The organism is Mesonia ostreae, assembly GCF_031845265.1.
GTDB lineage: Bacteria > Bacteroidota > Bacteroidia > Flavobacteriales > Flavobacteriaceae > Mesonia > Mesonia ostreae.
The window spans coordinates 1-81,099 of sequence record NZ_JAVRBG010000015.1 but is presented as its reverse complement, the minus strand read 5'-3'; the positions used below and the strand labels follow the sequence as shown (position 1 = coordinate 81,099).

79 protein-coding genes are annotated in these 81,099 nt (G+C 34.9%); 42 read left to right on the top strand and 37 right to left on the bottom strand.

Annotated elements, in window-relative coordinates; genetic code table 11:
- Nucleotides 1–150: 150 nt before the first annotated feature.
- The 3 genes from RLT85_RS13380 to nirK are packed head-to-tail and all read right to left on the bottom strand — an operon-like array spanning nt 151 to nt 3,061.
- On the bottom strand, nt 151–771 hold the full coding sequence (locus RLT85_RS13380) for an SCO family protein (protein ID WP_311402554.1): 621 nt from the start codon (nt 769–771) through the stop codon (nt 151–153).
- A 13-nt stretch (nt 772–784) separates the two neighbouring features.
- The gene (locus tag RLT85_RS13375) at nt 785–1,555 is read right to left on the bottom strand and encodes a formylglycine-generating enzyme family protein (protein ID WP_311402553.1); all 771 of its coding nucleotides are present in this window, start codon (nt 1,553–1,555) and stop codon (nt 785–787) included.
- Nucleotides 1,556–1,585: 30 nt separating this feature from the next.
- A complete protein-coding gene (gene nirK / locus RLT85_RS13370) occupies nt 1,586–3,061 on the bottom strand; it encodes a copper-containing nitrite reductase (protein WP_311402552.1) in 1,476 nt (491 codons plus the stop codon).
- Between the two features lie 160 nt (nt 3,062–3,221).
- On the opposite strand from nirK, the gene RLT85_RS13365 reads away from it, so the two are divergent.
- From RLT85_RS13365 to RLT85_RS13335, 7 genes are all read left to right on the top strand, one after another.
- A complete protein-coding gene (locus RLT85_RS13365) occupies nt 3,222–4,103 on the top strand; it encodes an SDR family oxidoreductase (protein ID WP_311402551.1) in 882 nt (293 codons plus the stop codon).
- Nucleotides 4,104–4,184: 81 nt separating this feature from the next.
- Nucleotides 4,185–4,949 (top strand): ParA family protein, encoded by a 765-nt coding sequence (locus tag RLT85_RS13360; protein ID WP_311402550.1) that lies wholly within the window; start codon nt 4,185–4,187, stop codon nt 4,947–4,949.
- A 6-nt stretch (nt 4,950–4,955) separates the two neighbouring features.
- Nucleotides 4,956–5,861: a ParB/RepB/Spo0J family partition protein gene (locus RLT85_RS13355; protein ID WP_311402549.1), complete on the top strand. Its 906-nt coding sequence runs from the start codon at nt 4,956–4,958 to the stop codon at nt 5,859–5,861.
- A 94-nt stretch (nt 5,862–5,955) separates the two neighbouring features.
- Nucleotides 5,956–6,432, top strand: coding sequence for a DUF5683 domain-containing protein (locus tag RLT85_RS13350; RefSeq protein ID WP_375712357.1), 477 nt, complete (start codon nt 5,956–5,958; stop codon nt 6,430–6,432).
- Between the two features lie 3 nt (nt 6,433–6,435).
- On the top strand, nt 6,436–7,155 hold the full coding sequence (gene dapB / locus RLT85_RS13345) for a 4-hydroxy-tetrahydrodipicolinate reductase (protein WP_311402548.1): 720 nt from the start codon (nt 6,436–6,438) through the stop codon (nt 7,153–7,155).
- A gap of 39 nt (nt 7,156–7,194) precedes the next feature.
- Entirely contained in the window at nt 7,195–8,775 is a 1,581-nt protein-coding gene (lepB, locus tag RLT85_RS13340) for a signal peptidase I (RefSeq protein WP_311402547.1), read from the top strand.
- 12 nt (nt 8,776–8,787) lie between these two features.
- Complete coding sequence (locus tag RLT85_RS13335; RefSeq protein ID WP_311402546.1) at nt 8,788–9,420, top strand: WbqC family protein; 633 nt, start codon at nt 8,788–8,790, stop codon at nt 9,418–9,420.
- 303 nt (nt 9,421–9,723) lie between these two features.
- Here RLT85_RS13335 and RLT85_RS13330 read toward each other — a convergent pair whose 3' ends face one another.
- The 7 genes from RLT85_RS13330 to RLT85_RS13300 all read right to left on the bottom strand — a co-directional run bounded on the left by RLT85_RS13330 (nt 9,724) and on the right by RLT85_RS13300 (nt 15,912).
- Nucleotides 9,724–10,743 carry an endonuclease/exonuclease/phosphatase family protein gene (locus tag RLT85_RS13330; RefSeq protein WP_311402545.1) on the bottom strand — a complete coding sequence of 340 codons (1,020 nt, stop codon included), beginning with the start codon at nt 10,741–10,743 and terminating at the stop codon, nt 9,724–9,726.
- Nucleotides 10,744–10,749: 6 nt separating this feature from the next.
- A complete protein-coding gene (locus RLT85_RS13325; protein ID WP_311402544.1) occupies nt 10,750–11,643 on the bottom strand; it encodes a rhomboid family intramembrane serine protease in 894 nt (297 codons plus the stop codon).
- Complete coding sequence (locus tag RLT85_RS13320; protein ID WP_311402543.1) at nt 11,643–12,389, bottom strand: rhomboid family intramembrane serine protease; 747 nt, start codon at nt 12,387–12,389, stop codon at nt 11,643–11,645. The genes RLT85_RS13325 and RLT85_RS13320 overlap by 1 nt, the downstream gene beginning before the upstream one ends.
- On the bottom strand, nt 12,390–14,240 hold the full coding sequence (gene mutL, locus RLT85_RS13315) for a DNA mismatch repair endonuclease MutL (protein ID WP_311402542.1): 1,851 nt from the start codon (nt 14,238–14,240) through the stop codon (nt 12,390–12,392).
- Nucleotides 14,241–14,243: 3 nt separating this feature from the next.
- Nucleotides 14,244–14,528: a riboflavin synthase subunit beta gene (locus RLT85_RS13310; protein ID WP_311402541.1), complete on the bottom strand. Its 285-nt coding sequence runs from the start codon at nt 14,526–14,528 to the stop codon at nt 14,244–14,246.
- Nucleotides 14,529–14,619: 91 nt separating this feature from the next.
- A complete protein-coding gene (gene ribH / locus RLT85_RS13305; RefSeq protein WP_311402540.1) occupies nt 14,620–15,126 on the bottom strand; it encodes a 6,7-dimethyl-8-ribityllumazine synthase in 507 nt (168 codons plus the stop codon).
- A 3-nt stretch (nt 15,127–15,129) separates the two neighbouring features.
- On the bottom strand, nt 15,130–15,912 hold the full coding sequence (locus tag RLT85_RS13300; protein ID WP_311402539.1) for a tetratricopeptide repeat protein: 783 nt from the start codon (nt 15,910–15,912) through the stop codon (nt 15,130–15,132).
- Between the two features lie 144 nt (nt 15,913–16,056).
- Between RLT85_RS13300 and recF the strand changes: the two genes are divergently transcribed.
- The 7 genes from recF (at nt 16,057) to RLT85_RS13265 (ending at nt 22,368) form a co-directional block, all read left to right on the top strand.
- Nucleotides 16,057–17,139: a DNA replication/repair protein RecF gene (gene recF, locus RLT85_RS13295; protein WP_311402538.1), complete on the top strand. Its 1,083-nt coding sequence runs from the start codon at nt 16,057–16,059 to the stop codon at nt 17,137–17,139.
- Nucleotide 17,140: 1 nt separating this feature from the next.
- Nucleotides 17,141–17,569 (top strand): lipocalin family protein, encoded by a 429-nt coding sequence (locus RLT85_RS13290; RefSeq protein ID WP_311402537.1) that lies wholly within the window; start codon nt 17,141–17,143, stop codon nt 17,567–17,569.
- Entirely contained in the window at nt 17,556–17,849 is a 294-nt protein-coding gene (locus tag RLT85_RS13285) for a DciA family protein (RefSeq protein ID WP_311402536.1), read from the top strand. The genes RLT85_RS13290 and RLT85_RS13285 overlap by 14 nt, the downstream gene beginning before the upstream one ends.
- 40 nt (nt 17,850–17,889) lie before the next feature.
- Nucleotides 17,890–18,861, top strand: coding sequence for a T9SS type A sorting domain-containing protein (locus tag RLT85_RS13280; protein ID WP_311402535.1), 972 nt, complete (start codon nt 17,890–17,892; stop codon nt 18,859–18,861).
- A gap of 402 nt (nt 18,862–19,263) precedes the next feature.
- Nucleotides 19,264–20,853: a hypothetical protein gene (locus RLT85_RS13275; RefSeq protein ID WP_311402534.1), complete on the top strand. Its 1,590-nt coding sequence runs from the start codon at nt 19,264–19,266 to the stop codon at nt 20,851–20,853.
- An 11-nt stretch (nt 20,854–20,864) separates the two neighbouring features.
- Nucleotides 20,865–21,386, top strand: a complete 522-nt coding sequence (locus RLT85_RS13270) for a hypothetical protein (RefSeq protein WP_311402533.1) — start codon at nt 20,865–20,867, stop codon at nt 21,384–21,386.
- Nucleotides 21,387–21,402: 16 nt separating this feature from the next.
- Complete coding sequence (locus RLT85_RS13265) at nt 21,403–22,368, top strand: T9SS type A sorting domain-containing protein (RefSeq protein ID WP_311402532.1); 966 nt, start codon at nt 21,403–21,405, stop codon at nt 22,366–22,368.
- A 327-nt stretch (nt 22,369–22,695) separates the two neighbouring features.
- Here RLT85_RS13265 and RLT85_RS13260 read toward each other — a convergent pair whose 3' ends face one another.
- Nucleotides 22,696–23,115 carry a nucleoside-diphosphate kinase gene (locus tag RLT85_RS13260; RefSeq protein WP_311402531.1) on the bottom strand — a complete coding sequence of 140 codons (420 nt, stop codon included), beginning with the start codon at nt 23,113–23,115 and terminating at the stop codon, nt 22,696–22,698.
- 309 nt (nt 23,116–23,424) lie between these two features.
- On the opposite strand from RLT85_RS13260, the gene RLT85_RS13255 reads away from it, so the two are divergent.
- The 5 genes from RLT85_RS13255 (at nt 23,425) to RLT85_RS13235 (ending at nt 27,863) form a co-directional block, all read left to right on the top strand.
- On the top strand, nt 23,425–24,453 hold the full coding sequence (locus RLT85_RS13255) for a DHH family phosphoesterase (protein WP_311402530.1): 1,029 nt from the start codon (nt 23,425–23,427) through the stop codon (nt 24,451–24,453).
- Nucleotides 24,428–24,997: a gliding motility-associated peptidyl-prolyl isomerase GldI gene (gene gldI, locus RLT85_RS13250; protein ID WP_311402529.1), complete on the top strand. Its 570-nt coding sequence runs from the start codon at nt 24,428–24,430 to the stop codon at nt 24,995–24,997. Before RLT85_RS13255 ends, gldI begins: the two co-directional genes overlap by 26 nt.
- Nucleotides 24,998–25,001: 4 nt before the next feature.
- Nucleotides 25,002–26,084 carry a peptidylprolyl isomerase gene (locus RLT85_RS13245; RefSeq protein ID WP_311402528.1) on the top strand — a complete coding sequence of 361 codons (1,083 nt, stop codon included), beginning with the start codon at nt 25,002–25,004 and terminating at the stop codon, nt 26,082–26,084.
- A gap of 104 nt (nt 26,085–26,188) precedes the next feature.
- Nucleotides 26,189–27,310 (top strand): esterase-like activity of phytase family protein, encoded by a 1,122-nt coding sequence (locus RLT85_RS13240; RefSeq protein WP_311402527.1) that lies wholly within the window; start codon nt 26,189–26,191, stop codon nt 27,308–27,310.
- A gap of 4 nt (nt 27,311–27,314) precedes the next feature.
- The gene (locus RLT85_RS13235) at nt 27,315–27,863 is read left to right on the top strand and encodes a SixA phosphatase family protein (RefSeq protein ID WP_311402526.1); all 549 of its coding nucleotides are present in this window, start codon (nt 27,315–27,317) and stop codon (nt 27,861–27,863) included.
- Here the strand turns inward: RLT85_RS13235 and RLT85_RS13230 are convergent.
- Complete coding sequence (locus RLT85_RS13230; protein ID WP_311402525.1) at nt 27,860–28,660, bottom strand: DUF6503 family protein; 801 nt, start codon at nt 28,658–28,660, stop codon at nt 27,860–27,862. The two genes, RLT85_RS13235 and RLT85_RS13230, sit on opposite strands and share 4 nt — an antisense overlap.
- A 147-nt stretch (nt 28,661–28,807) precedes the next feature.
- On the opposite strand from RLT85_RS13230, the gene smpB reads away from it, so the two are divergent.
- Complete coding sequence (gene smpB, locus RLT85_RS13225) at nt 28,808–29,266, top strand: SsrA-binding protein SmpB (RefSeq protein WP_311402524.1); 459 nt, start codon at nt 28,808–28,810, stop codon at nt 29,264–29,266.
- Between the two features lie 11 nt (nt 29,267–29,277).
- A complete protein-coding gene (locus tag RLT85_RS13220; protein WP_311402523.1) occupies nt 29,278–31,737 on the top strand; it encodes a DUF5686 and carboxypeptidase regulatory-like domain-containing protein in 2,460 nt (819 codons plus the stop codon).
- A gap of 375 nt (nt 31,738–32,112) precedes the next feature.
- Here the strand turns inward: RLT85_RS13220 and RLT85_RS13215 are convergent, their stop codons facing one another.
- Both RLT85_RS13215 and RLT85_RS13210 read right to left on the bottom strand, forming a co-directional pair.
- The gene (locus RLT85_RS13215; protein WP_311402522.1) at nt 32,113–32,754 is read right to left on the bottom strand and encodes a protein-L-isoaspartate(D-aspartate) O-methyltransferase; all 642 of its coding nucleotides are present in this window, start codon (nt 32,752–32,754) and stop codon (nt 32,113–32,115) included.
- A gap of 96 nt (nt 32,755–32,850) precedes the next feature.
- Complete coding sequence (locus RLT85_RS13210) at nt 32,851–33,708, bottom strand: T9SS type A sorting domain-containing protein (RefSeq protein ID WP_311402521.1); 858 nt, start codon at nt 33,706–33,708, stop codon at nt 32,851–32,853.
- Between the two features lie 142 nt (nt 33,709–33,850).
- Here RLT85_RS13210 and RLT85_RS13205 point away from each other — a divergent pair, with 142 nt between their 5' ends.
- Genes RLT85_RS13205 through miaA form a run of 7 tightly spaced genes read left to right on the top strand, consistent with a single transcriptional unit; the run spans nt 33,851 to nt 40,808 of the window.
- Complete coding sequence (locus RLT85_RS13205; protein ID WP_311402520.1) at nt 33,851–34,816, top strand: Gfo/Idh/MocA family protein; 966 nt, start codon at nt 33,851–33,853, stop codon at nt 34,814–34,816.
- 18 nt (nt 34,817–34,834) lie between these two features.
- Complete coding sequence (locus RLT85_RS13200) at nt 34,835–35,722, top strand: 3-hydroxybutyryl-CoA dehydrogenase (RefSeq protein ID WP_311402519.1); 888 nt, start codon at nt 34,835–34,837, stop codon at nt 35,720–35,722.
- A gap of 6 nt (nt 35,723–35,728) precedes the next feature.
- Nucleotides 35,729–36,967: a DUF1015 domain-containing protein gene (locus RLT85_RS13195; protein ID WP_311402518.1), complete on the top strand. Its 1,239-nt coding sequence runs from the start codon at nt 35,729–35,731 to the stop codon at nt 36,965–36,967.
- A gap of 14 nt (nt 36,968–36,981) precedes the next feature.
- Nucleotides 36,982–37,641 (top strand): YggS family pyridoxal phosphate-dependent enzyme, encoded by a 660-nt coding sequence (locus RLT85_RS13190; protein WP_311402517.1) that lies wholly within the window; start codon nt 36,982–36,984, stop codon nt 37,639–37,641.
- Between the two features lie 13 nt (nt 37,642–37,654).
- Nucleotides 37,655–39,016: an exonuclease domain-containing protein gene (locus RLT85_RS13185; protein WP_311402516.1), complete on the top strand. Its 1,362-nt coding sequence runs from the start codon at nt 37,655–37,657 to the stop codon at nt 39,014–39,016.
- A gap of 48 nt (nt 39,017–39,064) precedes the next feature.
- On the top strand, nt 39,065–39,898 hold the full coding sequence (locus tag RLT85_RS13180) for an ion transporter (protein WP_311402515.1): 834 nt from the start codon (nt 39,065–39,067) through the stop codon (nt 39,896–39,898).
- A complete protein-coding gene (gene miaA / locus RLT85_RS13175; protein ID WP_311402514.1) occupies nt 39,891–40,808 on the top strand; it encodes a tRNA (adenosine(37)-N6)-dimethylallyltransferase MiaA in 918 nt (305 codons plus the stop codon). The genes RLT85_RS13180 and miaA overlap by 8 nt, the downstream gene beginning before the upstream one ends.
- Before the next feature lie 53 nt (nt 40,809–40,861).
- Here the strand turns inward: miaA and RLT85_RS13170 are convergent, their stop codons facing one another.
- From RLT85_RS13170 to RLT85_RS13100, 15 genes are all read right to left on the bottom strand, one after another.
- Entirely contained in the window at nt 40,862–41,584 is a 723-nt protein-coding gene (locus tag RLT85_RS13170) for a response regulator transcription factor (RefSeq protein ID WP_311402513.1), read from the bottom strand.
- A gap of 4 nt (nt 41,585–41,588) precedes the next feature.
- The gene (locus RLT85_RS13165; protein WP_311402512.1) at nt 41,589–43,151 is read right to left on the bottom strand and encodes a sensor histidine kinase; all 1,563 of its coding nucleotides are present in this window, start codon (nt 43,149–43,151) and stop codon (nt 41,589–41,591) included.
- Between the two features lie 67 nt (nt 43,152–43,218).
- Nucleotides 43,219–43,809, bottom strand: coding sequence for a dephospho-CoA kinase (gene coaE, locus RLT85_RS13160; protein WP_311402511.1), 591 nt, complete (start codon nt 43,807–43,809; stop codon nt 43,219–43,221).
- Entirely contained in the window at nt 43,806–44,765 is a 960-nt protein-coding gene (locus RLT85_RS13155) for a YbbR-like domain-containing protein (RefSeq protein ID WP_311402510.1), read from the bottom strand. The genes coaE and RLT85_RS13155 overlap by 4 nt, the downstream gene beginning before the upstream one ends.
- Entirely contained in the window at nt 44,765–45,766 is a 1,002-nt protein-coding gene (locus RLT85_RS13150) for a glycosyltransferase family 2 protein (RefSeq protein WP_311402509.1), read from the bottom strand. Before RLT85_RS13150 ends, RLT85_RS13155 begins: the two co-directional genes overlap by 1 nt.
- A 156-nt stretch (nt 45,767–45,922) precedes the next feature.
- On the bottom strand, nt 45,923–49,039 hold the full coding sequence (locus RLT85_RS13145; RefSeq protein WP_311402508.1) for a fibronectin type III domain-containing protein: 3,117 nt from the start codon (nt 49,037–49,039) through the stop codon (nt 45,923–45,925).
- 149 nt (nt 49,040–49,188) lie between these two features.
- Nucleotides 49,189–50,010: an enoyl-ACP reductase FabI gene (locus RLT85_RS13140; protein WP_311402507.1), complete on the bottom strand. Its 822-nt coding sequence runs from the start codon at nt 50,008–50,010 to the stop codon at nt 49,189–49,191.
- Nucleotides 50,011–50,058: 48 nt separating this feature from the next.
- On the bottom strand, nt 50,059–51,741 hold the full coding sequence (gene recN, locus RLT85_RS13135) for a DNA repair protein RecN (protein ID WP_311402506.1): 1,683 nt from the start codon (nt 51,739–51,741) through the stop codon (nt 50,059–50,061).
- 38 nt (nt 51,742–51,779) lie between these two features.
- Nucleotides 51,780–52,667 carry a type IX secretion system protein PorD gene (gene porD, locus RLT85_RS13130; protein WP_311402505.1) on the bottom strand — a complete coding sequence of 296 codons (888 nt, stop codon included), beginning with the start codon at nt 52,665–52,667 and terminating at the stop codon, nt 51,780–51,782.
- Nucleotides 52,664–53,863, bottom strand: coding sequence for a bifunctional phosphopantothenoylcysteine decarboxylase/phosphopantothenate--cysteine ligase CoaBC (coaBC, locus tag RLT85_RS13125; RefSeq protein ID WP_311402504.1), 1,200 nt, complete (start codon nt 53,861–53,863; stop codon nt 52,664–52,666). The genes porD and coaBC overlap by 4 nt, the downstream gene beginning before the upstream one ends.
- 3 nt (nt 53,864–53,866) lie before the next feature.
- The gene (locus tag RLT85_RS13120; RefSeq protein ID WP_311402503.1) at nt 53,867–54,193 is read right to left on the bottom strand and encodes a DNA-directed RNA polymerase subunit omega; all 327 of its coding nucleotides are present in this window, start codon (nt 54,191–54,193) and stop codon (nt 53,867–53,869) included.
- Between the two features lie 10 nt (nt 54,194–54,203).
- The gene (locus RLT85_RS13115) at nt 54,204–55,019 is read right to left on the bottom strand and encodes an outer membrane protein assembly factor BamD (protein WP_311402502.1); all 816 of its coding nucleotides are present in this window, start codon (nt 55,017–55,019) and stop codon (nt 54,204–54,206) included.
- A gap of 87 nt (nt 55,020–55,106) precedes the next feature.
- The gene (dapA, locus tag RLT85_RS13110; protein WP_311402501.1) at nt 55,107–55,982 is read right to left on the bottom strand and encodes a 4-hydroxy-tetrahydrodipicolinate synthase; all 876 of its coding nucleotides are present in this window, start codon (nt 55,980–55,982) and stop codon (nt 55,107–55,109) included.
- Nucleotides 55,982–56,485, bottom strand: a complete 504-nt coding sequence (locus RLT85_RS13105; protein WP_311402500.1) for a DUF6913 domain-containing protein — start codon at nt 56,483–56,485, stop codon at nt 55,982–55,984. Before RLT85_RS13105 ends, dapA begins: the two co-directional genes overlap by 1 nt.
- Nucleotides 56,486–56,767: 282 nt before the next feature.
- Nucleotides 56,768–58,636, bottom strand: a complete 1,869-nt coding sequence (locus RLT85_RS13100) for a M61 family metallopeptidase (protein ID WP_311402499.1) — start codon at nt 58,634–58,636, stop codon at nt 56,768–56,770.
- Between the two features lie 130 nt (nt 58,637–58,766).
- Between RLT85_RS13100 and RLT85_RS13095 the strand changes: the two genes are divergently transcribed.
- The 3 genes from RLT85_RS13095 (at nt 58,767) to RLT85_RS13085 (ending at nt 61,105) form a co-directional block, all read left to right on the top strand.
- Entirely contained in the window at nt 58,767–59,543 is a 777-nt protein-coding gene (locus tag RLT85_RS13095) for a 5'-nucleotidase C-terminal domain-containing protein (RefSeq protein ID WP_311402498.1), read from the top strand.
- A 3-nt stretch (nt 59,544–59,546) separates the two neighbouring features.
- Nucleotides 59,547–60,461, top strand: coding sequence for a bifunctional metallophosphatase/5'-nucleotidase (locus tag RLT85_RS13090; RefSeq protein ID WP_311402497.1), 915 nt, complete (start codon nt 59,547–59,549; stop codon nt 60,459–60,461).
- Between the two features lie 107 nt (nt 60,462–60,568).
- On the top strand, nt 60,569–61,105 hold the full coding sequence (locus tag RLT85_RS13085; RefSeq protein WP_311402496.1) for a hypothetical protein: 537 nt from the start codon (nt 60,569–60,571) through the stop codon (nt 61,103–61,105).
- A gap of 373 nt (nt 61,106–61,478) precedes the next feature.
- On the opposite strand, the gene ligA is transcribed toward RLT85_RS13085, so the two are convergent.
- Genes ligA through RLT85_RS13065 form a run of 4 tightly spaced genes read right to left on the bottom strand, consistent with a single transcriptional unit; the run spans nt 61,479 to nt 65,496 of the window.
- Nucleotides 61,479–63,473, bottom strand: coding sequence for an NAD-dependent DNA ligase LigA (gene ligA / locus RLT85_RS13080; RefSeq protein ID WP_311402495.1), 1,995 nt, complete (start codon nt 63,471–63,473; stop codon nt 61,479–61,481).
- Between the two features lie 48 nt (nt 63,474–63,521).
- Nucleotides 63,522–64,142, bottom strand: coding sequence for an LOG family protein (locus RLT85_RS13075; RefSeq protein WP_311402494.1), 621 nt, complete (start codon nt 64,140–64,142; stop codon nt 63,522–63,524).
- A gap of 21 nt (nt 64,143–64,163) precedes the next feature.
- The gene (gene prmC / locus RLT85_RS13070; RefSeq protein WP_311402493.1) at nt 64,164–65,012 is read right to left on the bottom strand and encodes a peptide chain release factor N(5)-glutamine methyltransferase; all 849 of its coding nucleotides are present in this window, start codon (nt 65,010–65,012) and stop codon (nt 64,164–64,166) included.
- A gap of 1 nt (nt 65,013) precedes the next feature.
- The gene (locus RLT85_RS13065) at nt 65,014–65,496 is read right to left on the bottom strand and encodes a GNAT family N-acetyltransferase (protein WP_311402491.1); all 483 of its coding nucleotides are present in this window, start codon (nt 65,494–65,496) and stop codon (nt 65,014–65,016) included.
- Between the two features lie 28 nt (nt 65,497–65,524).
- Between RLT85_RS13065 and ribD the strand changes: the two genes are divergently transcribed.
- From ribD to RLT85_RS13045, 4 genes are read left to right on the top strand one after another with little or no spacing between them, the layout of a single operon-like run.
- Nucleotides 65,525–66,562 (top strand): bifunctional diaminohydroxyphosphoribosylaminopyrimidine deaminase/5-amino-6-(5-phosphoribosylamino)uracil reductase RibD, encoded by a 1,038-nt coding sequence (gene ribD / locus RLT85_RS13060; protein WP_311402490.1) that lies wholly within the window; start codon nt 65,525–65,527, stop codon nt 66,560–66,562.
- On the top strand, nt 66,549–67,229 hold the full coding sequence (locus tag RLT85_RS13055; RefSeq protein WP_311402489.1) for an HAD family hydrolase: 681 nt from the start codon (nt 66,549–66,551) through the stop codon (nt 67,227–67,229). The genes ribD and RLT85_RS13055 overlap by 14 nt, the downstream gene beginning before the upstream one ends.
- On the top strand, nt 67,226–68,095 hold the full coding sequence (locus RLT85_RS13050; protein ID WP_311402488.1) for an EamA/RhaT family transporter: 870 nt from the start codon (nt 67,226–67,228) through the stop codon (nt 68,093–68,095). Before RLT85_RS13055 ends, RLT85_RS13050 begins: the two co-directional genes overlap by 4 nt.
- Nucleotides 68,092–68,706, top strand: a complete 615-nt coding sequence (locus RLT85_RS13045) for an IMPACT family protein (protein WP_311402555.1) — start codon at nt 68,092–68,094, stop codon at nt 68,704–68,706. Before RLT85_RS13050 ends, RLT85_RS13045 begins: the two co-directional genes overlap by 4 nt.
- 3 nt (nt 68,707–68,709) lie before the next feature.
- Here RLT85_RS13045 and RLT85_RS13040 read toward each other — a convergent pair whose 3' ends face one another.
- On the bottom strand, nt 68,710–69,108 hold the full coding sequence (locus RLT85_RS13040) for an acyl-CoA thioesterase (protein ID WP_311402487.1): 399 nt from the start codon (nt 69,106–69,108) through the stop codon (nt 68,710–68,712).
- A gap of 212 nt (nt 69,109–69,320) precedes the next feature.
- Between RLT85_RS13040 and dnaA the strand changes: the two genes are divergently transcribed.
- The 3 genes from dnaA to RLT85_RS13025 all read left to right on the top strand — a co-directional run bounded on the left by dnaA (nt 69,321) and on the right by RLT85_RS13025 (nt 72,031).
- Nucleotides 69,321–70,748, top strand: a complete 1,428-nt coding sequence (gene dnaA / locus RLT85_RS13035) for a chromosomal replication initiator protein DnaA (RefSeq protein ID WP_311402486.1) — start codon at nt 69,321–69,323, stop codon at nt 70,746–70,748.
- A 1-nt stretch (nt 70,749) separates the two neighbouring features.
- On the top strand, nt 70,750–71,205 hold the full coding sequence (locus RLT85_RS13030) for a low molecular weight protein-tyrosine-phosphatase (protein WP_311402485.1): 456 nt from the start codon (nt 70,750–70,752) through the stop codon (nt 71,203–71,205).
- A 103-nt stretch (nt 71,206–71,308) separates the two neighbouring features.
- The gene (locus RLT85_RS13025) at nt 71,309–72,031 is read left to right on the top strand and encodes an SAM-dependent methyltransferase (RefSeq protein ID WP_311402484.1); all 723 of its coding nucleotides are present in this window, start codon (nt 71,309–71,311) and stop codon (nt 72,029–72,031) included.
- Between the two features lies 1 nt (nt 72,032).
- Here RLT85_RS13025 and RLT85_RS13020 read toward each other — a convergent pair whose 3' ends face one another.
- Entirely contained in the window at nt 72,033–72,704 is a 672-nt protein-coding gene (locus tag RLT85_RS13020; RefSeq protein ID WP_311402483.1) for a peptidoglycan-binding protein LysM, read from the bottom strand.
- 346 nt (nt 72,705–73,050) lie between these two features.
- Between RLT85_RS13020 and RLT85_RS13015 the strand changes: the two genes are divergently transcribed.
- From RLT85_RS13015 to RLT85_RS13000, 4 genes are read left to right on the top strand one after another with little or no spacing between them, the layout of a single operon-like run.
- Complete coding sequence (locus RLT85_RS13015) at nt 73,051–75,411, top strand: TonB-dependent receptor (RefSeq protein WP_311402482.1); 2,361 nt, start codon at nt 73,051–73,053, stop codon at nt 75,409–75,411.
- Between the two features lie 3 nt (nt 75,412–75,414).
- Nucleotides 75,415–76,212 (top strand): DUF4249 family protein, encoded by a 798-nt coding sequence (locus RLT85_RS13010; RefSeq protein WP_311402481.1) that lies wholly within the window; start codon nt 75,415–75,417, stop codon nt 76,210–76,212.
- A 1-nt stretch (nt 76,213) separates the two neighbouring features.
- The gene (gene murQ / locus RLT85_RS13005; protein WP_311402480.1) at nt 76,214–77,041 is read left to right on the top strand and encodes an N-acetylmuramic acid 6-phosphate etherase; all 828 of its coding nucleotides are present in this window, start codon (nt 76,214–76,216) and stop codon (nt 77,039–77,041) included.
- Complete coding sequence (locus RLT85_RS13000; protein ID WP_311402479.1) at nt 77,028–77,252, top strand: DUF6095 family protein; 225 nt, start codon at nt 77,028–77,030, stop codon at nt 77,250–77,252. Before murQ ends, RLT85_RS13000 begins: the two co-directional genes overlap by 14 nt.
- A gap of 71 nt (nt 77,253–77,323) precedes the next feature.
- On the opposite strand, the gene RLT85_RS12995 is transcribed toward RLT85_RS13000, so the two are convergent.
- Nucleotides 77,324–78,610: a DUF6252 domain-containing protein gene (locus RLT85_RS12995; protein WP_311402477.1), complete on the bottom strand. Its 1,287-nt coding sequence runs from the start codon at nt 78,608–78,610 to the stop codon at nt 77,324–77,326.
- 50 nt (nt 78,611–78,660) lie between these two features.
- Nucleotides 78,661–79,989 carry an MFS transporter gene (locus RLT85_RS12990; protein WP_311402476.1) on the bottom strand — a complete coding sequence of 443 codons (1,329 nt, stop codon included), beginning with the start codon at nt 79,987–79,989 and terminating at the stop codon, nt 78,661–78,663.
- Nucleotides 79,990–81,099 lie beyond the last annotated feature (1,110 nt).

Sequence of the window (81,099 nt, the reverse complement as noted above, 5' to 3'; positions counted from 1 at the left end):
GAAATAATCCCTTCTTTCCTTCTGAAAAATAATTATATTATTTCCGCTAAAAGTTGCGTTTATAGGTTGAATTCAAGGTTAGATTATAGTAAAAGTAGATATTTAACTACTGAATTCTAATTTTTTATATTTCTTACACTTCAAAATAGCTTACTTTGCTAGCTCTTGAATTGTTTTTATAGTTTCAGAGTCATCTTCCCCTAAACCTTCTTTTTGATACTGCATAACTCCCTGTTTATCGAAAACACTTATAATATTGGAATGCGAAAAATCTATGGGTGAAATACTTTTATAACTTACCGCCAAAACCGCAGCAAATTCTCTAGTATCCTCTTTTGTACCGCGTAAAAACAAGTACTCCTCACTATCCATTTCATTTTCTTTAGCAAAAGTTTTTAGCCTTTCTGTAGTGTCTACTTCGGGATCTATGCTTACAAAGACATACTTTGTTTTCTTATTGGCTTTATCTGATACTTTCTTGTGTATATTTCGCATATCTGCAACTAAACGCGGACAAGCAGCTTGACACGATGTGTAAATCATTACCATAACTAGAACATCGCCTTTTAAATCTTTCAGTTCTATTTCCTTGTCGTTATGAGTAGTCCATTTGGTGGGTAGGTTATAAATAGAAAGACCAGGCAATTCTTCTTCTTCATTGGTTTCCACTTTGCTTTCTTTAGTTTCTGCAACCTCTTTCTTAGGTTCGTTTCGACAGCTTCCTAGATGAATTACTACTAGCGCTAATATGATATACTTATAAATCTTCATCGTCTTGTTTAGTTTATTTGTTTATCGTTTTTGCACATCTAAATCCTAAGTTCCGCACTCCGTAATTTGCTTTAATACTTCCGCGAAAAGCGTAACGCATAAAAGCGGCATAATTCATTAAGTCTGAAGAACCGATGGCTGCACTACCGCAAAACAAATTATTATCTTTATCCACATCTCTTCTAGATTCACCAGAAATCATAACCGAATTAAAGTCTGACGTCCATTCCCAAACCAAACCATGCATATCATAAATGTTCCAATAGTTTTTAAACGTACTACCAACTTCTTGATGAAAAGAATTGGGTTTCTCATACCAACTTAGTATAAATTCATTATAGCTATCTTTTACTCTAGCATCTGCTGTGGTTTCATCTGCCATTGCTACATACTCCCACTCATCTAAGGTTGGCAAACGTTTGCCTTGACATTCGCAGTATTTTTTTGCAGCAAAATAAGAAACATTTGTTACTGGAGCTTTAAGTGATTCTCCTTTTTTAAGTGAACCATTTGCATCCCAATGACGTAAATAATTGCCATCTGCAAATAAGGCTTTAACCTTATCTTTTTGCCATTCAGGATATTCTTTTAAAAATTTTTTAAAATCTGCATTGGTTACTGGATACACATCTAATGCAAATCGATCTATTTTAACTCTTAGAGAATCTCTTCCGTAAAGAGGAACATAAGAACCTTTTTCTATGACTGCCATGTTTTCCATTTGTGCTTGGGCCAAAAATGGAATCCATAATAGTAAACCTCTAAGTACATACTTGAAAAACATGGCAATTATAGTTTTAAATTTGAAAATATATTATCTACGCTTGGCTTTCACCATTGCTACGGTAACATCTGTTTTATTATTGTCCCAGCTGTTATAAATATAAGTTAGTACGCTTGCTGCTTCTACATCACTAAGACCTTGAGAAGGCATTACACTATTATACTTTTCACCATTTACAGTAATTTCACCAGTTTTACCATACAATGAAATCTCTATCGCTCTATCTACATCTGCATTTAGATAATCAGACTTCGCTAAGGGTGGGAAAGCACTAGCAATTCCTTGTCCGGCAGATTGGTGACAAGCGAGGCAAGCTCTTCCATACACATTTTTACCTCTTTCCATTTTTTCATCAAAAGATAAATCTGCCAATGGTTTAGATTTTTCAGCTTGTTCTTCTTCAGAAATAGGCATTTCTTGAATGTCTCCTCCTTCTGGCAAATAGATACCTTCTTGAATTTTCCCTGCGTAGATATGTTTATTATCGTCTCCTGTAGCATTTATTTGTGCCAAGGCTCCTTTATTAAAAGCTCTAAATATAGAGTGGTCTACAATAATATATTCTCCTGGGGCATCTATTTTAAACTCTACAATAGCGGCTCCACCGGCGGGTATTAATGTAGTTTGTACATTCTCATTTATAAGGTCACCACCTTCCACGTGCACTTTGTCAAAGATTTCACCAATTACGTGAAAACTAGAAACCAAGTTTGGACCACCATTGCCAACAAATAAACGTACGGTCTCTCCTACTTTTGCTGCCAAAGCATTGTCACCCGTCATAGATCCTACTTTTCCGTTAAAGACCACATAATCTGCATCTTCTTCAATGGCTTTTTTCATATCAAAAGCTTGTAAGCCTGGCTCTCCAAAATCTCCTTTGGTATAGAAATCTCCCTGCATTACATAGTATTCTCTATCTACTGGCTCTAAACCTTCTTCTGGCTCTACCAAAATTAAACCATACATCCCGTTGGCAATATGCATTCCCACGGGTGCGGTTGCACAATGGTAAACATACAAGCCTGGATTAAGTACTTTAAAAGAGAAAACAGTTTCGTGACCTGGAGCCACAAAAGAGGAAACTGCACCACCACCGGGTCCATTTACCGCGTGCAAATCTATATTATGTGGCAGTTTATTATCTGGGTGATTTTTAAGATGGAATTCTATCTCATCACCTATTTTAGTTCGAATAAAGCTTCCAGGTACTGTACCATCAAAAGTCCAATACACATATTCTACTCCATCTGTCATAGTTCCCGTTTCTTCTAATATCTCCATATCCACAATCAAGCGTTTGGCTGATCTATCCGCAGTAGGACTTGGAACGTGCGGCGGAGCAGTTGTCTTGGCATTCATTTCCATTCCTACCTTAATATCTGCAGAACTAGAATAAGATTTTTCTTTTTTTTCGGAATTACAAGCTAGAGTCACAATTACTAGAAAAGATAGCAATATGCCCTTTAAAAGTTTGTTGGATGTTAATACTGATGATTGGTTCATAGTGTAGTTATTTAGTTGTAAAAATGATTTTTATTTAATTCAAAAATAATTAAATAAAAGAATGTGAAATATGACATTTATCACTCTTTAAGAGATTTACTTCTTTTTATAAGTTCCGTTTTTAAACAAAAAATCCTACCTTTACGTAAATGCAAAAAAGATGAATTACACTCAAAAAATGTTGCGGGATGACGCTTTACGCGGAAAAAATATTGTAGTCACTGGTGGCGGAAGTGGTTTAGGAAAAGCGATGACTAAATATTTCTTAGAACTAGGTGCTCAAGTAGCTATTACCTCGAGAAATATAGATAAACTTCAAAATACGGTAAAAGAACTTGAAGAAGAAACTGGCGGAAAGTGTTTTGCGATTCAGTGTGATGTACGTCATTACGATCAAGTGGAAGCTATGCGAGATGAAGCTGTCTCAAAAATGGGAAGCGTTGATGTTTTACTGAATAACGCTGCGGGAAATTTCATCTCCCCTACCGAGAGACTTTCGGCGAATGCTTTTGACACCATTATCGATATTGTTTTAAAGGGAAGTAAGAATTGTACACTTGCTTTTGGAAAACATTGGATAGACCAAAAAGAAAATGACAAAACCATACTTAATATTGTCACCACCTATGCATGGACAGGTTCTGCCTATGTAGTCCCTTCCGCGACAGCGAAAGCAGGAGTATTGGCGATGACGCGCTCTTTGGCAGTAGAATGGGCCAAATATGGGATTCGCTCTAATGCAATTGCGCCTGGCCCCTTCCCTACCAAAGGAGCATGGGATCGTTTATTGCCAGGAGATTTAAAAGAAAAGTTTGATTTGGCAAAGAAAGTTCCGTTGAAGCGTGTGGGAGAACATCAAGAATTAGCCAACCTAGCTGCTTATTTAGTATCTGATTTTTCGGCTTATGTGAATGGAGAGGTAATTACTATAGATGGCGGAGAATGGTTAAAAGGCGCAGGACAGTTTAATATACTAGAACAAATCCCAGAAGAATTGTGGGATCAACTGGAGCAAATGATTAAAAGTAAGGGTAAAAACTAAGCCTTCTTCAGTTGTTGATAAATTCCGTTTTTAAATGGAATAATTAATTGTATTTTTACTGACTAAACCAATGAAGAGCTAATGGGTAAAATCATTGCAATTGCAAATCAAAAAGGAGGGGTTGGGAAAACTACAACCTCAGTTAATTTAGCGGCTTCTTTAGGAGTTCTCGAGAAAAAAGTTTTATTAATAGATGCAGATCCGCAGGCTAACGCCAGCTCTGGGTTAGGTATTGATGTGGAAAGTATCGAAAAAGGCACGTATCAACTCTTGGAACATACTATAAAAGCGGAAGAAGCTATTATTTCTACAGAATCTCCTAATCTAGATATAATTCCTGCTCATATTGATTTGGTAGCGATAGAAATTGAACTGGTAGATCAAGATCAACGAGAGTCGATGTTAAAAAAGGCTATCGTACACTTAAAAGATTCGTATGATTATATCCTTATTGATTGCGCTCCTTCCCTAGGACTTTTAACCTTAAACGCGCTTACCGCAGCAGATTCAGTTATTATTCCAATTCAATGTGAGTATTTTGCCTTGGAGGGATTAGGTAAATTGCTAAATACTATAAAAAGCGTTCAAAAAGTACACAACGATAAATTAGACATCGAAGGACTTCTACTTACCATGTATGATTCTCGATTAAGACTCTCTAACCAAGTGGTAGATGAAGTTAAAAAGCACTTTGATGAAATGGTGTTTAAAACCATAATTCAAAGAAATGTACGTTTAAGCGAAGCTCCAAGTTACGGAGAAAGCATTATTAATTATGATGCAGGCAGTAGAGGCGCAAGCAATTACTTGAGCTTAGCGGAAGAAGTTATTAAAAAAAATAAATAAGGACTTATGGCCAAAGCAACTAAAAAACAAGCCTTAGGAAGAGGCCTTTCTGCTTTACTGAAAGATCCCGAAAACGATATCAGTTCTGCTAAAGATAAAAATGCGGATAAGGTGGTGGGTAGCATTGTTGAACTGGAGTTAGGTGCAATTGAGGTAAATCCTTTTCAGCCTAGAAGTAGTTTCAACAAAGAAGCTTTACAAGAATTAGCAACTTCTATTAAAGAATTAGGTGTTATTCAGCCTATTACGGTAAGAAAAATTGATTTTAATAAATACCAATTGGTTTCTGGAGAACGCAGATTTAGAGCTTCTAAAATCGTAGGTCTTGAAACCATTCCTGCTTATATAAGAATTGCGAACGACCAAGAGTCTTTAGAAATGGCGTTGGTAGAAAATATTCAACGTCAGGATTTAGATCCTATAGAAATTTCCCTTTCTTACCAACGGTTAATCGACGAAATTAGCCTTACTCAAGAGCAGTTGAGCGATCGCATTGGTAAAAATAGATCAACTATTGCCAATTATTTACGTTTGCTTAAGCTAGATCCTATTATCCAAACGGGAATGCGAGACGGCTTTTTGAGTATGGGACACGGTAGAGCTTTAATCAACATTAGTGATTTGGAGCTTCAGTTGGAAGTGTATGAAAAAGTTTTGACAGAATCTCTTTCGGTAAGAGAAACCGAAAAGTTGGTAAAACAAATTCAGTCTTCTGGTGATGTAGATGAAAAAGCTAAAACAACTCCAAAAATTCCGAAGGAAATAAAAGAAACAGTTAAAGGTTTTTCTAGCTACTTTGGAGCTAAAGTAGATGTGAAAATGAGCAAGAAAGGAAACGGAAAAGTAATTATTCCTTTCTCCTCCAAAGAAGACTTTGAGCGATTAACCAAATTAATTGAAGGTGAAAAATAGTTGCTTTTATTTTTCTGTACTTTTTCTTCTTTTGAGTCTCCCCAGTCTTTCCCAGGAAGATTCTTTACAGCGTCAAACTCAAAACGAATTGAAGTTGAAAAAGAGTACCAAATCTAAAGTAGAATACAATGCTTTAGCACCAGCAAAGGCAGCCTTTTATTCGGCTGTATTACCAGGTTTGGGACAAGCCTATAACAAAAGTTATTGGAAAATTCCTATTGTATATGCAGGCTTAGGCGCGGGAATTTATTTTTACTCCACTAATAATCGCGAATATAACAGATATCGAAATGCTTACAAAAGGAGACTTGCGGGATATACCGATGATGAATTTCAAGGGGTTTTAACCGATAAAACTTTAATTGATGCTCAAAAGCAATTTAGGCGTCAAAAAGAAATGTCGGTTTTAGCTATGGCAGCTCTTTATGTTCTAAACATTATAGATGCCAATGTAGATGCGCATTTAAGACAGTTTAATGTAGATGAAGATTTGAGCCTACAACCCAATTTTAATGTAGATGAATTTACCGGAAGAGCAAACTACGGCTTGTCTTTAAATTTAAAATTTTAGCGTATGAAAATTGCTTTATTAGGCTACGGAAAAATGGGTAAAACCATTGAAAAATTAGCACTAGAAAGAAATCATAGCATTTGTTATAAAACTTCTTCGGAAATAGATGTAGAACAACTGAAGCAGGCCGATGTAGCGATAGATTTTAGTATTCCTACTGCAGCAAAAGAAAATATAATCACTGCATTAAAAGCACAAATTCCCGTAATCTCTGGTACCACAGGTTGGTTAAATCACTATGAGGAAGTGGTAAAAATTTGCGAGCAAGAAAACGGAACTTTTCTTTATGCTTCTAATTTTAGCTTGGGCGTGAATTTGTTTTTCAATCTTAATGCACATTTAGCCAAATTGATGAATGGCCACAAGCAATACCAAGTGGGTTTAGAAGAAATTCATCATACGCAAAAGTTAGATGCTCCCAGTGGAACCGCCATCAGTTTAGCGAAGGATATTATTGATTATTCTTCTCTAAAAGATTGGAAACTCGTGAACGAAAATGAAGAATCCGAAGCGGAATCAATTCCGGTAACGGCAAAAAGAATAGAAAATATATCGGGTACGCATAGCATTACCTACAGCTCTTCCGTAGATGATATCGAAATAAAACATACAGCACACTCTAGAGAAGGTTTTGCTTTGGGGGCTATCATCGCGGCGGAATGGATTAAAGATAAAAAAGGAGTTTTTAGTATGAAAGATGTGTTAAATCTAAATAATTTGTAACAAGTTGAACTTGTTGGGTACTTATAAAATAAATAGAAGATGACAATTGTACAGTGGATTATATTTTTCTTGGTGATACAAGCCATTCACGGTTTGGGAACCTGGAAGTTATATGTAAAAGCAGGAAGGCAAGCTTGGGAAGCATTTATACCCGTTTACAACGCGGTAGTATTAATGAAAATTATCAACCGACCTTGGTGGTGGACGATCCTACTCTTTGTTCCTATCGTGAACTTAATTATGTTTCCTGTAGTTTGGGTAGAAACCGTTCGTAGTTTTGGTAAACACAGCAAGGCAGACACTTGGTTAACTATCTTAACGCTTGGTTTTTATATCTATTACGTAAATTACGCGTTAGATGTGAGTTATGTAGAAGATAGAAGTTTAACGCCAAGAACCGAAGCTGGAGAATGGGTGAGTTCTATTCTTTTTGCCGTAGTAGCAGCCACAATTGTGCACACCTATTTTATACAGCCTTTTACCATTCCTACTTCCTCTTTAGAAAAAACCTTATTGGTAGGTGATTTTTTGTTTGTGAGTAAACTTCATTACGGAGCTAGAACGCCAAAAACCACGGTTTCTTTCCCCATGGTTCACGATACAATTCCCTTTGCCGGAATTAAATCGTACACCAATTGGCCACAACTCCCCTATTTTAGATTACTGGGATTTGAGACTATAGAACGTAATGATATCGTGGTTTTTAATTGGCCTGTAGATACAGTTCCTTATTTTCGCTACCGCGGAAAGGAAACGTTTAAAAAACCTATCGACAAAAAATCGAATTACGTTAAGAGAACCGTTGGTGTTCCCGGGGATTCTTTGAAAATTGTAGATGGTAAAATTTATATTGACAACGAGCCTTTACAATTGCCAGACCGTGCTAAACCACAGTATTCTTATATTGTTGAAGGAAAAGGGAAAGGTTTTTCTTTACAAAATCTATATCAAACCTATGACATTACAGATCCTGTAGGCTGGTACAATCAAGCTAAAAAACAGTATTATTTCACTTCCTTATCGGAAGAGGCTCTAGAACGTTTTAAAAACCATCCCAATGTAGCCTCTATAGAACGCATTATCGATTCTACGGGAAAAGCAGAGGTTTCTACATTTCCTAATACCAATAAAACCGATTGGAATCGCGATAATTTTGGCCCTATTTATATCCCCGAAGCTGGTAAAACGGTAGAGATTAACAGAGAAACGCTTCCGTTTTATAAACGCATTATCGAAACCTATGAAGGCGAAGAGATGCATCTTGAAAATAAAATTACTACCAAAGGAACACAGGTATTGCTTAACGGAAATCCTATTGACTCTTATACATTCAAACAGAATTACTATTTTATGATGGGTGATAACCGTCACAATAGTGAAGACAGTAGGTATTGGGGTTATGTACCCGAAAATCATGTGGTAGGAAAACCCGTATTGGTTTGGATGAGTTGGGACGCCAACGGACAAGGTTTTTCGAACAAAATTCGTTGGGAACGTTTATTCACCACCGTTGGTGGTGATGGGAAACCTGTCTCTTACTTCTACCACTTTCTTATTATACTGGTAATCATTTTCGGGATTAATTTCTTCTGGAAAAAGAACAAGAATAAAGAGAAATAGGTTCAGAGAGTCATGAAAACCTTAATCCTACATCCGGCCTATTTTGGTTCTATAGAGCAATTTGTTTATTTCGCTAAAGCAGAAAAAATTTGCTTTGAGAACGAGGATAATTACCAAAAGCAAACCTATAGGAATAGGCAGTACATTTATGGTGCGAATGGAAAATTACTACTAAACATTCCCATCAAACATTTACACATAAAAAATAAGCGACAAAAATATAAAGAGGTTAAGATTGAAAACGATTTTAAATGGCAAATCAACCATTGGCGTTCTCTAGAAGCAGCGTACCGTACCTCTCCTTTCTTTGAATTTTATGAAGACGAGTTTAGACCGCTTTATGAAAAAGACTACACGTATTTAATGGAATTTAATTACGCCTGCCTAGACGTGCTGCAATCATGTTTGCAACTAGATATTCCCATAGAAAAAACAGAAGAATTTATAAAGGCTTATAATGATTCTGAAATTGTAGATGGAAGAAATCTAATTAGCGCTAAAAAAAAACTAAGTGTAAATTTAGAGGATTACATCCAGGTTTTTTCTAATAAAGAAGGCTATATTCCTAATCTTTCTATTTTAGATCTTCTCTTTAATGAAGGTCCCAGTAGCATTATGTATTTGGAGAATCAAGTTTTTAATTAAGGACCTAGACGGTTAAGGAATAGACCTGATAAAGGCTTAAAACCTAAGTTGATCTAACTTTAATGAAGTTCAAATTACGGTCAGTTCGAGTGATTTTTCCTAGAAAAATTATATCGAGAACAAGTTTTTGAATAAAATCGCTGTTCTCGATAAAAAATTTTTTCAAAATTTCACTCGAATTGACACCGCTTTCTTAGGCCGAATTCAGATTTAAAATTAGAAAAAATCAGGAAGTAATTATCTGTAAAAAAGTTTTTATAATTTTTTAGGTAAGAAAATAAACGCCTTCAATGTACTCCAAAATTATTTCAATTCCAATACACTCATAACAGGGTAATGATCTGATAATTGTTTGTCGTAGTTTTTAAACATTTTTATTTTCAGCTGCTTATCTACTAATATAGCATCAATCCGAAGTGGAATAAAATCAAAATCAAATGTTTTTCCGAAGCCATTCCCCGAATTCTTAAAAGCGTCTGTATAATTTTCAGAAAGTTTTCTATACACATAAGAAAAAGCACTGTTGTTTAAATCTCCCGCAATAATCACTTTATAAGAAGTTTCTTTAATCTTTTTTAATACGATTTCAGTTTGCTCTTCTTGCCTTTTAAAAGAGTTTCCTACCCTAGCGATGAGTTTTTCACTATCGTTTTGAAGCTCTTTTACACTCGGATTAATTTTTAAACTTTCTAAATGCAAATTGAAAACCCTAAGCGTATCTCTTTGTATGACGATATCAGCATAAATAGCGTTATTTCCCGTTTTTGGAAAGTCCAATGAGCCTTCTTCAACAATAGGATATTTAGAATAAATAGCCTGCCCAGATTTTCCTACCAGTTGTATATATTTATGCGGGTAGGCTTCAAATTTCACATCCTCTCGTTGTAAATAGTCTTGCATCACCAACACATCTGGATTTTCCTGCTCTACAAACTGGATAATTTGTTGCGTAACAGTTTCATCTTTAATCCAATTGTACCTATTAAAATGACGTACATTATAACTCATCAAGCTAAAGGTTTTAGCTTCATTGATTTCTGTCTTATTTACCTCTCCGGTAAACATATACAAAGAAAGAATATGATTAAATCCAATAAGCAAGATAAATAATGATAAGAGCACTTGCCGTTTGAAGCGAATAGCCCAAAATAAGAAAAAAGCAAAATTAATAATGAGTAATAAAGGCATTCCTAGACTTAGAACCGATAAAAAAGGAAAAGTACTTGGCGGAATATAAGGCAGCAAATAAGCCAATAAAAGGGCTGTTGCAAACAATGAATTTACAAGAAAAATAAGCTTATCTATAAGGTTGAGGCCTTTCATGTCTCCTTATTCTTTACCCGCTTTAAAAAGATAATCTTTTTCTGCTTTAGTTAAACTCTCATATCCGTTTTTACTGATTTTGTCTAAAATAGCATCAATCTTTTTTTGTTTCTCCACGGGGTGAGTAAAGCCAGCTGCCGTTTTTTTACTTTTAGTTTTTGCCGTGTTCTTATATACGTTTTTAAAAGGCTTCTTCTTGGTGGGTTCAAACCAAGCTTCTATTGTATTTATTATCTTTTCAAACCAAGCACCAATATCGTTGCCTTTAGAAAGCTGTGTCGTATAAGCATAACCCAATAATGCGCCACCTAGATGCGCAATATGTCCACCTGCATTTCCGAAGGGAATTTGAATAAAATCAAACACTACCAAAAATGCAGCGATCCACCATAGCTTGATATTTCCAATAAACATCATGCGTATTTGCATATGCGGCGCTTGCGTTGCAACCCCTACTAAAATTGCGGTTACAGCTGCAGATGCGCCTACTAAAGGAACATTTCCCAAAGCAGAAAATGCAGGAAATAAATTATAACTCAAGGCAAAAAGCATAGCGCCACTTATAGCACCCAAGAAGTAATAATTCAGCAATCGTTTGGGAGAGAAAAAAGTAAGGAACAACCTTCCCGAAAAATAAAGGATGATCATATTAAAAAACAAGTGTAAAAGTCCGCCGTGTAAAAAAGCATAGGTGATAATGCTCCAAGGCTTAAACAGCAAAGCTTTTAAATGCGTAGGAAAACTAAACCAATCAAAGATAAAATTAACTTCAATTTTGAAGAGAAAACCTATCGTTTGCAGAAAAAACTGAAGTATAAATACCAATACATTAACTGCGATGAGTTTCTCTAAAACTCCCGCCATATTATACTTGTAACGTAACTGATCTTGCCAACGCATTAATTGATACGGTTTGAGTTAAAACTATTTTTCTTCCAATACCACATGGTAATAAATCCAATAATGGCTCCACCAATATGTGCCCAATAGGCCGTATTTGAGGGTCCAAATAAAGATGTTCCTGTTACGGCAGAGTATACATTTATCAAAAAGTAACCTCCAATTAAATACTTGGCTTTAATAGGAATGGGAATAAACATTAAATATAAAGGCAAATTAGGATACACCACAGCAAAGGCTGCCAATATTCCAAAAATTGCCCCAGATGCTCCCACCATAGGCGTCATATAAGTTCCTACCAATTGTTGTGTCGCTTCCCGCGGAATAGCAGCGTACACTTTTCCTGTGCTGCTGTATTGCGACAACATATTGTGCACCTCTTGTGTGGATAAACCTGCGTCTAAATAAACTTCCATCGCATTATTAAAATTCCAATAACTAAATAAGATTTGTAATCCTGCAGCACCTAATCCTGCTGAAAAATAAAGAAACAAAAAGCGCTGCTGTCCTAAAGACTGCTCTAAAACACTTCCAAAAATATATAAGGCAAACATATTAAATAGAATGTGCGAAAACCCACCGTGCATAAACATGTGGGTTGCAATTTGCCAAAGTTGAAAGTTTTCATTCTCTGGAAACCATAGGGCAAATAAATGGTAGGCATATTCTCCTAAAAACTGACTTCCAATAAAGAAAAGAATGTTGGCAATCAATAAAACTTTAACGGTATCGGTTATATTTCCCATTTACATGAATTTTTTTTCTATATCTTCCGCTTGTAGCGTAATAAAAATCTTTTTATTTGTTGGCGTTAATTGTGGTTCTTTACAAGCAAATAAACCATTCACAATCGCAATTTGTTCAACGGTATCCAATTGCGTTCCTGCTTTTATCGCCATGCTTTTTGCAAGGGATTTGGCTAATAAATCGGTTTGCAAGAAACCACTTTCTGGAATTTCATTTTCAAAATCAGAGAGCAATTGGTCCAGTAGAATAGAAACCTCGCTCTCTGTAATTAAGGTTGGTATTCCTGTTATTTCTACTTCCGCATCCTTCATTTTTGAAAAGATGAATCCGGTTTGCTCCAAGGCTTCTCTTAAGTGATGCAACATCTCAGTTTCTTGCACATTTAATTGCAAGGATAATGGAAACAGTAATTGCTGACTTACAGCTGCTTTAACCGTAATACTTTTCAATAAATCTTCGTATAAAATTCTGCAATGCGCTCGATGCTGATCGATAAGAATCATTCCGTTTTTAAACGGACTTATAATATATTTTTTTTGTAGTTGAAAGGTTGTTGAAGACGCAGATAGATGAGAAGTTTCAAAAAGCTGACCCGTAATCGCATCACTTTCAAATTCTACCTTAGAAAAATTATTTTCGTCTTTACTATCTAATCCGTGGTACAAAGCTTCCCAATTCCCTGGCGGTGCCGCTTGTCTTCTTTGCTGAAATCCAGATCCCGAGGAAGATTTTGATTTTATTTCCTGAAAAGGATTAAAATCACGATCTACTTCTACGTGAGGCGTTTTGGCAGATTTAGTCTCTAAATCGTAAGGCGTATCTAAATTAGAATCTCGATTAAAATCTAATACTGGTGCTACACTAAACTGTCCTAAACTATGCTTGATAGAACTTCTTAAAATAGCATATAATGCATGTTCGTCATCAAATTTGATTTCGGTTTTGGTAGGATGTATGTTAATATCAATGCTTTTAGGATCTACTTCTAGAAATAAAAAGTAAGTAGGATAGCTTTTGTCTTTCAGTAAACCTTCAAAAGCAGCAGTGACTGCGTGATTTAAATATGGAGATTTGATGTAACGGTTATTGACAAAGAAAAATTGTTCTCCTCGCGTACGCTTAGCAAATTCGGGTTTCCCCACAAAACCAGTGATATTTACCAATTCGGTCTCCTCCTCTACAGGAACCAACTTTTCATTGGTTTTGCTTCCAAAAATATTTACAATTCGTTGTCTTAAATTGCTTATAGGAAGCTGAAACATTTCGCTCCCATTGTGATGCATGCTAAAAGCAATGCTAGAATGAGCCAAAGCCACACGCTGAAATTCATCTATAATGTGACGTGTTTCTACCGCTGTGGATTTTAAAAAATTTCTTCTTGCTGGAATGTTATAAAACAAGTTCTTCACATGAATTACGGTTCCGGTAGGTGTGACGCAAGCCTCTTGAGACTCTACTTCACTGCCCTTAATTTGGATATGTGTTCCTACTTCTTCCTCCTGAGTCTTACTTTTTAAATCAACTTGCGCAATGGCCGCGATAGAAGCCAAAGCTTCTCCTCTAAAGCCTTTGGTTTGCAATTGGAAAAGATCTTCTGCCAATTTAATTTTTGAAGTAGCATGCCTTTCAAAAGAAAGTCGAGCATCGGTAACACTCATTCCTTTACCATTATCGGCTACTTGAATGAGGGTTTTCCCCGCGTCTTTAATAAGTAATTGAATGTTTGTAGCTCCAGCATCTATGGCATTTTCCAACAGTTCTTTTACTACGGAAGCTGGACGTTGAACGACCTCTCCTGCAGCAATTTGGTTGGCCACATGATCTGGTAAAAGTTGAATAATATTTGTCATGAATTAGCTAAAGAAAATAGAAAGATCAAAGTCAATAATGAATAGGAATACAAAAACAAGAATAAGAATAATCCAAAGTACTCTGCGGTTGGTTTTTCTATCGGAGTCATCTCTAAACTCAAACCAAGCCGATTTAAATCTATGAATCAAACCTCCCGCGTCTCCCGCAGTGGAACGAAATTTATCAAACTTGTGCTCAAATTGATATGGACTACCTTTACCTTCGTCATTATAATAACGAGGACTGTAGCTAAATTTCTTGTTTTTACGGCGCTTTAAAATTCCCATACTTTCCTATTGCTTCAAAGTTATGGAAAATCAAAAACAATGCCGTGAAAGCAAGGTTAAATTTTAAACAAAAAGAAAGAGAATAGAAAGCTTATTCTTTGTAGAAAGTCGCGTCTTTTCTAAGCCGTGCCATTTTAATAGCAGCTACTGCCGCTTCGGCACCTTTATTTCCGTGCTTTCCGCCAGAGCGATCTATAGATTGCTGTTTGGTATTATCGGTTAAGACACAAAAAATAACAGGAATATCACTTTGAATATTTAAATCTTTAATGCCTTGAGTAACGCCATCACACACAAAATCAAAATGTTTAGTTTCTCCTTGAATCACGTTTCCTACTGCAATGATGGCATCTAACATTTCAAAAGATTCCTGCATCTTTTTGCAGCCATAAATAAGCTCAAAGCTTCCAGGCACATTCCAGCGTACAATGTTTTCTTTTAAAACATTATTTTCTATCCACACATCAAAAGCGCCTTGAAATAAGCCTTCTGTAATGTCAGAGTTCCATTCAGAAACAACAATCCCAAACCGAAAATCTTTCGCGTTTGGGATGGTTTCTTTATTATATTCAGATAAATTTTTTCCTGCTGTTGCCATTATTTACTGTAAACCTTGTGCTTGTCCTAAATAAACTGCTACTTCTTCTGCTTCTGGAGAATCACTATACTCCTCTTCAATTTTAGTTAAGTGTTTTTCTGCGTCAGCTCCTTTTTTTAACTGAATCGCTGTTATAGCCGCTTTCATTAAAAATTTAGGCGTAGTAAATTTATTTTCTCTCATTTTAGCTGCATTTTCGTAATATCCCAAGGCCTCTTCTGGCTGGTTTAACTGCATAAAAGCATCTCCTATGGCACCTTTGGCAAGGGGAGCTAAAATTTCATCATCACTTTTAAAATCCTCTAATTGATCGATGGCTTCTTTATACTTCCCGATGTTTAGGTAAGCTATTCCCGCATAGTAATGCGCAATGTTACCAGAAGAAGTACTTCCGTAATTGTCAATTACTTTTAATAAACCAAATTTTCCGTTTCCGCCATTCAAGGCTAGGTTAAATAAAGAGTCTTGATCTTTACTGTTAGCATCTAAAGCATTTTCAAAATAAATTTGAGACTGAGCGATTTCATCCGCAGCTTCAAACTCTTTTGGCTGCTGAACAAATCTAGAGTACCCTAAGTAAGCCAAAACGGCCACCACGATAACTCCAATAACAATAAGAATAGGCTTTTGATTGCCAGCAACCCATTCCTCCGTTTTGTTAGCACCTTCATCTAGGTTATTAAACACTTCTGCTGTTGTAGATTCTTCCTCGTTGAAGTTGTCTTCTACCCCATCATTTTCCTTCGTTGCTTTAGGCTTGTAACCCCTTTTCTTATATGTTGCCATAAAAATTAGTTAATGAAACGCAAAATTAGAATTTTTATCCATATATAAAAGAGAATTATTTGTTATTTTAAAGAAGTTGTTAGCCTATGTATTTGTATTTTTAGCTTCTCGAACAACAAATTAAAAGAAGATTGTAAAACTCGTATGGTTTTAAATAAATTATCACTCCTTCATTATAAAAATTTTGAAAACGTAACTTTCAATTTTAATAACAAAATAAACTGCTTTGTCGGGTTTAACGGTGTGGGGAAAACCAATGTTTTAGATAGCATTTACCACTTGGCGTATGGCAAAAGTTATTTTAACCCAGTTACAAGTCAGAATATAAATCATAACGCCGACTTTTTTGTCATTGATGGAGAGTTCAAAAAAAATGATAGAGATGAAAAGGTTGTAGTCAGCGCTAAAAAAGGACAAAAAAAGGTGATAAAACGCAACGCTAAAGCTTATGAAAAGTTTAGTGATCATATTGGCTTAATTCCCGTGGTAATCATTTCGCCTGCAGATCGTGATCTAATAATGGAAGGTAGTGACGTGCGTAGAAAATTTATAGACGGTATAATTTCTCAAAGCGACAAAACATACCTTACGAGTCTTATCAATTACAATAAAATTTTATCGCAACGGAATTCTTTACTGAAGTATTTTGCTGCCAACCGTACTTTTGAAAAGGAAACCTTAGAGGTGTATAATCTTCAATTATTACCCTTGGCGGAAAGCATTCATAAAAAGAGAAAAGCCTTTTTAGAAATCTTTACTCCCATTTTTGAAGAACGCTATGCCACTATTAGTGACGCAAAAGAAGCGGTGAAGTTGAAATATAAAAGTCAGCTTAGCGAAACTTCCTTTACGGAATTGTTAGCAACACATTTGCAAAAAGATCTTAAACTACAATACAGCAGCGCAGGAACGCATAAAGACGATTTAAGCTTGAAAATTAAAGGATATTCTGTCAAAAAGTTTGGTTCTCAAGGACAACAGAAATCCTATTTAATAGCCTTAAAACTAGCACAATATGATTTCTTAAAACAAGCCAGCAAAGTGAACCCCATTTTATTGCTCGATGATGTTTTTGACAAGTTGGATGAAGAACGCGTGGCACAAATTATAAAGTTGGTGACACAAGATGATTTAGGACAGTTATTTATAAGTGACACCCACGCCGATAGAACCGAAAATGTGGTGAAAACCCACGCTAATGAATACCAAATGATACATTTAACTTAATATGGGAAAACTATTTTTAATATTATCTATAAGCCTTTTATTTGTCTCTTGCGATTCTAGTCCGGAGCTTTCTGAAATTGACAAACTAAATGGCTATTGGGAAATTAGCCACGTAAAAGGAGATAACGGCAAAGAAAAAGAATTTAGCTTTAACGAGAATGTAGATTATTTTTATTTAGAAAACCAGGAAGGTTTCCGGCAAAAAATGCAACCTCAGTTTGATGGTGGTTATAAAACAAATGGGGCAAAAGAAAATGTTTTTGTAAAGAAAGAAAACGATAGTATATTTCTTTATTATGAAACGCTTCAAGATAAATGGAAAGAGCATTTAATTCGGTTAACCGAAGAAGAATTGGTAGTGAAAAACGAAAACGGAATCACGTATACCTATAAAAAATTTAAAGGATATATTACAGATGGCGAGAAATAAAGAAGAGCAGAATATAAGCGACGTACTCAAAGCTTTTGTAAAGAAGAACAAGCTAGAAAAAGGACTAAATAAAGTCAACGTGAAGGAAGTTTGGAATACTCAAATGGGTCCTGCCATTGCGAAATACACCGACGAGATACAACTGAATGAGAAAACTTTGTATGTGAGTTTGAGTTCATCGGTTTTGCGGGAAGAATTAAGCTACGGGAAGTCTAAAATCATCACGATGATTAATAACGAATTGGGAGAAGAATTAGTAGATAAATTAGTTTTAAGATAAAATTATAATATATATTTACTCCTATATAAATATATATGAAATGAAAAAAATTACCCTACTCCTTTTTTTCGGTATCAGCAGCTTTTTACAAGCGCAAGATTATACCGTAACCGCTTTTAATGAGCCGTATCAAGATTTGGTAAATGCTACTTCGGTAAACAATGGATTTCTTTGGGATGATCCATTCTTTGCAATCCCTATAGGCTTTGATTTTGAGCTATACAATGAAAGTTTTTCAGTCCTCTACTCTTCTGATAATTTTTCTGAAGGAATATTCACTCTTCAGCAATTTAGCACCACCTTAACCTTGCTTTCACCAATTGCTCAAGATATTATATCTTTAGAAGGAGCTAATGAGCAATCCTTATCTCCAATTTCTTATGTGGTAGAAGGTAATGTTGGAAATCGTATTTTTAAATTGGAATATAAGAATGCAGGATTTTGGGATGACATCACCGAGAATGACTTTATAAACTTTCAGGTATGGTTATATGAAAGTGATTATTCTATAGAATATAGATATGGACCTTCTTCTATAAATAACCCAACAGAGTCCTATGAAGGGGAAACTGGCCCCATTGTTTTCTTTATACCTATTATTGACTTATCAGTATCCGAAGGAAGTTTTATTGAGGATGCTTATTATTTAATGGACAACCCTGTGAATCCAACCGTGATTGTAGTCGATGATAATTCACCAGAACCACAAAATCCTATAGTAGGAAATATCCCAGAAGGAACAGTATATCGCTTTGATCCAGATGGTTTGGCGGTTAGCAATAATCAACAAATTGCGGTGAGCGTTTATCCCAATCCTACGCAAGATCTTTTACATCTTCAAAATCCAAATCAGGAAGAATTTTCTACTTCTTTATATGATGTATTAGGAAATAAAATGAAGATCCAATTGCAAAACGAGCAAATGGATTTAAGTTCTTTCGCTTCTGGAACTTACTTTTTAAATATTCAATCTAAATCGAAAAGCAAGACGATTAAAGTGATTAAAAAATAAGTATCTACTATTTTTAAAAGAACAAGCTTGAAAAAGGATTGAATAAAGTCAAGGTAAAAGAAGTTTGGAATGCCCAAATGGTACCCGCGATAGCGAAATACACCGACCAGATACAACTGAATGGAAAAAATTTGTATGTGAGTTTGAGTTCTCTAATGTTAAGAAAGAGTTAAGGGCGATCACAAAAAATTAGTAAATAAATCGGTTAAAGTTGTTATTTAGTTAAATTTGATGTATTTTTAACAAAGAGTTACTAAATAAATCATAAAAAAATGAAATTCCAAAATTCCAAAATTCCAAAATTATTTTAAATTTTCACTCCTACTCGTTTTAATGTTATTTTTCTCCTGCACACAGGAGGAAATCACAAATGAATCTGCTGAACAAACGGAAACTTACCAAATGAGAGGCTCTTCTGCTCAACCAATTTTACAAAACGGAATACTTGTTTTTAATAATGAGATTGATTTTGAAAATTTTATATCATTCTATATTGATGAAGATTTAACAGAAATCTATGATGTAATGGAGCCCTTCTACGGTAATGGTTTTTATTCGCTAAGACCACCAGCAGTTGAAGGTTATAATGAAGAGAAAATTATAACACAATATCAGGAAAGAGTTATAAATTTCAAAACAAAATACAATATAAACAATTATACTGAGGAACAAATCTATGAAAAGATCGATGAAACGACGGAGATTGTTTTATTAGATATTTTTGCTGCTATTATTAGCGATGAAGGTGAGTTACAAATAGCTGATAATTTTTATAAGTTTACAGATGCAGGTCTTTTTGCTGTAAAAACTAAAGACTCTTTGCATTTGAAAAACTATTTAGATAATGCTGGAGTTGCAAATAATTTATTAAATAAAACATCTAACAACCTAATAAAGTACTTTTATAATAATTTTGCAGGCGATTCACCCGTAAATGTAGATGGCAAAGTATATTATTCTGGGACACCTGATTTCTCCGATCAAGATGGCGGTGCTGGAGGAGGAGGAGGAGGAGGTAATTACAATCCTCCAAACAATCCAGGAAATGGTCAGAGTAGTGGATCGTTAGATGGTCTGACGGACTACTTAAGCAATAGAAATATTTGCTATGGTAGCCAGGCTTTAATTGGACAAATTTTTGGAGATCATAGAGTTTGTATAAATAAATATAGCAGCAGAAGAAGAGTGAGAACTGAGGTTTACAACTATAATTTTGGATTACCCTTTTTAGATGTTAATATGTTTATAGTTGGAGTTAAAAATAAACATCAAAGAAAAATTGCTGGTGGTTGGTTTAGAAAGAAAGCAGATGTGGTTGCTCTAGGGGTAGAATTATTTCAAGCAAAATTTGATTATTCATCGATTTTATCTCCAAATGTGTACCAAGGATTTAATACTAATGCGGTTAGCTATTCTTATAATCCTTTAAATATTTCTTATAACGTTAATACGAATATTTGGTCTTCAAGTAATTACCCTGATGTGCAACATATTTTTAATTCAAGCTATCCTAATTATCCTAGCTTTTTTCAAGACGGGTTGGTAGTGGAAGGTATAGGTGATATCTACATAGGTAATCTTATCCAGAGTGGTATTAATGACAATTTAGTAAGTAAGAAACTTAATGAGCAATTTTGGGATAATGTATATAGAATTTCTAAAAATCAACTTCAAGGTCTTGTTAATAACAGTTATCAACACCCTGGAGGTGTTTCACTAATATCTAATTATCCAAATCAGGGTGTTGTAATGTTGCAAAAAACATATTACAGTGATTGCAACAATTGTAGAAAAAGAAATAAAACACTACTATTTGGAGCGTCTGGCGGGATTTCTGTAAGTTATAATGGTAATACTGGCAAGTTCAATTATGATATGTCTGCATCAGGTACTTCATTAGTAAGTCCCCAAAAAATTAAATTTGTTGTTTATGGGGCTACTAAAAATGGAGGCAATTGGCACGGTAATAAGATGGAGGCAAACTTTAATTAATTACATTCATTATGAAAACTAAACTCTTAATTGCCATATTCGCACTTTTTATACTATTTGCTTGTCAAAATGATGATGATGAGCCGAGTGTTGAAACTATTGATAACCTTATAACAGGAGAATGGCAACCTTTGCAAAATGTTAAAGTCTATGAGGATAATAGTAAAATTGTAAATCCATTTCCTCATTGTTCAACGACAACTAATAGTCACTTATATTTTTCGGATGACATCAATCAGTTATTTTATTATAATTTTATTGAACAAGAAACAAGTGAGGAATGCTTTTTTACCGCTGGTCAAGGCAATTGGGAACAATTAAATGAAACGGATTATCAAGTAAGCTTAGAATACTATCCTGAAAGTGATTACCAAAGTAATGAAACAGAAACTTTCTTATATCAAGTAGATTTTATAAGCAGCGATACCATTCAAATTCATCATAAAACTCTATTAATGCAATTACAAGCTGAAGAACCTAACTTGGTAGATTTTTACCGTATCTACGAAAAACAACGTATCCCTTTTGAATAAATAAAACTTAACCCAGATGAAAAAAATCACTTTTTTACTTTTTTTTGGTATATGCAGCTTTTTACAAGCGCAAGATTATACCGTAACCGCTTTTAATGAACCTTATCAAGATCTAGCCAATGCAACCTCTGTGAATAATGGACAAATTTGGGATGATGATTTTTTTGCCATTCCCATTGGATTTAATTTCGAACTTTATGGTCAAAATTTTTCTAATATCTACATCTCAGATATTGGTAATGGGGCAGGTTTAAGTTTTCACACCAATCCGCAAGCCAATTTTTCTTTTTTAAGTCCTATAATGCAAGATGTTTTAGACAAAGGCTTCAATCAGTCTGTTTCTCCTATTTCTTATGTAATGGAAGGAAATGTAGGTGATCGTATTTTTAAATTAGAATTTAAGAATGTAGGTTTTTGGGGTGATGACACATTTGCAGATTATATGGATTTTCAGGTATGGTTGTATGAAAACGATGATTCTATTGAATACAGGTATGGACCAAATTCCATTAATAACCCAACAGAGTCTTATGAAGGAGAAACGGGACCTGTCGTATTTTTCTATCCTTCTTTTAATATAATTGATGAAGGAAACTTGATTGAAGATGGCTACTATTTAATGGATGACCCAGTAAACCCAACAATTTTAATAGTAGATAACAACACTCCAGAACCAGCAAATGCTATTGTAGGAACTATTCTAGAAGGAACCGTATATCGTTTTGATCCTGATGGTTTAGCGGTTTCCAATGTTTATCAAATGGCGGTGAGTTTTTATCCTAACCCTACGCAAGATCTTATACATCTTCAAAATCCAAATCAAGAAGATTTTAAAGCTTCTTTGTATGATATTTTAGGAAATGAAATGAATGTACAAATGCAAAATGAGCAAATGAATTTAACTTCTTTAGCTTCTGGAACTTATTTTTTAAATATCAAATCTAAAACGAGAAGCAAGACGATTAAAGTGATTAAGAAATAGTCGTGTCCGACTAAGATATAAGACCTGCCCGCATCGAAAGGATACGTTCGGGCGGGCCACTTCGTTAAAAGACATAAGACAATAGACTTGATTTGTAATAGCTGTATTATTAGATGAAATTATTTAAGAGAATGTATTACTTTTAAAATTCAATGTGCAACATAATAGCAAATTGTAGCCTTTTTAAAAAGCTTAAATACCTTATTATATTTGAAATAATAGAAATTTATAATTTTTTTATCAGACACTAATGACTAAGACTTAAGATTTCATAACAAAAAAGGCTGCCCAATTGGACAGCCTTTTTTACTTTGATGTATTAAATGTTTAGAACATCTCTCTACCGGCAAAATGAAATGCACCTTCAATCGTTGCATTCTCATCGCTATCACTTCCGTGAACTGCATTTTCTCCTATAGAAGTTGCATATCTTTTTCTAATCGTTCCTTCCGCAGCATCTGCCGGGTTAGTCGCTCCAATTAAAGTTCTAAAGTCTTCAACTGCATTTTCTTTTTCTAAGATCGCCGCAACAATAGGTCCGCGAGTCATAAACTCTACTAATTCTCCAAAAAATGGACGTTCGTTATGCACTGCGTAAAATTCTTCTGCATCAGCTTTAGTCATTTGCGTTAATTTTAACGCCACGATTCTAAATCCAGAAGTGTTGATTTGCTCTAATATCGCTCCAATGTGGCCATTTTCTACCGCATCTGGCTTAATCATAGTGAAAGTTTTATTTCCTGCCATGTTATTTTCTTTTAATTTGGTGCAAAATTAGTCTTTTATAGATGATATACAAGTCTTCCGCTAATTTTATATAGTCGTGTCGATTAAGATGTTAGATTACACGATTAGATATTAGATCCTAGACTTAAAATCGTTTAAATTTTTCAATATTATATTTAGTTGCGGTATGATTTTTCAGGTTGGTACTTAGTTTCAAAGCTTCCTAATTATATTTCCGCTTGACGGAAAAAGAAACCATAGCACTTCCGCTTACCTCAAATTTATGAGTCATTAGCACTCAAAATCTAAAGAAATTGTATATTTACCGCTATGGAAAAAGAAAAAGTAGACGAATTAAAAGCGCTTCTCTCCCAGCCTAAAAAGGCGGTAATTATACCTCATAGAAATCCAGATGGAGATGCAATTGGCTCTACGCTTGCATTACAGCAATATTTACAACAATGCGGTCACGATGCCGTAGTGGTAGCTCCCAATGATTTTCCAGATTTTTTAAAATGGATTCCGGGAGTTGAAGAGATGATTTTATTCTCTACTGAAACCGAAAAAGCGAAGCAACTTATTGCAGATGCAGAACTTATTTTTACCTTAGATTTTAATCATTTTTCTAGAACGGGAAATGATATGGAAGCCGTTTTAAACCAAACTGATTCTACGTACGTGATGATAGATCACCACCAGGCTCCCGCAGATTATGCTGCCTACACTTATAGTGATACGAGCATTTCTTCGACCTGCCAAATGATTTACCATTTTCTAGAGATGATGGATGCCACTGATAAAATTACAAAAGATATCGCGACCTGTTTATATGTTGGTATTATGACCGATACGGGTTCGTTTAGATTTGCTTCTACCACCAGCACTACACATAGGGTGATTGCTGATCTTATTGATAAAGGCGCAAAAAATTCAGACATTCATCAACAAGTATATGACACTAATTCTACCAATAGAATGCAATTATTGGGCGTTGCCTTAAATAATATGAAGGTGTTGCCAGAATTAAAAACAGCTTATATTACACTTTCTCAAGAAGAATTAGACACAAATAATTTCAAAAAAGGAGATACAGAAGGCTTTGTAAACTACAGCCTTTCTATAAAAGGAATTGTTTTTGCTGCTATATTTATTGAGAACAAACAAGACCAAATTATTAAAATCTCTTTGCGTTCTAAAGGTAATTTTGATGTCAATCAGTTTGCCAGAGATCATTTTAACGGTGGAGGTCACATTAATGCCGCAGGAGGAAAAAGCGATTTATCCCTAAACGAAACCATCACCTCGTTTGAAAGCACTATAAAAAATTATAAAAATGAATTGGAAGATGCTCAAGAATAGTTTTTACATCCTTTTAACGCTTTTTTGTGTCATGGCATGCAAAACGCCCGAAGCCAGAAGACCTGTCGCTTCCAAGTCGGGGTCATTTATACAGGAATCCGTCAAGAGGAATAAAAAAATGGTGGCGAAAGAAGAGAAAGCTATCGCTAATATTATTAAAAAAGATAGCATCAATAATTACCTTTCCTCTTCGGATGGATTTTGGTATTTTTATAACACCCAGAATATAGAAGATACGCTAACTCCTCACTTTGGCGATTTAGTAGAATTTGATTATGACATTTCTACTCTAGAAGGAGCCCCTATTTACAGCAAGAAGGAAATTGGTACCAGAGAATATGTGATTGATAAAGAAAATGTTTTTAACGGATTGCGTCAGGGTTTAAAACTCATGAAAGAAGGGGAAACCGTTACTTTCCTATTTCCATCGCACAAAGCCTTTGGATATTATGGCGATTCAGAAAAAATTGGAAGAAATATTCCTATACGTTCTACCATCACTTTAAATTCAATTATTTTAGAAAAAAATCAAAATAAACCTTAACAAAATGAAAAAACAGACTTTATTACTTTTATTAATTTCGAGCCTTAGTTTGTTCGCTTGCAACGATAAATATTCCGATTTAGAAGACGGCCTGTATGCCGAATTTGTAACTAACAATGGAACTTTCGTGGCCGAACTATATTATCAAAAAGTTCCTCTCACGGTGGCTAACTTTGTAGCGCTGGCGGAAGGAAACCAAGATAGGGTAGATTCTACATATAAAGGGAAAAAATTCTACGACGGTTTAACATTTCACCGTATTATCAAAGGATTTATGATTCAGGGGGGGGATCCTGAAGGAACTGGCGCTGGTGGTCCTGGATACAAGTTTCCAGATGAATTTGATAAAAGCTTAACCCACGAAACCAAAGGAATTCTTTCTATGGCAAATGCTGGTCCTGGAACCAATGGAAGCCAGTTTTTTATTACCCTTGCTCCTACTCCGCATTTAGACAATATGCACTCTGTCTTCGGAAAAATTGTTATGGGACAAGATAAGGTAGATACTATAGGAACCGTAAAGACAGGACAAGGAGATAAACCTGTAGATCCTGTGACTTTAAAAGAATTAAACATTATTAGAGTAGGAAAAGATGCTGAATCTTTTGATGCCCAAAAAGCTTTTAACTCGAATTTAAAGAGTGCTGAAAAGGCAGAAAAAGAAGCGCGAATGAACGCAGAAGCGGAAAAAGAAAAAGCAAAAGAAGCTATAGATCACGAAATTAATACCATGGCGGATGGTTATAAAAAAACTGACAGTGGATTGCGTTATAAAATCACAACGACTAAAAAAACGGGTGCTACTCCAGAACGCGGACAAACGGTAAGAGTTCATTACACAGGAATGCTAACTGATGGAACTAAATTCGATTCTTCTTATGATAGAGATAGACCATTGGTATTTCCTGTTGGCGTAGGAAAAGTAATTCCGGGATGGGATGAAGGAATTCGCTTATTAAAAGTAGGTGAAAAAGCAAAACTAATCATTCCTCCTTACTTGGGATATGGAGAAAGAGGAAACGGACCTATACCTCCCAACTCTATTTTACTTTTTGATGTAGAATTGGTTGGTATTGGCGCAGAATAATTTAAAGTCCAGTAATCAAAAGCCTCATTTTTCAATGGGGCTTTTTTTATTTTAGCATATTATTAATCGTATCTTGTCTTATTTCTTTGAATTATCGTAAAACTATGTTTTTAAATAAAATAAAACTTTTAGCCAAGCTGTTACTTTTCTCAATATCTTTAACCTTATTAACTAATTGCGCTTCCTTACCTCCATCTAAAGAACCTTCAATAAAACTTAGATTTCTAGATGAACATATCATTCCTGAGGATGCTACTTTAAGCAATACCAAGATTGGAGGTCTCTCTGGAATTGCAAAAAAAGGTGATGAATATTATATGGTTTGCGACGATCCTAATAATCCAAGAATTTATAAAACTCGTCTGTATACCAGCAAAAGAAAGGTAGATAGTCTTATTTTTAAAGAAGTTATTTTACTAGATAAACCTGATTCTTCGCTTAAAAATAGTCATTTAGATCTAGAAGACTTTATGATCACCCCAACAGAAAAGGATTTTATAGTGGTGAGCGAAGGCTCGATAAACAACGCTAAAGATCCTTCTATCTTACAATATAATCAGCAAGGAAAATTGATAAATAAGTATGATATTCCGTCTCAGTTTAAGGCCCACAGTGAATCCAAACCAAGAAATAATGGTGTTCTTGAAGGAATTACAGTGAGCACAGATCAGCAAGGTTTTTGGGTAGCTAATGAGCTTCCATTAGAAGCAGATGGTCCCAAGCCCAAACTCTATGGCACAAAGTCGCCAGTACGGTTTACTTATTATGATTTTGAAAATACCAAACCTCAAAAACAATTCACTTACCCACTTGGGAGAATTAGGAAAATACCTTTTCTACCGTTTTATCTGAATGGACTTACAGATATTCTTGCGCTAGATAAAAATCGGTTTTTAGTTTTAGAAAGAGCCTTTTCTGCGGGCAGAGGCCGCAAGGCTCACAATGTGCATATCTATGAATATGTGGTTTATGAAAGCGAAAACACTTTAGATAAAAAGTCGGTTCGTGGTTTAGCAAAACCAAACACAGAAAAAAATCTGGTGTTAGATTTAGAAGATATCCGGAAGTTTTTAACCAATAATACCATTGATAACTTAGAAGGATTTTGTTATGGTCCTCGCTTAGAAAATGGAAATAAAACCTTACTTTTAATCTCAGATAATAACTTTAGTAGTTTTATGCCACAACTTAACCAGCTTCTGTGGTTTGAAATTATCAACAATTAAGCTTATGAAATATACCTTTATATATTTACTCACCGTATTCTTTTCATGCAAAGATCAACCTTCGACTTCAGTAAAAAATGATAAAATCGCTGCTGCGGAAGAGATTCAACATGAGATTGAGACTACCTATTACTTTATAAGACACGGGGAAAAAGATCGTTCTACCGACGGAAATAATCCTTCTTTAAAAAAAGTTGGACAGGAAAGAGCCGAAAATTGGGCAAAAATACTCCAAGATAAAAAAATAGATTTGGTGTACAGCAGCAACTTTAAACGCACTCAACAAACCGCAGCCCCAACTGCAAAAGTATTTAATACAGAGGTAAGATCGTACAGCGTTAAAAAATTAAACGATGTAGATTTTCAAAAAGAAACCAAAGGAAAAACGGTTTTAGTGGTTGGTCATAGCGATACGACGCCAAAATTTGTCAACCTTATTTTAGGAAAACAAAAGTATAAAGACATCGACGATGGCAATAATAGCAACCTATACAAAATAGTCGTTTATAAGAACGGAAAAATGAAAAGCTCTTTAACCAAGCATCCGCTTTAATCGCAATTATTTTCTCCCACTACCACTCTTATGTCTTCATTAATAATCTCTGAGAGCTTTTTAAGCTTATCATTCATAAAGGCCTTGTCTAAATTTTCTACATTTAGATTGTCCTCTTTTGGAGCGTAATTTTCGTAATCAGCAAAACGTATCCCATTGACTATCTTAGGATTAATCGCTTTTCTAAAACGCATTCCGCCGCCGTTCACTTCAAAAGAATAAGCTAAATAATCTATGGTGTTTTTCTCTACATTAACCCAATACATATACACATCCTCATGATCATCGCCCCCACCTTCTTCGGTAAATTGTACTTTAATTTTATGGTATTTATTTTTCTCGATGCTAACCGTATCTAAATACGATTTCTTTACTGCAGCATCGTTAAGACCAAAAGGCAGTTGTACAAAATAATGCACTGAATTTAAAGAATTGCTATATTTTGTAACTAGAGAATCATGTAAGCTTAATTTCTCTCGGTTCACAAAGCGTTCAAAACCCATATTAGATAACACATCTTTAATGCTATCCCCATCTTCAGTAACTTCCAGTTTTTGTAGCTCGTACATTCCGCAATTGCGAACGCTACTGTATTTATTTCCGCGAAAGCGAAATTCTATTGCAGATGTTTGGTATTTATCTCCACCTGCCCGTTCAATTACCTTACTTAAAACCTCTTGTGCTTTGGCAACTTTTTCTTCTGTAAAATCATCTTTCACCTCTACTGTTGGCTCTTTAGACTCATTTTTACAACTTATCATTGCAGTAAATAATAAGAAAATACAGATCTGTTTCATAGGTATTTCATTTGTTTGTAAATATACAGAAGTTCTTAGGAAAGCAAACTTTGCGTCCCTCAAAATTGTAACATATCTAATTTTATGACGTCTTTAAGGGTACAGCCTATGATTAATTGAAAAAAGCTTCCTATTTTAGCACATGCTATGAGTAAAAACAATATCAACATAAAGAATCGGAAAGCTAAGTTTCAATATGAAGTCCTTGAAAAGTTTGTGGCAGGGATCAAATTAGCGGGAACCGAAATTAAATCTATTAGAGCTGGAAAGGCTGGAATTGCCGAAAGCTTTTGCGAGTTTCATAACGGCGAGTTATTTGTCATTAATATGCATGTGGAAGAATATTCTCACGCCACGCATTTTAATCACAATCCAAAAAGTGAACGCAAATTATTACTTCAAAAGAAAGAATTACGCAAACTGTACAAACAGGTAACCTCAACGGGATTGACCATTATCCCATTACGCTTATTTATAAACGATCGAGGTTTGGCAAAGCTAAGCATTGCACTTTGTAAGGGAAAGAAAACCCATGACAAACGGGAAACTATTAAAGATCGAGATAGCAAACGCCGTTTAGATCGCATTAAAAAAGAATTTAACTAAAATCATTTCTTTTGAAAAAACTTTTACTTCTAGCACTTCTTATTACTTCATTTTCTGGATTCTCGCAAATAGTTGGTAAGGTAACCGATGATGCTGGAGAGCCTATTCCTTATGTAAATATCTTTATAAAAGACACTTACAAAGGAACCACCACTAACAACGAAGGAAATTACAAGCTCGATTATGAACAAACAGGAACTCATACGCTGGTTTTTCAGTTTTTAGGCTTTAAAACGCTGGAGAAAGAAGTGATTTTGGAGCGGTTTCCATTTATTTTAAATGTTTCCTTAGCGGAAGAATCTACAAGTTTAGATGAAGTTGTTCTTAAATCTGGAGAAAATCCAGCGATTCGCGTGATTAAAAAAGCGATTGAATATAGAAAGGAAAATCTAGCTAAAACCGATGCTTATACGGCAGATTTTTATTCGCGTGGCTTATGGAAAATAAAGAACGCTCCCAAAAAAATACTGGGAGCTGAAGTAGGTGACCTTGGGGGCGGATTAGATTCTACCCGTAGCGGAATCGTTTACTTATCTGAAACCATCTCCAAAATCAAATTTAAAGCTCCAGATGACTTTCACGAGAAAATTGTGGCTTCCAAAGTAAGCGGAAACGATAACGGATTCAGCTTGAACAGTGCACGCGAAGCGAATTTTAATTTCTACAACAATACCATAGAACTCAACACCGAGTTGGTTTCTCCTATCGCAGATTATGCGTTTAACTATTATGATTATAAGCTAGACGGCGTTTTTTATGACGAACAAGGCAACCTCATCAATAAAATAAAAGTGACGCCCAAACGTAAGAATGACCGAATCTTTTTTGGGTACATCTACATTATTGAAGACGACTGGGAGGTTTACGGCGTAGATCTAAGCACCACGGGGAAAGCCATGCAAATCACTCCTATTGATACCTTGGTATTTAAACAAAATTTTAAATACAATAAGAACGATGAGCTTTGGGTAAAAATCTCCCAAACCGTAGATTTCACCTGGGGAATTTTTGGCGTGAGTGGCGACGGACGCTTTTCTGCAGTGTATAGCAATCACGATTTTAGTCCGCAGTTTGATGATACATCTTTTAGCAGAGAGATTATGAGTTTTGAAGACGAAGCCAATAAAAAAGATTCGTTGTTTTGGCAAGGCATTCGCCCTATTCCGTTAACAGATGAAGAATTGACAGATTATGTGAAAAAAGATAGTGTTCAAGAACGCAAAAACTCTAAGGTGTACAAGGATTCTATTGATGGCGTAAGGAATAAGTTTTCGTTAACCGATCCTCTTTTTGGTTATAGCTATCAAAACTCGCATAAAGCTTATCGATTCAGTATTAGCGGACCTTTAACGGGTTTGCATTATAATACGGTGCAAGGCTGGAACGTAAATCTAGACCTTAATTTTACCAAAAGAAACGAAGAAGAAAACACGTATTGGAATTTATTTAGCGATATGAGTTATGGCCTAAGCGATGATCGCTACCGTGTAAGTGGAGGTTTTAGAAGCAAACTCAACAACAAGTCTAAACCTATAATCGCTCTAAGTGGAGGGATTAAAGCGATGCAAATAAATGATACAGATCCGCTTCCACTTTATGTAAATGATGCAGCTAATATTTTATTTGAACGCAATTACCTAAAACTCTACGATAAATTATTTGCTGAAGCTACTTATTCTGAAGAATTGTTTAATGGTTTTCGTTTCTATTCCGCGTTAAGCGCAGAAAAAAGGAGTCCGCTTTTTAACACCACAGACCACGTTTTTATCAACGATGATAACGGCGGCTATACATCTAACAACCCATTTGCACCACAAGCTTTTGGCTCGGCTTCCTTTAAAGAACACACGATTGCCAAATTAAAACTGAATGCGCGGATTAACTTCGGACAGGAATATTATAATTACCCCGACGGAAAATATAACGTAAACAACAACGACTTCCCTACGCTTTGGGTGGGATATGAAAAAGGATTTGCTTCTGACATTAAACAGTACAATTTTGATTTACTGAAAATTTCGGCAGATCAAACGCTGAGTTTACAAAATAAGGGAGAATTTAATTACGGGCTAAGAGCTGGGAAATTTTTTAATGCAGATGAGATTTCATTGGTTGATTACCAACATTTCCGCGGAAACCAAACCAGAATCAATTTAGATAATGCCTTAGCCAAATTTAACTTACTGCCGTATTATACGCATAGCACCAACGATGATTATGCTGAAGCGCATGTAGAACACGATTTTAACGGATGGATTTTAGGGAAAATCCCTGGAATTAATCAGCTTAACTTTAATATGGTGGTGGGCGCGCATTCCTTGATGACACAATCGCACAAACCTTATACCGAGTTTACGGTGGGAATTAGCAATTTAGGAATTGGAAAGTTCAGGTTTTTACGTGTAGATTACGTACAACCTTATCAAGGAGGTTGGCAAAATGGAGCTTTTGTGTTTGGACTTAGTTTTTAGTTACTAAATAGTCTATACTCTTTCCACTACTGTCATGCTGAACTTGTTTCAGCATCTCATCCTTAGGAAACCGAGACATTTTTGTTAACAATTCCGAGTCGTCGAATATTCTTAAGAAGCGAAGAACTAGTCGAAAAGCAGACCCTGAAACCAGTTCAGGGTGACAAGTCTCAGGACGAAAAAATATAGAATAAAATTTATACCAGTCTTACTGTCTTGCTGAACCTGTTTCAGCATCTCTTACTAAGGAAACCGAGATACTTTTGTTAACAATTGCGAGTCGTCGAACATTCTAAAGAAGCGAAGAACTAGTCGAAAAGCAGACCCTGAAGCCAGTTCAGGGTGACAGATTTTGAGAAGTTTTTTTACCTTCTATTAATTTTTATCTTCCAGTAAGGGAACAAACCTAAATTCTCCAAATACTTTTTTCTCAAATTCTTTAGCCGATTTACGAATAAATAAAGTCATCACCTGACTGTCTGTTCCTACCGGAATCACCAGTCTCCCTCCTACTTTTAACTGTGCCAATAAGGGATTTGGCACGTAAGGAGCGCCAGCAGTAACAATGGCTTTGTCAAAAGGTTTGTATAAAGGCAAACCCTTGTAACCATCGCCAAAAGTGAGGTATTTAGGCCTATAACCTATCTTATTTAAAAAGAGTTTCGTTTTTTTATATAATTCTTGTTGGCGTTCAATACTGTAAACTCGAGCTCCGAGTTCACACAAGACCGCAGTTTGATAACCGCTTCCTGTACCAATTTCAAGAATTTCATCTCCTCTTTTTACCTCTAGCAATTGGGTTTGAAAAGCTACCGTGTAAGGCTGAGAGATGGTTTGGTCTGCTGCAATGGGAAAAGCTTTATCTTGATAGGCGTGATCTTCAAAAGAACTGTCCATAAACAAGTGCCGCGGAATCTTATTGATTGCTGCTAAAACTTTCTCATCGGTAATTCCTTTTTCTCTAAGAATTTCTACCAGATGCTGTCTCTTTCCTTGATGTCTAAAATTATCTTTCAATGCGCCAAATTTTGCATAAAAATAGCCAAAAATCTATTCAATTCTTGGCTATCTATCAAAGAAAATCTCTTTAAAAATAAGGTTTTGCCTAAGGTTCTAATTCTTAATGAGTTTTTGTGTTGCAGTACCTTTGGAGGTAAGAATTTGCACAAAATAAATTCCCGCAGGAAGTTGAGAAATGTCATAAGCCCTTTGCACATTAAATTTTGCTACTTCTTTTCCGTTTAAAGAATACAAGTTTACTTCTTTAATTTCTTTGGAAGTTTGAATTTGAAATTGCTCTCGGACAGGATTCGGATATAATTCCGCAGTAATTTGTTGCTTATTTAAAGTCCCCAAGTTACAGTCAGAAGAAAAATTCATAGGACCATACATATTCCATGAGCTATAAATTCCTTGATCATTTGTAGCTTCCGTAGGATTGGTCACTTCCACACATACAGGAATTGGTTCTCCCGTCCAACCATCATAATCACCAAGCCATAATTCTAGGTTAGAAATGTTCAAATCCGATTCTTTTAAATCCAATATTTCTAACGGCCAATTACCTATAGCCGAAATAAATTCTAAATTAGGATTATTACTAAGTATAACTTTAGTTGCAGAATTTGTGATAACATCTCCATATCCATCAAAATATAATTCTCTTAGGTTAGTTAATGAGGATAGGTCTAATGCCGTGTTATAATAATAAAGATGTGCATTAGAAATGTTTAAAACTTCTAAAGAAATAAAACTCTCTATACCAGTAATTTTATCAATCATATTCCAAGACAAGTCCAAACTCGTCACACTCGCCACATCGCTGGTTAAAACTTGGCCATTAATGCTTTGGTCTGAATCGATTCCCAAATCGATTAAAGCTTGTTCAAAACCTTCATCTGGAATACTGGTGGTTTGGGCGAAAAGAGAAATTGAAAAAATTACGAAAAGAAAAAGTAGTGTTGTTTTCATAGTGTGATCTTGGTTCCTACTAAGTTACGTAAAATAAATATAGAATTATTAAAAGTATTTCTTGTATTTCTGAATCTTCATTTCACAAAAATTAATACTACTTCTATAAAAGAAATGCTATTTTTGTGAAAAACCAGATCGTATGCTTAACGTTGGAGTTATAGGTGCAGGCCATTTAGGAAAAATTCACCTGCGCTTATTAAATCAATCAGAACACTATAATTTAATTGGGTTTTATGACAGTAATTCTGCCTATGCCCAAGAAGTTTCTAAAGAATTTGACTATCCAATTTTTTCTTCTATAGACGATTTAATTGCGCAAGCAGATGTGATTGATATCGTTACGCCTACGCTTTCGCATTTTGAAACCGCTAAAAAGGTAATTGAAGCTGGGAAGCATGTGTTTATTGAAAAACCGATTACCAACACCGTAGAAGAAGCCGAAGAATTAGTACAACTTGCCAAAAAACATCAAGTAAAAGGACAAGTGGGTCATGTGGAGCGTTTTAATCCTGCTTTTCAGGCGGTTACTGAAATGATTGAAAAGCCTATGTTTATTGAAGCTCACCGTCTAGCGGAATTTAATCCGCGGGGAACTGATGTGCCCGTAGTTCTTGATTTGATGATTCATGACATCGACGCTATTTTAAGTGTCGTAAAATCTGAAGTAAAACAAATTAATGCGAGTGGAGTTTCTGTCATTAGTGAAACTCCAGACATTTGTAATGCGCGTATCGAGTTTGAAAACGGATGTGTGGCCAACCTTACTGCCAGTAGAATTTCTTTGAAGCAGATGCGAAAAGCGCGTTTCTTTCAGAAGGACGCCTATATTTCGGTAGATTTTTTGGAGAAAAAATGCGAAGTGGTAAAAATGAAAGACGCACCAGAAAGTCCGGGGGATTTTGATATGATTCTTCAAAATGCGGAAGGCATCAAAAAACAAATTTACTTTGATAATCCAGATGTAGAAGAGAACAATGCCATTCTTGAGGAGCTAGAAACTTTTGCCGATGCGATTAATAACAATACCACCCCAAGAGTTACTTTAGAGCAAGGCACAAAAGCTTTACAGGTAGCGAAACAAATTATTGAAAGTTTTTCTAATTAAAAATATATAAACAATCTTATGAAGAATATTGCAGTTATTGGCGCAGGAACTATGGGAAACGGAATTGCCCACACTTTTGCACAATTTGGATATAAAGTTAACTTAATTGATGTTTCTGAAGATAATCTTTCTAAAGGCTTGGCCACCATTACCAAGAATCTAGACCGAATGATTGCCAAAGAAAAAATCAGCGAAAGCGAAAAAATTAATACCTTAGATAATATTACCAAATTTACTTCGCTAGAAGAGGGTGTAAAATCTGTAGGTCTTGTAGTAGAAGCAGCTACAGAGAACGAAAAATTAAAACTTCAGATTTTTAAAGACTTAGATCAGTTTTGTTCAGACGAGGTGATTTTGGCTTCTAATACCAGTTCTATCTCTATTACTAAAATTGCCTCGGTCACTAAAAGAGCTGACAAAGTGATTGGAATGCACTTTATGAACCCGGTGCCTATTATGAAACTGGTAGAAATCATTAGAGGTTACAGCACTTCTAACGAGACTACAGAAACAATTATGGAGCTTTCTAAAGCTTTAAAGAAAGTACCAACAGAGGTAAATGATTACCCTGGTTTTGTCGCCAATAGAATTTTAATGCCGATGATTAATGAGTCGGTTGAAACTTTGTACAACGGTGTTGCCGGAGTAGAGGAAATTGATACGGTGATGAAATTGGGAATGGCGCATCCTATGGGACCACTTCAATTAGCCGATTTTATTGGGCTTGATGTATGTTTAAGCATTTTGGAGGTGATGTATGGTGGCTTTAAGAATCCTAAATATGCTCCTTGTCCGCTTTTAGTAAATATGGTGCAAGCAGGTAAATTAGGTGTTAAATCTGGAGAAGGTTTTTACGATTACTCAGAAAGTAGAAAAGCAGAAAAGGTTTCGGCTCAATTCAAATAAAAATATATGCCAAAAGTAACTCCTTTTAAAGCGGTAAGACCTACGCGCGATAAAGTAGGTCTTATTTCTTCTAGGCCATACCACCATTATACTCTAGCCGAAAGAGAAGCGCGTTTGGATAACAATCCGTTTTCATTTTTGCACATTGTAAATCCGGGCTATAAATACCATAAAGAGATTTCTGGACCAGATCGTTACGAACTGGTAAGAAATAGATATCAAGAATTTAGGGAGGATAATATTTTTATTCAGGATAAAAAACCTAACTATTACATTTATAGATTAGTAGATAGCGAGAGACAAGTTTTTACGGGAATTATTGCAGCTACTAGCTTAGAGAGTTACAAAAGTAATTTAATTAAACGGCACGAAGAAACCATCGCCCACCGCGAAGATGACTTTAAAGATTATTTAGAAACGGTAGGTTTTAATGCAGAACCCGTCTTGTTAACGCATCAAGATAATGAAACTTTATCTCAGATTATAAAGGAGGTGACTAAAGAAAGGCCCGAATATGAGTTTACAACTACCTATAGGGATACGCATTATTTATGGAATTTGGATGATGAGGCTACCTTAAAAAAAATTCAAGAAGAGTTTGAGAATATGGATCACCTCTATATTGCAGATGGTCATCATCGAAGTGCTTCGGCCTATCAATTGTACGAAGAATTTAAAGTGAAAAATCCTAAGCATACCGGAAAAGAGCCTTATAATTTTTTTATGAGCTACATTATTCCGGAAAGCAATCTTAAAATTCTAGAATTTAATAGACTGGTAAAAGACCTTAATGGCCTATCTAAGGAGGAGTTCTTAATTAAGCTAGATAACTCGTTTAGAATTCAGAATAGAAAAAACACGTATTACAAGCCCGAAGAGAAACATCAATTTAGTATGTATTTGGATGGAGATTTTTACTCGCTTCATTTAAGAAAACTGAATTTTAAAATAGAAAATTCACTTTCCCATTTGGATGCGCAAGTACTTTACGAAACCGTGCTCCACCCCATTCTAGGGATTAAAGACCCTAGATGTGATGAGCGACTCGATTATGCGCACGGTAAAAAAGGAATGCCTTTTGTGAAAGGGCAAGTGGATAGTGGTTTATTTCAAGTAGGATTTGGAATGGTTCCCGCCACCGTAAAAGAAATGAAAGATATCGCTAATGAAGGTTTAACTATGCCACCTAAATCGACTTACATTGAACCTAAACTAAGAAGCGGAATTACGATTTATGAATATTAATGCGAGATGGAATTATGAGTATTTCAGAAAAAATTAAAAAATACAAAGAGGATTTACCTAAAGATGTCGATTTGGTAGCGGTTTCTAAAACCAAACCTAATGAAGATTTAATGGAGGCTTATGATGCTGGACAGCGCATTTTTGGAGAAAATAAAATCCAAGAAATGACCGATAAGCACGAAGCCCTTCCTAAAGATATTGAATGGCATATGATTGGTCACGTACAGAGCAATAAAGTAAAATATATGGCTCCTTATGTGAATCTCGTTCATGCGGTTCATAAATTAAAACTTCTTAAAGAAATTAATAAACGTGCAAAAGAGGAGAATCGCGTCATTAACTGTTTATTGCAACTAAAAATTGCTGAAGAAGACTCCAAGTACGGTATGGGTGCAGACGAAGCTTTAAAAATTTTAAATTCTGAAGCTTACAAAGAAATGGAAAACGTAAAAATTGTAGGCCTAATGGGAATGGCTACCTTAACGGAAGATGAGCAGAAAATAGACAGCGAATTTGCATATCTGAAAGTAAAAATGGATGATTTCTCTAAAGAATTTCCAGAGCTCACTATCCTATCTATGGGTATGAGTGGTGACTACCAAATCGCAATCAAAAACGGAAGTACGATGCTAAGAATAGGAAGTTCTATTTTTGGAGAACGAAATTATAATTAAAAAACATATATAGTTGTACGCAATTGTTGACATAGAGACTACGGGAGGAAAGTATAATGAAGAGGGAGTAACCGAAATTGCTATCTATAAATATGACGGCCACGAAATCGTGGATCAGTTTATTAGCTTGGTGAATCCAGAACGTCCCATACAAGCTTTCGTAGTTGGTCTTACCGGAATTAATAATGACATGCTTCGCAATGCTCCTAAGTTTCATGAAGTTGCAAAAAGAATCATTGAAATCACTTCAGAATGTGTCTTGGTAGCGCACAACGCAAAATTTGATTATCGCATTTTAAAAATGGAATATCGAAGGTTAGGGTATACCTACGAGAGACAAAACATTTGTACCGTAGAGCTCTCTAAAAAACTTATTCTAGATCAACCTTCCTACAGTCTTGGAAAACTAACAAAAAACTTAGGCATTCCCATTACCGATAGACACAGGGCTAGCGGAGATGCGTTGGCGACAGTAAAACTTTTTCAGTTGTTGCTGAATAAAGATTCTGAAAAGGAAATCATCAAAAAATCGATACGAAAAATCCCGACAAATCAATTAGATAATAAACTCATCAGAATTTTAGAAGAGGTTCCTTCTAATGTTGGGGTGTATTATATGCACAATGAAGCTGGAGAAATCATTTATATTGGAAAAAGTAATAATATCCGGAAACGATTAAATCAGCATTTTACGAATGACAGTCATAAGTCTAAAAAAATGCGCCAAGAAATTACTGCCGTATCTTATGAGTCTACAGGAAATGAATTATTAGCGTTATTAAAAGAGAATGATGAAATCAAAAAAAATAAGCCTAAATACAACCGTGCTTTAAAAAAGGATGTTTTCAACTATGCGGTTCAGTCTCACATTAACGAAGATGGATACCTTGAGCTTAAGATCATGAAAGCCTCTTTAGTAGATGAACCTTTGACGAGCTTTACCACTTTGAAGCAAGCGAAAAACTTTATGGAAATGCTTACCGAGACTTATGGCCTTTGTCAGAAGTTTACTGGAATCTATAAAACTGACTCAAGTTGCTTTAATTACTCTATAAAAGCCTGTGAAGGGGCTTGCATAGGAGAGGAAACGCCAGAGGTTTATAATGAAAGAGTGCAAGAAGTTTTAAAACGCTTCAGTTACCTCAATAAAAATATGATTTTAGTAGACCGCGGAAGAGAAAACGGAGAAAAAAGCATTTTATTGATTGAAAACGGTAAGTTTCAAGGTTATGGATATGCGCAGCTCAACCACCAGATTAGCAACATTGATATTTTAAAAAATATTATTGCTCCCATGCCAAATAATAGGGATGCCCAGCATATCATCCAGAGTTATATGCGTAGAAAAAAGAACATTAAGATAATTGAATTTTAATACCCAGAGTTTATTCCTATTTTTATAATCTCAAAAAAATAAAAAATATTGAAAAACAAAGCCTCACTTACGTGGCGAGAAAAATTACATGAGGTAATTTATGAAGCGGATACCGCTAAAGGAAAAACCTTTGACGTTCTTTTGCTTATACTTATCCTACTCAGTGTATTCTTTGTAGTGATAGAAAGCATCACGGGATTAGATGATTGGGTATATACGTTTTTATTTTATGCAGAATGGGTAGTGACTATTCTTTTTTCACTAGAGTATATTGCTAGAATCATAAGCATAAAACATCCTAAAAAATATATTTTTAGTTTTTATGGAATTATTGATTTCTTATCAACCATCCCATTATACCTTTCTTTTTTCTTAGCAGGAAGTACGGCTTTTCTTACGTTTAGAGCCTTACGATTATTAAGAATTTTTAGAATTTTAAAAGTTACGCGCTATATTGGAGAAGGAAATAAATTGGCAGCGGCATTGAAAAACAGTAAAGCAAAAATTTTTGTTTTTCTTTATGCCGTGGTGATTCTTTCTTTAATCGCTGGTACACTTATGTATCTTATTGAAGGAAAAGATAGTGGCTTTACAAGTATTCCCATTGGTATTTATTGGACTATTGTAACACTCACTACGGTTGGTTTTGGTGATATTCACCCTGTAACACCTTTGGGTCAATTTTTAGCTTCTATAATTATGATTTTAGGTTATGGAATTATTGCTGTACCCACAGGAATAGTAAGTGCAGAGTATTCTAAATCTGCGAAACCTCAAGCTTTAAATAACACGCAATCGTGCTATAATTGCGGACAAGAAAAACATCTTGATTCTGCTAAGTATTGTAATAACTGCGGATATTCCTTAAACAAAGATGAATAAACCGTACCTCGTATCTATTGTAGGACCTACGGCAATTGGCAAAACCTCAAAAAGCATTGCTTTAGCACAGCATTTTTCTTCGGAAATTCTCTCGGCAGATTCTCGGCAGTTTTATAAGGAACTGAGTGTAGGAACCGCTGTCCCCACTGCGAAAGAGTTAGCAGCTGCACCACATCATTTTATACAACACGTTTCTATTTCTGAAAAATATTCAGTAGGTGATTTTGAAAAAGAAGCACTACATAAGCTTGAAAAGCTGTTTAAAAAACACAAAATTCTATTTTTAGTCGGCGGAAGTGGTTTGTATGTAGATGCGGTAAACAAAGGCTTAGATCATTTTCCTAAAGTAGAAGCTTCCATTCGGGAAAAGTTAAATGTGCAGGTGCAAAAACACGGTCTAGAGTCTCTTCAGCTTCAACTAAAAGAATTAGATCCTATCCATTATAAAAAAGTAGCACTCTCTAATCCGCAGAGAGTCATTAGAGCTTTAGAAATTTGTTTAGGAACAGGAAAACCTTATTCTAGCTTTTTAAATCATTCTGCCAAAGAAAGAAATTTTAACTCCCTTAAAATTGGTTTAGATGCCCCTCGCCCATTAATTTATGAGCGTATAGAAAAAAGAGTGGTTTTAATGATGCAAAACGGACTTTTAGAAGAGGCCAGAGAATTATATCCGCTTAGGGAATTAAACGCATTAAATACGGTGGGATACAAAGAGTTATTCCAATATTTTGATGGTACTTGGAGCTTAGATTTTGCGCTAAGTGAAATCAAAAAAAACACGCGTAGATTTGCCAAAAGACAACTCACTTGGTTTAAAAGAGACGAGCACACGTATTGGTTCTCTTATGATGCAGACGCACAGGAAATAGCAGATTTTATAACGCAAAAGGTTGACCAGAAAAAATAAATTTTCACTAGTCAACCTTTGAAACTGAAGAGCTAATTTTTTTTACTAAAAAATTATTTACTTTCCTCTTCTTTATTTCGTATCACAAGTCTAAATCCTTCCCCGTGAATGTTTAAAATTTCTACATTCTCATCTTTCTTTAAATACTTACGTAATTTTGCAATGTAAACGTCCATACTTCTAGAAGTGAAATAGTTATCGTCTCTCCAAATTTTGGTTAGCGCTAATTCCCTTGGCATTAAATCATTTTCATGCAAAGCCAATAGTCTCAACAGCTCATTTTCTTTAGGAGATAATTTAGATGGTTCTTCCTCTTTGAAGGTTAAAAACCTCAATTTAGAATTTAAGAAGAAACCTCCTATTTGGAATTCAAACTGCTTACTATCTGCTACGCTGTCGGTTGCTTTACGTTGCATAATAGCCTTTATCTTCATAAGAAGTACTTCACTATCAAAAGGTTTATTTAGGTAGTCATCTGCTCCTACTTTATACCCTTTTAAAACATCTTCTTTCATCGCTTTTGCAGTTAAGAAAATAATAGGCACTTCCTCGTTTTTCTCTCTAATCTCTTTTGCCAATGTAAACCCATCTTTATAAGGCATCATGACATCTAGAATACAAAGATCAAAATCGTCTTTTTTAAACTTTTCAAAACCTTCCATTCCATTTTTAGCATGCACCACTTCATAGTCGTTCATGGCTAAATAATCTTTAAGAACGATTCCGAAATTTGGATCGTCTTCTACTAATAAAATCTTCTTGCTTTCAGTTTCCATATAGTTATGATATTAATGGTAATTTAATTATGAATGTGCTTCCTTTTCCTTTTTCACTAAGAAGGCTAACTTCTCCGTGATGATCGGTTACTATTTGTTTTACATAGGCTAAGCCTAAACCGTGTCCTTTTACGTCGTGTACGTTTCCTGTATGTTCTCTAAAAAATTTTTCAAATACTTTTTTCTGAACTATTCTACTCATCCCCTTTCCTTGATCTCTAATTTTTAGAATGATAAAATTTTTCACATTCTCTGTATAGATATCTATTTTTGGGTTTCCTTCGGTATACTTTACAGCATTATCCAATATATTTACAATCACATTGGTAAAATGGGTTTCATTGGCCAAAATAGAAGATTTTAATGCCCCAAAATGAGTTTTTACATAACCCTCTCTATCATCTACAATCAACTCAATATGCGTTACTGCATCCTCTACCAGGTCATGAAGCTTTAAACGTTCTTTCTTTATATTAAGTTCGTTCTTTTCTAATTTTGAAATACGAAGTACATTTTCTACTTGGGCATGCATTCTCTTATTTTCCTCTCGTATCATCCGCATATACCTTTGCATCTTTTCTGGATCTGAAGATATTTTTGGATTCTTAACTGAATCTAAGGCCAAGTTAATAGTGGCAATTGGCGTTTTAAATTCGTGCGTCATATTATTGATAAAATCCGTCTTAATTTGAGAAATTTGTCGCTGCTTTATTAACTGTGATAAAGCACTAAAATAGGCTATGATGATAATAAGTGTAAAAACAATACTCAAAATCGCCATAAAAGCGATGGAAGAAAACACCTCTTTCTTTTTTTCAGTAAAGTTTATAAACAGCTTATAATTTGTATTATCCGATTTAAAAATTGGAATCCCATAGGTGGCAGGAGAATTAAGCACAAAACCTTCCGACTTAATTTTTGTCGCCAAAGCGTCGCTATAAATTCCAATTTCAAACTTAGATTTTATATCTCTAGTTTTTAATTCCGCTTTTACTAGATTTCTAATTAAAGTAGTATCTACCCTCTTATAAATTGGAAGTTCCGCTGCTTTTTCTTTTATCGCATCCAACAAAAGAAACTTTTCATTATCCTCTAATCTAGAAATTCTCTCGAATTTCTCTTGAGCCGAAAGTTGATCTGTGCCATCAATCTCATCATTTCTAACGATCCTCGTAACCTTACGATTTACTAATTTTTTAAAATCTATACTATCTTTTTCTTCACTTAAAAAGGAAGAAGATAATTTATAGTCTTCTTGTAAAACGCTATTAGTATAAAAGAAAGTTTCGTTGGTTAACTGATCTTGTTTTATTTGAAAAAGCTCACTAAGTCTCGCACTAGTAGGCTTGCTAGAGTCGGCTAAAATTGCATATTGAATATAATACCTATCAACTTCCTGATTCTCTATCTCACTTACTACATTGATAAGAATTTGCTTTGCATTAAATGAGAATTGTTCCTCATTTGTTTCTACTGTATTTTTGATCCAGTAGCCCTGTACAAATATGATTCCTATTAAGGATAAACTCATTAAGAGAACAAGAAATAAGAATACTTTCTTTTTCATGTCCTCAAAAGTAAGATTTTAACATTTACAGATAAACTGGTTTAACCAAAAGTTAACATATGATTTTCTAAGCTTTACCAAGGCCTAAGAGCTTGCTATGAAGTTGGTAAACTTGTACTTTAGTATCTGCTAAATCTGTATTGGTGATGACAAAGTTTGCAAGTTTAATTTTTTGAGAATCATTCCATTGCTTGCTCATTCTACTTTCAATCTCTTCCACACTACTATCGTCTCTTTTTTGAAGTCTTTTTAACTTGATATCTTTGGGAGCCGTAACCAAAATAGTATAGTCACAATTATCTTGAGCATTATTTTCAAATAGTATAGCCGCCTCATAGATAATGTATGGAGAATTTTGATGCTTTGCCCAAGTTTTAAAGTGTTTTGCTACCTGCGGATGAACAATGTGATTTAATTTTTGAAGTAAGTCATTATTACTAAATACTTTGGAAGCGATAAACTTTCGGTTTAATGCACCTCCTATAAAAGCTTCTTCTCCAAATAAAGCAATGAGCTCCTCTCTCACTTCTAAAGAGCTATTCATGATCTTTTTTGCCTCAATATCTGCTATATAAATAGGAATCCCTAATTCTTTAAAGAAGTTTGCTACGGTTGTTTTCCCGCTGCCTATTCCGCCAGTAAGTCCTATAGTCATCATTTTTTCAATACAAATTGAACCTTATTAATATTTAATCGTATCGCTGTTACATTACTCGGTTTCTTTTGAATCTTCGGAATTAAAAAATTTTGATTTTCACTTAAATCATCAAAATCACAAACCACAACGAAATCATTTTTTGTTATCATTTCAAAACCATCCAAGCTAACCGTATAAATTACAATCACTTCCTTCGGAAAAATACTTACAGATGCATCTTTAGGCGCATTTAGAATTTCTATTGGAATATTTAATCTGCCTTCTGTAAATTTTTTAGTTTTTAAAAAATATTCTACTTCATGCTGGTAATACGTTACTTTAGACTGTGTTGTAGTATCTACCTCTACTACGCCTTTGGTATTGGCGCTTACATTTTTAAGGATGAGTTTTTGAGTAGAAATAGAATGAATAGAATCTAATACCTTTTTTGCTCCACTGATTTCAATGGAATCTGGCTGAATTAAAAATTGTTCATCAGAATTATATCCAGGAGCATAACTCACTTCTATATCGGGAATTACAGGTACTACTTTTGTTTCCTTCTGAATAAATGGAATTTTTATTGTCTTGGTGATAAAACGAACGTTATCGTAATCTATTCTAAGCATAGAGAGAATATCTGCTTCCGCATTTTCTGTTTGGTAAATCAAGTTATTCTCGATTATAGGTAGCTCTTCCAGAGAAATCATCATGCTAGGGTTTCTTATAGATAACCAGGCTAAAACGAAACCATTTTCTGTGACTCTAAGCTTGATGGAAGCTTGTGTACGCTCCACAATCTTATCTTTAGGAATATCATTAAACTGAATAGGGATCAACACATCTTTGGTATAGGTTTTAGAAAACTGAATCAGTAACCAAATTAGCATCGCAAAAAAAAAGAAAAAGAAAAATGCCTTAAAATTAATCTTCTTAAAGGTGGTCCTATTTAGACGTTGTATTTGTTCTTTTAACATTATTCAAAAAATAATTCAGGAAAAACTTCTTTAGGTTTTCTTTTGAGCAATCTAATATAATAGGTAGACTTTAAAAAGCCAACCCCATAACCATAAAACTGTATTAAAAGTGCCTTCACAGATAGTAATCCTATTTTTAAACTTTTATTCTGTACGCTTGAAAGAAGAAAAATTAAGCATAAATACGCAAGAATTAGCGCTAAAGGTAGATAAAAGTCTAGCAGTATTACTCCTAACGCCACTAAGATAGAGAGAATAAAGAACGTAGGGAACCAAAAAACAATGCTCGAAGTTTCTGGATGCCATGAAGTTAATATAGGTCTTACTTTTCCAAATTTATTTACTTGTATATAAAACTTATTCCAATCTATTCTACGTTTGTGATACACAAAAGCTTTTTCAATAAAACCGATTTTGAAACCTTTATTTTTAATTCTAATAGCCAAATCTGGGTCTTCTCCTGGATGAATTTTACCAAAACCTCTTGTAGCCAAAAAAGCTTCTTTTGAAATTCCCATATTAAAACTTCTAGGCTCATATTCCTTTACTGCATTCTTTTTACCTCTTATTCCGCCAGTAGTCAAAAAAGAAGTCATCACAAAATTAATTGCTTTTTGAATGGGAGAAAATATTTGATGTGCAGCATCTGGTCCTCCAAAGCAATCTACTTTATTTTCACTTAAGTAATTTTCTACCTCGTCCAAGTAGTTTTCTGGCATAATAACGTCACTATCTAAAATGATGAAATAATTACCCTTAGCTCTTAGCATTCCATAATTTCTAGAATCTCCGGGCCCTGTATTTTCTTTTTCAAAATAAGATAAGTTTAGCCTATTTTCATACTTTGCCACTATATTTTTAGAGGAAATGCTCGATCCATCTTCTACTAGAACCACTTCAAATGGAATTTTTGTGGTAAAAGCGGCAAACGAATTTAGTAATTCTTCCACTTCTCCTGGTCTATTGTAAACTGGAATAATAAAGGAGTAATTGATCTTCATTCGGCTAAAATACGCAAACAAAAAATCTCGAGAGAAATTATAAGAAGACTTTTTAACACGTAAATAAATATCAAACGAGATAGCACAATTTTAAGCAAAAAAAACCCAAAGCAAATGCTTTGGGTTTTTCTCTTAAAAATTAAATGATCGTGAAATTTAGTTTTTGATCACTTTAAACGTCTTGGTTTCTCCTTCAATGCTAACTCTTACCATATAGGCTCCAGCTTGTAACCTACTTAAATCCACTTCCGCGTTAAGCGAAGTAGGATTTAATGAAATCACTTCTTGTCCTAATAGATTGTATACAGAAACTCTTTCTATTTCTAAACCTGCTTTCAAACTTAAGTTAGATTTTACAGGGTTAGGGTAATAGCTAAAGTTTTGGAAATTAGAGTTATTTACAGAGAATTCATCTGTAATAAATGTTTCTACAGCAGTCCAATCACTAATTGTTCCATCTGCACAAATAGCTCTTACATAAACATCATATGTAGTCAAAGGAGCTAAGCCTGATAAGGTTTCACCTAAATCCCCATCATTATCCTGTACAAAAATTCCGTCTCCAGGTGTAAATCCTGTAACATCATATTGAATTTCCCATTCTGTAGCAGAACCGTTTTCTGTCCATGATATGTCTGCACTTACATTAGTAATATTACTTACAATAACATCACTTGGCGCTGCACAAGGATTAACAACTCCTTCAGATACATTTACGGTATAATCTTCTATTTGACCAAAACCATTCGATGAACAAGGATCTATTACTGAAGAGTTATAGTTTTTATAAACTCTCATACGTGTCATTCCCAACATAGCATCTACAGGCACTTCAATGCTTCCCGTCGCTTGTTGACCGTCGGTTCCTGTAGAGTTTTCTATAGCTCCAATTTCATAAACTTCAGAAACATCATCTAAAACACCATTTTGGTTCCAATCTATAAATACCGAAAAGAAGTTTTCAAAATTACCTCCTGTAAAACCTTCTAAAGCAATCGTATAATTTCCTGCTTGGTCTAGTTCTATTACCATATCTGTAAAGTTTTCATAAACATCAGTTCCTGTTGCGTCACTTACATTACTAATATTTGCAATATCTACTAGTGTGATAGGCTCAACTGTTAATGTAATGTCTGGTTGACAGTAAGTATCTACTGTACTTACCGTTAATGGACCTAAAGGATTACTATTTTCATCTGTACAATTTGCAGTTACGTAAAAATCATATTCTGTCAAACTGTCTAGACCTGTTATAGTAATTCCTGGTGTTCCATCATCATCAATTTCTATTGTTCCTGATCCTGGAGTAAATCCTGAAGCACCATATTCTATAGTCCACTCTGTAGCATCACCAAGTTCTGTCCACATTAAGTCTACACTGTCTACAGTAATGTTAGATGCGGTTAAAGCTTCTGGTTGTAAACATCCATCAATATACTCACATTGTCCTGTAATACTAAAGACTCCATCTGCATCACCAACAGTCCATTCCGTTGTATTTTCGTTATCAAATACATAAGGATTTCCTATTTGATTTAAAGTGGTAGTCTCCCAACCTAGTTGTGTACCTGCTGTTGTTGGTACTCCTACAAGCTGCACCCAATAGGTTACAGGATTCATGCCATCTCCTGCAAAATCTACTGGAGTTGGTAATTCCAATACTACTTCATGAGCATCAAAACCAAAAGCATCTCCAATAATATCTTGAGAAGTAGGAACTACATCTTCAAAAGTTTGAATCTCTGTTCCTGGAACTCCAGCATTATCTTCGTAAAAGATAATATCCATAGAAGCTATTCCTCCTTGAGAAAGTATATTTGCTGTAATATTATCTACAGAAAAATTAAGTGTATTTGCAGACACGATAAAATCGTTAGCTAGCAACTGTCCTCCTTCTTCCATAAACAAACCATTCTCAAAAGCATTACTAAATTGCTCTTGTCCACAATCTTCTGTTGAATTTGGGGTTGACGTCTCTACTTTAAAATCATCGATAAAGAAATCATAATCCTCTGAATCATCCACAGTACCATCTGTTGCCCAGAAAGCAAACTGAACCGTTCCTGTATAAGAACTTAAATCTATAACTTCTGTATCTCCCGTATTTGAAGGATAAGAAGCTTGGTTATATGTCATTAAATTTTCCCAAGTAACACCGTTGTCTTGTGTAATTAACACTTGTACTTCATCATCAGATCCCATTCCGTCACCTTCAGGAATATCAGAATTATTATAATCTGTTAAGGCTACATTATATATTAATTCATAGGCTCCTCCAGATAAATCAAAACTTGGAGAAATTAACCATTCTTCTCTATTATTATAATAAATATTAATGTTAACCGCCATATTAGTTCCTGTATTCAAATATTCATCGGCTAACCAATTACTATTACCAAAGTCTGATGGCCCATCAGCTGGCAGACCACTTCCAGCTTCCTCCCAGCAAATTGGGAGAAAATCGGTAAAATCTTCTAAATAGTCTGGTGTATAAACAGCACATTCAGTTTCAACTGAAATAGGTCCTGTCCAATCACTTAATCCATCTCCTGTACCACAGTTTGATTGTACATAAAAATCATAAGCGCTTGCTGGTGTTAAACCTGAAATTTCTATCATTGTAACCCCAGATGCCAAAGAACCCTCTTGTACAGAATCATCTGTGTCTGGATCTTCGCCTTCATTCATGATCATCCAGTTAAAACCTTCAGTTGCTTCTGATACTGAATCCCAATTAAAATCTACCGCTGTACTTGTTATATTAGTACTAGTCACATTTACAGGAGAAGAACAGCTTATTGGTGCAACTGTAAACTCTGTAACATCAAAATCTAAACCATCTGGTGTACCCCATTGCCCTACGGCAATATAAACCGTAGTAGCTGCCCCAATAATAGTACTTACTGTTTTGGTAGAATTAATTCCAGTAGTACCTTGAGCATCTAACTCTCCGCTAAAAGTATCTCCTGTACAGTCACTAAAGATGCCTATACCATTCCAACTATTTCTAGAATAAGTAGTCATTGAAATTTCTTCTGTCGTAGCTCCTGAAGTATACTCGAAAAGGTATACATCATCATCCCAGTAACTAGCGTTAATTGAGACATCAGTAGGGTTTGTGTTCCAATCTTCTGCGCCTCCTGTTCCAGGAGTTGTAACCCCCATAGCTGTATAGCCATCGGTAATCACTACCCCAGAGCCACAACCAAATTGTGAAAATCCCTGCCAGCTAAAAAATAGCGCTAGGATTGTAAATAAGGTAATTTTTTTCATAATTAAATATTAAGTTAAACAATAACCACAAAATAAGAATATTTTGTTAAAACAGCACAGTTTTGTTAATAACTTTTAACGAAATAGATTAAAAGTAAAAAAAACCGCTTAAAAGCGGTTTTTTTTATAACAAATGGGTTAAAGTTTCTTTATTCTTCCCCTTCTACAAATGCATCCATAACTTCCTGACTCACGCCCATATTCGAGAATCCTCCATCGTGGTAAAGGTTTTGTAGCGTAACTTTTTTAGTCAAATCAGAGAATAAGGTTAACGTGTAGTCTGCACATTCATCTGCCGTAGCATTTCCTAAAGGAGACATTTTTTCCGCGTAAGCGATAAAACCATCAAAACCTTTTACGCCTTGTCCTGCAGTAGTAGGTGTTGGCGACTGAGAAATAGTATTGACACGTACCTTTTTATCTTTTCCGAAGAAATAACCAAAGCTTCTAGCAATAGACTCTAAATAAGCTTTATTGTCTGCCATATCATTATAATCTGGAAACACACGCTGTGCTGCCATATACGTTAAGGCTACAATACTTCCCCACTCATTCATAGCATCTTTTTTATACAATACTTGCATGGTCTTGTGAAAAGAAACCGCAGAAACATCCCAACCTTTGGTGGTGAAATCATAATTCATATCGGTATAATGATTTCCCTTTCGTACGTTAACCGACATCCCAATAGAGTGCAATACAAAGTCTAACTTGCCTCCCAATATTTCGGTCGCCTTTTCTACTAGGTTTTCTAAGTCTTCTACTTTGGTGGCATCTGCAGGAATAATTTCAGATCCTGTTTTTTCTGCTAGGTCTTTAATTTTTCCCATTCTCATGGCTATAGGAGCATTAGTAAGCACGAAAGTTCCTCCTTGCTCCTTAATTTTTTCGGCAGTTTTCCAAGCTATTGAATTTTCATCTAAAGCTCCAAATATGATTCCTCTTTTTCCTTTGAGTAAATTATTTGACATGATTTTTTTATTTTTTTATTTATCGTTGGTAAATATATGAAAACTAACTTAGTTCAATAATTGTTTTGCGTGCGCAATGGCAGAACTCGATTTTTCTTTGCCGCCCAGCATCTCTGCAATCTCCATAATTCTTCTTTCTGCGTCCAATTGCTCAATATTTGTCGTGGTGATATTCTTTTGTGTTTCCTTATACACTTTTAAATGCTGCTTTCCTTTGGCGGCAATTTGTGGTAAATGCGTAATGGCAATCACTTGCATCTCTGCACTCATCCCAAGCATAATGTCTCCCATTTTTTGCGCTACATCTCCAGAAACTCCCGTATCAATCTCATCAAAAATAATGGTCGGTAATTTTCCATACACCGCTAAGATACTTTTTACCGCCAAAGTAATTCTAGATAATTCTCCCCCAGAGGCTGCCTTTTTGATTTCTTTGAAGTTTCCTCCTTTATTCGCTGCCAAAAGCCAATTCATTTTATCTATTCCGTGGACATTAAATTCTTGCTGCGGAAGTATTTCTATGTTCAATTTAGCATCTGGCATTCCTATTTGAGCCAAAATAGCTTCCATCATTTTTATAAAATTAGGAATTTCTTTTTTCCTTGCTTTATAAAGCGCTTGCGCGATGGCTAAAGCTTCTTTCTTAGCAGCTTCAATTTTATTTTCCAAATCTTTTAATTCTTCCTCGGCATTTTCTGAACTGGAAACTTTCTCTTCCAACTCATTCCGTAAAGCGAGTAAGTCTTCCACCGATTCTAAATCGTGCTTGCGTTGTAAATTATAAAGTTGCTGAAGTTTTTCATTTACCAAAGACAACTCTTCGGGATCATCTTCCATTTTACTTTCTAAGCGAGCCACTTCTTCAGACACATCTTCCAATTCCAATAAGCTGCTTTGCACGCGTTCATAGAGTTCTTTATAGCTTTCGCTGAAGTTTTCTAAACGAGAAAGATTGTTTTTCACCTCTCTTAAGACTGCCAACACCCCTACTTCTTCTTGTTCTAAATGAAAGGAAGAAGCCGAAAGGTTTTCTTTTAATTCTTCTACATTATTGAGGGTCTTAAATTTCTCTTCTAAGTCTTCTTGGATTCCTGGCTTTAAATCTACTTCTCGTAATTCGGTGACTAAAAATAGATTGTAATCGTAAGCCGCCTTGGCTTCTCTTTGCGACTCTTTTAAGGCTTCTAATTCGTGCACAAGAGATTTATAAACTGATAGTTTTTCTTTAAACTGAATCAAATTATCCTTGTGATTTGCTAAAGCATCAATAACCTTAAATTGATAATTGACTTCTCCTAAGGATAAAGTTTCGTGCTGACTGTGAATATCAATCAACTGATTTCCCAATAAGGATAACTTCTGAAGCGTAACTGGAGTATCATTCACAAAAGCTCTAGACTTGCCAGAAGGTAAAATCTCTCTTCTTATAATGGTATCTGGCTCGTAATCTAAATCATTTTTGGTAAAAAAAGCTTCTAATTGGTAAGCAGAAACTTTAAAAAGACCTTCTACTACACATTTTTTTTCGGGATTTCTAACCGCAGTTATATCTGCACGCTTTCCTATAATTAAGGATAAAGCGCCTAATAAAATAGATTTTCCTGCACCGGTTTCCCCTGTGATGATGGTAAAATCATTTTGAAGCTGTAAAGATACATCTTCAATGAGTGCAAAGTTTTTTATAGATAAGTTGGTAAGCAAATTCTCTTCAATTTTAGGGTAAATATACAAGAGAAATTAATGGTAGACATCAAAAACAAAACAGATTTTTATAATTTAATCTTATTCCAATTTTTATTGTAAAGTGGTGCAATTCGTTTCAAATTTTCTACCACTTCGGTTAATCCTACAGAAGGACCTCCACTAAAAATACTTTGAATCTCCGAAGATTTAGCATCAAAAAAAGCACGCATAGGCGCTGAATTTGGTCTACTATTATTTACATCTCTCAATAATTGAATAGAGTTCACTATGCTTTCTTTTCCCGTTTCTAAATCTTGGTGCATCACATCTAATCCTTGACGGTGGTACATATACAATGCTTCTCTAAATTTAGAAAAATTACTAGAAATGATATCCGCGTTAAGCTTATATTTAGATTGGTTACCGTCGTTAGCCTTCCATCCGCCGCCGCCTTGCTGCGCAGAAATGTTTACAATTTGCTTAGCTTCTTGATGATAATCTTCTCCGCCTTCCAACGCATACGAATCTGCATCCAAACCTAAAATAGTAAAGGCATAAAAACTTAAATTAGAAATTAGATTGGAATTATAAGTATTCTGACTGTAGCGTAGAGGTTGATATTCGGTATAATTAAAGTTGAAATCGTTGTCTTTAAAGTTTAAAACGGATGTTGTATAGGTACTTCCATAAATAGGACGCGAAGATTGCACTTGCAAAGTTCCCTTAAAACTATCTGAATTGTAATCTTTTATCGTAATAAAGATATTACACTGTATTCTTTCTTCGTCTTCTAAATCTAGTTCTGTCCAACTTTGATTCATAAATTCTTTTACAGAAGTTTCTAGAGTTTTAAATACAGAGAGTTGGGTTTTACCTGTCTGTTCTGCGTTTACGGTAACGGTACAATTAAGTTCTTGAGCACTCACGCTACAAGAAAATAATATAAATAAAAAATATACTAAGAGGTTTTTCATACTAATCGATCCACTAATTCATTAAGGATATCTTTTGCTACTTTTCGCTTCGATTTTAACTCGTAAGATTGTACACTATCTGCATTGATAATTCTAACCTTATTGGTTTCTTTTTGAAAACCAGCACCTTTATCTTTCAACGAATTTAAAACAATAAAGTCTAAATTCTTTTTTTCTAACTTCTTTTGCGCGTTTTCTATTTCATTTTGGGTTTCTAGAGCAAAGCCTATTAAAAACTGATGCTTCTTTTTTTGTCCCATAGAAAACAAAATGTCTTGGGTTTTTTCCAATTCTAGCGTTAGTGTGGGATCAGATTTTTTTATTTTTTGGGTGGCTTGGGTAACCGGTCTATAATCTGAAACTGCCGCCGCCGCAATCGCTACATCTATTTTTTCATAAATAGCATGTACCGCTTCGTACATTTCCTTAGCGGAAACTACATCTACTCTTTTTATACTAGCGTCTTGTAGCTGAAGCGCACTAGGTCCGCTAATCAAAGTCACTTCTGCTCCTAGTTTTGCAGCTTCTTCTGCTAAAGCATATCCCATTTTTCCGCTAGAATGGTTTCCTATAAAACGCACAGGATCTATAGCCTCGTATGTGGGGCCTGCAGTAATCAATATTTTTTTTCCGTTTAACGGCAATTGATTGCTAATATCTTTTTTTATAAAACTGATAATTTCCTCGGGCTCTGCCATTCTTCCTTCTCCACTTAATCCGCTGGCAAGTTCTCCACGACCCACAGGAATAATACTGTTACCAAAAGAGTTCAGTTTTTCTAAAGAAATTTTAGTAGAGGGATGTTGATACATATCAAGATCCATAGCTGGGGCGACATATACATGGCATTTTGCTGAAAGGTAGGTAGCCAATAAAAAATTATTGCTCTGTCCGCTTGCCATTTTTGAAAGCGTGTTGGCTGTAGCAGGCGCAATGAGCATAAAATCTGCCCATAAGCCCAAGTCAACGTGGTTGTTCCAAACATCAGCATCTTTTTCCGTAAAGGAAATGATCACTTCATTTTTGGATAAAGTAGCTAAGGTTAAAGGAGTAACGAACTCCTTAGCTTTGGGAGTCATCACCACTTTAACCTTTGCTCCTTCTTTTATAAATAAACGAACTAAAAAAGCAATTTTATAGGCTGCAATTCCGCCAGTTACTCCTAAGAGAACTTTTTTATCGTTTAAAGAGATCATAGATTATGCGTTATCGCTCTTGGTATCTCTATAATAAATTTTATCATCTAACCATTCTTGCACTGCTAGAGAATGTGGCTTAGGCAGTCTTTCGTAAAACTTAGAAACTTCGATTTGCTCCTTGTTTTCAAAAATCTCATCTAAGCTATCGTTATACGTAGCAAATTCATCTAGTTTTTCTAAAAGCTCCTTCTTAATTTCACTATTAATTTGAGTTGCTCTTTTAGAAACGATTGCAATTGCTTCATAGATATTATTTGTAGGTGCATCTACCAAATTCTTATCGATAGTAGTTGTACTTACTGGTGCATTCGGGTTTTTTATATCCATTATTAAAGTATTAACTGTTATAGTTTTCTAATCTTTCATCAATATCCTGAAGAATGATGTTAGCCTCTTCTGCTAACTCTCCTTGCGGAAAATATTTTTTGTAATTTTCGTGGTATTCTTTTGCCGTCAACAAACGTTCTTTAACCAAATATTTGTAACTATTGATTGCCAATAAGTAAGCAGAATCCATCTTGTAGAAATATGCTTTTTCTCTATAAATAGAACCTGGATTAGCCTCAATAAAATTATCAAATGATGCTATGGCAGCTTTATAATCTTCTGTATGGTGGTATTGTTTTGATATTTCATAAGATTTTTTCTCTAGTTTTTCTCTTAAAGCAGATGATAACTCATTGGCATCTCCTATATTTTTTCCATCGGGAAAACGAGTAATGTAATCTTGAAACTTGTCTATTGCCTTATAGGTCTCTCTTTGGTCTTTACTAAATCTTGGAGAAACGTAATAATAACTTTTGGCACTTTTAAAATAAGCCTCGTCTACCTTTTCACTTTTAGGATAAGATTTGGTAAAACGCTCAAATTGATATCCAGAATCAAAATACGCCTCCATAAAATAATAGGAATTAGCGTGAATGTAAGAAATTTTCTCTCCTTGAGGCTTACCTCTATATTGAGGTAAAATTTGTTCTATAAGTCTAAGAGATTTTTTTACTTTACTTTTCTTATCTTGCTCTATACCTTCATCATACAGCTTCATTGCCATATCATACTTTACTTTAACATCGTCATTTTTTAATGCTTTTTGGTATTCTCCACAAGAATAAAAGCTGGCAACTAAAAATAAAAGGAGTGTTATTTTTCTCATAAGTCTATAAAACATCTTGCAAAAGTACTGCTTTCTAACGTAATTAAAAAACTCTTATGCGTTAGAAATATTGTTTTGCACTAATTATTATTTGTTATCTATAAAATCTGCTAACCTCAACTGTAAATTTTCTGAAGCTTTTACCAAGGGAAGCCTTACCACATCTGTTGCTAAACCTAGCTTTTTAAACACCGATTTAATTCCAGCAGGATTTCCTTCTTCAAAAATCATATCAATCGCCGAAGCCATTTGGTAATGAATCTCGTAAGCTTCATCTACCTTTCTATCTAAGCCCAAAGCAACCATATTAGAGAATTCTTCTGGAAAACCTTCAGCAATTACAGAAATTACTCCTGCTCCACCCGCTAAAACCATAGGAAGTGTAATCATATCATCTCCAGAAATCACCAAGAAATCTTTAGGACATTGCTGGATCATTTCCATCGCTTGCACCAAATCTCCAGCAGCTTCTTTTATCGCAATAATATTTTCAAAATCGCTGGCCAATCGCGCTACTGTATAGGGCAACATATTGCTTCCTGTTCTTCCCGGTACATTATATAAAATAATAGGCAAGGGAGAGTTTTCTGAAACTTGCTTAAAGTGCTGATAAATACCCTCTTGCGTAGGTTTATTATAAAATGGTGAAACCGATAAAATAGCATCAAATCCTTCTAAATTTTCTTTCTTAAGTTGTTGCACCAATCCTGCGGTATGATTTCCGCCTATTCCTAAAACCAAAGGTAATTCTCCGTTATTGGCTTCAACAATCGTTTGTTTTACCAAAGTTTTTTCTTCCGCGCTAAGCGTAGCACTTTCGGCTGTCGTTCCCAACACCACGATATAATCTATGCCGTTGTTTATTTGAAACTTTACCAAGTCTCGCAATGCTTCTACATCAACAGATTGATCTTCTTTAAACGGCGTAATAAGTGCCACTCCTGTTCCTATAAATTTTTCCATTATTCCTTAATTATATCGACGTATTTTTTTAATTCTGAAATAAAAACTCCACTTTCTTCCTTCTTCACCACGATTTCTATGTCGTTTAACCGCTTTTCTTCGTGTGCTACACCTACTTTTAATTTCGCTTCCGTGGAAGCTGAAACCAACTGTAAAGCTAAATTATTCTCTGAGAAATAATTTACCAGCAAATCAAAATCTTGTGCCAAAAAATCGTTTAACCTACTTTCTTTTTTGAGTCCTCCTCTCCAGTTGAAATCTTTTTCAGAAAAACAAATTTCTTTTTCTTTTTCATTCTCTTTACTTTCTTTATAAATAAAACTACTCAACTGATTCTTAGACAATGAAAACGCCGACAATAATTTCTTCTGCAGTCTTTCCACATCAACCGAGTGTGAACCAACAACAAGAGCTACCCGTTTTAAGCTATGTAAATCTTGCTTTTTTCGTAACAAAAGCCGTTTTTCTAAGGCTTTCTCTATGCCAAATTTTTTAATACTCATTTATAATCTCACTCAAAGTGATTGATTTTGTAAAGGTAAGTTTATTCTTTGTTTGCTCAAATTTATAGTAAAAAAAAGCGGTATTTCTACCGCTTTTGTCTTAAATTTAAAAAAATAGTTTTTTTTAAAGGTTAAATCTAAAATGAAACGCTAATCTCAAATTAGAAAAAATATTGCTTATCAATTAGTTAGAATCAAATCTAGATTCTATATTTTAACTGCAAAACGGTATAATTTCTATATTCTAACAGCGCAGCGATCTATTCTCTAATAAAGCAAAATCTACCCTCTTAACCAAGCTTCACGCAACTGCACACGTGCATCTGTAGCAGGTAAGTCTAAAGATTTATAACTAGTTTTCATTAAAGTGGCTGGAGAAACTTTGCCTTTTAAAGTCATTTCTTCTCCATCTCTATCAATTACCATTTCAATTTTATCTCCTTTTTTCCATCCTTGAGAAGTCATAATTAACGCATAAGCGTTATCAATCGTATACTCGGTTCCATTAATTGACTTAATGATGTCCCCACCCTTTAAATTCATCTCTTTTAAAAATGAATTCAATTCTATTCCTTTACGAACAAAAATAGCTTTGGTCTCAGGACTTCCATCAATAAAAGGCACTTGTCCATTTAAGAAATACCCAGATTTCACCTCTTGTTCTGTTTTTTCTACACCTACTTTTGCAAAGAAATCTTGGTAAGGAATAGGAGTCGTTCCGCTTACATAGGTGGTTAAAAAGGTTCTTATTTCAGGATAAGTCAGTTTTACAATATCATCAAATAATTCATCATCTTTAAATGGGTTTTCTTTTCCGTATTGAGCGCTTAATTTTTTCATTAAGTCTAAAATTCCCATTTCTCCATCGCTTAATTCTCTTAAACGAATGTCTAAGGCCATTCCTATTAATGCTCCTTTTTGATATACGTTATAGTAACTAGGCTCATATTTATCATCCAAGATATTCTCGCTCAATTCCGTAAAGGACATGGTATCATCAAAACTTCTAGAAGAAGCTATTTTTTCTGCCATTCTTGCGTAAAAAGCTTCGTCATTTATTAAACCTTGATTCACTTGAAATAAATTTGCAAAATACTCGGTCACTCCTTCATACATCCATAAATGCTGAGACATTTTTGGGTTGTTGTAATCAAAATAATGAACCTCATCTGAATGTACGCTTAAGGGCGTAATAATATGAAAGAACTCATGAGAAACCACATCTTTCATCGACTCATTTAAAGCTTGCAATGGCATAGTTTCTGGTAAAACCACAGTTGTAGAAGTATGATGCTCTAAAGCTCCAAAACCTTTAGCATCGGTTTTTTGCATGTCTGCTAAATACAATAAAATAGCATACATATCAGTATTATCAATATCGCCTAAAAACCTTTTTTGAGCTTCTAAAATTTTACTCATATTAGGCTTAATTGATTCCGCAGTATGTACTCCATTAGGAGAATACACGTCTAAAATCACCTTCATATCTCCCAATTGAAAATCTACACTCTCAGAAGCAGAATACATTATAGGATTATCAGTGATTTCAAAGTAACGACTCGCCGCATATTCATCTATGGTTGCATCTCCCTCAGGCTGAGAAGCGGGTTGAGATTTCAAAGAAGTCCCCGCCATAAGTTCGTTGGGTCTTTTAACCAATAACTGATAAGGCGTTTCGGTTAACCCGTCAAAGTAACCTACAAAAGCATGTAGATTAAGCATAAAGTTTTCGTTGGCAGCAATATTAGTTCCTGCTGGAGAAAACACACCTTCTTCACCTTCCACATCAAAAGAATCGTTTACCCAATAGGTAACTTTATCTAATTGTGTCGCATCTGTAATCTGCCAAGAGTTTTCGTCTAAGTTGGTAACATTTAACTCTTCGCCTTTATAGTTGTATGCTTTTAAATTCTCGATAAATTTTCCGTAGTTATCCGTAGAATAGGTTCCGGGAACCGTTTTTGGAATGTAAAACACAATCGTTTCCTTATCAATTTTCCCAGGATCAACGCTCACCATCACCTTATCGTCTTGTATATCTACCAAATCGATATTGGTTACAATAGTGTCGTTTTCTGCTGTTTTTACTGCGGTACTCTTACACGAGAATAGCGCAAAAGCTAAAGCCGCAGTATAAATCATTTTTTTCATGTAGTATGGTTTTTTTAATAAGACTCCTCTTTCAGGCAAATGTTACATTTTTAAGTAAAAAAATACAAAAATTAGTCTTCATCCAATTTAGCTTAAAATGCTATCTTTACCTTTGCAAAAAAATGATTCAATGAGAAATATTCTTTTTATCCTTTACGGAATTGTGATCTTCTCCTTTTCGGGATGTAAATACCAAAATAAAAATACGAAAGTACCTTTAGCAGTTTCCCAAATTGAAGGAAAGCAGCTTTCTATAGAAAAGTCCCTGACCGAAGATGAAGAAATCAAGACTTTTGTCGCTCCCTATAAAGACCGCATTAAAGATGAAATGAATAAAGTCTTGTCTTACACGCCCAACACACTTTCTAAATTTGATGGAGAATACAATACCGCCATAGGAAATATGATGGCCGATGCGCTTTTAGAAATCACTAACCCCGTGTTTCATCAACGTACAGGAAATAATATAGATGCGGTTTTACTCAACCACGGCGGAATTAGGTCTAGCATCAACCGCGGCGATATCAACACCAAAACCGCTTATAACATTATGCCGTTTGAAAATGAAGCGGTCGTAATCGAATTAAAAGGAACACAGGTTTTAAAAATGTTTGAATACCTTTCTAAAAGTGAGGTGGCGCACCCTGTCGCCGGAATGCAGTTAACTTTAACTGAAGACAATCAAATAAAAACCGGACGTATACAAGGAAAAAAAGTAGATCTCAACAAATCTTATTTTATCGTCACCAACGACTACCTGATGGATGGAGGCGACCATATGAACTTTTTTGCCATACGCCAGAGTGAAACTTACCTAGATTATAAACTACGTAATGTTTTTATAGATTATTTTAAAAAACACGATACCATTAATCCTGTTCGCGATGAGCGTTTTATAAAACAATAAGCCATGAAAAGAAGAGATTTTATACAAAAAACAGCCGCAGCAGGAATTTTTACAGGAATAGGTGGCACCGCTTTACTCAGCAGTTCTTTTGCTTCCGCGGAAGCGAAACACATCACCATTTTACATACCAATGATGTACACAGTCATATTGATCCTTTTCCTACGAGTGATGACAGCTACCCTGGGCAAGGAGGCGTAGCCAAACGCTATACGCTGATTAAAAACATCAAAAAAGAGAATCCCAATACCTTAGTTTTGGATGCGGGAGACATTTTTCAAGGAACGCCCTATTTCAACTTTTATGGTGGCGAATTGGAGTTTAAACTGATGAGCAAACTCGGCTACGATGCCGCGACCATTGGTAATCACGATTTCGACAATGGGATTGGTGGCTTACACGCACAATTACCAAATGCAAAATTCAACTTATTGAATGCCAACTATGATTTTTCGAATACCGTTCTCGACGGACAAATAAAACCGTACCAGGTTTTTCATAAAGACGGAGTGAAAATTGGGGTATTTGGAGTAGGAATTCAGCTACAGGGCTTAGTGAACAAGAAAATGTACAAAGAAACCGTCTATCACGATCCAGTGAATATTTCTCAAGACATCGTAAAAAAGCTCAAAGAAACCGAAAAATGTGATTTAGTGATCTGCCTTTCTCATTTAGGCTACAGCTATGAAAGTGATAAAATAGACGATTTAAAACTAGCTTCTCAAACCAAAAACATCGATTTGATAATTGGCGGACATTCTCATACCTTTTTAGAGAAACCCACCGTCACTAAAAACGCTGAAGGAAAAGAAGTACTCGTTAATCAAGTAGGTTGGGCAGGAATTATGCTAGGCCGTATCGACTTCTATCTAGATCATGCCAACAAAGTGAATGGAAAAGGCGCCAGTATCTTGGTGTAAGATTGTCAAAACTTTCATTTTAAAGAAGAGGAAACTATTTCACTTGTCAAAAACGTAAATGTTATTTTTACAACTCAAATTATTTTTAAACTTTTAACACTTCACATTTGGATAGAATTATACTAGAACACCGGTTTAACACCCATCAAAAGTTAGTCATATTACTCGGAGTTGGATTTCCTCTTATTATTACCTTTATAACATTATGCTCTCTCATACCATTAATGCACTTTGTGATTTTTTTATTTTTACTGATAAATCTTTTACTATATGGCATCTTGGTAGCTATCGCTTTTTTAAAAAGAGGTTTTTATAAAAAGAATGCCAAGCTATATAAAGCTTCTTTTTTCTATACTAAGCTAATTTTCAAATCGAAGATTCGTCTCGTCAACCGACCCAAACTAGCCATTTTAAAATTCAAAAAAGCCCAAAAATACGCTTGGTTTAATGTTGCTAATCCAGACATGACCTCCTCATTTAATGCGTTTGAAATAAACATTTTAAGTGAAAACCATACTCAAAGAGATTGTATCCTTATTCTGAAAAATGAAGATCATGCCAATAATGCCGTAGAATTTCTAAGCAGTAATTTTCCATTAAAACTTGAAATGTTTAATCCAGATTTTTCTAAAGGTACTCCGTAGGAAGTAGTTTTTTTAATATTTTAACCTTCCCCTATTGCTTTGCAATGCCATACTTTGTTTTACCTTCAAAATGAATTCTTTCTGGCTGGCACTTTGAACACGCTCTTTCTTTAGAGAAGGGAAGGAACCTTTAAAATTAATAAAGCTCCTGTTTAAAAAAGATAGAAACTAATGGCAAATCAGTATTCACCACTAATCAAAAGCTCCCCCTGCTTTCTTAAAGAAGAGAAAATTTACGCTTGCGGAAGAAAAGAAATCGGATGATAAATTAAGAAATAAAATTAATGGAAATCTTTCTTGAAACCTAAATTAAAAGCTCCCCTTCTTTCATAAAGTAGAGGAGATTTCCGCTTGCGGAAATGGGGTGGTTATACTACACCATATCCAAAAACCCATCCTCAGAAATAATCTTCGTTCCCACTTTTTCCGCTTTAGCGAGCTTACTCGGGCCCATATTTTCTCCAGCCACCAAATAATTGGTTTTTGCTGAAATAGAACCCGTTACTTTTCCACCGTTATCTTCAATCAGTTTTTTGAGTTCTTTACGAGAAACTTTTTCAAACACACCTGAAATCACAAAGGTGTTTCCTTGTAATTTATCCGTTAAACCTTCCAACTCCTCTTCAGAAATTGCTAATTGAAGTCCGTAGCTTTTAAGTCGGTTGAGGGTATTTGTATTCTCTTCCACTTCAAAAAAGTGAACCACACTTTCTGCAATTTTCTCTCCTATTTCTTCTACATTCACTAGCGTTTCCTGCGAAGCTTCCGCCAAGGCATCTATACTTTTAAAATGCTTAGCCAATTTTTTAGCCACCGTTTCGCCTACATATCTAATTCCTAGAGCAAAAAGAACCCGTTCAAACGGAATATTTTTGGAAGCCTCTATTCCGTTAATCAAATTATCTGCCGACTTCTCTGCCATCCGCTCTAGCGGAAGCACTTCTTCTTTCTTTAACTCGTATAAATCTGCATAGTTTTCAATGAGTCCTTCTTTTACTAATAAAGCAACCGTTTCTCCGCCAAGGCCCTCAATATCCATCGCTTTACGCGAAATAAAATGCTGAATTCTACCTACAATCTGCGTGGGACAACCCGTTGCGTTAGGGCAATAGTGCTGAGCTTCACCTTCTTCACGAACCAATTCAGTATCACATTCTGGACAATTGGTAGCGTATTTTGTAGCCTCTGAAGCTGGATCACGCATTGTAAAATCTACACCTACAATCTTGGGAATAATCTCGCCACCTTTTTCTACATATACCGTATCACCAACCCGAATATCTAATTTTTCAATTTGATCGGCGTTATGTAAGGAAGCTCGCTTTACGGTAGTTCCCGCCAATTGGACGGGCTTTAAATTCGCTACCGGCGTAATGGCACCTGTTCTTCCTACTTGGTAGGTAATGCTTTCTAAAAGCGTTTCTTCTTGTTCTGCTTTAAATTTATACGCCATCGCCCATCGTGGTGCTTTAGCTGTAAATCCTAATTCTTCTTGTTGACGTAGGTTATTTACTTTAATTACCACACCATCGGTTTCAAAAGGTAAATCGTGCCTGTTAGCATCCCAATAATTTAAAAAAGCTTCTACTTCTTCCATTTTCGAAGCCAATTGCGCTTCTTTTGGCACCTTAAATCCCCATTCTCTTGCTTTTTGTAAACCTTCAAACTGCGTTTTAAAAGGTAAATTCTCTCCTACCACACTATATAACAAACACTCCAAGGGTCGCTTGGCGGTCTCGCTGCTGTCTTGCAACTTTAAACTTCCCGAAGCCGTATTACGCGGATTCGCATAAGGCTCTTCCCCATTTTCTACCCGTTCTGCATTTAATTGCGCAAAACCTTCGTAAGGCAAGACTACTTCTCCTCTAATTTCAAATTTTTGAGGATAATCGCCATGGAGTTGTAAAGGAACAGATTTTATGGTTTTTATATTATGGGTCACTTCATCACCTTGCGTACCATCGCCACGAGTTACGGCTCTTAATAGTTTTCCGTCTTCATAGGTTAAACTTATAGAAGCACCATCATATTTTAATTCGCAGGTATATTCTACTTTGCCGTCGCTCAACTTTTCGATGCGTTTTTCCCAGTCTTCTAAATCCTCTTTAGAATAAGAGTTGGCCAACGAATACATTCTATTTTCATGAACTACCGTAGGAAAATTCTTGGTAACTGTTCCTCCAACGCGTTGGGTGGGAGAATTCTCATTTCTGAATTCCGGGTGAGCAGCTTCCAGTTCTTGCAATTTCTCTAGCATTTGATCAAACTCATAATCTCGAATTTCTGGTTTGTCTAGCGCATAATAATTGTAATTATGCTGGTGCAATGCTAATCTTAGTTCATTTATTTGCTGTTCTGGCGTTTTCATATTAAGGAAATTAAATGCTAGTAAGAAATGAGTTATAGAAGTTAATTTTTAAGTTTGATCTTTGTTATTAAGCCATTTTGCTTCGTGAGTAGATTCATATTTTTCCATTTTGTCCAAGAGCATTTCCACCGCATCTGAAACCACTATCAAATCTAAATTTTCTTTTTTCAATAAACCCTTAGTGACCATGCCATTGAACATCATCAATAAATCGTTGTAATAACCTTCGGTATTTAGGATGCCAATGGGTTTTTTATGCAGACCCAGTTGTCCCCAAGTAACAATTTCAAAAAACTCTTCTAAGGTTCCAAAACCGCCTGGAAGCATGATAAAACCATCACTCATTTCGTGCATTTTTAGCTTACGCTCGTGCATATCTTGCGTTGTAATCAACTCGGTTAAATCGCGATGTACAATCTCCTTGGTTTTTAAAAAATCAGGAATTACGCCGTATACGAGTCCGTCATTGTCCAAAGCACCATTCGCTACCTGCCCCATTAAACCTAGCTTGCTTCCGCCAAAGACCACATCAATATTTTTATTGGCGATAGCACGTCCCATTTCATAAGCCTGACTGTAAATGTATTCATCATTACTACTTCCGCTCCCGCAGAAAACAGCGATACTTTTTATATGATTTTGTGGCTTAGAATTTTCTGTTTTACTCATACTTAACTTAACTTGATAGGATTATAAACTAGCTTTTATCATTCTTGGTTTCTCAAAAATATCATTTTTTATTTCGATATATAAAAAACCTATTTCTTTTAATAATTCTTGGGTTTCTTGGGCGAGGTATTCGTTGATTTCTAAATATAAAACTCCTTTCTCTTCCAAAGCTTCAAAAGCCAATTCGGCTATTTTTTTATAAAAAATTAACGGATTTTCATCGGAAACAAATAATGCCAACTCGGGCTCGTACTTCAAAACATTTTCTTGCATCATCTTTTTTTCCAGTTCGCGTACATAGGGCGGATTAGAAACAATCACCTCAAATGTAGTGTCTAATTTTTCGGTTTCTAAAATATCTTGCTGAAAGAATTCAACGTTTACCTCATTGTTTTTTGCGTTTTCTTTAGCGGTTTGTAACGCTTCCGCGGAAATGTCTATAGCACTAATTTTTGCTTTCGGAAGTGCTTTTGCTAAGCTGATAGAAATGCATCCACTCCCGGTTCCTATATCTAAAATCCTAAAAATTTCTTTTTTATTATTTAAATCTTCTACCATCCAAGCTACGAGTTCTTCGGTTTCTGGACGGGGAATTAACACGGAAGGATTTACTTGAAATACACCTCCATAAAACTCGGTATCTCCCACAATATACTGAATGGGTTCAAAGTTTTTTAACTTAAGTATCGCTTTTTTAAAATTTTCTACGTGTTGAATGTCCACTTTCTTTTGGGGATTTAACGCCATTTCTAAACGAGAAATATTCAATTCACTTTGGGTAAGCCAAAAGAAGAAACTTTCTATTTCTGTCGCAGGATACTGCTCATTTAATTCCGTAAAGAAATGTAATTTCAATTCTTGTAAGGTCATGCTATAATTCTTTTAACATCCAAGTGGTACAACTAAAATGTCCTGTATTTCCTAAGCGTTTGTCTACATACTTAAAACCCGATTTTTGATAGAGTTTTTGCGCCGCAAGCATTGAAGGCAAAGTTTCTAGATAGCACTTTTTATACTTGGCAGCTTGAGCAAAACTTAAACATTTCTTCATCATTTGCATGCCTAAACCTTTTCCTCGTACTTCGTGTAAAAAATACATCTTTTGCAATTCGCAAATTGCACTACTTCCTTCCAATGAAGCGATTCCTGCAGCGCCATAAATTTTATCCCCATCAGTCAACACAAAATACGCCGAAGCTTCATCTTGATAGGTTTCATATAAAGAATCTAGGTTTTTGTCTTCGTAAGCGGTACCTGTTTTGGGGGCATTATTTTCGATGAGCACCGCCCTAATCATCTCTGCCACAAAAGGATTGTCTGCTTTTTGAATAGGTCTTATCTTTAGGTGTTCCATTCTTGATTTTTCATGCTATTTTTGAAGTGTGAAAATACACGAAAAATATATAAATCGCTGCATTCAATTGGCTAAAAATGGACTAGGAAGCACCTATCCAAATCCTATGGTGGGCAGCGTAATCGTTTATGATAATAAGATTATTGGTGAAGGTTGGCATCAAAAGGCAGGAGAAGCCCACGCCGAAGTAAATGCAATTCATCAAGTAAAAGAAAATTCACTTTTTAAGCATGCAACGATTTATGTAAGTTTAGAACCTTGCAGTCACTTTGGGAAAACTCCGCCTTGCAGTGACCTCATTATTGCTATGGGTATCAAAAAAGTGGTAATTGGCACCATAGACCCTTTTGCAAAAGTTGCAGGGAGAGGAATCCAAAAGCTGATTGCAGCAGGTTGTGATGTGGTTGTTGGCGTTCTAGAAAAAGAATGTCAAGAACTTAACAAACGTTTTTTTACTTTTCATCAAAAAAAACGTCCTTATCTTATTTTAAAATGGGCGCAGACCCAAAACGGTTTTATAGCTCCTTCTTTACAGCAAGAGCGAGAACCGGTTTGGATTAGCAATCGCTATAATAAACTATTGGTACATAAATGGCGCAGCGAGGAGCAAGCCATTTTGGTAGGCACGCAAACCGCTATAAAAGACAATCCCAAACTTGACACCCGGTTATGGATGGGAAAATCGCCTTTACGTTTAGTTATTGATAAAAACCTACGCATTCCAAAAGAAAGCTACTTATACAATCAAAAAGTGAAAACTATTTTTTTTACGGAAAAAGAAATGGGAAATTTAGAAAATGTCGAATTTAAGAAGCTAGATTTTAGTCAAGATATTATTTCGCAGTTATGTGATTATTTATACGATTTAGGCATACAAAGTCTTATTATTGAAGGCGGAGGAAAAACTCTGGAGCAGTTCATCGCTCTTGAGTATTGGGATGAAGCTCGCATTACTCAAAATGAATCCGAATGGAAAGACGGGATTTTAGCTCCGTTAATAGAAGGTGAAATCACCAAAGAAATAAAACTTCAAGATAATTTAGTCCGTTATTATGAACCCAAATAAAGAAACGCATTCAGATTTAGGAACTTCTTCAAAAGCCTTAAAAACTCCTTCCGCTAAGAAAATAAAGATGCTACTTTTTGATTTTGGCGATGTGTTTATCAACTTAGATAAATCGGCTACAGCAAAGAAATTAGCAGAGTTTGGGTTAGAGGATTTTGATACCGAAATGATTTTGCATAACCAAAGCTACGAAGTGGGGAATATAAATTCTAGATCGTTTATTACCTATTATGAAAAAAAACTGAATAACGCTTCCGCGAAAGCGTTAACAGCAGCGTGGAATGCTATTTTGTTGGACTTCCCTAAGCATCGGCTATCATTTTTAAAGGAATTGAAGGAAAAAGGCGATTTTCAACTCATTTTATTGAGTAATACTAACGACTTACATATTTCTTGGATCAAGCAAAATATTGATTTCTATGAGGAATTTAAAAGCTTTTTTGATGCTTTTTACCTCTCGCACGAAATAAATTTGCGTAAACCCAATGCGAACATCTATGAATTTGTCATAAAAAAACACCGTCTAAAACCCGAAGAAGTTTTATTTATAGACGACACTCAAGAAAATACAGATGCGGCAAAAAATTTGGGTATAAAGGTTTGGAACATCAATCCAGCCAACGAAGACATTACCAATTTGTTCACCACTAATCAGCAGTTGTTTTGATTTATCTTTTACTAAGTATTCTATCTTCGAGTCTTATTTATGTGGTTTTTAAACTACTGGATAAGTTCAATATTAAAATTTCTTATGCCATCGTCGTTAATTATTTAACTGCCGTTGTAGCAGGTTATTTGGGTCATTCTAAAAGTTTTGAGTTAGAAACAATCACCACAGCGAGTTGGTTTTGGGGAGCTATGATTTTGGGAATCTTGTTTATAACCGTGTTTAATTTGATGGCGTTAACGACGAAGATTAACGGACTTTCAGCTGTATCTGTCGCCAGTAAGATGAGTTTGTCTATTCCCATTCTTTTTGTCATTTTTTATTACAACGAGCCGGCAAGCGCATTAAAAATTATAGCGATTGTATTGGCGTTGGTAGCGGTTTATTTAGCGTCTATAAAAGATAGAAAAGGCATGGTGGCTAAGAAAGGTTCTATCATTTTTCCTGTCTTGGTATTTTTTGGCAGCGGAATTATAGAAACAGGAATCAAGTTTTTAGAACACAATTATGTAGCTAAAGATGATGTGGCGCTTTTCTCTATGACCTTGTTTATTTTTGCTTCAAACGTTGGGATTCTAATAAGCCTTTATTTATTGCTTGTAAAAAAAATAAAATTCACGTATAAAGAGCTCCTTGGCGGAATTGCTTTAGGAATCCCTAATTATTATTCGGTCTATTTCTTTATTCAAGCTTTGCGGGGAAATATGGATAGCGCCACGGTTTTTTTAATCAATAATGTTGCTATTGTCATGCTTTCTACCCTCTTGGGAATTGCCTTATTTAAAGAAAAAATACTAAGAAAAAACTGGATTGGTATTGCGTTGGCGGTGGTTAGTATTATTTTAGTGGCTTTAACAACACGATAGATTTGGAAAGAGACGTTTACAAAACCATTCATCAACCAGGAGAAGAAGTTTTATTTAAAGATAAAGGAAGTAAATTCTTTGGCTACGCTTTTCATGTTAAAACGGAAGACGAAGTAAAAGCTCATATAGAAGATTTAAAGACGAAACACCACCAAGCAAGGCATTGGTGTTACGCATGGCAATTGGGAAAGAATTATGAACATTATAGAGCCAATGATGATGGCGAACCTTCTAACTCAGCCGGAATGCCTATTTACGGTCAGCTACAATCTTTTGAAGTTACCAATATTCTTATCGTTGTTGTGCGTTATTTTGGAGGAACCAAACTGGGCGTAGGCGGATTGATAAACGCATACAAAACTACAGCACAAATGGCATTGGAAGCTTCAAAAATACGAACCAAAACCATAAACGTAGAATACGAACTCACTTTTGATTATCCCAATATGAATAAAGTGATGCGAGTGATTAAAGAAAAGAATTTGCATGTAAAGAATCAGGTGTTAGAACTCGATTGTAAAATTTACCTTCTAATTAGAGAAAAGGAAGCCGAATCTATTTTTGAAAAATTTGACAGTATCTACGGAATAAAAATTAAAGAAGTCGAATAATTTTTAAGCGTTCAACTTTTTCAAAATATACGCTGGACATTTTACAGGTTTTCTAGAATTGATATCTACAAACACCAAAATCGTATGTGCAGTTGTTAACAATTCTTGATGCTGATTGTAAATCTCATAGTTAAATTCTATCTTAAAGCTGGGCTGCCTCACCAAGGTAGTTTTTACCCTTAAAATATCATCAAATTTTGCTGGTCTTTTAAATTTAAAATTCATTTCATAAACGGGAAGCATTACTCCGCTCTCTTCTATTGATTTATAAGAAGTTCCAAACTGCTCTAACCATTCACACCTTGCTAACTCTAGGTATAGCGCGTAATTACCGTGATGAACTACGCCCATTTGATCGGTTTCTGCATAGCGTACTCGTATATTTGTAGAATGGGTTTTCATGTTAATTTTCGAATTAAGTGGATTAGTTTTTGTATGTTTAAAAAGAAATTAAGTATGAGAATAAAATACCGAAAATTCAAGTGTAATTTTGTTTTTTATTAGCTTTTTTGTTCACATATTTGTTGCTCCAAAATGAGAGCCTTTAAAACTTATTAAAGAAGCATTCATTTTCATTATTTTAGATTATTAATTTATAAAAACATATTTTTAACATGGGTGAAACTGCGCAATCAGTTTGGGTAAAATGTCTGTCATTTATTCAAGATAATATTACTCCTCAAGCTTACAAAACGTGGTTTGAACCTATCAAGGCAGTTAAGCTTACCGATAACGCATTGAGTATCCAAGTTCCTTCTAAGTTTTTTTATGAATGGTTAGAAGAGCATTACGTTAAACTACTAAAAGTTTCTCTTACTAGAGAGCTTGGCGATAACGCCAAATTGGTTTATGTTATTCGAATGGAAAATACCTACGGTAACAAACAACCTTTTACAGAAAAGATACCAAGTTCGCAGCGAACAAGAATTTCTACACAGGACATTGATGGTCCCATAAAAAATAAAAGTCCAGAATTAAAAAATCCATTTATAATTCCGGGAATTCGAAATGTAAAAATTGATTCTCAACTCAACCCCAATTACAGCTTCGATAATTTTTTAGAAGGCGATTCTAACCGATTGGCAAGAAATGCGGGAATGGCAGTGTCAAATAAGCCAGGAGGAACGTCTTTTAACCCGTTATTGGTGTTTGGTGGCGTTGGCTTAGGGAAAACGCATCTAGCCCACGCAATTGGTGTAGAAGTAAAAGATAAGTATCCAGAGAAAACTGTTTTATATATTTCTGCGGAAAAATTTACCCAACAATATATAGAATCCGTTAAGAAAAATAATAGGAATGATTTTATTCATTTTTATCAAATTATAGATGTTCTAATTGTAGATGACATTCAATTATTATCTGGTAAAGCGGGAACTCAAGATGTATTTTTCCATATTTTTAACCACTTGCATCAAAATGGAAAGCAAGTCATTTTAACCAGTGATAAGGCTCCCGTAGACATGCAAGATATTGAACAACGCTTATTATCTCGATTTAAATGGGGACTCTCGGCAGAATTACAACATCCAGATTTTGAAACTCGCGTTTCTATTATAAAAAACAAATTGTATCGCGATGGCGTTGAAATGCCAGAAGATATCGTTGAGTTTTTAGCCAATAATATAAAAACGAATATTAGAGAGCTGGAAGGTGCTATTATCTCTTTAATCGCTCATTCTTCTTTTAATAAAAAAGATATAACCATTGAGCTAGCCAAGAAAATTGTTCAAAACTATGTTAAACATACCAAGAAGGAAGTATCTATTGATTACATACAAAAAGTTGTGAGTAATTATTTTCAAATGGATGTAGAAACACTTCAGTCCAAAACTAGAAAAAGACATATTGTACAAGCAAGACAATTAGCGATGTTTTTTGCTAAAAAACTAACCAAAGCATCTTTAGCAAGTATTGGTACCCAAATAGGAAAAAGAGATCACGCTACCGTTTTACACGCATGTAAAACAGTGAATAATCTTTCTACTACTGACAAACAGTTTAAAAAATTTGTAGAAGATTTAGATAAAAAACTTACACTTTAAGATGAAAACTAATGTACTCATGGTTTGTTTGGGTAATATTTGCAGGTCTCCTCTTGCAGAGGGTTTATTGGCCAATAAGGTAAATTCTGAAAAGATTAATGTAGATTCTGCAGGAACTTCAGATTACCACATAAATCATAGTCCTGATAAACGTTCAATTGCCGTAGCTAAAGACCATAAATTGGATATTTCACACCAAAAAGGACGTCAGTTTGTTGTGGAAGATTTTGATCGTTTTGATTACATTTATGTGATGGACAATTCTAATTACGAGAATGTTGTTAAATTAGCTCGAACAGAAGAAGACCAGCGAAAAGTAGAGCTTATTCTCAATAAAATATTCCCAAAAGAAAATGTAGATGTACCAGATCCTTATTATGGAGGAGATCAAGGTTTTAAAAACGTCTACGATATGCTAGATGAAGCCACTACCATTATTGCCAAAGAAATAAGCTAATAGTTTTGTTTCTGAAGGGGTGAATGTATTTTAAGTTTTCTTATGTTAGAAAACATTTTTTCTGAAGCTTCAGCCGTTATATAAATCCATTTATTACTTTTAAATGAAGAATCAAACTAATACAGGAAAACTATACTTATTACCTGCTCCATTAGGTGAGGATGCGCATTCAGAAACCATGCCAATTTCAGTAAAAAATAAAATTGAAGAGCTAAATTATTACATCGCCGAAAATGAAAAGACGGCGCGGCGTTACATCAAAAAAATTGCTTCAGAAAAGCCACAACCAGAACTCAAATTTTGGATTTTGAATAAACACACCGAGACTAGCGAAATTCCTTCATTTTTAGAAGCTTGTCTTAACGGAAATGATATGGGATTATTGAGCGAGGCAGGGTGCCCAGGTATTGCAGATCCTGGTGCTGATGTAGTGAGAATTGCGCATGAAAAAGGAATACAAGTAGTTCCGTTAGTAGGTCCGTCTTCTATTTTACTTACCATGATGAGTAGCGGTATGAATGGACAAAATTTTGCCTTTCACGGCTATTTACCCATAGATAAGCACGAAAAGAAACAAGAAATTAAACGCTTGGAAAGAATTTCATTAGAGCAAAATCAGGCGCAGATTTTTATTGAAACTCCCTATAGAAACGAGAAATTTTTTGAAGATTTAAAACAAAATCTACATTCTTCTACCTTACTTTGCATTGGTTGTGATGTAACGTTAACCACAGAATATATTAAAACACAAACAATTTCCCAATGGAAAAAAACAAAGCCGGATTTACATAAAAAACCGGCTATATTCATTTTTCAGAGGGAGTAATTTAAAGCACTCCTTCGTATAATTTTCTTTTTACTATAGCTTTTGCTTTCCTGTTGGCAGATACAAAAGAAGTATCGTAGCCTTTAAATTTGTGCAGATAATATTTTATGCTAGTTCCAAAGGCGTCTGAAAATCCTTGTACGCCACCACTTCTTAAATATTTTTTAACGCTTCCGGGCCCTGCTAAATGTGCTGCCGCCAAAATACCAGATTCTGTGATTTCAACACCGTTCATCTTCTTTCCTACAGACCTTGCGATATCTTTACGTAAAATCCATTTGTTTCTGGAAGCATTGGCATAAAATGCAGCTTCTTGAAGTTCTGGATTATTTAAAAACGCATCCGCGTCATAAATACCGATAAGATGCAATGTTCCTATGCCAAACTGGTATTTACCTAAATAACCAAATTGATTGATTATCTTATAATCTCCTCTAGATTCTTTAAAGGCAACTGCTTCTTTAAAACCTAGGTAACCCTTTTTAAGAACAGGATAGAAAATAGATTCATCTACCTCGTTCAAAATTTCATTATTCTTTTTTACCGTGTAAGATTCTGGTAAATTCGTAGTGCTTACACTTGCAGTAATAGCTTCTTCTTTGTTCGAGAAACTTAAAAAAACCAATGCACCTATTGCAGGTAGCACTGAAAATTTTGCGATTCTTTTCTTCAAATCAACTTATTTCTAAAGGACTTTTATAAGTCTTGCGACAGCCTTTAATTTTGCGGTGCAAATGTACGATTAGTTCTTTACACTAAACATGTCTTATGTTAAAATTTTCAGAACGCCTAAAACGTTAATAAGCAGGTATTTGCTAGGAATTTAAAGCAATAAAACTACTAAACATCACTATCTACCCAATAAGTGGATAGAGCAATTCCTCTAGCAAAGAATTTACGGATAAAAATTTTATTATTCATTTTCAATTTTTAGATAAGCATTTACCTATAGTTTTAGCCCTAGTTTATACCTTAATAGACTCATCAAATTAGTCTATATTTGCTAAAATTTCTAAAAGATGTGCAAACACTTTTTACTTTTCTTCAGCTTAATTTTTTTTCAGGTTGGCTTTTCTCAAAACTATAGAGTCTCTGGAGTTGTTAAAAGCACAACAGACAATTTTCCTGTTCTAGGAGCCAATGTAACCATTAAAAGTACTTCTAAAGGGGATGTAACCAATCTTGATGGAGAGTTTTCTATTCGTTTAAAAGAAGGAGAATATACACTCTTGGTAAGTTATTTAGGTTTTAAAGAGTACACGCAAAAAATATACTTAAACAAAGATCTTTCTATCAACATTTTTTTAGAATCAGAATCGCAGAGCTTAGAAGAAGTGATTATTACAAAGACCAATGATCGCCTAAAGCTAAAAAAGCCCCAAATGAGTGTGAATAAAATCACGACCAAGGACATTGCAAACATTCCTTCTGTTTTAGGAGAACCCGATATCATAAAAGCCATCACTCTTTTACCAGGAGTTACCAATAGCAGCGAAGGTGCGGGAGGTTTTCATGTAAGGGGCGGTGCTGCAGATCAAAACTTGGTCTTGTTAGATGGCACAAGCATTTATAACGATTCCCACCTCTTCGGGATTTTCTCCATTATGCATCCAGGGGCGGTAAAAGACCTTACCCTGTATAAAGGCGGAATTCCCTCCAAATATGGCGGCCGGGTTTCTTCGGTTCTAGAAATTAATCAAAGAAAAGGTAATTTTGATCAATTAAATATTGATGGTAGTATTGGCCTAGTAAGTAGCAAGTTACTTTTTGAAGGTCCTATCAAAAAAGACAAAACCTCTTTTTTGGTCGCAGGAAGAAGTTCTTATGCGCATCTTTTCTTAAAATTAATTGACAATCCAAATTCTGCTTATTTTTACGACATCAATACCAAGCTGAGCCATATTTTTGATGAGAATAATGAGTTAGAATTTTCAGGATATTTTGGTAGGGATGTCTTTAATATCGACGATAGTTTTAAAAACACATATGGTAGTTCGGTTGCTAAAATAGATTGGACACACCGCTTTAACAGTACCACCAATTCTAAACTTTCTTTAGGTTTGTCTGATTATTATTTTGGACTCACCCTAGATTTTATAGGCTTTAACTACGACAGTGGGATTAGGGATTACTCTTTAAGATACCAGTTAAACAGCAAAGTTTCTGATAAAATTGATCTAGAATATGGCTTACAAAGCAATTATTACACTTTTAATCCAGGGTATATAGAACCTTCCAATGAAAATTCGGGAATTATAACGAAGCAGTTTACTAAAAAATATGCTTGGCAAAATGCTTTTTACGCTTCCGCGGAACAAAAAATCTCCGAGAAATTAACTGTAAATTACGGATTAAGACTTAATCTTTTTAGTCGTTTGGGGCAAGATGAAGTGAATCTTTATGAAAACGGAAGTCCACTCGTATTTAATGAAAACCTTCAGATTTACGAAAAAGCTCCTATTATAGGAACAGAAATTCAGTCTAAAAGTGAGATTACCAAAACTTTTGTAAATGTAGAACCTAGACTTTCTATAGCATATCAACTTAACGAAAAGAGTTCCTTAAAGGCTAGTTATCAATTCATCAATCAGCATTTACATTTAATTTCTAATACAGATGCTCCCACCCCACTTGATATTTGGGCACCCAGTGGAAAATACATCCAGCCTCAAAAATCGCATCAATATGCGCTAGGTTATTTTAGAAAATTTGAATTGTTTGACTTAGAAACAGAGATTTTTTATAAAAGCATAGACAATAGACTCGATTATATAGACGGCGCCGATTTAATTGCAAATGATGCCATTGAGCAGGTTCTCCTTAGCGGAAGAGCTCGCGCCTATGGTTTTGAAATCTTGCTAAAAAAGAATATAGGAAAGTTTACGGGCTGGCTAGCCTACACCTTTTCTAAATCTGAACAACAGACTCCTGGAAGAACTCCTAAAGAGATAGGCATTAATAATGGAAACTGGTACAGAACAGGTTGGGACAAACCTCACGACATCTCCATTACAGGAAGTTATCAATGGAACGCCAAATGGAAATCGAATGCCAATTTTGTATTTCAAACGGGAAGGCCAAGTACGTTTCCCTATGCCAAATATTACTTTGAAGGACAAACCGTCCCAGATTATGGACCTCGAAACGCTAATCGATTACCCGCATACCACAGGTTAGATTTTTCTGCCATTTACACGCCCAAACCCGAAAAAACTAAGGGTTGGCAAGGGGAATGGGTATTTAGTATTTACAACGTGTATAATAGAAGAAATGCCGCTTCCATTAATTTTGGAAGAAACGAAGATAACGGAAATATAGAAGCAGTAAGATTGTCTATCTTTGGGATTGTACCATCTGCTGCGTATCGTTTTAAATTTTAGAAAATGAAAAAATTATTCTTTTTACTGATTATTTTTCCAGTTTTTTTAACAAGCTGTCAAGATGTTATTGAGGTAGATCTAGAGGAGAAAGAACCCAAATTGGTTGTAGAAGCCATAGGTATTCAACAAGAAAATAACAATGAAGGTTTAATGAAAGTTTTGCTTACCACCACCACTCCATTTTTTGAAACTAGTTTTTCTTATGTAGATAATGCGCAGGTAAGTGTTATCGTAAATGAACAAGAATTTGTATTAAGCAATGAATTTTCTACAGAATATGTAGATACTATTCCTATGCTAGAAAACTCGACCTACAAATTGAGGATTGTTTATGAGCAAGAGGTTTATGAAGGAGAAACACAGCTTTATGCTACGGTTCCTTTTGATTATGTAGAGCAGAGTACTAATAGTTTTTCTGAAGATTTTACTGCCATTAATGCTTATTTCACAGATCCGCCAGAATTAGGAAACAATTATTATTTTTATTTTAAAGCCTTCGGCTATGATGCTGTTATTGATAGCAGCGACGATAAGTTGATTAATGGAAACCAAGTTTCTACATTTTATTCGGAAGAACTAGAGAGCGGAGATGTTATTAATATAAAAATACAAGGAATAAGTGCGAGGTTTAATACCTACCTGTCAACTTTAATACAACAAGCCAACGATTCTGGAAGTCCGTTTTCTACGGCATCTGCTTCCATTAGAGGGAATATCGTAAATACCACCACTCCCAATAAATTTCCTTTAGGATATTTTAGAATTTCTCAAGAATTTCAAACTACATATACGGTAGAATAGCATGAAAGATTTTATAAAAACTACAGAACTACCTGGTAATCATCAAGATTTAGAAAAAATGTCGGTGCAGAAATTGCTATCTACTATTAATCAAGAAGACCAGAGCGTTCCTTTAGCGGTAGAAAAATCACTTCCGCAGATAGAAAAATTAACGCAGCAAATAATTGCTAAATTAAAAGATGGAGGAAGGCTGTTTTATATAGGTGCAGGAACCAGCGGAAGATTGGGAATTTTGGATGCTAGCGAGTGTCCGCCTACTTTTGGAGTCTCTAAAGAATTGGTCATTGGTATTATTGCTGGCGGCGAAAAAGCAATAAGAGACGCAGTAGAAAATGCGGAAGACAGCAAAGAACAGGCCGTTTTAGATCTTAAAAAACATCAAATTTCAAGTAAAGATGTGCTTATTGGGATTGCTGCATCTGGTACTACCCCTTATGTGATTGGAGCGGTTGAATGGTGTAACGAACAAAAAATTATTACGGGTTGCATTACGTGTAATGCAGAAAGTCCTTTATCTTTGGTGGCTCAATTCCCTATTGAGGTAGTTGTAGGTCCTGAATTTGTTACGGGAAGCTCTCGTATGAAAGCAGGAACAGCACAAAAGCTGGTATTGAATATGATTTCTACCAGTACGATGATTCAGTTGGGTCGTGTAAAAGGCAACCGAATGGTAGATATGCAACTTAGCAATGAAAAATTGGTGCAACGAGGAATTAAAATGATTGTGGAAGCTACAAAAGTAACTCCTAAACTTGCTAGTGAGCAATTAGATTTCCACGGAAGTGTACGAGTAGCGATTGAAAATATAAAGACAAATGAAAAGAACTAACAAAGAGGTATTGTTTAAGGGAGTAAAATTCATGGCAGGCGCTTTGCCGCTCATGTTTATAGGTCCGTCCATACTTTATAGCGCATTCAACAACAGAGAGCATCCCTTATATTTCGCTGTTTTAATCTTGGGGATTTTATCTTGTGGAGGTGCCATGTTTCTAATCTTTAAAGGAATCAATACAATTATGAAAGCGATATTTGACTCTTAAGGTTAAACGAATATTAATAAAAAAGCTCCCAACTAGGGAGCTTTTTTTATTAATATGCTTTTAAAATCTCATTAATTATTATCAAAAACAAATACGCCTGTTTCCACTACGATTTCGTTGCCAGCATTATCAACAGCAGTAAAATTAAAAGTACCTTCTAAGATACCTCCAGCAACAGAAGTGATTTTTATCTCTCCTGAATTCGCTACAGAACCATAGGAAACTCCATCTATAGTTACCGTCGCTGAATACTCATTTAAGCTATCGGTGATGGCGTATGTACCTACTTCAACTGTATTTGGCAAAGTAAGCTGTATGTCTGTATCCAAATCATTGTCAAAAACAATGGCAAAACTTGAGCTTCCTACTACGGTTGCAGATGCAAATACATTGGCATCAAAAGCTTCTCCGTTTATAGTAGCCGTAGCCATATTTGGGGATTCTTCTGTAGAGAATTGAACATCTTCAAATACTCCGTTTGTCATTACAATATCTGCAGCTTCGCCTAAAGCTTCTTCTAAAGTTCCTGAGAAAGTACCCGCAACCACATTATTATTCATATCTAAAGATGAAATAGTCAACGTACCCGAAACAGAGGAGTATACTACACTTTCTTCATTCGTACTATCTACATCATATAAAATAAATCCTTCCGCTCCAGCGCCACTTCCTAGGGTAAAGGTACCAACACTAGGATCAAAAATTTGAATTACAAACTGCTCATTTCCAACAAGCACTTGCATTGCAAGGCCATCTTCATTTAAAACCGCTTGCACTTCATCTTTCGCAAACAAATCTCCATCTAATTCTACTTCAAAAAGTGTATTAAGATTTGTAGAAGGTGGTGTCTCATCTGAGCTAAGAGCAATATTAGTAAAGCTACCATTGGTCAAAACTTTGGTCTCTACCAAATCTTCACCGTTCTCGTCTTCTACAGTATGGATCACAGAATATTTAAATGTTCCTGATGCCACTCCCGTCTGCAGGTCGTAATCTGTTATTACCACTTCTGCACTCGTATCTTCATCATCAATTACATAAGGAGTTTCTCCCATTACTGCATAGCCTCCTGCAGCTAAACCTGAGCCAAAAGTATAGGTTCCTGTTCCACTTCCCATAAGGGTAATCATTACCGAAGTCCCGCTGTTTTTTATTCCTGAAATAGCAGTAACACCATTTTGAACGTTCATTTGAGATTGATCTGCAGTAAAAGTTACACCATCAATATCTACTTGAAAATTAGATTCTAAATTGCTACTTGGGTTGTAAGACTCAAACTCGCCTTCTAAAGGTTCATTTTCACAACTTGCAAAACTAATGACGGTTAAGATTAAAAAGAGACGTTTAATTAGGTTCATATTTTTCATTATAAAAGAATTTATTTGGGTCTGACAAACTTAACTAAAAATTATTTAATTTTAACACTTTGTTTAGGTACTCGTAAAAGAAATATTACTCCTAGTATAAAAAATACAATGAAAAAGAGAATTGTGGTACGAATACTGCCTGTTATCTGAGCAATAAAACCGTAAGAAAGCATCCCAATCACAATTCCTATTTTTTCTGAAACATCGTAGAAACTAAAATAAGAAGCGGTATCTATAGCATTCTCTGGCAGCATTTTAGAATATGTAGATCTAGATAAAGATTGAATGCCTCCCATTACCAAACCAACAAACGCGGCAGTAATATAAAACTGAAATGGAGTATCTATAAAATACGCAAACGAGCAAATGCCAATCCAAATGAGATTTAAGCCTATAAGCACTTTGATATTTCCTAACTTTGCTGAAAGCATAGATGTAAGAGTTGCTCCCAAAACAGCTACCAATTGAATTAATAAAATACTAATGATAAGACCTGTTGTTGGGTCTTGATTACCCCAATTGAGTTCTTCTATTCCAAAATAAGTAGCGATTAACATGATGGTTTGCACCGCCATACTATACATAAAGAATGCATACAGATATCGCTTTAACTGAATGTTTTCTTTTATCTTATTCCAGATTTGTTTCAGTTCTTTAAAACCGTTAAAAACTAGATTTCTTGTTAATTTTTGCTTTTTATTTCCATGCGGAAGATAATAATAGGTATACTGACTAAATCCAATCCACCAAAAACCAGTAAGTACAAAAGAAAGTCTTGTAGGCAAACTTTCATCTTCAAAACCGAAGGTATCGTACATAAGAATCATCGCTAAACAAATAAGCAACAAAATCACGCTACCTATATATCCTAACGAATATCCCTTGGCACTAATTTCATCTTGCTGATTAGGAAAAGCAATATCTGGTAGATAAGAATTGTAAAAGACGATACTCCCCCAAAAACCTATAAGTGCTAAGTAATAGCACAATAGTCCAAACCATAAGTGTTCTAGGTTGAACCAAAATAAACCAATACAAGAAGCAGCTCCCATATAACAGAAAAACTTCATAAAGCTTTTCTTGTTTCCTACATAATCTGCTATTCCGCTCAAAAACGGACTCAAAATAGAGACGCTTAAAAAAGCCAAAGCGGTGACATAGCTTATTAAAGTATCGTTATTCCATTCAAAGCCTAAGAAGTTTACACGATCACTTAATACATGACCTTCATCATCTTTTAAAATAGTAAGCGCTCCATAAAATATAGGGAATATTGCTGAAGAAATCACCAAATTATATACTGAATTGGCCCAATCATAAAAAGCCCAGGCATTCAATAATTTTTTACTTCCTTTTGGTAATAACTGCATTAAATTAAAATTTTCTTCAAAAATAGAAAAACCTTTCTAATTGAATAGAAAAGTTTTTGGCTCTAGTTTAAATTAGTGTTTATAATCAAATTCTAATAGTTGTGCTAGACTTGCTTGAACCTTATGTCAGTCATTAGATCTTCAGTTGTATTTCGTGGGAAATTCTGAGTAAAGTGCTTGCTATCTTTGTGCTGTTTATTGATTGATACCAACTAGTTATTAAGCAATTTTTTGTACTGAGGGTGTGTTTTACAAGGCCTATCTCTTTCCTGCAAGTCATCCAAATCTTTCGTATTTTGAACATTGATTAGTCGACAAAGTCAAAAATTAAAATTTAATTCTACATAACTCTGTACATGAATCTACAAAACAATAGCTATTTTAGACGAGAACCAGGTATTTTTTATAACTTTAATCTGTAACTTAAACACCAAAGAAGTTTTTGTTTTTAACAAATACTCAGGAAAAATTGTTTTATCATTAATATCTATTCATCAGTTTTTTTGAAATATTGTAAATTTTAAATAAGAAAAAAGAACTTCTTTATGATACCGATATTGTTATTGATTTCTTGTAGGAAATAGAAAGGTGCTGATTAGCAATAAGGTACTAATTATGACTCTAAGCAAACAATGAATAGTATAATTATAAAAATGAGATAGCTAGATACTTATATTATTGGTGATGCTACTGAAAAATATAGTGATATGGTATGAGTTGCCAATTATGAAGGCGATGTAAGCGTGTTTTCTAACGCATTAAATGAATATGAAAGAAGAAGTAACGATAACTTAAGTACATCATTTAATGAGGATTTTTTAAGCGTATTGTTTTTATTGGAACGAATTAATTCAGGTAATTCTATACGTACCGGTTTAATTGCTGGAGAAGATAAAATTGATGGTCTTACTATGATTTAAACTGCTGCGCTTTTAATAGGTTACACTTTTGGTTCACGGATTGACTTTGCAGTAGCAGTATTCGTAGTAAAATCAGTATTTTATTCATTATGGCATCCTAGTTATTTTTAAAATTTGCTAGATTCAAGTAATAAACGCAACTTTTGAGTTAAACAAAAGTTTTTCCATCATTTCTAATGGTGTATCAAAA

Excerpts from the sequence above, each read along its gene's own strand:
- RLT85_RS13380 (WP_311402554.1), bottom strand. The coding sequence starts at position 771 with ATGAAGATTTATAAGTATATCATATTAGCGCTAGTAGTAATTCATCTA.
- RLT85_RS13375 (WP_311402553.1), bottom strand. The coding sequence starts at position 1,555 with ATGTTTTTCAAGTATGTACTTAGAGGTTTACTATTATGGATTCCATTT.
- nirK (WP_311402552.1), bottom strand. The coding sequence starts at position 3,061 with ATGAACCAATCATCAGTATTAACATCCAACAAACTTTTAAAGGGCATA.
- RLT85_RS13365 (WP_311402551.1), top strand. The coding sequence starts at position 3,222 with ATGAATTACACTCAAAAAATGTTGCGGGATGACGCTTTACGCGGAAAA.
- RLT85_RS13360 (WP_311402550.1), top strand. The coding sequence starts at position 4,185 with ATGGGTAAAATCATTGCAATTGCAAATCAAAAAGGAGGGGTTGGGAAA.
- RLT85_RS13355 (WP_311402549.1), top strand. The coding sequence starts at position 4,956 with ATGGCCAAAGCAACTAAAAAACAAGCCTTAGGAAGAGGCCTTTCTGCT.
- dapB (WP_311402548.1), top strand. The coding sequence starts at position 6,436 with ATGAAAATTGCTTTATTAGGCTACGGAAAAATGGGTAAAACCATTGAA.
- lepB (WP_311402547.1), top strand. The coding sequence starts at position 7,195 with ATGACAATTGTACAGTGGATTATATTTTTCTTGGTGATACAAGCCATT.
- RLT85_RS13335 (WP_311402546.1), top strand. The coding sequence starts at position 8,788 with ATGAAAACCTTAATCCTACATCCGGCCTATTTTGGTTCTATAGAGCAA.
- RLT85_RS13330 (WP_311402545.1), bottom strand. The coding sequence starts at position 10,743 with ATGAAAGGCCTCAACCTTATAGATAAGCTTATTTTTCTTGTAAATTCA.
- RLT85_RS13325 (WP_311402544.1), bottom strand. The coding sequence starts at position 11,643 with ATGCGTTGGCAAGATCAGTTACGTTACAAGTATAATATGGCGGGAGTT.
- RLT85_RS13320 (WP_311402543.1), bottom strand. The coding sequence starts at position 12,389 with ATGGGAAATATAACCGATACCGTTAAAGTTTTATTGATTGCCAACATT.
- mutL (WP_311402542.1), bottom strand. The coding sequence starts at position 14,240 with ATGACAAATATTATTCAACTTTTACCAGATCATGTGGCCAACCAAATT.
- RLT85_RS13310 (WP_311402541.1), bottom strand. The coding sequence starts at position 14,528 with ATGGGAATTTTAAAGCGCCGTAAAAACAAGAAATTTAGCTACAGTCCT.
- ribH (WP_311402540.1), bottom strand. The coding sequence starts at position 15,126 with ATGGCAACAGCAGGAAAAAATTTATCTGAATATAATAAAGAAACCATC.
- RLT85_RS13300 (WP_311402539.1), bottom strand. The coding sequence starts at position 15,912 with ATGGCAACATATAAGAAAAGGGGTTACAAGCCTAAAGCAACGAAGGAA.
- recF (WP_311402538.1), top strand. The coding sequence starts at position 16,057 with ATGGTTTTAAATAAATTATCACTCCTTCATTATAAAAATTTTGAAAAC.
- RLT85_RS13290 (WP_311402537.1), top strand. The coding sequence starts at position 17,141 with ATGGGAAAACTATTTTTAATATTATCTATAAGCCTTTTATTTGTCTCT.
- RLT85_RS13285 (WP_311402536.1), top strand. The coding sequence starts at position 17,556 with ATGGCGAGAAATAAAGAAGAGCAGAATATAAGCGACGTACTCAAAGCT.
- RLT85_RS13280 (WP_311402535.1), top strand. The coding sequence starts at position 17,890 with ATGAAAAAAATTACCCTACTCCTTTTTTTCGGTATCAGCAGCTTTTTA.
- RLT85_RS13275 (WP_311402534.1), top strand. The coding sequence starts at position 19,264 with ATGAGAGGCTCTTCTGCTCAACCAATTTTACAAAACGGAATACTTGTT.
- RLT85_RS13270 (WP_311402533.1), top strand. The coding sequence starts at position 20,865 with ATGAAAACTAAACTCTTAATTGCCATATTCGCACTTTTTATACTATTT.
- RLT85_RS13265 (WP_311402532.1), top strand. The coding sequence starts at position 21,403 with ATGAAAAAAATCACTTTTTTACTTTTTTTTGGTATATGCAGCTTTTTA.
- RLT85_RS13260 (WP_311402531.1), bottom strand. The coding sequence starts at position 23,115 with ATGGCAGGAAATAAAACTTTCACTATGATTAAGCCAGATGCGGTAGAA.
- RLT85_RS13255 (WP_311402530.1), top strand. The coding sequence starts at position 23,425 with ATGGAAAAAGAAAAAGTAGACGAATTAAAAGCGCTTCTCTCCCAGCCT.
- gldI (WP_311402529.1), top strand. The coding sequence starts at position 24,428 with ATGAATTGGAAGATGCTCAAGAATAGTTTTTACATCCTTTTAACGCTT.
- RLT85_RS13245 (WP_311402528.1), top strand. The coding sequence starts at position 25,002 with ATGAAAAAACAGACTTTATTACTTTTATTAATTTCGAGCCTTAGTTTG.
- RLT85_RS13240 (WP_311402527.1), top strand. The coding sequence starts at position 26,189 with ATGTTTTTAAATAAAATAAAACTTTTAGCCAAGCTGTTACTTTTCTCA.
- RLT85_RS13235 (WP_311402526.1), top strand. The coding sequence starts at position 27,315 with ATGAAATATACCTTTATATATTTACTCACCGTATTCTTTTCATGCAAA.
- RLT85_RS13230 (WP_311402525.1), bottom strand. The coding sequence starts at position 28,660 with ATGAAACAGATCTGTATTTTCTTATTATTTACTGCAATGATAAGTTGT.
- smpB (WP_311402524.1), top strand. The coding sequence starts at position 28,808 with ATGAGTAAAAACAATATCAACATAAAGAATCGGAAAGCTAAGTTTCAA.
- RLT85_RS13210 (WP_311402521.1), bottom strand. The coding sequence starts at position 33,708 with ATGAAAACAACACTACTTTTTCTTTTCGTAATTTTTTCAATTTCTCTT.
- RLT85_RS13205 (WP_311402520.1), top strand. The coding sequence starts at position 33,851 with ATGCTTAACGTTGGAGTTATAGGTGCAGGCCATTTAGGAAAAATTCAC.
- RLT85_RS13200 (WP_311402519.1), top strand. The coding sequence starts at position 34,835 with ATGAAGAATATTGCAGTTATTGGCGCAGGAACTATGGGAAACGGAATT.
- RLT85_RS13195 (WP_311402518.1), top strand. The coding sequence starts at position 35,729 with ATGCCAAAAGTAACTCCTTTTAAAGCGGTAAGACCTACGCGCGATAAA.
- RLT85_RS13190 (WP_311402517.1), top strand. The coding sequence starts at position 36,982 with ATGAGTATTTCAGAAAAAATTAAAAAATACAAAGAGGATTTACCTAAA.
- miaA (WP_311402514.1), top strand. The coding sequence starts at position 39,891 with ATGAATAAACCGTACCTCGTATCTATTGTAGGACCTACGGCAATTGGC.
- RLT85_RS13170 (WP_311402513.1), bottom strand. The coding sequence starts at position 41,584 with ATGGAAACTGAAAGCAAGAAGATTTTATTAGTAGAAGACGATCCAAAT.
- RLT85_RS13165 (WP_311402512.1), bottom strand. The coding sequence starts at position 43,151 with ATGAAAAAGAAAGTATTCTTATTTCTTGTTCTCTTAATGAGTTTATCC.
- coaE (WP_311402511.1), bottom strand. The coding sequence starts at position 43,809 with ATGATGACTATAGGACTTACTGGCGGAATAGGCAGCGGGAAAACAACC.
- RLT85_RS13155 (WP_311402510.1), bottom strand. The coding sequence starts at position 44,765 with ATGTTAAAAGAACAAATACAACGTCTAAATAGGACCACCTTTAAGAAG.
- RLT85_RS13150 (WP_311402509.1), bottom strand. The coding sequence starts at position 45,766 with ATGAAGATCAATTACTCCTTTATTATTCCAGTTTACAATAGACCAGGA.
- RLT85_RS13145 (WP_311402508.1), bottom strand. The coding sequence starts at position 49,039 with ATGAAAAAAATTACCTTATTTACAATCCTAGCGCTATTTTTTAGCTGG.
- RLT85_RS13140 (WP_311402507.1), bottom strand. The coding sequence starts at position 50,010 with ATGTCAAATAATTTACTCAAAGGAAAAAGAGGAATCATATTTGGAGCT.
- porD (WP_311402505.1), bottom strand. The coding sequence starts at position 52,667 with ATGAAAAACCTCTTAGTATATTTTTTATTTATATTATTTTCTTGTAGC.
- coaBC (WP_311402504.1), bottom strand. The coding sequence starts at position 53,863 with ATGATCTCTTTAAACGATAAAAAAGTTCTCTTAGGAGTAACTGGCGGA.
- RLT85_RS13120 (WP_311402503.1), bottom strand. The coding sequence starts at position 54,193 with ATGGATATAAAAAACCCGAATGCACCAGTAAGTACAACTACTATCGAT.
- RLT85_RS13115 (WP_311402502.1), bottom strand. The coding sequence starts at position 55,019 with ATGAGAAAAATAACACTCCTTTTATTTTTAGTTGCCAGCTTTTATTCT.
- dapA (WP_311402501.1), bottom strand. The coding sequence starts at position 55,982 with ATGGAAAAATTTATAGGAACAGGAGTGGCACTTATTACGCCGTTTAAA.
- RLT85_RS13105 (WP_311402500.1), bottom strand. The coding sequence starts at position 56,485 with ATGAGTATTAAAAAATTTGGCATAGAGAAAGCCTTAGAAAAACGGCTT.
- RLT85_RS13100 (WP_311402499.1), bottom strand. The coding sequence starts at position 58,636 with ATGAAAAAAATGATTTATACTGCGGCTTTAGCTTTTGCGCTATTCTCG.
- RLT85_RS13095 (WP_311402498.1), top strand. The coding sequence starts at position 58,767 with ATGAGAAATATTCTTTTTATCCTTTACGGAATTGTGATCTTCTCCTTT.
- RLT85_RS13090 (WP_311402497.1), top strand. The coding sequence starts at position 59,547 with ATGAAAAGAAGAGATTTTATACAAAAAACAGCCGCAGCAGGAATTTTT.
- ligA (WP_311402495.1), bottom strand. The coding sequence starts at position 63,473 with ATGAAAACGCCAGAACAGCAAATAAATGAACTAAGATTAGCATTGCAC.
- RLT85_RS13075 (WP_311402494.1), bottom strand. The coding sequence starts at position 64,142 with ATGAGTAAAACAGAAAATTCTAAGCCACAAAATCATATAAAAAGTATC.
- prmC (WP_311402493.1), bottom strand. The coding sequence starts at position 65,012 with ATGACCTTACAAGAATTGAAATTACATTTCTTTACGGAATTAAATGAG.
- RLT85_RS13065 (WP_311402491.1), bottom strand. The coding sequence starts at position 65,496 with ATGGAACACCTAAAGATAAGACCTATTCAAAAAGCAGACAATCCTTTT.
- RLT85_RS13055 (WP_311402489.1), top strand. The coding sequence starts at position 66,549 with ATGAACCCAAATAAAGAAACGCATTCAGATTTAGGAACTTCTTCAAAA.
- RLT85_RS13040 (WP_311402487.1), bottom strand. The coding sequence starts at position 69,108 with ATGAAAACCCATTCTACAAATATACGAGTACGCTATGCAGAAACCGAT.
- dnaA (WP_311402486.1), top strand. The coding sequence starts at position 69,321 with ATGGGTGAAACTGCGCAATCAGTTTGGGTAAAATGTCTGTCATTTATT.
- RLT85_RS13030 (WP_311402485.1), top strand. The coding sequence starts at position 70,750 with ATGAAAACTAATGTACTCATGGTTTGTTTGGGTAATATTTGCAGGTCT.
- RLT85_RS13025 (WP_311402484.1), top strand. The coding sequence starts at position 71,309 with ATGAAGAATCAAACTAATACAGGAAAACTATACTTATTACCTGCTCCA.
- RLT85_RS13015 (WP_311402482.1), top strand. The coding sequence starts at position 73,051 with ATGTGCAAACACTTTTTACTTTTCTTCAGCTTAATTTTTTTTCAGGTT.
- RLT85_RS13010 (WP_311402481.1), top strand. The coding sequence starts at position 75,415 with ATGAAAAAATTATTCTTTTTACTGATTATTTTTCCAGTTTTTTTAACA.
- murQ (WP_311402480.1), top strand. The coding sequence starts at position 76,214 with ATGAAAGATTTTATAAAAACTACAGAACTACCTGGTAATCATCAAGAT.
- RLT85_RS13000 (WP_311402479.1), top strand. The coding sequence starts at position 77,028 with ATGAAAAGAACTAACAAAGAGGTATTGTTTAAGGGAGTAAAATTCATG.
- RLT85_RS12995 (WP_311402477.1), bottom strand. The coding sequence starts at position 78,610 with ATGAACCTAATTAAACGTCTCTTTTTAATCTTAACCGTCATTAGTTTT.
- RLT85_RS12990 (WP_311402476.1), bottom strand. The coding sequence starts at position 79,989 with ATGCAGTTATTACCAAAAGGAAGTAAAAAATTATTGAATGCCTGGGCT.